This window comes from Uliginosibacterium flavum (assembly GCF_040566545.1).
Taxonomy (GTDB): domain Bacteria; phylum Pseudomonadota; class Gammaproteobacteria; order Burkholderiales; family Rhodocyclaceae; genus Uliginosibacterium; species Uliginosibacterium flavum.
The window spans coordinates 1-115343 of the sequence record NZ_JBEWZI010000007.1 but is presented as its reverse complement, the minus strand read 5'-3'; the positions used below and the strand labels follow the sequence as shown (position 1 = coordinate 115343).

General features: G+C 59.6%; 89 protein-coding genes and 1 tRNA gene (1 of these 90 running past the window's edge). 70 read left to right on the top strand and 20 right to left on the bottom strand.

Annotation, left to right across the window (positions count from 1 at the left end):
* The 7 genes from ABXR19_RS08320 to ABXR19_RS08290 all read left to right on the top strand — a co-directional run.
* On the top strand, positions 1-595 hold the 3' portion of the coding sequence (locus tag ABXR19_RS08320; RefSeq protein ID WP_354600655.1) for a cell division ATP-binding protein FtsE. Its footprint begins 59 nt before the window's first position; 595 of the gene's 654 nt are visible here — the last part of the coding sequence; the start codon falls outside the window, past its left edge; it ends in the stop codon at positions 593-595.
* A complete protein-coding gene (ftsX, locus tag ABXR19_RS08315; protein WP_354600654.1) occupies positions 592-1500 on the top strand; it encodes a permease-like cell division protein FtsX in 909 nt (302 codons plus the stop codon). Before ABXR19_RS08320 ends, ftsX begins: the two co-directional genes overlap by 4 nt.
* A 206-nt stretch (positions 1501-1706) precedes the next feature.
* Positions 1707-2723 (top strand): D-xylose ABC transporter substrate-binding protein, encoded by a 1017-nt coding sequence (gene xylF / locus ABXR19_RS08310; RefSeq protein WP_354600653.1) that lies wholly within the window; start codon positions 1707-1709, stop codon positions 2721-2723.
* A gap of 162 nt (positions 2724-2885) precedes the next feature.
* Entirely contained in the window at positions 2886-4436 is a 1551-nt protein-coding gene (locus ABXR19_RS08305; RefSeq protein WP_354600652.1) for a xylose ABC transporter ATP-binding protein, read from the top strand.
* Between the two features lie 73 nt (positions 4437-4509).
* Positions 4510-5655, top strand: a complete 1146-nt coding sequence (locus ABXR19_RS08300) for a sugar ABC transporter permease (RefSeq protein WP_354600651.1) — start codon at positions 4510-4512, stop codon at positions 5653-5655.
* A 275-nt stretch (positions 5656-5930) separates the two neighbouring features.
* Entirely contained in the window at positions 5931-7955 is a 2025-nt protein-coding gene (locus ABXR19_RS08295; protein ID WP_354600650.1) for a S8 family serine peptidase, read from the top strand.
* 313 nt (positions 7956-8268) lie between these two features.
* A complete protein-coding gene (locus ABXR19_RS08290) occupies positions 8269-10665 on the top strand; it encodes a S8 family serine peptidase (protein ID WP_354600649.1) in 2397 nt (798 codons plus the stop codon).
* Between the two features lie 104 nt (positions 10666-10769).
* On the opposite strand, the gene ABXR19_RS08285 is transcribed toward ABXR19_RS08290, so the two are convergent.
* Positions 10770-12098 carry an EAL domain-containing protein gene (locus tag ABXR19_RS08285; RefSeq protein WP_354600648.1) on the bottom strand — a complete coding sequence of 443 codons (1329 nt, stop codon included), beginning with the start codon at positions 12096-12098 and terminating at the stop codon, positions 10770-10772.
* Between the two features lie 600 nt (positions 12099-12698).
* On the opposite strand from ABXR19_RS08285, the gene ABXR19_RS08280 reads away from it, so the two are divergent.
* Positions 12699-15284, top strand: coding sequence for a S8 family serine peptidase (locus ABXR19_RS08280; RefSeq protein WP_354600647.1), 2586 nt, complete (start codon positions 12699-12701; stop codon positions 15282-15284).
* The gene (locus ABXR19_RS08275; RefSeq protein ID WP_354600646.1) at positions 15281-15754 is read left to right on the top strand and encodes a protease complex subunit PrcB family protein; all 474 of its coding nucleotides are present in this window, start codon (positions 15281-15283) and stop codon (positions 15752-15754) included. The genes ABXR19_RS08280 and ABXR19_RS08275 overlap by 4 nt, the downstream gene beginning before the upstream one ends.
* A gap of 55 nt (positions 15755-15809) precedes the next feature.
* Here the strand turns inward: ABXR19_RS08275 and ABXR19_RS08270 are convergent, their stop codons facing one another.
* The 3 genes from ABXR19_RS08270 to ABXR19_RS08260 all read right to left on the bottom strand — a co-directional run bounded on the left by ABXR19_RS08270 (position 15810) and on the right by ABXR19_RS08260 (position 20664).
* The gene (locus ABXR19_RS08270; RefSeq protein ID WP_354600645.1) at positions 15810-16958 is read right to left on the bottom strand and encodes a porin; all 1149 of its coding nucleotides are present in this window, start codon (positions 16956-16958) and stop codon (positions 15810-15812) included.
* A gap of 333 nt (positions 16959-17291) precedes the next feature.
* The gene (locus tag ABXR19_RS08265) at positions 17292-18452 is read right to left on the bottom strand and encodes an AraC family transcriptional regulator (protein WP_354600644.1); all 1161 of its coding nucleotides are present in this window, start codon (positions 18450-18452) and stop codon (positions 17292-17294) included.
* A 418-nt stretch (positions 18453-18870) separates the two neighbouring features.
* Entirely contained in the window at positions 18871-20664 is a 1794-nt protein-coding gene (locus tag ABXR19_RS08260) for a glycoside hydrolase family 15 protein (protein ID WP_354600643.1), read from the bottom strand.
* 120 nt (positions 20665-20784) lie between these two features.
* On the opposite strand from ABXR19_RS08260, the gene ABXR19_RS08255 reads away from it, so the two are divergent.
* From ABXR19_RS08255 to ABXR19_RS08220, 8 genes are all read left to right on the top strand, one after another.
* Positions 20785-23016, top strand: coding sequence for an alpha,alpha-trehalose-phosphate synthase (UDP-forming) (locus ABXR19_RS08255; protein WP_354600642.1), 2232 nt, complete (start codon positions 20785-20787; stop codon positions 23014-23016).
* Between the two features lie 2 nt (positions 23017-23018).
* Complete coding sequence (gene otsB / locus ABXR19_RS08250; RefSeq protein WP_354600641.1) at positions 23019-23810, top strand: trehalose-phosphatase; 792 nt, start codon at positions 23019-23021, stop codon at positions 23808-23810.
* Positions 23811-24152: 342 nt separating this feature from the next.
* Complete coding sequence (locus ABXR19_RS08245) at positions 24153-24584, top strand: COG4315 family predicted lipoprotein (protein WP_354600640.1); 432 nt, start codon at positions 24153-24155, stop codon at positions 24582-24584.
* Positions 24585-25028: 444 nt separating this feature from the next.
* On the top strand, positions 25029-25340 hold the full coding sequence (locus ABXR19_RS08240) for a TM2 domain-containing protein (protein ID WP_354600639.1): 312 nt from the start codon (positions 25029-25031) through the stop codon (positions 25338-25340).
* Positions 25312-25641, top strand: a complete 330-nt coding sequence (locus ABXR19_RS08235) for a DUF2752 domain-containing protein (RefSeq protein WP_354600740.1) — start codon at positions 25312-25314, stop codon at positions 25639-25641. The genes ABXR19_RS08240 and ABXR19_RS08235 overlap by 29 nt, the downstream gene beginning before the upstream one ends.
* Positions 25642-25940: 299 nt before the next feature.
* Positions 25941-27332, top strand: a complete 1392-nt coding sequence (locus ABXR19_RS08230; protein ID WP_354600739.1) for a circularly permuted type 2 ATP-grasp protein — start codon at positions 25941-25943, stop codon at positions 27330-27332.
* A 13-nt stretch (positions 27333-27345) separates the two neighbouring features.
* Positions 27346-28290 carry an alpha-E domain-containing protein gene (locus ABXR19_RS08225; protein ID WP_354600638.1) on the top strand — a complete coding sequence of 315 codons (945 nt, stop codon included), beginning with the start codon at positions 27346-27348 and terminating at the stop codon, positions 28288-28290.
* A gap of 328 nt (positions 28291-28618) precedes the next feature.
* Entirely contained in the window at positions 28619-29416 is a 798-nt protein-coding gene (locus ABXR19_RS08220) for a transglutaminase family protein (RefSeq protein WP_354600637.1), read from the top strand.
* Positions 29417-29576: 160 nt separating this feature from the next.
* On the opposite strand, the gene ABXR19_RS08215 is transcribed toward ABXR19_RS08220, so the two are convergent.
* From ABXR19_RS08215 to ABXR19_RS08195, 5 genes are all read right to left on the bottom strand, one after another.
* A complete protein-coding gene (locus ABXR19_RS08215) occupies positions 29577-29795 on the bottom strand; it encodes a hypothetical protein (protein ID WP_354600636.1) in 219 nt (72 codons plus the stop codon).
* 243 nt (positions 29796-30038) lie between these two features.
* On the bottom strand, positions 30039-30224 hold the full coding sequence (locus ABXR19_RS08210) for a hypothetical protein (protein WP_354600635.1): 186 nt from the start codon (positions 30222-30224) through the stop codon (positions 30039-30041).
* Between the two features lie 68 nt (positions 30225-30292).
* On the bottom strand, positions 30293-31291 hold the full coding sequence (locus tag ABXR19_RS08205) for a transglutaminase family protein (protein WP_354600634.1): 999 nt from the start codon (positions 31289-31291) through the stop codon (positions 30293-30295).
* Complete coding sequence (locus tag ABXR19_RS08200) at positions 31288-33756, bottom strand: circularly permuted type 2 ATP-grasp protein (protein WP_354600633.1); 2469 nt, start codon at positions 33754-33756, stop codon at positions 31288-31290. The genes ABXR19_RS08205 and ABXR19_RS08200 overlap by 4 nt, the downstream gene beginning before the upstream one ends.
* Before the next feature lie 74 nt (positions 33757-33830).
* The gene (locus ABXR19_RS08195) at positions 33831-37133 is read right to left on the bottom strand and encodes a transglutaminase family protein (RefSeq protein ID WP_354600632.1); all 3303 of its coding nucleotides are present in this window, start codon (positions 37131-37133) and stop codon (positions 33831-33833) included.
* Positions 37134-37486: 353 nt separating this feature from the next.
* Here ABXR19_RS08195 and folD point away from each other — a divergent pair, with 353 nt between their 5' ends.
* From folD to ABXR19_RS08170, 5 genes are all read left to right on the top strand, one after another.
* Positions 37487-38341 carry a bifunctional methylenetetrahydrofolate dehydrogenase/methenyltetrahydrofolate cyclohydrolase FolD gene (gene folD / locus ABXR19_RS08190; protein WP_354600631.1) on the top strand — a complete coding sequence of 285 codons (855 nt, stop codon included), beginning with the start codon at positions 37487-37489 and terminating at the stop codon, positions 38339-38341.
* Positions 38342-38451: 110 nt separating this feature from the next.
* On the top strand, positions 38452-38952 hold the full coding sequence (purE, locus tag ABXR19_RS08185; protein WP_354600630.1) for a 5-(carboxyamino)imidazole ribonucleotide mutase: 501 nt from the start codon (positions 38452-38454) through the stop codon (positions 38950-38952).
* Positions 38953-39137: 185 nt separating this feature from the next.
* Positions 39138-39959 carry a dienelactone hydrolase family protein gene (locus ABXR19_RS08180; protein WP_354600629.1) on the top strand — a complete coding sequence of 274 codons (822 nt, stop codon included), beginning with the start codon at positions 39138-39140 and terminating at the stop codon, positions 39957-39959.
* Complete coding sequence (locus ABXR19_RS08175; protein ID WP_354600628.1) at positions 39956-40933, top strand: L-threonylcarbamoyladenylate synthase; 978 nt, start codon at positions 39956-39958, stop codon at positions 40931-40933. The genes ABXR19_RS08180 and ABXR19_RS08175 overlap by 4 nt, the downstream gene beginning before the upstream one ends.
* A 51-nt stretch (positions 40934-40984) precedes the next feature.
* Entirely contained in the window at positions 40985-41482 is a 498-nt protein-coding gene (locus ABXR19_RS08170; RefSeq protein WP_354600627.1) for a hypothetical protein, read from the top strand.
* Here the strand turns inward: ABXR19_RS08170 and ABXR19_RS08165 are convergent.
* Together ABXR19_RS08165 and ABXR19_RS08160 are read right to left on the bottom strand one after the other, a co-directional pair.
* On the bottom strand, positions 41479-42369 hold the full coding sequence (locus ABXR19_RS08165) for a pirin family protein (protein WP_354600626.1): 891 nt from the start codon (positions 42367-42369) through the stop codon (positions 41479-41481). The genes ABXR19_RS08170 and ABXR19_RS08165 overlap by 4 nt on opposite strands.
* Before the next feature lie 349 nt (positions 42370-42718).
* Entirely contained in the window at positions 42719-43309 is a 591-nt protein-coding gene (locus ABXR19_RS08160; protein WP_354600625.1) for an FMN-dependent NADH-azoreductase, read from the bottom strand.
* 258 nt (positions 43310-43567) lie between these two features.
* Between ABXR19_RS08160 and ABXR19_RS08155 the strand changes: the two genes are divergently transcribed.
* Together ABXR19_RS08155 and ABXR19_RS08150 are read left to right on the top strand one after the other, a co-directional pair.
* On the top strand, positions 43568-44467 hold the full coding sequence (locus tag ABXR19_RS08155) for a LysR family transcriptional regulator (RefSeq protein ID WP_354600624.1): 900 nt from the start codon (positions 43568-43570) through the stop codon (positions 44465-44467).
* Between the two features lie 58 nt (positions 44468-44525).
* Positions 44526-45386: a substrate-binding periplasmic protein gene (locus ABXR19_RS08150; RefSeq protein ID WP_354600623.1), complete on the top strand. Its 861-nt coding sequence runs from the start codon at positions 44526-44528 to the stop codon at positions 45384-45386.
* A 269-nt stretch (positions 45387-45655) separates the two neighbouring features.
* Here the strand turns inward: ABXR19_RS08150 and ABXR19_RS08145 are convergent, their stop codons facing one another.
* Positions 45656-45937 (bottom strand): DUF2502 domain-containing protein, encoded by a 282-nt coding sequence (locus tag ABXR19_RS08145; RefSeq protein ID WP_354600622.1) that lies wholly within the window; start codon positions 45935-45937, stop codon positions 45656-45658.
* A gap of 234 nt (positions 45938-46171) precedes the next feature.
* Here ABXR19_RS08145 and ABXR19_RS08140 point away from each other — a divergent pair, with 234 nt between their 5' ends.
* The 5 genes from ABXR19_RS08140 to ABXR19_RS08120 all read left to right on the top strand — a co-directional run bounded on the left by ABXR19_RS08140 (position 46172) and on the right by ABXR19_RS08120 (position 50638).
* Complete coding sequence (locus ABXR19_RS08140) at positions 46172-47224, top strand: aldo/keto reductase (protein ID WP_354600621.1); 1053 nt, start codon at positions 46172-46174, stop codon at positions 47222-47224.
* A 220-nt stretch (positions 47225-47444) separates the two neighbouring features.
* Positions 47445-47888: a putative signal transducing protein gene (locus ABXR19_RS08135; RefSeq protein ID WP_354600620.1), complete on the top strand. Its 444-nt coding sequence runs from the start codon at positions 47445-47447 to the stop codon at positions 47886-47888.
* A 201-nt stretch (positions 47889-48089) separates the two neighbouring features.
* Positions 48090-49013 (top strand): AraC family transcriptional regulator, encoded by a 924-nt coding sequence (locus ABXR19_RS08130; RefSeq protein WP_354600619.1) that lies wholly within the window; start codon positions 48090-48092, stop codon positions 49011-49013.
* A gap of 114 nt (positions 49014-49127) precedes the next feature.
* The gene (locus ABXR19_RS08125) at positions 49128-50093 is read left to right on the top strand and encodes an alpha/beta hydrolase (RefSeq protein ID WP_354600618.1); all 966 of its coding nucleotides are present in this window, start codon (positions 49128-49130) and stop codon (positions 50091-50093) included.
* A 65-nt stretch (positions 50094-50158) separates the two neighbouring features.
* Positions 50159-50638 (top strand): hypothetical protein, encoded by a 480-nt coding sequence (locus tag ABXR19_RS08120; protein WP_354600617.1) that lies wholly within the window; start codon positions 50159-50161, stop codon positions 50636-50638.
* 123 nt (positions 50639-50761) lie between these two features.
* On the opposite strand, the gene ppc is transcribed toward ABXR19_RS08120, so the two are convergent.
* Entirely contained in the window at positions 50762-53530 is a 2769-nt protein-coding gene (gene ppc / locus ABXR19_RS08115; protein ID WP_354600616.1) for a phosphoenolpyruvate carboxylase, read from the bottom strand.
* Positions 53531-53664: 134 nt separating this feature from the next.
* Between ppc and hemC the strand changes: the two genes are divergently transcribed.
* From hemC to grxD, 8 genes are all read left to right on the top strand, one after another.
* Entirely contained in the window at positions 53665-54624 is a 960-nt protein-coding gene (gene hemC, locus ABXR19_RS08110; protein ID WP_354600615.1) for a hydroxymethylbilane synthase, read from the top strand.
* The gene (locus ABXR19_RS08105; RefSeq protein WP_354600614.1) at positions 54624-55382 is read left to right on the top strand and encodes a uroporphyrinogen-III synthase; all 759 of its coding nucleotides are present in this window, start codon (positions 54624-54626) and stop codon (positions 55380-55382) included. Before hemC ends, ABXR19_RS08105 begins: the two co-directional genes overlap by 1 nt.
* A gap of 157 nt (positions 55383-55539) precedes the next feature.
* Positions 55540-56625, top strand: a complete 1086-nt coding sequence (locus tag ABXR19_RS08100; RefSeq protein WP_354600613.1) for a uroporphyrinogen-III C-methyltransferase — start codon at positions 55540-55542, stop codon at positions 56623-56625.
* Positions 56626-56632: 7 nt separating this feature from the next.
* Positions 56633-57805: a heme biosynthesis HemY N-terminal domain-containing protein gene (locus ABXR19_RS08095; protein ID WP_354600612.1), complete on the top strand. Its 1173-nt coding sequence runs from the start codon at positions 56633-56635 to the stop codon at positions 57803-57805.
* Positions 57806-57918: 113 nt separating this feature from the next.
* Positions 57919-59829, top strand: coding sequence for an ABC transporter substrate-binding protein (locus ABXR19_RS08090; RefSeq protein WP_354600611.1), 1911 nt, complete (start codon positions 57919-57921; stop codon positions 59827-59829).
* A 153-nt stretch (positions 59830-59982) separates the two neighbouring features.
* Positions 59983-60405, top strand: coding sequence for an rRNA maturation RNase YbeY (gene ybeY / locus ABXR19_RS08085; protein ID WP_354600610.1), 423 nt, complete (start codon positions 59983-59985; stop codon positions 60403-60405).
* Between the two features lie 79 nt (positions 60406-60484).
* Positions 60485-61327 (top strand): CorC family transporter, encoded by an 843-nt coding sequence (locus ABXR19_RS08080; RefSeq protein ID WP_354600609.1) that lies wholly within the window; start codon positions 60485-60487, stop codon positions 61325-61327.
* A gap of 89 nt (positions 61328-61416) precedes the next feature.
* Positions 61417-61734 (top strand): Grx4 family monothiol glutaredoxin, encoded by a 318-nt coding sequence (grxD, locus tag ABXR19_RS08075; protein ID WP_354600608.1) that lies wholly within the window; start codon positions 61417-61419, stop codon positions 61732-61734.
* 65 nt (positions 61735-61799) lie between these two features.
* Here the strand turns inward: grxD and ABXR19_RS08070 are convergent, their stop codons facing one another.
* Positions 61800-62192: a c-type cytochrome gene (locus ABXR19_RS08070; protein WP_354600607.1), complete on the bottom strand. Its 393-nt coding sequence runs from the start codon at positions 62190-62192 to the stop codon at positions 61800-61802.
* A 162-nt stretch (positions 62193-62354) separates the two neighbouring features.
* On the opposite strand from ABXR19_RS08070, the gene ABXR19_RS08065 reads away from it, so the two are divergent.
* From ABXR19_RS08065 to ABXR19_RS08045, 5 genes are all read left to right on the top strand, one after another.
* Positions 62355-62431 (top strand) — tRNA-Arg (locus ABXR19_RS08065).
* A 547-nt stretch (positions 62432-62978) separates the two neighbouring features.
* On the top strand, positions 62979-67655 hold the full coding sequence (locus ABXR19_RS08060) for a glutamate synthase-related protein (protein ID WP_435594307.1): 4677 nt from the start codon (positions 62979-62981) through the stop codon (positions 67653-67655).
* A 25-nt stretch (positions 67656-67680) separates the two neighbouring features.
* Complete coding sequence (locus ABXR19_RS08055; RefSeq protein ID WP_354600605.1) at positions 67681-69165, top strand: glutamate synthase subunit beta; 1485 nt, start codon at positions 67681-67683, stop codon at positions 69163-69165.
* Positions 69166-69366: 201 nt separating this feature from the next.
* Entirely contained in the window at positions 69367-70422 is a 1056-nt protein-coding gene (locus ABXR19_RS08050) for a hypothetical protein (protein ID WP_354600604.1), read from the top strand.
* 195 nt (positions 70423-70617) lie between these two features.
* On the top strand, positions 70618-71760 hold the full coding sequence (locus ABXR19_RS08045) for a hypothetical protein (protein ID WP_354600603.1): 1143 nt from the start codon (positions 70618-70620) through the stop codon (positions 71758-71760).
* 50 nt (positions 71761-71810) lie between these two features.
* On the opposite strand, the gene pdxH is transcribed toward ABXR19_RS08045, so the two are convergent.
* The 6 genes from pdxH to cutA form a co-directional block, all read right to left on the bottom strand.
* Complete coding sequence (gene pdxH / locus ABXR19_RS08040; RefSeq protein WP_354600602.1) at positions 71811-72398, bottom strand: pyridoxamine 5'-phosphate oxidase; 588 nt, start codon at positions 72396-72398, stop codon at positions 71811-71813.
* A 19-nt stretch (positions 72399-72417) separates the two neighbouring features.
* Entirely contained in the window at positions 72418-76338 is a 3921-nt protein-coding gene (locus ABXR19_RS08035; protein ID WP_354600601.1) for a DUF3683 domain-containing protein, read from the bottom strand.
* A gap of 171 nt (positions 76339-76509) precedes the next feature.
* Positions 76510-76869 (bottom strand): RidA family protein, encoded by a 360-nt coding sequence (locus tag ABXR19_RS08030; protein ID WP_354600600.1) that lies wholly within the window; start codon positions 76867-76869, stop codon positions 76510-76512.
* 193 nt (positions 76870-77062) lie between these two features.
* Positions 77063-77584, bottom strand: coding sequence for a hypothetical protein (locus tag ABXR19_RS08025; RefSeq protein ID WP_354600599.1), 522 nt, complete (start codon positions 77582-77584; stop codon positions 77063-77065).
* Positions 77574-79430 (bottom strand): protein-disulfide reductase DsbD, encoded by a 1857-nt coding sequence (gene dsbD, locus ABXR19_RS08020; protein ID WP_354600598.1) that lies wholly within the window; start codon positions 79428-79430, stop codon positions 77574-77576. The genes ABXR19_RS08025 and dsbD overlap by 11 nt, the downstream gene beginning before the upstream one ends.
* Complete coding sequence (gene cutA, locus ABXR19_RS08015; RefSeq protein WP_354600597.1) at positions 79427-79753, bottom strand: divalent-cation tolerance protein CutA; 327 nt, start codon at positions 79751-79753, stop codon at positions 79427-79429. Before cutA ends, dsbD begins: the two co-directional genes overlap by 4 nt.
* Positions 79754-80006: 253 nt before the next feature.
* On the opposite strand from cutA, the gene ABXR19_RS08010 reads away from it, so the two are divergent.
* The 28 genes from ABXR19_RS08010 to ABXR19_RS07875 all read left to right on the top strand — a co-directional run.
* Positions 80007-81446 carry a mannose-1-phosphate guanylyltransferase/mannose-6-phosphate isomerase gene (locus ABXR19_RS08010; protein WP_354600596.1) on the top strand — a complete coding sequence of 480 codons (1440 nt, stop codon included), beginning with the start codon at positions 80007-80009 and terminating at the stop codon, positions 81444-81446.
* Positions 81433-82296 (top strand): ABC transporter permease, encoded by an 864-nt coding sequence (locus tag ABXR19_RS08005; RefSeq protein ID WP_354600595.1) that lies wholly within the window; start codon positions 81433-81435, stop codon positions 82294-82296. Before ABXR19_RS08010 ends, ABXR19_RS08005 begins: the two co-directional genes overlap by 14 nt.
* A 1-nt stretch (position 82297) precedes the next feature.
* Positions 82298-83047: an ABC transporter ATP-binding protein gene (locus ABXR19_RS08000; RefSeq protein ID WP_354600594.1), complete on the top strand. Its 750-nt coding sequence runs from the start codon at positions 82298-82300 to the stop codon at positions 83045-83047.
* A gap of 1 nt (position 83048) precedes the next feature.
* Positions 83049-84428, top strand: a complete 1380-nt coding sequence (locus ABXR19_RS07995; protein ID WP_354600593.1) for a phenylacetate--CoA ligase family protein — start codon at positions 83049-83051, stop codon at positions 84426-84428.
* Positions 84425-85981, top strand: coding sequence for a polysaccharide deacetylase family protein (locus ABXR19_RS07990; protein WP_354600592.1), 1557 nt, complete (start codon positions 84425-84427; stop codon positions 85979-85981). The genes ABXR19_RS07995 and ABXR19_RS07990 overlap by 4 nt, the downstream gene beginning before the upstream one ends.
* Complete coding sequence (wecB, locus tag ABXR19_RS07985) at positions 85978-87105, top strand: non-hydrolyzing UDP-N-acetylglucosamine 2-epimerase (protein WP_354600591.1); 1128 nt, start codon at positions 85978-85980, stop codon at positions 87103-87105. Before ABXR19_RS07990 ends, wecB begins: the two co-directional genes overlap by 4 nt.
* The gene (locus ABXR19_RS07980; protein WP_354600590.1) at positions 87098-88297 is read left to right on the top strand and encodes a glycosyltransferase; all 1200 of its coding nucleotides are present in this window, start codon (positions 87098-87100) and stop codon (positions 88295-88297) included. Before wecB ends, ABXR19_RS07980 begins: the two co-directional genes overlap by 8 nt.
* Complete coding sequence (locus ABXR19_RS07975) at positions 88294-89208, top strand: hypothetical protein (RefSeq protein WP_354600589.1); 915 nt, start codon at positions 88294-88296, stop codon at positions 89206-89208. The genes ABXR19_RS07980 and ABXR19_RS07975 overlap by 4 nt, the downstream gene beginning before the upstream one ends.
* Entirely contained in the window at positions 89201-89896 is a 696-nt protein-coding gene (locus ABXR19_RS07970; RefSeq protein ID WP_354600588.1) for a phosphoribosyltransferase, read from the top strand. Before ABXR19_RS07975 ends, ABXR19_RS07970 begins: the two co-directional genes overlap by 8 nt.
* Positions 89897-90670 carry an HAD-IIB family hydrolase gene (locus ABXR19_RS07965; RefSeq protein ID WP_354600587.1) on the top strand — a complete coding sequence of 258 codons (774 nt, stop codon included), beginning with the start codon at positions 89897-89899 and terminating at the stop codon, positions 90668-90670.
* 14 nt (positions 90671-90684) lie between these two features.
* Positions 90685-91824, top strand: a complete 1140-nt coding sequence (locus tag ABXR19_RS07960; protein WP_354600586.1) for a glycosyltransferase — start codon at positions 90685-90687, stop codon at positions 91822-91824.
* Positions 91821-92780, top strand: coding sequence for a sugar nucleotide-binding protein (locus tag ABXR19_RS07955; RefSeq protein ID WP_354600585.1), 960 nt, complete (start codon positions 91821-91823; stop codon positions 92778-92780). Before ABXR19_RS07960 ends, ABXR19_RS07955 begins: the two co-directional genes overlap by 4 nt.
* Positions 92777-93997: a glycosyltransferase family 4 protein gene (locus ABXR19_RS07950; protein ID WP_354600584.1), complete on the top strand. Its 1221-nt coding sequence runs from the start codon at positions 92777-92779 to the stop codon at positions 93995-93997. The genes ABXR19_RS07955 and ABXR19_RS07950 overlap by 4 nt, the downstream gene beginning before the upstream one ends.
* Positions 93994-94896 (top strand): sulfotransferase family 2 domain-containing protein, encoded by a 903-nt coding sequence (locus tag ABXR19_RS07945; protein WP_354600583.1) that lies wholly within the window; start codon positions 93994-93996, stop codon positions 94894-94896. The genes ABXR19_RS07950 and ABXR19_RS07945 overlap by 4 nt, the downstream gene beginning before the upstream one ends.
* Positions 94897-94950: 54 nt before the next feature.
* Positions 94951-95751, top strand: a complete 801-nt coding sequence (locus ABXR19_RS07940) for a class I SAM-dependent methyltransferase (RefSeq protein WP_354600582.1) — start codon at positions 94951-94953, stop codon at positions 95749-95751.
* A 42-nt stretch (positions 95752-95793) separates the two neighbouring features.
* On the top strand, positions 95794-97920 hold the full coding sequence (locus ABXR19_RS07935) for a glycosyltransferase family 4 protein (RefSeq protein ID WP_354600581.1): 2127 nt from the start codon (positions 95794-95796) through the stop codon (positions 97918-97920).
* Positions 97917-101588: a glycosyltransferase family 4 protein gene (locus ABXR19_RS07930; RefSeq protein WP_354600580.1), complete on the top strand. Its 3672-nt coding sequence runs from the start codon at positions 97917-97919 to the stop codon at positions 101586-101588. The genes ABXR19_RS07935 and ABXR19_RS07930 overlap by 4 nt, the downstream gene beginning before the upstream one ends.
* Positions 101509-105627, top strand: a complete 4119-nt coding sequence (locus ABXR19_RS07925) for a glycosyltransferase (RefSeq protein WP_354600738.1) — start codon at positions 101509-101511, stop codon at positions 105625-105627. Before ABXR19_RS07930 ends, ABXR19_RS07925 begins: the two co-directional genes overlap by 80 nt.
* 127 nt (positions 105628-105754) lie before the next feature.
* Entirely contained in the window at positions 105755-106612 is an 858-nt protein-coding gene (locus ABXR19_RS07920) for a class I SAM-dependent methyltransferase (RefSeq protein WP_354600579.1), read from the top strand.
* Positions 106613-106681: 69 nt separating this feature from the next.
* Complete coding sequence (locus ABXR19_RS07915; RefSeq protein WP_354600578.1) at positions 106682-107665, top strand: glycosyltransferase family 2 protein; 984 nt, start codon at positions 106682-106684, stop codon at positions 107663-107665.
* A gap of 10 nt (positions 107666-107675) precedes the next feature.
* Positions 107676-108053 (top strand): GtrA family protein, encoded by a 378-nt coding sequence (locus ABXR19_RS07910; RefSeq protein WP_354600577.1) that lies wholly within the window; start codon positions 107676-107678, stop codon positions 108051-108053.
* On the top strand, positions 108053-108901 hold the full coding sequence (locus tag ABXR19_RS07905) for a GNAT family N-acetyltransferase (RefSeq protein WP_354600576.1): 849 nt from the start codon (positions 108053-108055) through the stop codon (positions 108899-108901). The genes ABXR19_RS07910 and ABXR19_RS07905 overlap by 1 nt, the downstream gene beginning before the upstream one ends.
* Positions 108901-109713: a PIG-L deacetylase family protein gene (locus tag ABXR19_RS07900; protein WP_354600575.1), complete on the top strand. Its 813-nt coding sequence runs from the start codon at positions 108901-108903 to the stop codon at positions 109711-109713. The genes ABXR19_RS07905 and ABXR19_RS07900 overlap by 1 nt, the downstream gene beginning before the upstream one ends.
* Positions 109688-110605: a 3-hydroxyacyl-CoA dehydrogenase NAD-binding domain-containing protein gene (locus ABXR19_RS07895; protein WP_354600574.1), complete on the top strand. Its 918-nt coding sequence runs from the start codon at positions 109688-109690 to the stop codon at positions 110603-110605. Before ABXR19_RS07900 ends, ABXR19_RS07895 begins: the two co-directional genes overlap by 26 nt.
* Before the next feature lie 203 nt (positions 110606-110808).
* Positions 110809-112875, top strand: a complete 2067-nt coding sequence (locus ABXR19_RS07890) for an ArnT family glycosyltransferase (RefSeq protein WP_354600573.1) — start codon at positions 110809-110811, stop codon at positions 112873-112875.
* Positions 112876-112948: 73 nt separating this feature from the next.
* Positions 112949-113983, top strand: a complete 1035-nt coding sequence (gene gmd / locus ABXR19_RS07885; RefSeq protein WP_354600572.1) for a GDP-mannose 4,6-dehydratase — start codon at positions 112949-112951, stop codon at positions 113981-113983.
* A 1-nt stretch (position 113984) separates the two neighbouring features.
* On the top strand, positions 113985-114872 hold the full coding sequence (locus ABXR19_RS07880; protein ID WP_354600571.1) for a GDP-mannose 4,6-dehydratase: 888 nt from the start codon (positions 113985-113987) through the stop codon (positions 114870-114872).
* 18 nt (positions 114873-114890) lie between these two features.
* A partial coding sequence (locus tag ABXR19_RS07875; RefSeq protein WP_354600570.1) for a 2-dehydropantoate 2-reductase N-terminal domain-containing protein occupies positions 114891-115343 on the top strand: 453 nt, incomplete at its 3' end.

The following is a 115343-nucleotide window of genomic DNA, read 5'->3' as shown; positions in this document are numbered from 1 at the left end:
CGTGAGCTTTGAAATCCGCCATGGCGAGTTGCTGGTGCTGGCCGGCCATTCCGGGGCGGGCAAGAGCACGCTGATCAAGCTGATTGCCGGGCTGGAAAAGCCCACCGCGGGCAAGGTCTGGGTCAGTGGCCAGGATGTCGGCACTCTGCGCCCCAATCAGTTGCCCTATCTGCGCCGCAGCCTGGGGCTGGTGATGCAGGAGCATCGTCTGCTGAACGATCGCAGTGTGTTCGACAACGTGATGCTGCCCCTGCTGGTGACCGGCTATCCGCCGCGCGATGCAGCCAAACGCGTGCGCGTGGCACTGGAAAAAGTCGGCATGGGCGAGTTCGAAAAATCCATGCCGCTGACCCTCTCCGGCGGCGAGCAGCATCGCGTGGCGATTGCCCGCGCCATCGTCAATCGGCCCTCGGTGCTGATTGCCGACGAGCCGACCGCCCACCTCGATCCGGCCTATGCGCGCGAGATCGCCGCGCTGTTCCGTTCTTTCCACGCCGCTGGTGTCACCATTCTGCTGGCCACGCATGACGAGACCCTGTTCTCGCCCTACGGCGCACGCCGCATCGAACTCGCCAAGGGGAGGTTGCAAGCATGAGCCTGTCCCTCCTGCCCCACGGCATGGCCCTGCGTCAGGCGCGCCTGCGCCTGACCGCCAAGCCGCTGAATACACTGCTCTCCGCGCTGGTTGTGGCGATTGCCCTGACGCTACCGGCACTCGGCTATGTGCTGATCGACAATCTCGCCAGTCTTGCCAACGGCATGAGCGGCAAGCCCGAGATCAGCGTTTTTCTGAAAAAGGAGGTCGCTGCCGAGCAGATCCAGGTCATCGAGAACCGTCTGCGTGCCGACAAGCGCATCACCGCGATCCGTTTCATCGGGCGTGATGCGGCACTCAAGCAACTCGCGGCGCGCGGTGGTTTCGCCGACGTGACCGGCGCCTTGAGCGACAACCCCTTGCCGGACGCTTTCATCCTGGAGCCGGGGGGCGAAGATCCGAAAGTTTTTGAGGCGATCCGCGCCGGCCTGCTGGCCATGCCCGAGGTGCTGCACGTGCAGCTCGATTCCGCCTGGGTGGAGCGCCTGCATGCGGCGGTTGAACTCGGTCGCTGGGTCGCGTTGCTGCTGGCCGGCTTGCTCGGCGCGGCGCTGATGATCGTTACCTTCAACACCATCCGTCTGCAGATCCTGACCCAGCGCCACGAGATCACCGTGAGCCTGCTGCTGGGGGCTACGCGCAGTTTCGTGCGCCGGCCCTTCCTGTATTTCGGTTTCCTGCAGGGCCTGCTTGGTGGCGTACTGGCCTGGGGCATGGTGCAGGGTCTGGTGTGGCTGATCGCGCCGCGCGTACAGGCGCTGGCGCAGGCCTACAGCATCGTCGTCGATCTGCGCGGGCCGGGCGTCGGGCAAATCCTCGCCTTGCTGGCGTTTGCCTCTGTGCTTGGCTGGTTGGGCGCCGGATTATCGGTGCACCGTCACCTGCACGATGGGGCGGTTGATTGAAATTTTTTGGCCGGGCTTGTTAGGCTGACGCGTTTGCTGATCGGTATACGCGTATTGCGAAAGTTTGCTCGTCGTACTAAGTTGCGAGCAGATTTTCGACAGGCTCCCCTGCCGGTCTTGTAGTGACAAAAACAATAGTTCGTCTGATGTGCCGCTGGACCCGTCGCCGGATCACCTGCTGCGGGAAACTACCAAAGGAGACCCTGATGATCCGTTTCACTACCCGTCGCACCGTTCTGGCCGTTCTGGCCGCAGTTTCCACGCTCGCTGCATTGCCGGCCTTCGCTTCGAAGGACAAGCCGGTGATCGGTTTCTCCATCGACGATCTGCGCGTCGAGCGCTGGGCGCGGGATCGCGACTATTTCGTCGAAGCCGCCAAGGCCCTCGGCGCCGAGGTGAACGTGCAGTCGGCTGACGCCAACGAGCAGCGCCAGCTCTCGCAGATCGAGAACCTGATCGCCAAGAAGGTCGATGTGATCGTGATCGTGCCTTTCAATTCCAAGGTGCTGACCAATGCCATCAAGGATGCCAAGAAGGCCGGCATCAAGGTCGTGTCCTATGACCGTCTGATCCTCAATGGTGACGTCGACGCCTACATTTCCTTCGACAACGAACGCGTCGGCGCGCTGCAGGCCGAAGGCATGGTCAAGGCCGTGCCCAAGGGCAGCTATTACCTGCTTGGCGGGGCGCCCACCGACAACAATGCCAAGCTGCTGCGCGCAGGGCAGATGAAAGTCCTCAAGCCTTTCGTCGACAAGGGCGAGATCAAGATCCTCGGCGACCAGTGGGTCAAGGACTGGAGCCCGGAAGAGGCGCTCAAGATCACCGAGAACGTGCTGACCAAGAATGCCAACAAGATCGACGCGATCATCGCCTCGAACGATGGCACGGCGGGCGGCGTGGTGCAGGCGCTGGCCGCGCAGAAACTGGCCGGCAAGGTGGCCGTGTCCGGGCAGGATGCCGAGCTGGCTGCGGTCAAGCGCGTGATCGCCGGCACCCAGACCCTGACCGTTTACAAGCCGCTCAAGCTGATCGCAGCAGAGGCCGCCAAGCTGGCTGTGCAACTGGTCAAGGGCGAGAAACCGGCCTACAACGCGCAACTCGACAATGGCATGAAGAAGGTCGACTCACTGCTGCTGACCCCGACCACCATCACCAAGGCCAACGTGGATCTGCTGGTGACGGACAAGTTCTTCACCAAGGAGCAGTTGGGAATCAAGTAAGTCTGAGCTGGCGTGTGATGATGACGGCGGGTTACGCGGCGAGCCGCTAACCTGCCCTACGAGCCATGATCTTGAAAAGGGGTGCCTGAAGACCGGCGCCCCGCCTGCCTCTCGCGGCATGCATGCTGCAGAGGAAAGCTGCAAGCGGCTCCTGGAGGATGTGTGGCCGAATATCTGCTCCAAATGCAGGGCATCGTCAAAGCCTTCTCCGGCGTGAAGGCGCTGGACGGCATCGATCTGGCCGTGCGCCCGGGCGAATGCGTCGGTCTGTGCGGCGAGAACGGCGCCGGCAAGTCGACCCTGATGAAAGTCCTCTCCGCCGTGTATCCGTATGGCACCTGGGAAGGCAACATCCTGTGGGATGGCAAACCCCTGCGCGCGCGCAACATCCGCGAAACCGAGGCGGCCGGCATCGTCATCATCCATCAGGAATTGATGCTGGTGCCGCACCTGTCGGTAGCCGAGAACATCTTCCTCGGCAATGAAATTACCGGGCTCGGCGGTGTGCTCAATTATTCCGCGATGTATCAGCGCGCAGCCGAGTTGATGGCCGAGCTGAAGATGCCCGAAGTGAATGTCGCTTTGCCCGTGTCGCAATACGGCGGTGGTCATCAGCAATTGATCGAAATTGCCAAGGCCTTGAACAAGAAGGCGCGTCTGCTGATCCTTGACGAGCCGACCTCCTCGCTCACCAAGACCGAGACGGCGATCCTGCTCGACATCATCTTGGCGCTGAAGAAAAAAGGCGTGGCCTGCGTGATGATTTCGCACAAGCTCGACGAGATCGCCGCCGTGTGCGACAGCATCAGCGTGATCCGTGACGGCACGCATGTGGCGACGCGGCCGATGGGCGATTTGTCGGTCGATCAGATCATCACCCTGATGGTCGGGCGTGAGATCAAGAACCTGTTTCCGCGTGAAGAACATTTCATCGGCGAGGTGATCTTCGAGGCGCGCAATGTCACCTGTTTCGACGTCGACAACCCGGCGCGCAAGAAGGTCGACAACATCTCCTTCAAGCTGCGCAAGGGCGAAATCCTCGGCGTGGCCGGCTTGGTTGGCGCCGGGCGCACCGAGTTGGCGATGGCCATCTTCGGCTGCTATCCGGGCCGTTACGAGGCGACCGTGGTGCTGGATGGCCAGGTGCTGAAAATAGATTCGCCGCAGGCCGCCGTCCAGGCCGGCCTGTGTCTGGTGCCGGAAGATCGCAAGCGCCACGGCATCGTGCCCTTGCTCGGCGTGGGCTACAACATCACCCTGTCGGTGCTGCAGAAATTCAGCAAGTACGGCGTCATCGACGAGGCGGCCGAGATGCAGACCATCGAGCAGATGATCAGCCGCATGCGCATCAAGACCGCTACGCCGCTGCTGCCGATTCAAGGTCTGTCTGGCGGCAACCAGCAGAAGGCCGTGCTGGCCAAGATGCTGTTGCCGCAACCGCGCGTGCTGATCCTCGATGAGCCAACGCGCGGTGTGGATGTGGGTGCCAAGTACGAGATCTATAAGCTGATGATGGAGCTGGTCAAGGAAGGCATGTCCATCATCATGGTCAGTTCCGAGTTGCCGGAAGTGCTGGGCGTCAGCGACCGTGTGCTGGTCATTGGTGAAGGCCAGCTGCGCGGCGATTTCGTCAATGACGGTTTGACGCAGGAAACCGTGATGGCGGCGGCGATCGGCAAGGCCGATGCCGAAGTACTGAGTGCTGTGTTCTGAGGATTGAGTAAACCCAAAAGCTGCCGCGTTACTGCGGTGGAGACTATTCCAGAAATTCATAAGGCATGGCGAAATGACGATTCTCCGCGATATTCAGCAGGTCTTCTCCCGCTACAAGATCCTCGCCCTGCTGCTGGCGATTGCCGCGATCTGGTCTTTCTTCACCTGGCAGAGTGACGGCGCCTTCCTGACCTCGCGTAACTTTGCCAACCTGCTGCGCCAGATGGCGATCACCGGCATGCTCGCCTCCGGCATGGTCTTCGTGATCATCGCCGGCGAGATTGATCTGTCGGTCGGCTCGCTGCTCGGCCTGTTGGGTGGTGTGGCGGCGGTGCTCGATACGTCCTTCCATCTGCCGGTGGCGCTGAATTTTGCCATCGTGCTGGCGCTGGGTTTGCTGCTGGGCTTGTTCAACGGTTACTGGGTGGCCTATCTGCGCGTGCCGTCCTTCATCGTCGGTCTGGCCGGCATGCTGATCTTTCGCGGCATCCTGCTGGCGGTCACGAATGGCTCGACGATTGCCATCGAATCCGAGGGTTTCGTCGCGTTTGGTCAGAGCTATCTGCCGGTGGTGGCGGGCTATGTGCTGGGTGCGGCCCTGTTCGTGTTGCAGGGCGTGTTGATGTGGCGCAGCCGCGCGAATCGCCAGCGTTACCAGCTGGCCGTACCGCCGCTGTGGCAGGAGGCGGTCAAGCTGATCGTCATCGGTCTGATCATCGGCGGATTTGTCGAAGCCCTGAATAGTTACGAAGGCATCCCGCTGCCGGTGTTGATCATGCTGGTGATCCTCGGCGGCTTCTCCTTTTTGGCGCGCAATACCGTCTTCGGCCGGCGCATCTACGCGGTCGGCTCCAATCTGGAGGCGACGCGTTTATCCGGCGTGAATACGCGCCTGGTGAAGATGGCCCTGTTTGGCCTGATGGGCCTGATGTGCGCGCTGGCTGGCCTGACCAACACGGCGCGCATGGCCGCTGGCTCGCCGTCCTCGGGCAACATGGGCGAACTGGACGCCATCGCCTCCTGCTTCATCGGTGGCACCTCGATGCGCGGCGGCTCCGGCACCGTGCTCGGCGCCATCATCGGTGCGCTGATCATGGCGAGTCTTGACAATGGCATGTCCATGCTCAGCGTGGAGAGCTACTGGCAGATGATCGTCAAGGGCTCGATCCTGTTGCTGGCGGTGTGGATCGACGTGATGTCGGGCAGCAGCGAGCGGTGATCTAGAAGATTTTTCCAAAAGCCAAAGGGCCCTGCCGCTTGTGCGGTAGGGCCCTTATTTTTGCTGGGCGGACTTCTTCATAAGCCTGTTCGCGTACTGAAGTCGCGCGCGTAGACCCGAATAGGCGGGGCAGGAAGTGAATAAACGGGCATTGTCCGTAATGCCGTTATGGTTATGCCAGTATGCGGTTTTGTATGCATATCCACTGAGGGAATTTCCGATGAGACTCACCTTTTCTCGTAAGCGCAGTTACGAAGGACGGCAGCTATTACGTCATGCCATGGATCGTCAAGGGTGCAGCAATGTACACCCTGCACATCAGTGCTGCCAGCGACGGCGCGAGCTGTGTGAACGGTATGAGTAGTTCGGTGCTGTTCGTATCAGGCGAGCTGGTGGTCAAGGAGAGCGTGAAGAGCGTTGTTCCGTCTGGCCGTTTCGGGACGCAGGCGATGCAAGCCACGAGCAACATCCCGAAGCTGTTGAGTGTGCCGACTAGCGCCATGCAAGCCAGTCTGGCGGGGTTGTCTACGCAGGCTAGCGCTGATCCGCGTGATGTGGATATCCAGCAGGCCATGGGTTTGTTGCGTTATGCCAAAGAGCTGATGGCCAGCGGAAAGTATGCCTACGTAGAACCCAATTTCCGCATCGAACGGTTTTCTGCCTTCCCGCCAAATGATCCAAATTACAGCGATCAGGCTTGGCACTACAACCAGATAAACCTTACCGCCGCGATGGCGAAAATTGCCGCAATTGGCACAGGCAGCAACCCTGCACCCGTCGTTGCTGTCATTGACAATGGGGTCAGATCTAGTCACCCCGATCTTCAGGGCCAGATCGTGGACGCCTACACCTTTACCGCCAGCTACACGGGAACTGGAGGCGACGATTACAGGACCGAAGCGGAGTGTCAGTTGCCCGGCAAACTTGACCACTGCGGCCATGGCACCATGGTCGCCGGCGTGGTTGCCGCTAAGGCCAACAATAATTTGTATGGCTCCGGGGTTGCTCCGATGGCGCGGATCATGGCGATCCGTGAAGACGACACGACGGCGCAGTCCGTTCAGGGCATCCTGTACGCGGCGGGACTGCCGAATAGTTCCGGGAAGCTTCCTTCGCACAAGGCGGATGTCATCAACATGAGCTGGGGTTCTGGTGGCGAATGCCCGCAGCAACTGGCAGACGCTATCAGCCAAGCCCGCGCAAACAATGTGCTGGTGGTCGCTGCAGCAGGCAATACCAGAGCGGGAAAGATCACCCCGCCTGTTGTTTCCTCTGTAGCCAGCTGCCCAGGGGTGATTTCCGTGGGTGCTCTCGATATCAGAAAAAACCGGGCTGGCTATTCGGCTTACGGTCCTGGCCTGACGCTTACCGCACCAGGAGGTTATTACGATCACAGGGATAATCTGAATGAAGCCGTATTCACGATTTATTCTGTTCCGAGTATCAATGGATGGATGGACGGGTTCGGGGCAAACTATGGGACCTCATTTTCGGCCCCACACGTCGCCGGTGCGCTGGCCCTGATGCGCTACGTTGCCCCGGGCATCACCGTTGCACAAGTCGATACCTTAATCACCACTGGACGCCTGACCGATGATCTGGGTGTGGCGGGGCGCGATGACGAATTTGGGCAAGGCCTCATCAACGCAAGCAAGGCCGTCAATGAAGCGTATGCCCTCGCGTCCGGCGGCAGCATTCCCGGTGCAGTGGTGCCGCTACCCGCGTCGATCAATTTTGGCAGTGGCATGAGCAGCACCATGCTGAAACTAGCACTTACCGCCAGTAGCAGCGAAACGGTGAGCAGTATCGTTGCCAGCAGTCCGGCTATCACGGTTACGGCCGCCGCTGGCGTCAATGCCACGACAAAACTTGGGGATTACACGATCAGTGTTGACCGCAGGTTATTGCCGCTCGGCTTCAGTTATCTGGTACTGACCGTGACGACCTCGGCACGGACGTTCACTGTGCCCTTGAGTGTAATCAAGCTCTCTATCAGTACCAGCCCAAGCGCCACCGTGGGCGCGGTGTGGGTACGGGCAAGCAACCTTGTTACGGGCACTACGAAGCTGCAGCGTGTCAATGTCAGCGGCGGGCGTTACAGCTGGAGTCTGACGGGTATGACGGGAGGGCTTTGGGTGCTGAGTGCCAGTACGGACCTGAACAATGATGGTGTGTATTGCAATGGGGGCGAAGTTTGCGGTGATTCTCCGGGTAACGGGCAGTCCTTCATGCTTGGAAGCAATTTGACTGGGCTTGATTTCTCGATGGCGCCAACTTTGAATACCGCTGCCACTCCTTGAAGATCCGCCAGCCGCCAGCTTAAAAACCAAGGGGCCTGCCGCTCGCGCGGCAGGCCCCTTGTACATTCTTGCTGGGCGGGCGTCTTCGTATGCCTGTTCGCAGAGTTAAGCCGCGCGTATGGACCCGAATATGACTATACGGGCGTTATCCGCAATGCTGTAAGGGTTATGCCAATATGCGGTCTTGCCTGCACATTCACTGAGGGTATTTCCGATGAGACTCACCTTTTCTCGTAAGCGTACTGGCTTGATTGCTTTGTTGCTGGCCTTGGCGGCATGTGGCGGGGGCGGTGGAGGCGGAGGCAGCGCTGGAGTGAGTGACCCAAGCGTTGGCTCAGACGGGACTCCGCGTTACACGATCAGTGGCACGGTGACCTTGCCCGACACCGCGGCTGTCGATAGTGACTCCAACGATCCGGCGCAGGTCGGCTGGGCCAGCAATGATACGAATGCCACCGCCCAGAGCCTCAGTACGCCGGTGCATTTGGCGGGCTATCTCCGCCAGCAAGGCAGGGGGCCTGCAGGTAAGACCTCCGCGGCGGGCGATCTGCAGGACATCTACAAGGCCAGTCTGGTCGCGGGTCAGGTCATCGAGTTGAGCTTTGACAGCAATACGAGCGATAACGACATCGATTTGCTGTTGTTAGACGTCAGTTCGGCATCCGCCGTGCCGGTCGGCGCGTCCAGTTCCGGCAGCCGTCGCGAATGCATTGCCATCACGAAGGACGGCAGCTATTACGTCATGCCCTGGATCGTCAAAGGCGCAGCCATGTACACCTTGCACATCAGCGCCGCCAATGATGGTACGACTTGTACCAATGGCATGAGCAGCACAGCGCTGTTCGTCAACGGAGAGCTGATCGCCAAGGAAATCGAGAAAAACCGTGTGCTTCCGGGGCCGCTGAGCGTACAGGCCGTACAAGCAGCGACGAGCACCAGTCCCAAGCTGTTGAGCGTTCCGTCCAGTAGCTTGGCCATTGCCAGTACAGGCCTGACGACTCAATCGTTCGATAGCCGCGATATGGACATCGAGCAAGCCGTAAGCACCCTGCGCTACGCAAAAGAACTGATGGCCAGCGGCAAGTACGCTTACGTCGAGCCGAACTTACGGATGGAGCGCTTTGCCAGCTACGCCCCCAGCGATCCGCACTACCCGGATCAGTTTTGGCATTACAACCAGATCAACCTGCCGGACGCGATGGACCGCATCAACAGCTTCGGTATCAGTGCCAACCTGCGCCCCATCGTGGCGGTGATCGACAATGGGTTCGTGACAACCCATCCGGATTTGCAGCCCCAGATTGTCAGTCCCTATACATTTACCGAAAGCAAAACCGGTCCGGGGGCCGATGATCTGAGCCTCTCGAATTTTCACGGCACTTTCGTTGGCGGCATTACGTCGGCTGTCGCCAATAATGGCTTGTATGGCACAGGCGTTGCGCCGATGTCCCTGCTGATGCCCATTCGATATGGGGACACAGCGTATCATGCGATCCAGGCGATTCGCTATGCAGCCGGCCTGAGCAACAGTTCCGGCACACTGCCTGCGCGCAAGGCTGATGTAATCAACATGAGCTGGGGAACTGGAGCGGCGTGCTCGGCAGCCTATGCAGAGGTCGTCGCCCAGGCTCGCGCCCAGAACGTGGTCATCGTAGCGTCTGCGGGTAATACGACCGCCCCAAAAGAGACGCCACCCATCGTCGCCAGCCCGGCAAGTTGTCCTGGTGTTATCTCGGTTGGCGCAACCAGGATCTTCACGGATCGCTGGAAATACTCTGCTTACGGCCCTGCGCTGACGTTGACCGCGCCCGGCGGCGATGCCAGTGGCTATGTCTACAGTACGACATACGATTTTGCCACTAGCTCTCCTTCCTTCTTTGGATGGAGTGGGACCTCGTTTGCTTCGCCGCACGTTGCCGGCGTCATAGCGCTGATGCGCTACGTTGCACCGTCGCTCACTGTGGCACAAGTCGACACGCTGATCGCCACCGGGCGTCTGACCGATGATCTGGGCGTTCCCGGGCGTGACGATGATTTTGGTCAGGGCCTGATCAATGCACGCAAGAGCGTCGACGAAGCCTATGCGCTAGCCTCCGGCGGCAGTATTCCCGGCGCAGTCGTACCATTGCCTGCCTCAATCAATTTCGGCAGTGGCCAGAGCAGTACCACGCTGAAACTGGCCCTTACTGCGAGCAGCAGCGAAACCGTGAGCAGCATCGTGGCCAGCAGTCCGGCCATCACGATCAAGGCTGCCGTCAGCGTCGATGCCGTGACCAAAATTGGCGATTACACGATCAGCGTTGACCGTAAGTTATTGCCGGCTGGCTTCAGTTATCCGGTGCTGACGGTCAAGACTTCAGCACGAAGCTTTACCGTGCCGCTGAGCGTGACCAAGCTCTCTGCCAGCACCAACCCAGCCGCCACGCTGGGGGCCGTGTGGGTACGTGCCACCAATCTCGCAACTAACACGGTTTACATGCAGCGCGTCGACGTCAGCGGCGGGCGCTACACATGGAGCCTGACCAGCATGCGCGGCGGCACCTATGTGCTGAGTGCCAGCACGGATCTGGATAACGACGGGCGTTTCTGCGAAGCGGGCGAAGCCTGCGGCGACTACCCGGGTAATGGGCAGACCTTCGAAATTGGCAGCAATTTGACTGGACTCGACTTTTCGATGGCACCGACCTTGAATACCGCTGCCAGCCCCTGACGTTCTGGCGAATGCCTCTGAAAACCAAGGGGCCTGCCGCTCGCGCGGCAGGCCCCTTGTACATCCTTGTCTGGCGGGCGTCTTCGGATGGCCTGCCTGAAGACTCAGACTGCGCGAGGTTCTTCAAGGATGCTGGAAATCAGGCGGTTTTCGCACCAGTTTTCCAGTTCGCTGGCGTCCAGCGCCTGGGCGAAGTGGAAGCCCTGCCCATACTCGCAGCCCAGATCGCACAGTTTCTGGCGCACTTCTTCGCTTTCGATGCCTTTGGCGATGACCACTTTGCCGAGCTTGCGGCCCAGGGTGACGAGCGAGGCGACAATCGCCGCGTCCGCTTCGCTGCGGCAGACCTGGGCGGAAAATTCTGCGTCGATCTTGAATTCCTGCACAGGCAGATCGCGCAGGCTACGCAAGGCGCCGGCACCACGGCCGAAGTCATCAATCGACAAACACACGCCGGCCGAGGCCAGGCTGAACAAGGATTTCGTCGCCGTCGGCGAGAGGCTGGACAGGCCTTCATCGCGCAACTCCAGGGTCAGTGAGCGCGGCTCCAGCGCCAGGGTGTGCAGGCGTGAGAGGATTTTCTGGTCGAGGTCTGCACATTCAAGCAGGGCGGTCGAGATGTTCAGCGACAGCGACAATGACATGCCGCGTTCGCGCCAGATGCGCGCCTGATTCAGGGCACGGTCGGTCAAACGCAGGCTGAGCGCCTCGACATTGCCTTCGCTTTCCGCCAGGTGCAGGAATTCGGCCGGGCGCATCAAGCCCAGCTCCGGGTGATGCCAGCGCGCTAGCGCCTCTGTGCTCACCGGCAGGCCGGTTTGCAACTTCACGACGGGCTGGAAGTGCAGCACGAACTCGTCCTGCTCGATGGCCGTGCCAATGCGTTCTTCCAGTTCGGCGAAGAATTCGTCGGACAGTACTTCGGCCCGCACCGCCAGCATGATGTCCCGATTGCTCCGGCGTGCCTGATACAGCGCCCCCTCGGCGGCACGCAGCAGCGCCTCGCCGGTTTTGCCATGGGCGGAAAACATGGCGACGCCGACGGCCACATCCGGTGGCGTTTCCAGCCCCATCATTTCACCCAGGGTGCTGATGATCTTGCCAGCGACGCGCATCGCGCCTTCTTCGTTGCCGACGCTGAGCAAGACCGCGAATTCACAGCCGCTGAGAAAGGCCACCGTGTCGCTCAGGCGCACCGTGGCGCGAATTGCGATGGCAGCTTTGTTGAGCAGGCTCAGATCGAGCAGACCGTCATCCGGGCTCAGCCCGGCGTCCAACAGCAGCACAGCGAAGCTCGAATTCTGGCGCTCAGCCGTGCGGATCGCCATCTCCAGGCGGCGCAGAAAGGTGGCCCGGTCCGGCAGGCCCGGAACCGCCAGATTGTCGATGGCTACAGGGCGTGGCGCGACGGCTGTTGCGGTGTCGAAGATCATTGCGGACTTACCGGGCAGAAGGTTATTGCAGCAGGATGGATTTGATTGCGTCACACAATACGCTAAACGCGAATCCGGCTTCAAGCTGCACCTGCACAACGGCTCCGTGGCCGTGACGGAAGTCGCAAAATGTTGTTGCAAAAGGCTTATTTCGCCATTTTGGTTCGCATGCGAGGGGCACAAAGCATCAGTTTTGCCAGCGCAACAGGAGATGTTTTGATGTTCATTGCGCGGTGCCGAGCCTCTTCGGCGGCTACGTGTCGGGTGCGCGGGGCGGCCAGAGCATCAAGCTCGGCACGCTGTGGTATCGGGTTTCGGTGCAAAGCAGGAAGGGCGCTGAATCACCCTTTATGGGCAGCGTGACGGCCTACAATATGTTCAGCAAGCTTGATTGACATCAAGCGCGCCGTGTTGCCGAATTGCATGAAGAGCCGCGTGGGCATTGCCTCTTCGAGCATGCCTGCTGTAAAAGCCCGTCCCGCGCGGCTCTTCAGCCTTGAGCTGACTTGACGCCCTCCCGGGCAGGGTCTTGAAGCAGGTTCTGTGGCGTGACACGATGCGAGCCTGTTTCATTTTCCCGCAACATTCAGGACTGCCTTCATGACGCTGTACACAACACTCAAACTGACGCTGCTCTCCAGTGGATTGGTGGCCCTGGTGGCCTGTTCCGGCGGGGGCGGAGGTGGCGGTGGCGGAGGGAGTAGTTCGACGACGACGGTTTCCGGTTTCGCTCTCAGCGGTACGATCAGTCTGCCCGAAACGGCGGCCGTCGATAGCGACAGCAATGATCCGGATCAGGCTGGCTGGGTCAGCAACGACATCCCTAGTGCGGCGCAAGCCATCACGACGCCCATCCAGCTGATCGGTAACATGAACAAGGCCGGTTCCGGTCCTTCCGGTAAAACCCGCACGGCAGGTGACGAGAGTGATTTCTTCCTGACCAGTCTGGTGGCGGGGCAGGTCATTGAAATGGTTTTTGTCGGCGATGTCACGACGACGGACATGGACTTGTATCTGTACGACGCGTCGACTGGGTTTTCTGTCGGGCACTCGTACTCCACAAGCAGCAACCGCGAATGTCTGAGCATTACGCGTAGCGGCAACTATTACCTTGAGTTGTTTGCGTTCAAGGGCGCTGCCCTGTACACCTTGCGGATCGGGTCGCCGGGCGAAAGTACCAGTTGCGCCAACAACTCAAGCAGCACCGAGATGTTTGTGCCTGGGCAGGTGATTGCTAAACCCCGGGTGGATAAATCCGGGATGTTGGGCTCGCTCTCTGGTACTTTCGGGGCCGGTAATGAGCCGCGTACGCCCGAGTTGCGTGCAGTTCCTGAGGGTCACAGGCGCTTCAAGCAGGCTAACCTGGCGATGCTGAGCGTCAGCGATACGCGTGAGGAGGCGATTGAGCGCGGCTTTGCCACTTTGCAACACGCCAAAGCGCTGATGGCCAGCGGCGATTACGAATACGTCGAACCGAACTTCCGCCTGGAGTCACTGGCGGTCTATGCCCCTAACGACCCCAGTTACCTGCCCCAGCGCTGGCATTACGAGCAGATCAATCTGCCTTCGGCGATGGATCGCATCCTGGCTTTGAGTGTCGCCCCGAGCACGCGACCCATCGTTGCGGTGATCGATACCGGCATCGTCGATGATCATCCGGATCTGCAAGCGCAGATTGTCGGCGGCTACAGTTTCATTACCACGAGCACCGCGGGCGATGGCAATACCAGCAGCCCGAATGATCCCAGCTCTGCCAGCTACTGCAGCACGCAGCGCTGCTGGCACGGCACCCACGTCGCCGGCACCGTTGCCGCGCGGTACAACAATGCCGGCTATGGGACGGGCGTGGCCAGCGACGCACAGTTGATGCCGCTGCGCGTATTCAAGCCAGGCTCTGGCGCGACATCCTACGATGTGACGCAGGCGATTCTCTATGCAGCGCGGCTGAGCAACAATTCCGGCACGCTGCCGCCACGCAAGGCAGATGTCATCAATATGAGTCTGGGCGGCTCCGGAGTCTGCCCCAGCCAGTTTGCGGATGTGATTAGCCAGGCGCGGGCGCAGAATGTGATCGTGGTCGCCGCTTCTGGAAACGACGCCGCGTCCTCCGTGGGCACGCCGGCCAATTGCACCGGCGTCATCTCGGTCGGTGCGCTGGATGCGAGCAAGCAGAAGACAACGTATTCGAATTACGGATCCGCGCTCAGTCTGGCTGCGCCGGGTGGCGACCCGACAAAATCAACGACCGGTACCGGTTACCCCGACAGCATCTACAGCACGCTCGGCGCTTTCTCTGGCAGCACGCGCATCGCCAGTTTCGGCCCGGCACAGGGTACCTCGATGGCCTCGCCGCATGTGGCGGGGGTGATGGCCTTGATGCGCTATGTCTATCCCGCACTTACGGTCGCGCAAGTCGATACCTTGCTGGTTCAGGGCAGGCTGACCAATGACCTTGGCGCGCCCGGGCGTGACGATGCCACCGGATATGGCTTGATCAATGCGCGCAAGGCTGTGGATGAAGCACTGACGCTGGCCTCCACTGGAGGGAGCCTGACGGGTGTCGTGGTTGCGTCCCCCACTTCGATCAGCTTCGGTAGCCTGCTCTCCAGTGCCACACTGAACCTCAGTGTTACGGCCGCCAGCAGCGAGACTGTCAGCAGCATTGCTTCAAACAATGCGGCAGTCACGGTAGCAGCCAGCGGCAACGTGAATGGCAGCACGAAACTGGGCGATTACACCATCAGTGTTGATCGCAATGCGCTGGCGGTGGGCACTCACTATCCGGTGCTGACCGTCACGACCAATGCGCCGCGCAACTTCACCGTGCAACTCACCGTGGTCAAGCTTGCGCCCAGCACGAGCGCCAACGCCAGCTTCGGTAGTGTGTGGGTACAGGCCACCAATGCCAGCACTGGTGCGATTCTCGCCCGTCAGCGTTTCAACGTCACTGCAGGCAGTTATCTGTGGAGCCTGAGCGGCATCCCGGCGGGTAATGTGAATCTGATTGCCAGCACCGATCTGGATAATGACCAGTCCTTATGCGAGTCGGGAGAGGCCTGTGGCAGCTATCCAGGCAGCACACAGACCGTCACGGTCAGTGGCAACATGAGCGGCCTGCAATTCTCGATTGCCCCAACCTTGAGTACCAGCACGGCCAGCACGGGCAGCACGGGCAGCGCACCATGAGGCCCGTCCTCCTGCTGATTGGGCTGTTCGCCTGCATGGCTTTGCCAGCCCTGGCAGGGCCTGTCATCGAAACGCGCTTTAGCGAGCAATGTGCGCTGAATTCAAATGAGCCTGCATTGCGCGTGTTTGACGATGCTGCCAGCTGGCACGCATTCCGTGCTGAGACGCCCTTGCCGGCTTTTTCCCGGCGGCTTGACTGGCGCCGTCAGCGCGTGCTGGTGTTCACCGTTGGCATACGGCCTACGCCCGGCTACTCGCTGACGCTGAAGGCAAGTCGTTTGCGTCGCAGCGATCAGACCTTGTTGCTGGATGTGGCCGAGCAGGGCCCGCCCGCTGACGCTTTTCTGCCGCAGATGCTGACTCAGCCCTGCCTGGCGATTGTCCTGCGCAAAGCTGCCTGGCGGCATGTGCAAGTGTCTGACGTTGATAGTGGTCGAGGGCTGCTCATCGGCCCTGAGTCAGGGATATGAAAAAAGGCAGCCCGAAGGCTGCCTTTTACAGAGCACTAATCTTCCTTGCGGAGGATCAGAACTCCTTCATGATACCGACCTTGACGGTGGTGCTATCAGACTTGGTGGCGTTGCCGCTGAAGCCAGCACCAGTTCCAACATATTTGCCGCCAGTGATTGCTTGCTGACGATCAAAGTCCTGCTTCACGAGGTTGGCATACACCTGCACGCTCTTGCTCAGAAAGTAGGAGCCGCCGATCATAACGGACTTGCCGCTGTTGCGGTCGGTGCCCAGATCGTTCAGGTGGGAGATGCCCAGGCCCATTTCAGCCTTGCCATTGAAGTTGTAGGCCACCACGAAGTTGGTGTTCTTTTCCTTGTAGTAACCTTCGGAAGAGGAAGCACCCTTGTACACGTTGTACTGGGTGGAGATCTTCAGGTTCTTGTTGCCCGGAATCGGACGAATGTTCAGGTAGGCGTGGGTGAAGTTACGGCCCAGACCTGCGGCACCGCTCTGCTGAGCGGACGGACGCACGTCGGTCACATCAAAGCCCCAATCTACAATGCCGTCCATCACGACACCTTCGGAACCGATCACGAACACGTTACCCGAAGAAGTCGGGGTGCCTTCGTTGTCGTTGGCACCAGACTTCTGGTTGTCGCCGTTGGCGTAGGTAGCCTTGACCAAGGTCTTGATCGGGCCGAGGTTGAAGGTCGGTGACCAGTAGGACGTGTTACGGTTGGTCAGGGACTCTTCACGGAACTGGGATACGCCAAACTTGACCAGTTCGGTGTCCTTCGGGGTGACCATATAGGGCTTCTCGGCCAGCTTATAGTCATTGGATTGCAGGTTGGCAACGCCCCACTGCAGGGTGCCGAACGGCGTGGTGAAGGCCATGGCCTTCTTATCGTTGGAGTTGATACCACCGGTCGTGGTCGTGTTCTTGCCTTCATGCACGTTGCCGAAACGCAGGTCGAAATCCACGCGGATATCGTAACCCTTGGCGATCTGTTCCTTGGCGCCGATGCTGATACGGCTGGTCGAGTTACAACCGCCGTCCTGAGATTCCTTGGTGCCGATCATGTTGCCATCGGTGTCGTTGGCTTGAGTGCGGCTGAACGAATAACAAGCATCAAACTTGCCACCAACGGTGACGGAAGTTTGTGCGAAAGCGGCGCCAGACATCAGACCAGCAACAGCCAGAGCAATAAGTTTTTTCTGCATTTGAATTCATCTCCTGAGTGAAAGGGTGACCCGCGTTATCTGCTGGCGTTGCTGCCATGCAGTACGCTCGGTCAGCAGTCCCGGCACTTCGGCGCGGGGTCGGGATCCTTTGTACAAAACATCACGCACAAGGCTCTATTTCGTTTTCCCCACGGAGGGTTTACGTTTCCGCTTCAAATATGCATTTGACAACTTATTTTTATTTGCCTTAAAGCCTTGCTACATAAGGCGTTGATGCCTGTTTAAAAAAACATGACCCCGATGCATGTCAGGCGAGGACACATATCGGGGTCAAGTGTGGTTATCACGCAACAGCCAGGAGGGGCTGAGGGCTTACACGTCTTTATGCGCACCGGAATGCTCAAGGAATTCGCGTGGCGAAAGCCCTAGGATGCGTTTGAATACGACATGCATGTACTGCTGCGTACGGAAGCCGCAGCGTTTGGCTACTTCGGCGGTACTCAGCGTGCGGGATGCCAGCATTTGTTTGGCCAGACCCATGCGCGTACGCAGGATCTCGTCATGTGCCGAATAGCCCAGATGTTCAAAAAACAAGCGCTCTACTGTTGTCCGGGATACGCCCAGATGATCCGCCACCTGCTCGGCCTTGATCCCGTTTGCCGCGTGCCGGGCAATGAATTCGAGTGCGTCGCGCAACATGGGGCAGGTCTTGGCACTGGTGGCTGCGGGGTGAATTCCTCTGGGCGGGATGGCGAGGCGCACCGGCAGATCATTCCGGTCGCGCATGCGTCCATGCAGCAGTTCGGCGGCCTTGCGGCCGATCTCATGCGAGCCCTGCATGACCGAGGAAATCGGCAAAGGTGCAAGTGCAGCGACCAGGGGATCGTTGTCTATGCCAACAATGGAAATCTCCTCCGGCACTTTCCGTCCCAGCGTATTGCAGGCCTGCAGTAGTTCGCGGGCACTGGAGTCATTGACCGCAACGATGCCGGTACGGGGCGGCAGCTCACGCAACCAGGCAAGAAGGGTTTCGGTCGGATCAGCGTCTGTCCTGTCGTCAATTTCGGACAAAACCGCGACTGCGTCCGGTACTTGCCGGGAGAAGGCCTCGCGACGTTCGCTTGCCCAGCGGGCGTGGCGGTACTTTGGCTTGGCAAAATAGGCAAAACGGGTCAGTCCGGTGTCGCGCAGATGTTGTACGGCCAAGTCGACCAAGGCGTCATTGTCCGAGGCTACTTGCGATAAGTGCGGGGGGCAGGGGCTCGATACGGCGCTGCTGACACACACCAGCGGGTATTTGTCCATTGAGGCGAGCAACTCCACTTCTTCGGAGGCTTTGGTATCAACGATAAAACCGTCTGGCGTTCGGGACGCTGAGAGCGCCTTGAGAATGTTGGTTTCAAGCTCGAAGATCCACTTGAGCCCAGTGGCCTGAGCGAACGCGCCAATCCCGGCAATCACCTCGCGGTGAAAAGTGAGGCCTGGCTCCAGAACCAGCACGATACGACTGGTTTTTTCAGAATTGCTACGCATGCTTGGGTACCTAGCGCTATCAGAAAGAGCGGCAAAGTGTAGTACATCCAAACAGCTCGCCTACCCTTTCGTCGGGTTTAGACGTGGTTTTTGATCTCAAGACAGTGAAGTTTTTGCGTGTGTAGAGGCGGCTTCGTGTCGTTTTGGCGCAGCAAATCAAGCCGTGCATTCTTTGTCTTGTCGCGGCTGGGTTTTGTTCTCAGTGGAATTTCCTGAAAAATTGATTGCTCGCAAAGCCGCGCCAGTAATGCATTTGCGGGGATGTTGTCGCAAGATGCAATGCCCGCGCTGACTAGCAGTGATGGTCTCTGTAGATCAAGACTGGGTGCGGCTTTTCTGGCGGGCCGTGTTTGAAATCAAAAACACGCCCGTGCGCCAGAACGCCGGCCGGGGAACGGGCGGGTGAAATGGCTCTGGCTCAATAGGCCTGATCCCAGCGGCGTGAAAGACGTAGCGCGCAATTGATCAGGCCAACCATGCTGTAGGTTTGGGCGAAGTTGCCCCATTGTTCGCCAGTGCGAGGATCGACGTCTTCCGCCAGCAGCCCCTGTTTGTTGCAACAGGCCAGTAGTCGGATGAAAGTGGTGTGTGCTTCATTGTGCCGACCCAGCGCATGGAGTGCATAGACATACCAGAAGGTGCACACCATGAAGGCATTTTCGGGGTGGCCAAAGTCATCGCGTTCGATGTAACGATAAATGAAATCGCCATGTTTTAGTTCGGTTTCAATCGCCTTCACGGTTTGAGCGAAGCGTGGGTCATCCGCCGCAAGAAATCCGAATTCGTTGAGCAACAGCAGGCTGGCGTCCAGAGTGTCCCCGCCCCAGGAGGCTACAAAAGCCTGGCGCTCGGGGCTCCAAGCATTTGCGCAGATTTCCGCGTGTATACGGTCAGCCGATTCGCGCCAGATGCGGGTTGAGTCGTCCAGGCCGAGGTGAGCGGCGATGAGCGCGAGGCGATCGCAGGCTGCCCAGCACAACACGCTGGAGTAGGTGTGAATGCGCTGGCTGCCACGCAGTTCCCACAGGCCCGCATCCGGCTGGTGGTAATTGGCCAGTGCTCGCAAGCCCAGGGGTTCGAGCTGGCGGAAAAGGTTCTCGTCACCACGATGACGCAATCGGGTATCGAAGAACATGTGTGTCGCGGCGAGAATGGCGGAGCCGTAAACGTCATGCTGGATTTGTTCGAAAGCCTGGTTGCCGATGCGCACCGGACCCATTTCGCGATAGCCCGCCAGCGCAGGGGCGATTCGCTCGGTCAGGCGTGCTTCGCCGCTGATCCCGTATACCGGCTGTAGCACCCCTTCTTCGGCGCTGGAAACCACGTTGAGGATAAAACCGATGTAGCGCTCCATGGTTGCGGTAGCCCCCAAGCGGTTGAGGGCATTGACGACGAAATAGGCGTCACGCAACCAGCAGTAACGATAGTCCCAGTTGCGCCCCGAGCCGGGATGCTCCGGCACTGAAGTGGTCATGGCGGCAATGATTGCTCCGGTGTCGTCGAAGGCATTAAGTTTCAGAGTGATGGCGGCCCGGATGACCTCGTCTTGCCAGTCGACTGGCACGAAGATCGTGCGTACCCAGCGCTGCCAGTAAGCAATGGTTTCATCAAGAAAGCGTTGCGTGGTTTCGGCAACGCCTCCTTGCAAGGACTCGTCCGGGCCGAGAATAAAACTGAGCGTGTCGTGCACATGCATGAAGCGCGCTTCCAGCACCCCGTGGATTGAGGCGTTGGTCGTCAGGCGCAATGTTTGCAGGGGCGCGACTAAGCGGATGTGGTGGCTGCCGAAGGTGATGCTTGGGGCAAGCTCGCCATCCTGGAAAAGCGGCCGGACACGCACGGCGACGCGCGGGTTTCCGGTCAGACGGCGCACCCGGCGCACCAGCATCGCGGGGAAAAACACCCGGCCGTGCAGCTGGAAGCGTGGGGCAAAATCAGTCACTTCGATGCCGCCGTCATGCCTGTCGAACAGGCGCGTATGAAGCACCGCGGTATGCCGCTCGTAAGCCTGTTCGGCGTGGGAGAAATCATCCAGCACGATGCTGAAGGCGCCCGCCCCCTCATCCCTTCCGGGCGGGGATAGCAGACTGCAAAAGACCGGTTCGCCGTCCAGACGGGGCAAGCACGCCCAGACAATGTTTCCGTGCGGATCAATCAGGGCGCCGACCGCACTGTTGCCGATCAATCCTCCATCAAGAGATGCTTTTTGCATTGTCTGTTCCTTGGCTAGGGGCTGCGTCTGGAGGGGTGGTGATCAAGACCTTTTGCTTCACACAGCCAAGCGGCTGTGCCATTCTGTCAGGCCTGCCGACCACAAAAAGGTTCCGCAAGCATGAAATCCATACGCCTTCAATTGCGCTTCCTTGTTCCGCTGTGTGTGCTGCTTTTAGGTGCAGCCTATATCACCGTGCCCCTGGTCGACAACCTGACCCAGCGCTGGTTCGTGCGGGATCTTGATATCCGCGCAAAACTTGTTGCGGAGGCAATGGCTACGGCAATCGACGGGGTAGCAGACATCCAGCAAACCGACGCCGTCGTCGCAGCGCTAGAAAAAATCATTGCTGATGAACGTCTGATGGCGCTCGCCATTTGCAGCCCCGCCGGGGATATGCAGGTACGCACACATGCCTTTCCTTTACAGCTAGGCTGTTTGCAGGCGCAGGTGATCGCCAATGAGAAAGCGCCCTTGAGCACTCTGCCACAGGGCGAAGTTCACGTTGCCGTGCGTCCTTTGAATATTGCGAGTTTTTCAGGGTCTCAGGTAGTTATTTTGCATGACGCCAGTTACATGCAGCGACGCAGTGACGCGACGCGTCAGTATCTAGTGATCCTGTTCATGGCACTGGGCGCAGCTATCGCCCTCAGCACCATCCTGGCGGCACATCTAAGTCTGCGCGGTTGGGTCGAGGGCACGCGAGCCCTGCTGCGTGGTGAGAATCTGCTTAGCCCATTTCAGGCTCCGCCCGAATTGCAGGGAGTTGCCACGGATCTGCGGCTGATGTTGCGCGAACTGGAAGATGAGCATCGCTCGCGCCTGCATGCGGAAGCCTGGACACCGGAGCGTCTGCGTCAGGTCGTGGCCACAGACATGCGTGGTGAGCAAGTCATCGTCGTCTCCAATCGAGAGCCCTATATACATCTCCAGAGCGGCGACAGCGTGCGCGTGCAACGTCCCGCCAGTGGTCTGGTTACTGCGATCGAACCGGTCATGCGCGCCTGTTCCGGCACCTGGATCGCCCACGGTGGCGGGGATGCAGATCGCGCCACCGTAGACGGACAGGATCACGTCAGCGTGCCGCCCGACAACCCCTGTTACACCTTGCGCCGGGTCTGGATGAGCAAGGAGGAGGAGCAAGGGTATTACTACGGATTTGCCAATGAAGGCATGTGGCCCTTGTGCCATCTCGCGCATGTGCGTCCCGTGTTCCGCCTGACCGATTGGGAACATTACAAGACCATCAACCAGCGTTTCGCCGATGCGGTGGTGCAGGAGGCTCTTACCGACGATCCTATTGTGCTGATTCAGGATTATCACTTTGCGCTGCTGCCAGCGCTGCTGCGCGAACGCCTTCCAAATGCCACAATCATTACATTCTGGCACATTCCATGGCCTAATCCGGAGTCCTTTGGCGTTTGTCCGTGGCATGAAGAAATTCTGCGCGGCCTGCTCGGCAGCTCCATCCTGGGCTTTCATACCCGCTTGCATTGCCGCAATTTCATGGAGTCGACCGATCGTTTTCTCGAGGCGCGGATTCGCCTGGAGGAGTCAATGATCACTTTCGATGGTGATCATACTCAGGTCAATAGCTACCCGATTTCGATTCACTGGCCTGCGCCTGAAGAGGTCGGACTCTGGCCGTCTGTGACAGAGTGCCGCAGCAAGTTGCGGGCGCAGCTTGGCGTCAAAGAGGATCATCTGATCGCGCTCGGTGTCGATCGTTTTGACTATACCAAGGGGATTGTCGAGCGGTTTAACGCGGTGGACCGGATGCTGGAGAAGCATCGCGAGTTGCGTCATCGTTTCAGTTTTGTGCAATTCGCTGCGCCTACCCGCTCTGCGCTGGACGAGTATCAGCTCTTCGCTGAACAGGTGACCCGTCTGGCCGAGCGCATCAATGCGCGCCACGGCGACGCCAACTGGCAGCCTGTTCGTCTGATTGCCGAGCATCAGGATAGCGATGCGGTGACCAGCCACTATCGTGCAGCGGACTGTTGCGTTGTGACGAGTTTGCACGATGGCATGAATCTGGTCGCCAAGGAATTTGTCGCCGCGCGCGATGACCTGGCCGGCACTCTGGTGCTCAGCGAGTTCACTGGTGCCGCGCGTGAATTGCATACCGCTCTGATCGTCAATCCCTACGATGTCGAAAGTACCGCAGACGCCCTCTATCAGGGCCTGACCATGAGTCGCGACGAGCAGGCTGACCGGATGCGCAGTCTCCGCGCGGTGGTCATGGAAGACAATGTCTATCGCTGGGCGGCCAATATGTTGCTGGATGCCGCCCGCTTGCGACGCAGCGAGCGCATCAGTGCGCGCATTGTTTCCCGGCAGGGAGGGCGGTGACGATGCCTCACCTGTTTTCTCCGGATGGTGACAAGGCCATTGCCAGAATTCTGGCGCAGCGCCCGCTGCTTGCGTTGGACTTTGATGGCACGCTTGCCCCCATCGTGCCACAGCCCGAAAATGCACGTGCGCCATTGGCCATTTCCCGCATCCTGAAAAAGCTTTGCAACCGCCTGCCTGTGGCTATTGTCAGTGGACGCGCAAAGGCAGATGTGATTGATCGCTTGGGCTTCGTTCCGCACTACCTGATTGGCAACCATGGTGCAGAAGGTTTGCCGGATGTACATCCCGATCTGGCTCACGATCAAGTCGCTCAGTGGAAGGCCGCACTGGAGCCGTTCGCCCAAGAATTTTCCGCTGCCGGAGTCCGTCTGGAAGACAAGGGCTATTCCCTGTCCCTTCATTATCGGCTGGCACGGGAACGGGACGATGCACTGGCGCTGATTGAAAAGATCGCCAGCAGTTTGAGCCCCGCCCCGCGGCTGATTGGAGGTAAATGTGTGCTTAATCTATTGCCCCCCGATGCGCCCGACAAATACCGGGCCATCTGCCATCTGCTCATCCTGTCGGGTTGCGATAGCGTCATTTTTGCAGGGGATGATCTGACCGACGATGTGGTGTTTGAAAAAGCCCCGCAGGACTGGCTGACGGTGCGAGTAGAGCCCGCCGCCGGGCATCGGGCACGCTTTCATCTTTCCCATCAAAATGAGATGTTTCTGTTTCTGCAGCGCTTGCTGAGTGGGCTGGAGTCCTTGCAGAGGCCGGATGTCAGGAAGCTGTTTGCAGGGCCTTAGCGTTTCTGCGAAAAAGGCCCCTTCAGGAAAATCCTGATCACTAGGCGGCTGGTCTTCATGGGGTGAGTCGCGAAGAGCGTTCTTCTCCGTGCCGACTCGCGCTGTTTCGGATCTCGGTCAGGACTTCATCCTGAAAACAAGAATCGCCATAATCTAAATTGAATACTTTGGAGCGTCTTCGCTGCTTCGCTGCGCGCGTGCGTCAGGGCATCGCGCAGAGATTCATTTCACTGGTGATGTGTTAAAAAAACACCATCTACGAATTGTCCAGAAGGGGAAATAATGCGCGACGGCCGCTTGTTTCGTGTCCGTACATAACTTAAATATCATAGGAGGAAGACCATGAAGCATCAGATCGGCTTTGCTGCATCATCTTTGGCGCTTGTTTTGCTGGCAGCTTGCAGCACTGCTCCGTCTGCGCCCGCAGCCAGCCTGCCCGCCATGGCAAAAGGCAGTACGCTGGTTAGTACGGAGGGCAATGCGCTCTATGTCTTCAAGAAGGATGTTGTTGGCAAGAGTGCTTGCGTTCGTGATTGCCTGAAATTTTACCAGCCGCTTTTTGCGAAGCCGGACGACAAGGCCGTTGGCGATTACGCGATATTTGAGCGCCCGGACGGCATGAGTCAGTGGGCTTATAAAGGTCAGGGGTTGTACTCCTGCACGGTTCCTGCTCTGAAAAAAGACGCTTCGAAAAAAGACGTCGAAGCAGCCCAAAAGAAGGCCGACGGTTGTGCCAAGGGTTTGACGAGTGACTGGGTCGCGGCCAAGCCTTGATTGACACTCCTCTCACGCGTCTGCGAGTTGACGCGTGCGGAGGTTTGGCGCCCACCCCCGCGGGATGGGCGCCCTCAGTTTTCCAGATGCTGGTTGCTTGAGTAGCATGCACGCCACAAAATCATCGTTTGTACTGAATAGCTTATTCGACCAGCGCGACAAGACCGGGGTTGATGTGCATCCTCCTTGGCGCTAGCGAAGTGCGTAGGGCGAAAAGGGGGCTTTCCCCGCTGATGTTCCTGGCTACTCCGAATCATCGAGATACTTGAAGCGCACGAAGCCGTTTGGTCAGCCTTTTGAGCAGATATTTGATCACTGCGATACAAAAGTGCCCAGATGTCCCTGATCTTGCTTTGCCACAGTACGTGTTGTTAGGATGAACGCTTCGGTGCAAAGGCCTGATCTGCGGACCGAGTTCATAAAACACCAAAAAAGGGTATCGCTATGGCATTTTGTCCTGCGTGTGGGGCTGAAGTGAATGAAAAGGCTGTTGTCTGCGTCAAATGTGGTGTGCCGGTGACGCCCGCCGGCTCGACTCAGGCTGGACCGGTCTCTGACAAGGAGTGGCTGACCACCATGCTGCTGTGTTTTTTCCTGGGTGGCTTTGGCGTGCATCGATTTTATACCGGGCATACCGGCATTGGCATTGCGCAATTGCTGACCCTCGGCGGTTGCGGTATCTGGGCTTTGATCGACTTCATCATGATTCTCACTGGTGGCCTCAAGGATGCCAAGGGTTTGCCTCTCAAGAAATAAGCGGCTGGATGCCCTGATTTTTGCGGGCATCAGCGTACTGGGAGTCGCGGCCCTCGTGGCTCCCGTATTCCTCCTTTCCGTGTTGCCACCCTGCCTGATCAGTTTGCTGACGGGCCTTGAATGCTGGGGTTGCGGCATCACGCGCGCCGTCCTCCAAGCCCTGCATGGCGATTGTTCTGCGGCTTGGGCGCTGAATCCGCTTGTTTTCATTGTTCTTCCTTTGCTGAGTTTTGAATATGCAAGGCTGGGCTGGCGGCTTTTCGGCTCTGTGCGGAAGGCTCCTCTTGATGTTCGCCCCTGATCAGCTGTTCGCCCCAGCCATGGCTTGTCAAGCCGGGCAGTCATCACCCTGAAAAGTGGTTTGCGCAAACTTGGCACTGTTGCTGCAGAGTGATGCACCAGTTTGGCCTTGGGCATTTTGACGCGCACCAATCTGGGCCACTTTCTTGCAGAGGCCTGTCTGAATGATGGTGCTGCGCACATGGCACGCTTCTCGCATCAGGGGTTAAGCCGATAAAACAGCTCCATCAGGAGAAAACAGTGGCTCAGATTCAAAAACAAATTTCCAGCAAATCGGCCAACGCCCGTTTCTTTGATGAAATGAGTAATGCTACCGGTGAGGTGCGCCCGCATTACGAGGGCTATGTCGGCTGGTTCGATGGCATGCCTGCCGAGCGCATTACGCGCAAGCGTCAAGAGGCTGATGCGCTGTTTCATCGCTCCGGCATTACCTTTGCCGTATATGGTGACGAGGCCGGTGCCGAGCGCCTGATCCCTTTTGATGTCATTCCGCGCATCATTCCCGCACAGGAATGGGTGACGATGGCTGCGGGTTTGCGCCAGCGCGTAAAGGCGTTGAACGCATTTCTGCACGATATCTATCATGGGCAGGAGATCCTCAAGGCCGGGCGCATTCCGGCTGAGCAGGTGCTGAACAATGCGCAATATCGCCCTGAGATGCAGGGCGTGGACGTGCCCAAGGATATCTATGCGGCGATTGCCGGTGTGGATATCGTGCGCGCCGGCGCCGGCGAGTATTACGTGCTCGAAGACAACCTGCGCGTGCCCTCGGGTGTGAGCTACATGATCGAGAACCGCAAGATGATGATGCGGCTCTTTCCCGAGCTGTTCTCGAAAAATCGCGTTGCCCCGGTCGAACACTATCCCGACCTCCTGCTAGATACCTTGCGTGCAGTCGCCCCCAAGGGGGTGCTCGATCCGACCGTGGTCGTGCTCACCCCCGGCAGCTTCAACAGCGCCTATTTCGAGCATGCCTTTCTTGCGCAGCAGATGGGCGTGGAGCTGGTTGAAGGGCCGGATCTGTTTGTGAGCGACGAGCAGGTTTTCATGCGCACCACGCAAGGCCCGCAGCGCGTGGACGTGATCTACCGCCGCATCGATGATGACTACCTGGACCCGCTTGCTTTCCGGCCGGACTCCATGCTCGGCGTGCCGGGCCTGCTCTCGGCCTACCGAGCGGGCAATGTCACCCTGTCAAACGCTATCGGCACCGGCGTGGCTGATGACAAATCGATTTACCCGTATGTGGGCGAGATGGTGCGTTTCTATCTGGGGGAAGAGCCGCTGCTCAACAACGTGCCCACCTACATGTTGCGCAAGCCCGACGATCTGGCCTACACGCTGGACCATCTGGCCGAGCTGGTGGTCAAGGAGGTTCACGGCGCGGGTGGCTACGGCATGCTTGTCGGCCCGGCTTCGACCAAGGCCGAGATCGAAGATTTCCGCAAACGCATCCTTGCTTCACCCGAGAAATATATCGCCCAACCCACACTTTCCCTGTCGACCTGTCCGACTTTTGTGGACGCCGGCATCGCGCCACGCCACATCGATCTGCGCCCCTTCGTGCTTTCGGGCAACGAAGTGCGTTTCGTGCCCGGCGGCCTCACCCGTGTGGCCTTGAAAGAAGGCTCGCTGGTGGTGAACTCCTCGCAAGGCGGGGGCACGAAAGACACCTGGGTAATGGAAGATTAAGGAAGGAACAAGCATGTTGTCACGCACCGCCGATCACCTGTACTGGATGGCCCGCTATATCGAGCGCGCTGAAAACCTCGCGCGTATTCTCGACGTGAACAATCGCATGCTGCTGCTGCCGCAGAGCGAGCGTGAAGTTGAGCGTCTGTGGCGCGAAACGCTGGATTCCATTGGCCTGCTTGAGGGCTATCACGCCACTCACGACAAAGTCATTCCGGATGATGTCGTGCACTTTATGGCGCTGGATCGCAGCAATCCTGGCAGCATCTACTCCTGCCTGCGTTCGGCGCGCGAAAACGCCCATGCCGTGCGCGGCACGCTTACCGCCGAGTTGTGGGAAACCATCAACACCACCTGGCTCAAGCTGCGCGAATACCAGATTGAGAAAATGGGCGCTGATGATCTCGACGCCTTCTTCGAGTGGGTCAAGTTGCGTTCGCACCAGTCGCGTGGCGTCAGCTTTGCCACCATGATGCGTGACGAAGCCAACTGCTTCCTGCGCCTCGGCACCTTCATCGAACGCGCTGACAATACCGCGCGCATCCTCGACGTGAAATACAACTTCATCGCCGAAGCACCGCGCCGCGACGATGCCAGCGAGTACTACCAATGGAGCGCGCTGCTGCATTCGGTGTCCGCCTTCGAGATTTATCGCAAGGTGTATCGCGACCAGATCACGCCCTCGCGCGTTGCCGAGCTGCTCATCCTGCGCGGTGACATGCCGCGCTCGCTGGCGCATTGCACCGCCGAAGTCGCCAGCTTCCTCGAAGAAGTCGCCAACCAGCGCTCCAGCGAGACCCGGCGTCGAGCGGGTGAGCTGTCTGCCAGCTTGCAATACGGGCGGATCGAAGATGTGCTCGAAGCCGGTTTGCATACTTACCTGACGCGCTTCATTACCCGCATCAATGACATTGGCGACCGGATAGCCAGCGATTTCCTGTTGCCGGTAACTGCTTGAAACAGTGCTGAGGATTGAGTTCTGAGTGCTGAGTGGGCGTGCTTGTGAAGCCGCGGCCAGTACGCGTTTTCAAGCAGGAGTGCTGCAGAGGCAATGCGGGCAAGGATCTTGGAGCGGGTGACGTAGGAGCGCGTAGCTGGCGATTTGCCCGCGTGGATCGCCAGCTGCGCTAGCTCCTACGGGACGTGCTTGTAAAGCTGCGCCCGGTAATCTTCTTCGAGTATGTGTGCTGAAAAAGCACGACAGGCACGGGTCTCGGGGCACGCTGATGGTGTACTCAGCACTCAGCACTCAGCACTCAGCACTAAAAATCCGGAGGATTTTTATAATGAAATACACTATTCGCCATGAAACCCGCTGTCATTTCGACAGCCCCGCCAGCTTCAGCATCCGCAACCTGCGCATCACCCCGCGCGAGGAGGCAGGTTTGCGCATCGAAAATTGGCGCGTCAGCACACCCGGACGCAGCAGCTGCAGCCTCGACACTTGGGGTAATACGACTCACCTGCTGACCCTGACCGAGCCGCATGAAAACGTGCGCATCCTGGTTACCGGCGTGGTCGATGTCCCGGATGAGGCCGTGTCTCACTTTGGGCAGGGCGATAGCCCGCTCGCGCCGCAGATTTACTTGGCCAGCACTCAGCTCACCAGCGTCGATGCGGCACTGGCGAAGTTCTCGCATCAGCACTTGAAACAGCCGCCGCAAAGCATCGATATGGTACTGGCCATGCTGGAAGTGTTGCGCGAGGAATTGCTTCCGATGCCTTCAGGTGGCGAGGCTTTGCGCGGTGCTGCGGCCAGTTTTGGCCGTGGTCGCGCCACTTTGCCAGATCAGGTGCATGTTCTGATCGCCGCCTGCCGCGCTGCCGGCTTGCCCGCCCGCTTTGTCAGCGGCTACCAGCTCGGCGACGCGAGTCACAAGCGCGCCAGCGAATACGCCTGGGCGGATGTCTGGCTGGAGGCCGAAGGCGGTTGGGTCAGTGTCGACGCGCGCCGTGCCCAGCTTGCCAGTGGCCGTCAGGTCCGTCTGGCGGTCGGCCGCGATTACCTCGATGCCTGCCCGATGCGCAGTATTCATCAGGGTGGCGGGCACGAGGAAGTGCGGGTGTCGGTGCAGGCGGCCTGATTTTTTCTAGCTGCCCGAAGAGGCACTCTCAGCGGGCTTCTTCAGGCAGGCTGGTTGAAAACACCCGTTCATCAACGATCTTGCGACAGGTATGCTGAAAAGCAAGGCTGGGAGCGGCTCTTCAGGCAATGTATTTGAGCCGTACCATCCTGTCGGCGGCTCATTTTTTGCTGCCCAGAACCAGAACAAGACCGCCAGCAACGATGGCGGCAATCCCTGCCCAGACCGGGACGTTGACGGTTTCCTTCTCCTTTACGGAAAACTCGATCGGTCCCAGCTTAACGGCCGTCGTGTCTTTGGTATAACTGAAGCCGCCGTAAAGCAGAGCGAGCACGCCGGCGACAATCAGGACAATGGCAATAATTCTATTCATATTCATTTCGCTCTCTTTCGTGGGTGATGGATGACTCGCCGCGTTTGCTGACGATCCTTCTGACGGGAGCCACACCATCTGTTTGTGAACGAGGCCGCTCACATTGTGCGCTTTGCGCGCACGGATAAGGTGATGCGCAGAGGTAAGCAGATATTCGAGCGTAGCCGAGGATCCGCATCCGGCGCTCCACTGCGGGCGGGATGCCGCAAAAGAGGGCCGGGAGCGGCTCTTCAGCCTAGTCTTGGCCGCTCAACGCCATCCGTTGCGCACCATCATGGGATGGGCTGGCGCGGCAGGCTCGCGCTCGATCTGGCAGAGCTGGAGTTGCGCTTGGGGGCTGATCAGGTCGCGATCCGCTTGCATTGGTGCTGGCCCTGCCAGAACCGGGCCGGTGCGGGGGCAAGAGAATTCGGTCATGTCGCGTTCGATGAGCATGGTGTTCTCCTTGGCCACGCAGGCGAGAGTGCCTGCATGGTTTTCATGCAACAAACGTTCCATCACGATCAAGGCGCGCTATCTTCTTCAGGAGCCTGTACCAGCGAGCGTTTCTTCACGTCCTCCAGCAGCTCCGCAAAGTCACGGGATTCGGCGGGCATCATGGTGACCTGTACTTCGACCTTGTGCGAGGAGCCGCCGAGGATGACGCCGCGCATCGGGGTGACGTCGCCAAAGTCGCGACCCCAGCCAAGCAGGGCATGCTCCAGATCGGGTTGGCAGTTGTTGGTGGGGTCGAAGCCGACCCAGCCATTGTCCGGGCACCACACGGCAACCCAGGCGTGCGAGGCGTCAGCCCCGATCAGACGTGGTTTGCCGGGTGCGGGGTGGGTGAGGATGTAGCCGCTCATGTAGCGCGCCGCGAGGCCCAGCGCGCGCAGAGCGCTGATCATCAGGTGGCTGAAATCCTGGCACACGCCACGCCGGTTCTTGAAGGTTTCGGCCAGTGGGGTGCTGACGGTGCTGGCCTTGGGGTCGAACTTGAATTCGCCGTGAATGCGCGCCATGAGGTGGCGAGTCGCGCTTAGCAAGGGTCTCCGGGGCGTGAAGCTGGAGAGCGCCCATTGGCGGACTTCTTCAAGCAGGGGAGCTTGCGGTGAAGGCAGGGCGAATTCCTGTGCATCGAGCGGTGCTGACGACGGGAAGGCGGCAAGCTGGGCGGCAACCGTTTCCCAGCCCGGGCTGCCGGCATGCCGCCAGCTGAGCGGGCGCGCCAGCACGTCGACGGTGCTGGCGGCAATCAGGCGCAGCGTGGCGTGCGGTTGGCGCACGGTGATCCATTGCGAGGGATTGCCGAACCAGTCCAGATGTTCCTTGCGTTCCATCGGGGCCGGCAGGATTTCGATCTGGTGATGCAGGGTGCGCTGGAAGTCAAAGGGGCGCGGCGTCAGGTGCAGCAGGTGCTGCGACAGGCTGACCGGGGCGCCGTAGCGATACAGGGTTTCGTGGATGACGTGATAGCGCTGGCTTTGAGCTTTGGTCTGGCTCTGGCTTTGAGTCTGGCTCATGCAATCACCCGCACGCTTTCATCGGAGTGGCTGAAAAAATGCAGGCTGATCTGATTCGACAGCTCAGCGGAGGCGCTGCGCAAGGTCGCCAATGCTTCCTGCAACGATGCCGAGCCGGGATGGAAGTCCTTCTCCGGATCAAGATGCAGCAAGCGTGTGTGCAGGGCTTCGATGCCGGTATCGGGCATGTCGCCCAGGCTCTCATCCAGTCGCTTCAGATAGTCGCGCAGGCCGCCGGTCTGGAATACGATGCCACGCGGATTGGCTTCGTCGGCAATCAGCAGATCCAGTACCGCCAGCCATTCCGGGCGCGCCATGTAGCGCGAGCGGTAGGTGACGATGGAGTCTGAAATTTCGAGCAGCCATTCGGGATTGCCTTCTTCGCCCATGCGCATGGCGGTTTCGATGGCTTCGGTCTGGAACTGCAGGCGCTCGATCCGTCGCCCCAGCGAGAGGAAACGCCAGCCGTGGTCGCGCGTCATGCCGTCCAGCGTGAAGCCGGCCAGGGTCATGAAGCTGGTGATCAGTTCGTCGAGCAGGGCCATCGCCTCGTAGATGCCAACGTCTTCGTGCGGCTTCTTTTCGACGCTGCGGGCCAGTGCGTTGAGGGTGCGCCAGTTGTCGGTTGACAGGCGCTCGCGCAGCTGGAAACCGGCGCGCGACAGATGCAGAATGTGCGAGGCTAGGCCGCCGGCCACGCTGGAGTCCACCACGCTGCGCAGCAGCGGGCGGATCGCATCGCGCTCGTCGCAGGCCTTGGGCAGGATGCCGATCTGTTTGCCGAAAGCTGCCAGCGCGGCCCATTCGATGGGCGTTTCCTGATTGTCGGTGACACGCCCCAGCGCCACGCGCAGATAGCGGGCAAGATTGTCACAGCGTTCGGAATAGCGTCCGAACCAGAACAGGTTTTCGACCACGCGGCTGGACAGGCCTGCTCCGCTACGTACCAGATCGGTGGCGCTCACCGGCCGGCGCAGCAAGCTCAGGGGCGAAGCGGCATGTTCGCCGCAGACCCACACGTCCTTGCTGCCGCCGCCGCGTTGGCTCGACAACAGGCGAACGTCATGTTCGCTGGAGGTGCGCGCCAGCCCACCAGGCATCACCATGTAGCCTTCCGGGGTGGCCACCGCGAAGACGCGCATGCCTGCCGAGCGATCAACCAGATGTCGCATCTGCTGACGATCCAGCACCGGTACGCGCGACAGGGCGACCAGTTCCTGCGCGAGGAACTCGCGTGGCGCGGCGCGCACCTTGGCGCTCAGTGCCGCCAGCCCGGCCTTGTCCAGATCCTCGCCGAAAACCGGGCCGAAACGACGTCCGTGGGTCTGCGGCATGGCGCTCTTGAAGACCAGATGATCGGCCTTCTCCAGCGCATCTTCCATCGCGGGCGCCTCGCCGCACCACCAGGTCGCGGCGCCCGGCATGGCGAGCTTTTCGCCCAGCAAGTGTTCGCACAGACCGGGCAAAAAGCCGGTCAGTGCGCCGGTTTCCAGTACGCTGGAGCCGACCGAATTGGCCAGCAGCACATTGCCGCGGCGCACCACATCCATCAGGCCGGGCACGCCCAGGGCCGAGTCGGCGCGCAGTTCCAGCGGATCACAGAAATCATCGTCCATGCGACGCACGATGGCGTGCACGCGGCGCAGGCCGGACAGGGTTTTGAGCCATACGCAGCCATCGCGCACGGTCAGATCCTGACCCTCGACCAGCGGGAAGCCGAGGTAGCGCGCGAGGTAAGCTTGTTCAAAATAGGTTTCGTTGTAGGGCCCCGGCGTGAGCAGTACGGTGTTGGTCTGGCCGTCATCGTGTGGTGCGTAACTGGCAATCGAATCGCGCAGCGCCGCAAAGAAGGGCGCCAGCCGCTGCACGCGCAGTTCGCGGAACAGATCGGCGTGCAGGCGCGAGGTGATGATGCGGTTCTCCAGCGCATAGCCCGCGCCGGAGGGCGCCTGTGTACGATCATTGATGACCCACCAACGCCCGTCAGGCGCGCGCGCCAGATCCACCGCAAGCAGATTCAGATGCACGCCATTGCGGGGCACGATGCCGTGGGCCGGGCGTTGAAAGCCGGGGTGGCCGAGGATCAGCGCGGGGGGCAGGCGGCCTTCGGCGAACAGGGTTTGCGGGCCGTACAGGTCGGCGAGGATGCGGTTGAACAAAGTGGCGCGCTGGATCACGGCCTGCTCGATCCCGCGCCATTCGTCTGCGGGGATGATCAGCGGCAGCGGGTCCAGTTGCCAGGGCCGGCTGCCGCCTTCGGCCTCATCATAGACATTGTAGGTGATGCCGTTGTCACGTACCTGACGATCCACTTCACTGAACAGATCGCGCACCTGGGTGACGCTCTGCCGCGTCAGGCGGGCATAGAGCCCGGCGTAATGCGGACGTGGCACGCCTGCGCTGACGAACATCTCGTCGAAGCGCTGCGAATCTTGCGGGTAGTCTGAAAATAGTTGCTTGGGCATGCTCTGTCTTTGTTTTTAGGCCCTGTGCGGGCTGAGGCGGACGCTACTATCGCCAGCCTCAGCCCGGAAAGCAATCATCCGCGGCGCAAATCCAGCGTGAACGGGAAGTCCGGGTTGCGCTCTTCGCGTGGAAGTTTGACTTCACCCGGCGTGTGGCCAGTGCGGAAGAAGCGCGCCAGGCGCCGCGCTTCGGCCTCCAGTGCATTGATCGGGAAGGTCTCGCTGCTGCGCCCGCCCGGATGCGAGACGTGATACTGGCAGCCGCCCAGCGAGCGAGCCATCCAGGTATCGACCAGGTCGATGGTCAGTGGCGCATGCACCGGGATGGTCGGATGCAGGCAGCTGCTCGGCTGCCAGGCGCGGTAGCGCACCGCGCCGACGAATTCGCCCGGCACACCGGTGGGCTGCAGCGGAATGGCGCGCCCGTTGCAGGCCAGCACATGGCGGTCTTCGACGAGGCCCGTGACCTTCACCTCGATGCGTTCGACCGAGGCATCGACGAAACGCACGGCGCCACCGCCGGCATTTTCCTCGCCCATGACATGCCAGGGCTCCAGCGCCAGGCGTAGTTGCACCTCGACATTTTTCGCGACGAAATCGCCCAGTTTGGGGAAGCGAAATTCGAAATGCGGCGCGAACCATTCGGGCTGCAGTGCGTAACCGAATTCCTGCAGCTCGGTGATGACGTCGCAAAAGTCTTCCCAGATGCAATGCGGCAGCATGAAGCGGTCATGCAGCTCGGTGCCCCAGCGTTTCAGACGGTTGGGCTGATACGGCTCCTGCCAGAAGCGCGCCAGTAGCGCGCGCATCAGCAGTTGCTGGGCGAGACTCATCTGCGCATGCGGTGGCATCTCGAAGCCGCGCATTTCGAGCAGGCCGAGGCGGCCGGTGGAGGAGTCCGGCGAGTACAGCTTGTCGATGCAGAATTCGGCGCGGTGTGTATTCCCTGTCACGTCGATCAGCAGATTGCGCAGCAGGCGGTCCACCAGCCAGGGCGGACACGGCCCCGTGCTTTCCTCGGTGCGTTTGCGCATTTCGGCCAGGGCCACCTCGATCTCGTAGACCGAGTCGTTGCGTGCCTCGTCGATGCGCGGGGCCTGACTGGTCGGGCCGACGAAAAGGCCCGAGAACAGGTAGGACAGGGCCGGATGGTTGTGCCAGTAGGCGATCATGCTGGCCAGCAGGTCGGGCCGGCGCAGGAAGGGCGAATCGATCGGCGTGACACCGCCGAAGACGAAGTGATTGCCACCGCCGGTGCCGATGTGGCGGCCATCGAGCATGAATTTTTCGGATGACAGACGCGTGGCGTGGGCCATGTCATACAGAGAGGTGGTCTGTTCGACCAGCTCGTCCCAGCTGGCCACCGGCTGCACATTCACCTCAATCACGCCGGGGTCGGGCGTCACGCGCAGCACGGTCAGGCGTGCGTCCTTGGGCGGCTCGTAGCCTTCGATCACCACCGGCATCTTCATGGCCTTGGCGGTGGCTTCGACGGCGGCGACGACCTCAAGATAATTCTCCAGCACCGGGGTCGGCGGCATGAAGACGTAGAGCCGCCCACCGCGGGCTTCGGCGCACATTGCCGTGCGCGCCACCCAGTCGGCCGATTCGAACAATTCAGGGATGCGCGGATCCCGCCCCGCAACCATTTTGACGGCCTTCTTTGCCTTGTCGCCGGCGTCGTTTTTCTTTGCCAAAGGAGGCTGTTTCTCGCCCGGATCGAGTGGATGCGAATACGGATAGTCGGCCTTGCTCACCCAGGGCTGGCGATCCAGCGGCAGGCGCAGGCCCACGGGTGAGTCGCCCGGCATCAGGTAACAGCGCCCCTCGCGCACGAACCAGGGGCTGGTCTGCCAGGCTTCTCCGCTCGGGTCGCGCGCCAGCGGCAGCACCCAGCCCACCGTTTTGCCCAGACCCTGATCGAAGACCTTGCGCAGACGGGCGCGCTCCAGCGGATCATCGACGCGCGAATCCAGCGGATCGACGTTGATCGGCAAATTGCGCTCGCGCCACAGGTAGTAGAAGGTGTCCTCGAAGGCCGGGAACACATATTCCGTGGTGATCTTCAGGCGCCGCGCCACGCCTCTGAGAAAAGCACCGGCCTTGGCCGTGGTGGCGCCGTATTCCTTGTCTTCCTCGGCACACAGGGCGGGGTCAGACCACAGCGCCTCGCCGTCCTTGCGCCAGTACAGATTCAGCGACCAGCGCGGCAATTGCTCGCCCGGATACCACTTGCCCTGACCGAAATGCTGCAGGCCCAGCGGTGCGTATTTTTCCTTGAGACGGGCGAACAAGGTGGACGAGAGGATGCGTTTTTTCGGCCCCATCGCTTCGGTATTCCACTCCGCACCATCGCGGTCATCGAAGGACACGAAGGTCGGCTCGCCACCCTGCGTCAGGCGCACGTCATGGCGACTGAGATCGCGATCAATCTTGCGCCCCAGCGCTTTGATGTTCGTCCACTGCGCATCGGTGTAAGGCAGGGTCACGCGCGGCGGCTCCAGCACGCGGGTGATCTTCATGCTGTGTTCAAACTCGACCTTGCAGGCTTCCACCGCGCCTTCGATGGGCGCAGCCGAAGACGGTTCGGGCGAGCAGGCCAGCGGAATGTGGCCTTCACCGGCGAATAGGCCCGAGGTCGGGTCCAGCCCGACCCAGCCTGCTCCCGGCAGATACACCTCGCACCAGGCGTGCAGATCGGTGAAGTCCACTTCGGTGCCGGAGGGGCCGTCCAGCGACTTCACATCCGGCTTCAGCTGGATCAGGTAGCCCGACACGAAACGCGCGGCCAGGCCGAGATGGCGCAGCACCGCGACCATCAGCCAGGCCGAATCGCGACAGGAGCCCGCAGCTTTCTCCAGCGTTTCTTCCGGCGTCTGCACCCCTGGCTCCATGCGGATGCCATAGCTTACGGCGCCCATCAAACGTTGGTTCAGCGCCACCAGAAAATCGTTGGTCGGCATCGGCTCGCGCGACACGCTGTCCACGAAAGCCTCGAGCAGCGGTGTCATCGGCGCGGTCTTGACGAAGGGCGCCAGTTCGCCGGAGAGGGAGTCCGCGTAGCTGAACGGGAACTCCATCGCCTCCGGCTCCAGGAAGAAGTCGAAAGGGTTCTGCACCGACATCTCGACCAGCAGGTCGACTTCGACGCGAAACTCGCGGGTCTTTTCGGGGAAGACCAGTCGTGCCAGATAATTCGACTGCGGATCCTGTTGCCAGTTGATGAAATGCGTCGCTGGCAGCACCCGCAGCGAATAGCTCAGCACCCGCGTGCGTGCATGTGGCGCCGGGCGCAGGCGCACGATTTGCGGGCCCAGGGCAATCCGCTTGTTGTAACGGTAATGGGTGACGTGATGCAGGGCAACTTGGATCGACATGGGATTCTCTTCTCGGAGCGGGGCGTTTCTTTGTTAGCAAGGACCGTGCAAAGCCCGTTCTACAGAGGTTTTGGGGGCAGGACAAAGACTTTGGCACCAAGCGCGCGCATCCGGGCAGCGCTTGCTGGTGCAGGGCACCAATCTGGCGCCAGCCAGCTTGGGTTGTTACTGTTACAGAAATTTGCAGGCTGAAGACGCTTGCTGCGCGGGCCTCTTCAGACAGGCTTGCCGCAGAGCAAGGCGGGATGCGGCCTGGCGAGCACATCCTGATGGCGCCCGGCGCCGCGTCAAGATTCCCCCGCCCGCTGCACAAAGGTACAATCGTCGGCTTTCCAAAGCTCAGGCTCATCCCCATGACTGCTCGCAACATTGATGGCGTCGCTCTGTCGGCGCAAGTGCGCGGCGAGATCGCGCAACGCGCCGCCGAACTCACCGCCCAAGGCGTTCAGCCCAGCCTCGCCGTGATCCTCGTCGGCGGCGATCCCGCCTCGGCCGTGTATGTGCGCAACAAGGTGGCTGGCTGCGAGAAGACCGGCATCCGTTCGCTCAAATTCGAATACCCGGCCGATGCGGCTCCGGAAGAAGTCTTCGCCAAGATCGCCGAGCTGAACGCCGATCCGTCGGTGCACGGCATCCTCGTGCAACTGCCGCTGCCCAAGCAGTTCGACGCCGACAAGGTGCTCGAAGCGATTTCGCCCGAGAAAGACGTCGACGGTTTTCACGCCGAAAACTTCGGCCTGCTGCTGCAAGGGCGCAAGTCTTTCTACCCGTGTACGCCCTGGGGTGTGATGAAGATGCTCGACACCGAGAAGGTCGAAATCAAGGGTGCCGAGGCCGTGGTGATTGGCCGCTCCAACATCGTCGGCAAGCCGATGGCCGTGATGTTGCTGGCGCGTGGCGCTACCGTTACTGTCTGCCATTCGCAGACCAAAGACCTCGCCTTCCACACCAAACGTGCCGACATAGTGGTTGCTGCCGTGGGCCGTGCGAAGTTCCTTACCGGCGACATGATCAAGCCCGGTGCCGTGGTGATTGACGTAGGCATCAACCGTCTGCCGGATGGCAAATTGTGCGGCGATGTGGACTTCGATTCCGCCCGCGAAGTGGCGTCCCTGATTACTCCCGTTCCCGGCGGCGTTGGTCCGATGACCATCACCATGCTGCTGGCCAATACCGTAGAGAGCGCCGAACGCGCTGCTAAAGCCTGACGGCGCTGGCCCACCGGCCAGACCGTTCCCTTTTCCCCAGCCTCTCGCCCCCGAGGGGCGAGGGGAGTATGAAGAAGTCGTGATACGACTTTTATAAACTGGAGAGAAATATGAGCAACCCCACCCCCCTCGTTGGCATTCTCATGGGCTCGGACAGCGACTGGCCGATCATGAAAGCCTGTGCCAAGACCTTCAAAGACTTCGGCATCGCTTATGAAGCCAAAGTGCTGTCGGCCCACCGCACGCCGGATCAGGCGCTGGACTACGCTTCCGGTGCTCAGGCGCGTGGCCTCAAGGTGCTGATCGGTGCCGCTGGCGCTGCCGCCCACCTGGCCGGTGTGATGGCCGCCAAGAGCGAGCTGCCGGTGCTGGCCGTGCCGATGCCGTCCAAGCATCTGGGCGGTCTGGATTCGCTGCTGTCCATGGTCCAGATGCCCGGCGGCATTCCGGTGGCGACTTTTGCCATCGGCGAAGCCGGCGCCGTGAACGCAGCGCTGTTTGCTGTGGCCATGCTGGCCCTGAGCGACGCAGAAATCGCCAAAAAGCTCAGCGCCTTCCGTCTGGCTCAGACCGAAAAGGTGCTGGCCAAGACCTTGCCGGACGTCGAGTGATTTGTGTAGGGCGGGTTAGCCGCAGGCGTAACCCGCCATCCATCCTGCGCTCCTTCGGTGACTGGCCGCTGGCAAGCGGCGGGTTACGCTGCGCTAACCCGCCCTACGCCTGTCTGCGTCGGTGCGCCTTGCCAGAACCGCTGCGCGCCATTTTGCGGACGTTTTTCGCCTGTCTTGCACCGCTGATGTTCAGCGTGTCGCTGGCCCACGCTACCCCCGAGCCCGTCAGCATTCCCGCTGGCGGCCTCTCCTCCTCGCCAGCGCCACTCGTTGCCCACCTGTTCCAGCCCGATGCGCCCGGCCCGCACCCGGCCGTGGTGATGGTGCATGGCTGTGGCGGCGCCTACGCCAAGGACGGCGCGCTGAATGCCCGCCATCAAATGTGGGGCGAATACCTCGCCAGTCAGGGCTATCTAGCCTTGATGCTGGACAGCTTCAGCTCGCGTGGTCTGAAACAGATTTGCACCCAGAAATACAGCGAGCGCATGCTCAAGGAAGCCGATCGCGTTGGCGATGCTTACGCCGCACTGAGCTGGTTGCGCCAGCAGTCCGGCATTGATGCCATGCATATCGGTTTGCTCGGCTGGTCGCATGGTGGCGGCGTGACGCTGGATGTGATTCGGCGCAAGCCCGCAAATATGCTTGAAGGTTTCAGTGCTGCGGTGTCTTTCTATCCCGGCTGCACGACGCGCAACAAAAAGGCGGCAAGCTTCAAACCGTACGCGCCGCTGCTGATCCTGATCGGCGAAGCCGACGACTGGACGCCAGCCGCATCCTGCGTCGCGCTGACCAATACTGCTCGCGCGCAAGGCGCCGTGATGCAGATCGTCACTTATCCTGGCGCGTATCACGACTTCGATCATCCCGGCCTCAGCAAGATCCGTCTGCGCGCCGATGTGCCTAACGGCGTAAATCCGGGCAAGGGCGTGCATACTGGCCCCGATCCCGTGGCACGCGAGGACGCCAAGCGCCGTACCCTTGAATTCTTTGCCGGGCAGCTCAAATGATTTCCGCCAATACGCCCGAAAACATCCGCCGCGCCGCCGAACTGCTGCGTGCTGGCGAACTCGTCGCCTTGCCGACAGAAACCGTTTACGGCCTCGGCGCTGATGCCGCCAACGAAGCGGCCGTGGTCAAGATTTTCGCCGCCAAGGGCCGCCCGGCCGATCATCCGCTGATCGTGCATCTGGCCGACCGCGAGCAGATCACCGAGTGGGCGCGCGAGATTCCCAAGGAAGCCATCGCCTTGGCGCGCGCCTTCTGGCCGGGCCCGCTGACCCTGATCCTGAAGAAGGAGGCCGATGTCTCCGACGTGGTTACCGGCGGGCAGGACACGGTCGGCCTGCGCGTGCCGGATCATCCGGTGGCGCTGGAATTGCTGCGTGCCTTCGGTGGTGGCGTGGCCGCGCCCTCGGCCAATCGTTTCGGCCGGATCAGCCCGACCACTGCGCAGCACGTCTGGGAAGAACTCGGCGAATCTGTCGCGATGATTCTGGAGGGCGGCGCCTGCGACGTGGGCATCGAATCCACAATTCTTGATCTGTCGCGCGGCGAACCGGTGATTTTGCGCCCCGGCATGATCGGCCGCGCGGCGATTGCGGCGGTCATAGGCCGGCAGCCACGCCTGAAACACGAAGCTGAAAGCGCGCCGCGCGTGTCTGGTGCACTGGCGGCGCACTACGCGCCGCGCACACCGATGCGCATGGCCTTGCGTGCCGAAATCGCAGCGGCTGCGGCCGATTGCGCCGTGCTCAGCCACGCCGGCGAAAGCGATCCCGGCCGCTACGCCATGAGCATTGATGCGCCGTTTGATGCGCACGGCTACGCGCATGATCTGTACGCCAATCTGCGCGCGCTGGATGCCAGCGGCGCCCGCGAAATCCTGGTCGAAAGCCTGCCGGATGACAGCGAATGGGATGCGGTACTTGACCGCCTCGGGCGCGCGGTGGTGGGCTCGGGTGCCGAGGATGATGAGACCTGACTTCTTTGCAGGTTCAGTCACTCACGAAGTAAGCTCAGGAGGAATGTCCACATGATGCGACTTGAGCTGCCTTCGGATAAAGACCTGCTTGCCGCTGTTGGGGAGTTGACTCTGCGACATGAACACTTGGATCACATCCTTCGGATGACGGTGCGAGCACTTGAGGGACGGGAGATTGACGAGATTCTCAATGACAGGAGTCTTCGGTCATCCGCCAGTCTTCGCAAGGGAATAAAGAAACAAGGGCAGAAATTTCTTGGTAACGGAGAGGACTTTTCAGTCCTTTGTTCCTTGTTGGGTCGGTGCGAACTAGTCTCCAATGAGAGAAATGAGTTCGTGCATAGCGTTTGGGTAGAAGAGCTGGATAGAGACTCTGCTCGCCGCTACGAAAGTGGAGAATGGCAAGCACTTCCCAAAGCAGTCGAATTGCACGGGCTTAGTGAGCGGATACGGTTGCTGGTGCAGGAATTGATTGCGTCAAGATTTGACGAAGGAGTCTTGGCCGACGTAATCAAGCAGGCTCAAATAGCGCGAGCATCAAAAGCCTAGAGCGCCTGCACTTTCCCCGCCTCAAACAGACCGTCGCGATAATCCTGCAGGGTCTGCTGGATTTCAGCTGCCGTGTTCATCACGAAGGGGCCATACTGGGCGATCGGTTCGTTCAGCGGCGCGCCGGCAACGAGAATCACGCGCGCATCCTCTGCCGCTTCGATCACCACGCCTCGCGCACCGTCATTGGCCAGAATCGCCATGAAGCGATCTGCCACGACCTTGCCCGCCACCGTCACTTCGCCGCGATAGGTGTACAGAAAAGCGTTGTGCCCGGCCGGGATGGCCTGCGCGAAACGTGTGCCAGCCGGCAGATGCACATCCAGATACAGCGGTTCAGTGTCTGGCCGTTGCACCGCGCCCGCCGTGCCTTGGCTCTCGCCGGCGATCACGCGCACCGTCACCCCTTCCGGCGTGGTGAACTCGGGGATCGCTGCGCTGGGGATGTCGCGGTAGTAGGGTGCGATCATCTTGTTCTTCGCCGGCAGATTCACCCACAGCTGAAAGCCTTCCATCAGGCCTTCTTCCTGCTCGGGCAATTCGGAATGAATCAGGCCGCTGCCCGCGGTCATCCATTGTGCGCCGCCGGGGCCGAGCAGGCCGGCATTGCCGGCGTTGTCGTGATGACGCATGCGCCCGGCGAGCATGTAGGTCACGGTCTCGAAACCGCGATGCGGGTGATCGGGAAAACCACCGATGTAATCGTCCGGATTTTCGTTGCGGAAAGCGTCGAGCATCAGGAAGGGATCGAGGCGGCGCTGCAGGTCCTGCGTCAGCACCCGCGTGAGTTTCACCCCGGCACCGTCGGACGTGGCCCGCCCGGCTACGAGGCGCTCCACGCCTCGCGATGCGAAGGGGGTGGCTGAGGTTTTCTGAATTTGGGTCATGGAACGATCCTTGGGTTAGGAACTGGGAACTGAGGACTGGGGCAGAGTGGTCGGAGAGCCGCGCCTGTCAATCTTCTTCGGCATGCCTGCCCGAAGAAGCAATGCCCGCGCGGCGCTACAAGCATGCCCCGTAGAGCCTGCCATCGACGTGATCGGGGGAGCTAGCGCAGCTGGCGATCCACGTCGGCAATCGCCAGCTGCGCTAGCTCCTACGCCACCCTCCCGAAGCACTGCGCCTGTATTGCCTCTGCAACACTCCTGCCCGAAGAATCAATACCTGCGAGGCTCTGCAAGCACGCCCACTCAGTCCTCAGCACTCATTGCTCAGTCCTCTGCCGCAGGCAGCTGGCTATACCAGTGCGGCGATCTCGGCTTCCGCATCAGCCAAAGCCTTGGCCGCCGGCTCTTCGCCCATCGACAGGCCTTCGGCATGAATGAAGGTGATGTCGCTCAGGCCGAGAAAGCCGAGCACGTTCTTCAGGTACGGCGTCTGCGCATCGGCCGGGGTGTCGCGGTACAGGCCGCCACGTGCCAGGGCCAGATACACCTTCTTGCCCTTGAGCAGACCTTCCGGGCCTTTCTCGGTATAGCGGAAAGTCACGCCCGCCTTGGCGATCGCGTCGATCCAGGCCTTCAGCTGCACCGGTACGCCGAAGTTGTACATCGGCACGCCAATGACGATGGCGTCTGCAGCCTGCACTTCGGCGATGGTTGCGTCGTCGATGGCGGCACGCGCGGCTTGCTCGGGCGTACGTGCCTCGGCCGGGGTGAAGATCGCGCCCAGCGCGGCTTCGTCGAGGATCGGCTGCGAGCCGGTTTCACGCACCGTCAGCGTGGCGCTGGGGTCGAGTACGCGCAGGCGGGTCACGATGCTGCTGGCCAGACGGGTGGAGGCGGAAGCGGCGCCGCGGACGCTGGAATTGATTTGCAGAATGTTCATGATGTATCTCTTAGGGGTTGGGGGGAGGGAGTGACGCCACTGTATTCTTCTCACCAAAGCATCAGAAGCCCACGGAATGGATAGTATTGTTCCGTTTATGGAACAATTCGTCTTAGCTGCGAGTTCAGTCGCATGCCGCGTTTTCCTGGCCGACTGAAGGCTCTCTTGAGCTTGTCGAAGGGTCGGCCCTAGGAAAGCAGTTTTGGTAATCCAGACGAACTCACGGGCAATGAGTGCCCCGGAACTCCCACACCGACCATGAACCTCGACGCCAACGACCTCCTGCTCTTCGCCCGCATCATGGATGCCGGTAGCTTCTCGCTCGCGGCGGAGCGTGCCGGCCTGCCCAAATCCACCGTGTCGCGGCGCATCACCGCGCTGGAGGCGCGCCTCGGCGAGCGCCTGCTCACGCGTAGCACGCGGCGTCTGGCGCTGACCGAGTTCGGCACGGAAATCCTCGAGCATGCGCGTCGCCTGCAGGAAGAAGCCGAGGCCGTCGCCGCCTATGCCCAGCATCGCCAGGCTGCCGTGCGTGGGCGCTTGCGCGTGTCGATGCCGGCGGATTTCGGCGAGTGGATTCTTGGCCCGCTTTTTCTGCAGTTCGCCGCCAGCTATCCGGAGGTGAAGCTGGAGCTGGACCTGTCGCCGCGTCGCGTCGATCTGATTGGCGAGCAGTTCGATCTGGCCCTGCGCGTTGCTGCGCGTCTGCCCGACGACACCACTCTGGTCGCGCGCCGCCTGTGCGATCTGTGCAGCGGCCTGTATGCCAGCCCGGCCTACCTCCGGCAGTTCGGCACGCCGCAACACCCGGACGAGTTGATGCGCCACACCGCCCTGCAAATCATCGGCAGCAGCGGCGAGGCTCAGCGCTGGCGCCTCAGCAAGGGCAAAGACGTGTGGGAAGACCTGCCGGCCGGCCCGCTCGCCGCCAACTCGGTCAGCCTGCTGCGCCTGCTCGCCACGCATGGCTTGGGCATCGCTGGCCTGTCCGAAGGTTTTGTCGCCAGCGCGGTGGCTGACGGCCTGCTCGTGCGCGTGCTGCCGGAATGGCAACTCCCCATCATGACGGTGTGGGCCGTCATGCCCGGCCGCCGCCTGATCCCGGCACGCACGCGGGTGTTTCTGGCTGCGCTGGAGAGTGTGCTGGCGCCCGCCTGACAGGAAAAAAGGGCGGGTTATACGGCAAGAACCAAAGCCGTTCTACAATCAGAAAGACATGGAGCCACAACTACGATTTAGAAGAGATGCTCTCGCGGCAGTCCCGTCGCAATCGCTGATTCTCGGATCCGAGGTAGGTGTGAAAATTCGAATCTTCCTGACCGCTTTGCTTGCCGTAGCCCCACTTCCGCTCTTGGCGCAAGACAGGGTGGTGACGATTTATACCTACGAGCGCATGCCATTTTTCGGTCAGATTAATACCGATGCCGAAGGCTTCATCAATCAGATTACCCGGCTTATATTCGAAGACGCAAAAGTCCCCTATGTGTTCAAGAAAGTCCCGGTCAGCCGCATCTTTGCGACACTTGCGCAGCCAGGAATATCCTGTGTCGCAGGGGCCTTCAGGACACCTGAACGCGAGCAAACTTATCTCTTTTCGTCGGATTACATTTATCAGGACAGCTCGCCCCGCTACTTGATCCGCAGCGCTGACCAAGCGCACTATGCTTCGATCAAAAACATCAAAGACTTGCTCACATCAGGCAAGACGGTGGGGCTAGCGGAAAAATATTCCTACGGGACCTGGATTGACGAAAACGTCAAACTCTACAATCCGCCTACCACGGTAGTGAATATTGGCGACAATCAAAGTGCTTTTATGCAGATGCTGGTGCTCAAGCGCTTCGACTATGTTTTTGCAAGTGGTGAGGAGGCTTCCTACAACCTCAGGAAAAACCCGGAGTTCCGCGCAGCCATCAGCGTCAAGATGCTTGCCGATACCCCAACGGCAGGGAACATTCGCTGGATCATGTTCAGCAACAATTTTCCTCCGGATTTGCGCGAGCGCATCGACAAATCGATACCCAAGGTTAAAAAAAGCAAAGCCTATCGGGATATTGTCGTCGGGCTTACCAGGTAAAGTTCCTCAAACCGAATGCAGGTGCAATTTGCCGAGCATTCAGCCAGCATCATCCTTTGCATCGGGCGACGCCAAGGCATTTTTACCTTCGACTCATCCCAGTTACAACTTTGCACCACCTGAAAAGCCGCACCCCGCCTGACTTTGCAATTGTCCTGTCCGCGTAAGTCCGCCCGACGCGCCTCTTCGGGCACGTATGGCGGTAGCGCAATAAAAAACGCCCGGTCTCCGTGAGGAGCCGGGCGTTCTTATTGCGTCTGCGCAGATGCTTAACAGCGGCCCTTTTTGGCCTGACCCGGTGGGCAGTGACTGCCGTTCTTGCCACGGCCGGTATAGTATTTTTTTCCACGCGGGCCGCCGTGCTTCTTCCAGTAGCTGGGCTCGCGATACGCGTCACCGTCCCAGTAATAGCCGCGACTGTCCTGGCTGCCGAAGGTCACGGTAACACCAGGCGCCTGTACCCGGATGTTGCCGATATCGATATTGACGTCAGCCGCTTGCGAGAGCATCGGGCAAGCCAGCATCGCTGTAGCAAGAATGAGTTTTTTCATATTCAGCCTGTTTTGGTGAAGGGGGAAAACTGATTGTAGTCATTGTCCCGTTTGAAAGCGGAGATCAATCCTTGATGGGGTCACCGTTCAAGTGAATGATTGTGACGCGCCGTGGGGCAAGACGGCTTTTCTGGCTGCATTCGCATTTGTCACCCCGCACCGCGCGTCCCATACTGGGCTTCTCCCCTTTTCAATCCCGTCGCCCGCGCGGCAGTCCATCAAGGAGTTCTAAGCATGCGTTACAGGAAGTTCGGCAATACCGGCCTGTTTGTGTCGGAGCTGTGTCTGGGCACGATGACCTTTGGCGGCGCAGAGGGCGAGATGTGGGGCCACATCGGCCGTTTGCAGCAGAATGATGCCGAAGCGCTGATCGGCCGGGCGCTGGACGCCGGGATCAATTTCATCGACACCGCTGACGTGTATTCGGAAGGCCGCTCTGAAATCATGACCGGTCAGGCGCTTAAGAATCTGAAGGTGCCACGCGAGAACGTGGTGGTGGCGACCAAGGTGTTTGGCGAATCCGGCACCAAGGGCGTGAATTCACGCGGCATGTCGCGCTATCACATCATCGATTCGCTCAAAGCCAGCCTAACGCGCCTGCAACTGGATCATGTGGATCTGTACCAGATTCACGGTTTCGACGCGGCCACGCCGATTGAGGAGGCGCTGCGTGCGCTCGACGACCTGGTGCGCCAGGGCCATGTGCGCTACATCGGCGTATCGAACTGGGCGGCCTGGCAGATCGCCAAGGCGCTGGGGGTTTCGGAGCGTCTGGGCCTGGCGCGCATTGATTCGCTGCAGGCGTATTACACGATTGCCAGTCGTGAGCTGGAACGCGAAATCGTGCCGATGCTGCGCAGTGAAAGCGTCGGTCTGATGGTCTGGAGCCCGCTCGCCGGCGGCTTGCTCAGCGGCAAGTACAGCCGCGACATGCAGGCCGAGGCTGGCAGCCGCCGCACGACTTTCGATTTCCCGATTGTGAACAAGGAGCGCGCTTTCGATTGCATCGACGCAATACGCCCGATTGCCGCCGCACGCGGGGTGTCGGTGGCGCAGATCGCCCTGGCCTGGTTGCTGAACCAGCCGGTTGTGAGCAGCGTGATCGTCGGCGCCAAGCGTGTCGATCAGCTCGACGACAACCTTGCCGCCAGTGGCCTGCGCCTCACGGCTGAGGAACTGGCGACGCTGGATGCGGTGAGCGCGCTGCCGCCCGAGTACCCTGGCTGGATGCTGGAGCGGCAGGGCGGCTACCGGCGCCAGCAATTGGCGGATTCCGGCCCCGCCTGAGGCTTTAGTATCAAAGAAAACGCCCGGTCTCTTCGCGAGCCGGGCATTTTTGCTGATTGATGCTCTTCAGCCGTGCCGGATGAAGTCATGGGTCGCCAGTGCTGAGTGCCCGGAAGCAGGGGTAATTTGGCGAGCTCCTGAGGCGTATGATCCCATGGCATTGACACTCTGCCTGGCTGCCCCGCGCCCACGCTGTTCACTTCACATCGGACCTTATAAAATGCACAACGCCGAGCTTGCCGCCCACATCAGCGCATTGTCAGACGAGGATCTGACGAGTCGCGTCGCGAGTGGTGGATTCACAGACGTCGCGCAGGATCTGGCGCTGGCCGAGTTGACGCAGCGTGGGCTGCCTATTCCGGCGCTGAACGTTAGCGGCGCTGATGAGGAACCTTACCTGGGCGATATGCTCATCCTCGAGCGTGATTTGGCGCCAACCGATGCGCATATCGTGTGCTCGCTCCTGAATTCAGCGGGCATCGCCGCCAGCGCGGGAGACACGAATCTGGTCCAGGCTCACAGCCTGCTCGCCATCGCACTGGGCGGCGTCAGGATTCGTGTCCCCGCATCGCAGCTGGAGGACGCCAAGGCGCTGCTGGCGGCGTACGAGCGTGGCGAGTTTGCCTTGGGCGATGATTGCGATGTCGAGTCGCCTGAGGCCTGAGAGGTCTGCAAGCGGGCTTGGCCCGGCGGGAGCTGATGGCCGAAAATCCGCGCTGCGCTTCACTCTGCAGGCATATCGTGTGTAGAGCCTTGTGGTACGCGGCTCTGCGGGCAGGCTGATCTTTGCTTGAGGCCGGGCGTCAGGCTCGCTACCATCCCGGCATGTGCGCGGCGGCACCGCTGCCTGGAAATGGATACGAACATGTCAATAGTGTTTTCGGTTACGGGACGTGAAACCCACAAACTGCTGACGGTGCCGCTGGGCTGGCGCCATGATCAGGGCAGCGAGGTGGCGCTGGTCGAGTGCGATTGCTTTGCCATCGGTCTGATTCGTGCCGGTTCGGTGGTGCTGGCGTTTGATGACAAGGTAGTGCCGGTGGCGGCGCCGGCGATTTTCATCCTGGATGAACGCACCCGGCCGGTGTTGCGCAATGCTCATGCCTTGCAAGTCAGTACCTTGTACTTCAATCCGGCTTACATCAACGACGCGCTGCAGCCTTGCGTGCTGCATGACGAAGCGGCGCGACGCGCGCTGGCGGGTTCGACCAAGCAGGATTATTTCCTGCTCGAACCCTTCATCAAGCAGTCCGGCGCGCGGGGCGTTTTCCCGCTGCCCGCGCATCTGGCCGGGCAGGTGGCGAGCTTGCTGGATGCGATCATCACCCAGGCTGGCGAGCAGCCGGACAAGTACTGGCCCTGTCGCGGCCGCTCCTTCCTGATTGAACTGCTGTTCCAGCTGCGTCTGCTGCAGGGCGATGCGGCGCCTGCGCTGGCCTTGCCGGTGATGCCGGAGGATGCGCGCACGAGCCGCATCGAACGGGCGCTGAGCTATGTGCAGGAGCGCTACCAGCAGGAATTCACGCTGGGCGATCTGGCCCGCAGTTGCGCCACCAATCGCACCACGCTGAACAGCGAGTTCCGTGCCGCCACCGGCATGACCGTGCGCGCCTACACGATTGCACTGCGCATGAAGATGGCTGCGGCCTTGCTGCGGGATACGAAGATTCCGGTCGCTGAAGTGATGACGCGCGTCGGCTATGGCAACCAGAGCCATTTCACGCGGGCCTTTCATCAGAGCATCGGGGATACGCCGCGCGCCTATCGCGAGAAAAACATCATTTTCTGAGGCCTCTTTGCGCGGATTGCAGATCCGCACAAAGAACTTGTTGTTGGCCCGTATCTAGGGTTTACCCGCAGGACTAAGCTGAACTCATCCAGATCACATCACGAGGAGTCAGCCATGAAAACCCTGCATTCGTCCCGCCCTGTCCGGTTTGCCGGCTTCGCCCTTTCCGCCCTGCTGGTGCTGTACACCGGCCTGTGTTCCGCTGCCAGTTTCAAGGGGCAGGCGGAGTTTCCGCTGTGGGGCGATCAGGCCGCGCCCGCCACCAACGGCGTCAAGCTCGAAGAAAAATGGACCGACGTCAGTAGCAACAAACCCTTCGAGCAGGAGCCTGAAGTCGCCGGCATCTCCACGCCGACGCTGAGTGTCTTCGTGCCGCGCAGCCCGAATGGCGCAGCAATGATCGTGATTCCCGGCGGCGGCTACAGCAAGCTGTGTTTCGGCAAGGAAGGCGTGGAAATCGCGCGCTGGCTCAATTCGCTGGGCATCACGGCCTTCGTGCTCAAGCATCGCTTGCCTGTCGAGTGGCCCACAGGTGTTGGTCGCCACATGCCGCTGCAGGATGGTCAGCGCGCCGTGCGTCTGCTGCGCGCCCATGCGGCCGACTGGAATCTTGATCCGCAGCGCATCGGCGTGATGGGCTTCTCGGCCGGCGGTCATCTCGCTGCCCTGCTGGGCACGGCCTGGAAGCAGAAGAGTTATGAAGCACGCGATGCCATCGATGCGCTCAGTGCGCGTCCAGATGTCATCGTGGTGGCCTACGGGGTGTTTGATTTTGCTGGCCGCACGCTGCCGGCCAAGGCTAGCGAGGGCGCCCTGGCGATCCACGATTATCCGGCCGTGCCGGCGGCTGATTCTTCGCCCGCTTTCATAGTCGCGGCGGATGACGATCCCAAGGTCAATACCGAGCAGAGCGCGCGTTTCTACGCTGCGCTGCATAACGCGAAAGTGCCCGCCGAGTTGCACATCTATCGAGGCGGCGATCACGGCTTCGCGCTGCGCAAGAACAACGCCCTGCCGGTTGCCGACTGGGCCCGCCAGAGCCTGGAGTGGATGCGCGCCAGTGGCTTCGTGCCGCGCTGAGGCCTGGACTGTACGGGTCGCGGCCTGCGCTGTGGCCCATCCTTCACTTGTTTGAGGAGAACGACATGAAAACCCGAATCTTCGTCACCGTGTGCGCTTTGCTGTCCTGCCTGTCACTGCCCGCCGCCGCATCCGGCATGCATCCCTGCCGCGTGCAGCAAGGCGTCTGGAACTGCGTGCTGCATGACGTGTCGATGCTGCGTCTGCTCGCCAATCCGGCCGAGTTCGATGGCAAGCGCGTCCGCACGGTCGCCTGGCTGGATCATGCTGACGGCAAGGATATGGCCTTCCTGCATCGCGAGGATCAGCAGGCCCAGTTGCTACGTCACGCCTTGCAACTGCGCGGCATGTCGGCAAGCGAATGCCACAGCGGCCACTACGTTACCCTCGAAGGCGTGTTTGCCCTGCCTGATCAGTCCCGCTGGCAGCCGGATTCCCGCGCGCAGGACGGTTGCCTGACCTGTCAGTACTCCGCACCCGACAGCACCTGGTTGCTACCGGTGGGTGGATCGCTGGATGTGGTTCGCTGCATGCCCAGACCGTGAATGGCTTGAGAGCCGCTTTTGGTCTAGCTCTCCGGCAGGTCTTCTCGTAGAGCTATATGCAGAAAGCCTCTGTAGGTACAGTGCTTGCAGAGGCTTGCTGGGTGCGGATCTTGAGACGGTGGCTTAGCCGCTGTTGCGCAGCCCGGCCGCCACGCCGTTGATCGACAGCAGGATGCCGCGGCGCACGCGGTCGTCGCTGTCGCCCTCGCGGTAGCGGTGCAGCAGCTCGACCTGAACGTGATTGAGCGGATTCAGGTAGGGCAGGCGGTTGCGGATCGAGCGCGCCAGCAGCGGGTTGCCTTCGGTGAGTTCTTTCTGGCCGGTGATGCTCAGCAACACTTCCAGAGTGCTTTCCCACTCGGCCTTGATGCGCGAGAAGATGGCATTGCGCAGGGCTTCGTCCTGAACCAGTTCGGCATAGCGCGAGGCGATGGCGATGTCGCTCTTGGCCAGCACCATGTCCATGTTGGCGAGCTGGGTGGCGAAGAAGCTCCACTCGCTGTGCATGGCTTGCAGGCGCTGCATGCCGGTTTCACCGTGCTTGGCGACATAGGCTTTGACGGCGGCGCCGAAGCCATACCAGCCCGGCAGCATGACGCGGGACTGAGCCCAGGAGAAGACCCAGGGAATCGCGCGCAGGTCGTCGATGGCGGTGCTCTTCTTGCGTGAGGCGGGACGCGAGCCGATGTTCAGGTTGGCGATTTCCGAGATCACGGTAGATTCCCAGAAATAGGTTTCGAAGCCCGGGGTTTCATACACGAGATTGCGGTAGGCCTTGAAGGCAAAGTCCGAGAGCTCGTCCATGGTCTCCAGATACTCGGGGCGCGGCGCGGCCTCCGGGTGCGCCAGCAGCGTGGCTTCCAGCGTGGCAGCGGCGAGCACTTCGAGATTGCGCCGACCCACTTCCGGATTGGAGTACTTGGAGGCGATGACTTCGCCCTGCTCGGTCAGACGGATCTGGCCCTGTACGGCGCCGCCCGGCTGGGCGAGGATGGCCTGATAGCTGGGGCCACCACCACGACCGACCGAACCGCCGCGGCCGTGGAACAGGCGCAGACGCACGCCGTGTTTCTTGAACACGCCAATCAGCTGGATTTCAGCCTTGTAGAGTTCCCAGCCGGAGGTGAGGAAGCCGCCGTCCTTGTTCGAATCCGAATAGCCGAGCATGCATTCCTGCGCTTCGTCACGCGAGCTGACCCAGGCGCGGAAGGCCGGGATGCTGAAGATGCGATCCATGATGCCGGCGGCGTTCTGCAAATCGCCGATGGTTTCGAACAGCGGGATGATGTTGATGTCGAGCGCCGCCTCGTGCGGGCGCAGCAGGCCGACTTCCTTCAGCAGTACGGCCAGTTCCAGCATGTCGGAGACGCCATCGGTCTTGGAGATGATGGCGTTCTGTACGCAGCATTTGCCGTAGGTGCGTTGGGCTTCGGCGATGGCGCGGAAGATGGCCAGCTCGCCGCTGGTTTCTTCCGAGTAGCTCACACAGGGCGACGCCAGCGGCCGTGGCGTGGCCAGCTCCTGCAGCAGGATGGCGATGCGGCCTTCTTCGTCCTGAGCCAGATAGGCTGTGCCGGGGTGCACGGCTTCGAGCAGCTCGGCGACGGTGCGTTCATGGACGTCGGAGTTCTGACGTACGTCGATGCTGGCCAGATGGAAGCCGAAGACGTGGGCGGCGCGCTGAATTTCGCGCAATTTGCCGTGGGCCAGAGCGGGCGAGGTGTATTGCAGCAGCGAATCGTGGATGACGTCCAGATCGGCACGGAAGGCTTCGGCGCCGGGGTAAACGTCGGCAGCAACGCCGGGATTGCGCCCGGTCGGTTGCAGGCCGAAATGCAGTGCCGTGGCCCACAGGCGGGCATACACGCCGCGCAGGGCGCGTCGGTAAGGCTCGTCTTCGGTGTGCGCGCTGCGATGCGGGGAGCTGTCGGCCAAGGCCTGCAGCGCCGGACTCACGGCGACCAGGCCGCTGGACAGCGAGAGGCGGCTGGCCAGGCGCGAGATGTCGTCCAGATAGAAGTTGAACAGGGTCTGCGCCTGCATCTTGAGCGCCTGACGCAGGATGTCGGCGGTGACGAAGGGGTTGCCGTCACGGTCGCCGCCGATCCAGCTACCCATGCGCAGGAAGCTGGGCAGGTCAATGTGTTCGCCCGAGGTGCTGCGCACGCTGAGCATGTCTTCCAGGCGGCCGTAGAGACGCGGCAGTTCGCGCAGGAAGGTGTAGTCGTAGAAGGACAGGCCGTTGGCCACTTCGTCGATGACCGACAGCTTGGTCAGACGCAGCATGCGTGTTTCCCACAGCAGCAGGATTTCGCGGCTGATCGCCTCTTCGTTGTCGTCCTGTTCTTCGGGGGTGAGCTGCACGCGGTCGCGTTCGTCCAGCAACTGGGCGATGCGCAGCTGGCAGGTGAGGATGCTCTTGCGCTGCACTTCGGTCGGGTGGGCGGTCAGCACCGGGCGGATCATCGCGGTGTCGAAGAAGGCTTTGAGCTGCGCTTCGCTGATGCCGGCGTGGGCTGCCAGATTCAGCGCGTGGGCCATGCTGCCTTCGCGTGGTGCAGAGCCGGCCCGCAGGTGGGCACGCGAGCGGCGAACGTGGTGTTCGTCCTCCGCGATGTTCGAGAGCTGCGAGAAGTAGCTGAAGGCGCGGACCACGTTCAGGGTGTTTTCGCGCGCCAGCTCCTTGAGCATGCCTTCCAGTTCATGACGCGCCTCCAGATCATCGTCGCGGTGAAAGCGGACTGAAGTCTGGCGGATGCGTTCGATCAGGTCGAAAACTTCGGCACCCTCCTGCTGGCGCACGGTGTTGCCGAGGATGCGGCCGAGCATGCGGGTATCGTCGCGCAGCGGCGTGTCTTTGTCTTGATCGCTCGGGAAGTTTTGGCTGTTCATACGGGCTCTCGGGGCTGTCTGGTTTTTTGGGTAAGCCGGGAATATATCAGCCCGGCGGGCCGTCCGGGCGGCCGTGCTAACATCCTTGCTCGTGTTTAATAAGCAAGAGCCGTTCCGCCGGCTACCCACGCAGAATGCCGACATCCAGCCAAGCCCCGCTGCAAGCCCCTTCCCGCATTGTCATCGCTACCCGCGAGAGCCGCCTGGCCCTGTGGCAGGCCGAGCACGTCAAGGCGCGCCTTGAGGCGACCTGGTCGGGCTGTCAGGTCGAGCTGTTGGGCATGACCACGCGCGGCGACCAGATTCTCGACCGTTCGCTGTCCAAGGTCGGTGGCAAGGGGCTTTTCGTCAAGGAGCTGGAACAGGCCTTGGCCGATGGTCGCGCCGACATCGCGGTGCATTCGATGAAGGATGTGCCCGCGCAGATGCCCGAGGGCTTTGCGCTGATCGCCACGCTGGCGCGCGAAACGCCGCTGGATGCCTTCGTCTCGAACCGCTACGAAAGCCTGGCCGACATGCCACCGGGCACCGTGGTCGGCACCTCCAGCCTGCGCCGCGAAGCCCAGCTCCATGCCCTGCACCCCTATCTGGGCGTGCTGCCCTTGCGCGGCAATCTGGATACGCGCCTGAAGAAGCTCGACGAAGGTCAGTACGACGCGATCATCCTCGCCGCCGCGGGCCTCAAGCGCCTCGGTCTGGCATCGCGGATTCGCTGCGAGTTGTCGGCCGAGGATAGCCTGCCGGCCGCCGGGCAGGGCGCGCTGGGCATCGAAGCCTGTATCGACCGGCCCGAAGTGGCGGCCTGGCTGGCGCCGCTGATTGATCCGGTCACGACCGCCTGCGTGACCGCCGAGCGCGCGCTGACGCATGCCTTGCAGGGTGGCTGCGATGTGCCGATTGGCGCCTTCTGCGAGCCGCAGGCCGATGGCAGTTTGAGCATGCGCGCCTTTGTGGCCAGCCCGGATGGGGCGACCATCGTGTGCAGCGCCGGGCAGGCGGCTGCGGCGGAGGCCGAAGCGCTGGGGCAAAGGCTGGCGGCGGACCTGCTGGCGCAAGGCGCGGCGGCGATTCTTGCAGCGTTGCGGGAACTCTGATGCTTCCGCTGGCCGGGCGCTGCATCGTCATGACGCGGCCCGCCGGGCAGGCCGAGGGTCTGGCGCGCGAGTTGCAGGCGCTCGGTGCCGAGGTGCTGAATTTCCCCGTCATCGCGATTGAGGCGGCCGATCCGGCGCCGCTGCGCGCGCTGGATCTGGCCGATTTCGATCTGGCCTTCTTCGTTTCACCGAATGCCGTCGAGCAGGCATTTAAAATCCGCCTCCCTGAAGAGTGGCCCTCCGCCTTGCGTGTAGCCACGGTCGGTCCGGCAAGCGCGCGGGCATTGGCTCAGCAAGGCTATGCCTCTGTGATCAGCCCCCAGAGCGGCTTTGACAGCGAGGCGGTGTTGGCGCTGCCGGAGTTTTCTAGCGCAGCCGTGGCGGGCAAACGCGTGCTGCTGCTGCGTGGCGAGGGCGGGCGTGACTTGCTGGCGGATACACTGCGCGAGCGTGGCGCGATGGTGGAGCAAGTCAGCTGTTATCGACGCGTCTGTGCGCCACTCGACCCGGCCCCGCTGCTGGCGCGTTTTGCGCGTGGCGAGCTGGCCGCGCTGGTGTTCTCGGCCAGCGAAGGCCTGCGTTTCTTTCTGGAAATTAGCGGCGAGACCGGCCGCGAAATGCTGCGTGTCTTGCCCTGCTTTGCGCCGCATCCGCGCATCTGCGCGGCGCTGCAGGCGGCGGGTGCGCCCGCTCCGATCCTGACTGAGGCGGGGGATGTGGGGATTGCGACGGGGATTGCATCAGGTCTGGGTTTGTAGCGGTCGTGCCTTGAAGATGCGCGATGCGCCTGCCTCTTGCGGCAGGTGTGCTGCGGAGCCCCGCCGTAAGCGGTTCTTCGGGCCGCTGCCGCTTGTGAGCGCGTCACGCATGCAAATGCCCTGTTTCAGGCCCTGATTGATCGGTTAAACTTCGGCCATGGAAAATCAAGCCCTCACACCACCTGCCGCGCCGGCGCCCGTGCATCGCACCGGACCCCGCTGGAACCGCATTTTTACTTCTGCCGCGATTGCCATCGTCGCCGTGCTGGCCTGGCAGACCTACGACACCCGCCAGGAATTGCGCAACGTTCAAGCCGAGATGAGCCGACGTCTGGGTGAGGGCGATAAAGCCGCTCAGGAAGCGCGGACGCTGGCCAAACAGGGGCAGGAAAATATCGATGCCCTGCAGACCAAGATGGGCGGCGTGGACGCCAGGCTGGAAGAGGCGCAAGGCCAGTCCGCTGCGCTGGAGGCTTTGTATGCCGAATTCTCGCGGGCGCGCGATGAGCGGGCGGTGGCCGAGATTGAACAAGCTGTGAATATCGCCGCGCAGCAACTGCAGCTGGCCGGTAACGTACCCGCCGCACTGGCGGCCCTGCAGAGCGCCGACAATCGCCTCGCGCTGCTGGACCAAGGCCGTTTCCTGCCCTTGCGCAAGCTGATCGCCGCAGACATGGAACGCCTCAAGTCGCTGCCGGTTTCCGATGTCGCCAGCGTGGCGCTGCAACTGGAAACCATCATGGGGCGGATCGACAGCCTGCCCTTGGGGTTTGAGCACAGCCCGGCGTTGGCCGCCAAGCCGGCTGCTGCGAAAGCCGCGAAACCGGCAAATGCGTCCGCGCCCGCCGCGGCTGAACCCGCAAAGCCTTCGCCGGGCTTCGTTATGAGTCTGGCGCAGGATCTGTGGGGTGAGTTCCGCCAGCTGATCCGTATCGAGCGTCTCGACCAGCCGGATGCGGTGCTGCTGGCGCCCGGCCAGGCGGCGTATTTGCGCCAGAATCTGCGTTTGCGCCTGCTCTCGGCTCGGTTGGCCTTGATGCAACGTGAAGGCAAATTGTTCGCCGAGGATATTCGCCAGTCGCGCGAATGGCTGCAGCGCTATTTCGATGCCCAAGCCAAGCCGGTGGCCGATACGCTGGCGGAACTGGCGCAGATCGAACGTGCCCGCCTGAGCATGAACCTGCCCAGTCTGGAGGCGACGCAAGCAGCATTGCGTGGCTTCAAGCTCGGCGGCAAGCGTTGAGGCGACCATGAAAATCATTCTGTGGTTACTGGGCTTGGGTGCTCTGGCGGTAGGCCTTTCGGTGGCAGCACGTTACAACGAGGCGTATGCGCTCGTCGTGTGGTGGCCGCATCGCGTGCAGATCGCCATGAATTTGCTGGTGCTGTTGCTGGCGGGCGGTTTCGTGATTGCTTACAAACTGGTGCGCTTGGTCGTGCGCGGCATGGAAATGCCGGGCGAGGTGAGCGCCTATCGGCAGCGGCGCCGGCGCGAAGTCGCACAGCGCGCGATGCATGAAGCCGAGCGTTTCTTTTATGAAGGCCGTTATGGCCAAGCCTTTCGCAGCGCCACTCAGGCTTATGAAGGGATCTCCCGTCCGGGGCTGGCAGCATTGCTGGCCGCCCGCTCGGCACATGCCATGCACGACACCGAGCGGCGCGATGCCTGGCTGGCGCATGCGGCTGAGTACGATGGGGATATCCGTTTTGCGCGGCTGATGAGTGAGGCTGAAATGGCGCTGGCCGACCGCCGTTTCGATGATGCCGCGCAGCACCTGGACGTATTGCGTGCCAGTGGTCACCGTCATCTGGCGGTGCTGCGCCTGGCACTGCAGACCGAGCAGGGGCGTGGACGCTGGGCCGAGGTGGCGCGTCTGGCGCGGACCCTGCGCAAGCACGATGCATTGACCGATGATCAGGCCGCACCTTTGCTGCGCCGCGCCCAGGTGGAGCAGTTGCGCGATGCCGAGGGTGATCTGGATGCATTGGAGCGCGTGTGGCAGACGATCCCAGAGCGTGAACGTCGGGATACCGGCTTCCTCCTGCGCGGCCTGCCTTACCTGATTGGCGCTGGCGACGAAAAACTGGCGGTCGAGGCGATTGAACAGGCTTTGAAAACCGATTGGGAGCCTGAGCTGGCGAGCCTGTATGGTCGTTGCAAGAGCACCGATCTGCGTTCGCAGCTCGCTGTGGGCGAAGGCTGGCTGAAGTCGCATCCGGAAGATTCCGGACTGCTGCTCGCGCTGGGCCGACTGTGTCTGCGCGCACAATTGTGGGGGAAAGCACAAAGCTACTTTGAAGCATCCTTGTCGCAGCAGGTATCGCGTGCCGCTCATCTGGAACTTGCCCGTCTGGCGGATCGCCTGGAGCGCAAGAGCGAAGCGGAGCGCCACTACCGAGAGGCTGCCGCGCTGGGAGCCTGATCTCTCTGGCTGAATGCGGATTGTCTGACAACTTGAATTGTGTTGTCATGCCGTCGGTCTGCATCACTGCGATGCAGGATTCACAGCCAATCTCAGTCATAGAGGGGAACAGGATGCGAGTTGCAAGCACGGCACGCCAGCTCGGCGTGATGGTTGTTGTCATGAGTCTGTCCGCTGGGGTTATGGCGTTCAGCGAGGCGCCGCAACTGGCCGCTCAGGTTAAAGAGGGAAAACTGCCTGCTGTTGAGAAGCGCCTGCCGGATCAGCCCGAGGTCATCAAGCCGGTTGATCGCGTTGGCATATACGGTGGCACCGTGCGTACCGCCCTGCGCGGCAATGGCGACATGAATGGCATTCTGCGCATGCTCAGTCCGCAAGGCCTGGTGCGCTGGAGTATGGATTTTTCGGCTGTGCAGCCGAACGTCGCCGAGAGCTGGACGCTGAGCCCGGATGCCAAGGAGTTCACCTTCAAGTTGCGCCGGGGCATGAAGTGGTCGGATGGTCAGGCCTTCCGCGCGGACGACGTGGTGTTTGCCGTGGAAGATCTGCTCGGCAACAAGCAGTTTTTTACCTCACCGCCAGCCCATTACGTTAATGATGGCAAGGTCCTGACGGCCGAGAAGATCGATGATTTCACGGTAAAACTGAAATTCTCCGGCGCCTATCGTGCTTTTATCGATCAACTGGCTACGCCGCTTGGCCAGCATCCGGTGATGTACCCCAAACACTATTGCCAGCAGTTTCATCCCAAGTACAACCCCAAGGTGGATGAGCAGGTCAAGGCGGCCAAGTTGAATGACTGGGCTGCGCTGATGCGTCAGAAGTGCGGCGACATTGAAGTGTCGACGCGATGGTCGAATATCGAAAAGCCAACCCTGGATGCTTGGGTCTTGGTCGATCCCTACAATGGCAATGCGACGCGTGTCAGCATGAAGCGCAACCCGTATTTCTGGCAGGTGGATACGGCAGGCAATCAGTTGCCGTATATCGACGCGATAAATTTTCCGATCATTTCCGAGCCGGAAGCCATCGTTCTTTCGATTATGAATGGTCAGATCGACTTCCAGGTTCGTCACGTCAACAACATTCAGAACCGGCCTGTCTTTTCTGAATACGCGAGCAAAGGCAATTACAAAGTCATGAGTTTTGCTGACAGCAACGCTACGGGGCTGGCGGTCTTCATGAATCAATCGACCAAAAACGACAAGTTGCGTCCCCTCATGCGCACGAAGGATTTTCGCGTGGCGCTGTCCCTGGCAATGGATCGTAAGGAGATCAACGATATCGTTTTCGTGGGGCAGAGCGAGCCTTGGCAGATCGGGCCGGCGCGCGTCAACAAGTTCTACAACGAAAAGCTTGCCAAGCAATACACCACGCAAGATCTGAAAGTGGCCAATGAAATACTCGACAAGCTCGGCCTCGGCAAGCGTGACGCGGAGGGCTATCGCTTGTACCCGTCCGGTGGGCGGGTATCGCTGGGGGCGATTGTCAGTATTGCTTCGCCGTATCAGATCGAGGCGCTGGAGCTTATTCGCAAGCAATGGGCCAAGGCGGGGCTGGAACTGGTAATTCAGAGTTCCGAGCGCTCGCTTTACTATGACCGCGCGAATAACAACAACTACGATCTGAGCGTGGACAGTCTTGCTGGCGGTCGTGACCCGACTCAGAATCCGCGAGGCTTTCTCTCGGTGCATGCGCAGGAGTCACGCCAGAGCCTGCCATGGGTGCGTTGGTATGACAGTGGTGGCAAGCAAGGCGAAGAGCCGCCAGCCAGCATGAAAAAGCGTCTGGAACTGTATGACCAGTGGAAAGACGCCAAGACCGATGCCGAAGCCGATGTACTGTTCAAACAATTGTTGGCGATTGCTGCCGATGAACTCGAAGTGCTTGGCACGGTGACTCCGGCACCGGCGGTGGGGATCAAGAGCAACCGCCTTGCCAATGTGTTCGAGAAAATGCCCTGGAGCTGGACCTATCCGACGCCGGGCCCGACGATGATGCAGCAGTGGTACTTCATCAAGTAAATCGGGTAGTCACGCCGTAACAGGAAGGGTCGCACAGGCGGCCCTTTTGTTTTTGTCCGGATTGACTTGCGAGGCATTGATGCCTGAAGATCGCTCACTCGTTTTTATCTCCTGACTATGTCTGCTACTCCGCCGCGTCGCCTCAATCTCAGCGTGCAATACGCCCTGCAAGACGCGGGCTTACCTGACCGCGCCCAGCTGCGTCGCTGGATCCGTGCCGCCGAGCCGGGCGCTGCCCAGCTGACCGTGCGCTTTGTGGAGAGCGCGGAAGGGCGTGCGCTGAATGCAGAATATCGCGGCAAAGATTACGCGACCAACGTGCTGTCTTTCCCGTACGAGGCCGAACCGGTTCTGCTTGGCGATCTGGTCTTGTGCTGGTCTGTGGTGCAAGAGGAGGCCGCTGCACAGGAAAAAACTGTCGAGGCGCACTGTGCCCACCTGATCGTGCATGGCGTGCTCCATTTGCAGGGCTGGGAGCATGAGGATGATGCCGAAGCTGAAGAAATGGAGGCCGAGGAGCGCACGATTCTTGCTGTACTCGGTTATCCTGACCCTTACTCAAATGAAAAGGACTGAGCAATGAGTGCTGAGGTTTGAGTGAGCCCGGCGCTGTAGCCAGCGCAAGTCACTCGTTCCCGGTTCTTCAATCAATACCATGGATCCAGCCAGTAGCCGCCCCAGTATTCTTGATCGCCTCTCCGCGCTCCTGACCCGCGAGCCGGACGAGCGCGCCGAGTTCGTCGAACTCCTTCACGCCGCTCACCAGCGCCAGCTCTTCGATACCGATGCCTTGGGTATCATCGAAGGCGCTTTGCAGGTGGCGGATATTCCGGTACGTGAAGTCATGGTGCCGCGCGCCCAGATGGAAGTTGTCCGGATTGACCAGAGCATCGACGAGCTGATCGATTTCGCGATTCGCACCTCGCACTCGCGCTTCCCGGTGGTGGGCGAGAACAAGGATGATGTGGTTGGGGTGTTGCTGGCCAAAGATTTGCTGCCGGCCCTGCGTCACCCCGAGCTCACGCTGCAGGCTCTGATTCGCCCGGCGATCTTCATCCCGGAATCCAAGCGCCTGAACCTGCTTCTGCGCGAGTTTCGCGTCAGTCGTAATCACATGGCCATTGTGGTTGACGAGTATGGTGGCGTTTCCGGTCTTGTCACTATCGAGGACGTGCTTGAACAGATTGTTGGCGACATCGAGGACGAATACGACTTTGATGAGGATGCCGACAATATTGTTCCTACGCCCGGCGGGCGCTGGCGTGTTAAGGCGCTGACCGAAGTTGAAGACTTCAACGCGGCCTTTGATTGCAAGATGTCGCGCGAGGACGCAGCCACCATTGGTGGACTTGTCATGCATCATTTTGGCCGTATGCCCGCGCGCGACGAAAGTGTCGAAATTGATGGTTTCAGCTTCAAGATCCTGCGTGCCGATAGCCGCCGGGTTTATACCTTGCTGGTTGAGCGCTTGCCGGCACCGGACGGCGTGGGCGGATAAAGACAGGCTTTGCGCCGGGCTGTAAATCCGATAAAATCAGTCGGGTATAGACACCTTTCCCGAGTGTCGCGCAGCCGGAGATTCCCCCCATGAGCATCCAAGACCAGATTCACCAGACCGTTACCAGCAACCCCGTCGTGCTTTACATGAAGGGCACGCCCACCTTCCCGCAATGCGGTTTCTCCTCTGCAGCTGCTCAGGCTCTGAAGCTGTGCGGCGTTACCAACTATGTCGCGGTCAATGTGCTGGCTGACGACGATATCCGCCAGGGCATCAAGGAATATGCCAGCTGGCCGACAATTCCGCAGCTCTACATCAAGGGCGAGTTCGTCGGCGGCAGCGACATCATCAAGGAAATGTATCAGTCCGGCGAGCTGCAAAAATTGCTCGAAGGCATTAGCGCCTGAGTATTTTCCAGACGTAAAAATGGCGACCAGCGGGTCGCCTTTTTTACGTCTGGAAGGCTAAAGTCTTACTTGGCTTGTTTCACCAGATAATCCACCGCAGCCTTCATCTCGTCATCGCTCAGCGCGGGGTTGCCACCACGTGCCGGCATCAGGTTTTTGCCGTTGATCGAATTTTTGTAAAGCACTTCGACGCCCTGCGCGATACGCGGTGCCCATGCCGCCTTGTCACCGGTCTTGGGTGAGTTCAGCAGGCCAGTCGTGTGGCAGGCACCGCAAACCGTCTGAGCAATCTGCTCGCCCGATTTCGGCCCGGAGCTCTGCTCTGCGCCCGCCAGTTCGACGCGCGCGACAGGCTGGATCAGCTCTGCGGTCTTCTCTTCATCTACTTTCTGCTTGCCACAAGCCATCAGTGCCAGGACGGCGGCTACAGGCAGCAACAGGCGTGCGAACTTGATCATGGGAAAGCCTCTCAATATTATTTTGCTTGGAAGTCCCGATTATAACGGCCTTCGCCGCAGCTGCGCATGGACGGCTACACGGCCCATGCAGTATCATCGCCACCTCGCAGCTGGCCATCAGTTGCCAGAGATGAAGCTTCTTGCCACCTCCCCGTGGCTTACGCACCCGTAGCTCAGCTGGATAGAGTACTGCCCTCCGAAGGCAGGGGTCACACGTTCGAATCGTGTCGGGTGCGCCATAAATTCAATGATTCACAAGTCGATCAAAACATTCGTACGAAAACTGTGCGGAATCTGATGCGTCGGTGCGTTTCTGTCCTTGCTTGAGCCACTTGCTTTTCTACTCGGTGCTTGCGCCCTTCCTTTTGAATGCATGAAGCCTCTCGCGGCGGACCTGCGTCAGCCTGGCGGAACGGTACTTTTTGGCGATGCCTGAAGAGCTAGTGTTGGCGAGGGTCTTCGGATGGCATGGATTTGACCGTGCGAGCAAAGGTTTGCAGCGTTGCCTCCTGGCCAACGCATCGCAGCTCATGCCGGCGCGCCCAAGTCCGTTTCAGGTTTCAGGCGTCATCGGATCGGATCAAAAGGCATTGTGAATGCACCAAAAATACTCTGTCCCTAAATAATAAGGCGCTGTGACGGTGCGTGAGTCAAATTGCACTCTGACCCTGTTTTATTGTGCTTGAGGCTGCAGAGTGCTCGTCCTATAGTTCAAACCCTTATGGTTGCGCAAGATATGCCTTTCGGCCTACGCGATCGCGGATTTTCAGTTTCAGGAGTGTGAGCATGCAAGAGCGTCAGGGGCTTTACGATCCCGCGAATGAACACGATGCCTGTGGCGTGGGCTTTGTTGCCCATATCAAGGGCAAGAAGAGCCACGAGATCGTGCAGGGTGGATTGCAGATTCTCAAGAACATCGATCACCGCGGCGCCGTGGGCGCAGACGAGCTGATGGGCGATGGCGCAGGCATCCTGATCCAGATTCCGGATGCCTTCTTCCGTGAGGAGATGGCCAAGCAGGGCGTGAAGTTGCCGCCAGCTGGCGAGTACGGTGTGGGCATGATCTTCCTGCCGAAGGAGCCGGCTTCGCGCCTGGCCTGTGAGCAGGAGCTGGACCGTGCGGTGCGTGCCGAAGGCCAGATCGTGCTGGGCTGGCGTGATGTGCCGGTCGATGCCGAAATGCCGATGTCGCCGCGCGTGCGCGAAAAAGAGCCCGTTATTCGCCAGATCTTCGTGGGTCGCGGCCCGGATGTGATGGTGACCGAAGCGCTTGAGCGCAAGCTGTATGTCATCCGCAAGATGGCCAGCCACGCGATCCAGCAGCTGGGCCTGAAGCACGGCAAGGAATATTACGTGCCGTCGATGTCGGCACGCACGGTGATCTACAAGGGCCTGCTGCTCGCCACGCAAGTGGGCGTGTATTACAAGGACTTGGCTGATCCGCGTTGTATCTCCGCACTGGCGCTGGTGCATCAGCGCTTCTCGACCAACACCTTCCCGGAATGGCCGCTGGCTCACCCGTATCGCATGATCGCCCACAATGGCGAAATCAATACGGTGAAGGGCAATTTCAACTGGTTGCGCGCCCGCGAAGGCGTGATGAAATCGGCCGTGCTGGCAGACGATCTGCAAAAACTTTATCCGGTGGTGTACGAAGGCCAGTCGGATACGGCGACCTTCGACAACTGTATCGAACTGCTGACCATGGCGGGCTATCCGCTGGCGCAGGCTGCGATGATGATGATCCCGGAAGCCTGGGAGCAGCACGAGACCATGGACGCGAACCGTCGCGCCTTCTACGAATACCACGCTGCGATGATGGAGCCGTGGGATGGCCCCGCCGCGATTGCCTTCACCGATGGCCGTCAGATCGGCGCCACGCTGGATCGCAATGGCTTGCGCCCGGCACGTTACATCGTTACAGACGACGACTTGGTGATCATGGCGTCCGAAGCCGGCGTGCTGCCGGTGCCGGAGAGCAAGATCGTCAAGAAATGGCGTCTGCAGCCAGGCAAGATGTTCCTGATCGACATGGAAGCCGGCCGCATCATCGACGACAAGGAACTCAAGGACGCGCTGGCCAATGCCAAGCCTTACCGTGAGTGGATTTCACGCATTCAGATCAAACTCGACGAAGTCGATGGTCCGGAGTCGGAAGTTGAATCCAGCGCCTCGCTGCTCGACCGTCAGCAAGCTTTCGGCTACACCCAGGAAGACCTCAAATTCCTGATGACGCCGATGGCCGCGACAGGTGAGGAGGCGATCGGCTCGATGGGTAATGACTCGCCGCTGGCGGTCATGTCCAGTAAGAACAAGCCGCTATATAACTACTTCCGTCAGCTCTTTGCGCAGGTGACTAACCCGCCGATTGATCCGATTCGCGAGGCGCTGGTGATGTCGACCGTGTCCTTCATTGGACCGAAGCCGAATCTGCTGGATCTGAACAACATCAATCCGCCGATGCGTTTAGAGGTCTCCCAGCCGGTGCTGGACTTCAAGGCCATGGCGAAGATCCGCGATATCGGGCAATACACCGACAACAAGTTCAAGTCCTGCGAACTCGATATCTGCTACCCGGTGGCCTGGGGCAAGGACGGTGTCGAAGCGCGTCTGGCCTCGTTGTGCGCGCAGGCTGAAGATGCCGTGCGCTCGGGCTATAACATCCTGATCGTGTCCGACCGCAAGCTCGACGCGCAGAACGTGGCGATCCCCGCGCTGCTGGCAACGTCCGCGATTCACCAGCATCTGGTCAAGAAGGGGCTGCGTACCTCGAGCGGTCTGGTGGTGGAAACCGGTTCGGCACGCGAAGTGCATCATTTCGCCCTGCTCGCTGGCTACGGTGCTGAAGCCGTGCACCCCTATTTGGCGCTGGAAACCCTGCGCGATCTGGCTTCGAGCCTGCCGGGGGTGGATGGCGACAAGGCCATCTACAACTTCATCAAAGCGGTTGGCAAGGGCCTGTGCAAGGTCATGTCCAAGATGGGCATCTCGACCTACATGTCTTATTGTGGTGCGCAGATTTTTGAAGTGATTGGCCTCAACAAGGATGTGATCGACAAGTATTTCGCCGGCACACCTTCGAACGTCGAAGGCATCGGCATTTTCGAAGTGGCTGAAGAAGCGCTGCGCCTGCACGAGGATGCTTTTGGCGCCTCGCCGGTGCTGGCCAACGATCTGGAGGCGGGCGGTGAGTATGCTTTCCGCATCCGTGGTGAAGAGCACATGTGGTCGCCAGACTCGATTGCCAAGCTGCAGCATTCGACGCGTACCAATAACTTCCAGAGTTACAAGGAATACGCCCAGCTGATCAACGATCAGAGCAAGCGTCACATGACGCTGCGCGGCCTGTTCGAGTTCAAGCTTGATCCGGCCAAGGCGATTCCGCTGGAAGAAGTCGAGTCCGCCAAGGAAATCGTCAAGCGCTTTGCCACAGGCGCCATGTCGCTGGGCTCGATCTCGACCGAGGCCCACTCGACGCTGGCGATTGCGATGAACCGCATCGGCGGCAAGTCAAATACCGGCGAAGGCGGCGAAGACCCGAATCGTTACAAGAATGAGATGAAGGGTATCTTCATCAAGAAGGGCGAGACCCTCGCAGGCATCGTCGGCAAGGATGTGATTGAGCGCGATGTGACGTTGCAGGAAGGTGACTCCCTGCGCTCCAAAATCAAGCAGGTCGCCTCGGGCCGTTTCGGTGTGACCACCGAGTATCTGACTTCGGCTGATCAGATTCAGATCAAGATGGCTCAGGGCGCCAAGCCCGGTGAGGGTGGTCAGCTGCCCGGCGGCAAGGTGTCGGAATACATTGGTAAGCTGCGCTTCTCGGTGCCGGGTGTGGGCCTGATTTCGCCTCCGCCGCACCACGACATTTACTCGATTGAAGATCTGGCTCAGCTGATTCACGATCTGAAGAACGTGAATCCGAAGGCCGGCATCTCGGTCAAGCTGGTGTCTGAAGTGGGTGTTGGTACGGTGGCTGCAGGTGTGGCCAAGTGTAAGGCCGATCACGTGGTGATCGCCGGACACGACGGAGGCACGGGCGCTTCGCCCCTGTCCTCGATCAAGTACGCGGGTTCTCCTTGGGAACTCGGTCTGGCTGAAACCCAGCAGACCCTGATGATCAACGGCCTGCGTGATCGTATCGTGGTTCAGGCTGACGGCCAGATGAAGACCGGCCGTGACGTCGTCATCGCCGCCCTGCTGGGCGCCGACGAGATGGGTTTTGCCACCGCGCCGCTGGTGGTTGAGGGCTGCATCATGATGCGCAAGTGCCACCTCAATACCTGCCCGGTGGGCGTGGCGACACAAGATCCGGTGCTGCGTCAGCGTTTCTCTGGTCAGCCCGAGCATGTGGTGAATTACTTCTTCTTCGTCGCCGAAGAAGCGCGCGAGCTGATGGCGCAACTGGGTATTCGCAAGTTCGAAGACCTGATTGGTCGTGCTGATCTGCTCGACAAGAAGCAGTCGATTGAACACTGGAAGGCGCAGGGGCTCGATTTCTCGAAGATCTTCCACGTGCCGCAGGTTGATTCGGCTCGCCGCGTGATTTCCAGCCAAGACCACCTGCTGGAAAAGGCGCTGGATCACAAGCTGATCGAGAAGGCCCGTCCCGCACTGGACAAAGGCGAGCGCGTGTCTTTCATCCAGCCGATCATCAATGTCAATCGTTCCGTGGGCGCGATGCTCTCTGGCGAAGTGGCGCTGAAGTACGGCATTGACGGTCTGCCGGATGACACCATCCATGTGCAGCTGACGGGCACAGCAGGTCAGAGCTTTGGCGCCTTCCTGGCGCATGGCGTGACGCTGGATCTGGTTGGCGAAGGCAATGACTACGTCGGCAAGGGCTTGTGCGGTGGTCGCGTGATCGTGCGCTGCCCGAATGATTTCCGTGGTTTCGGCCCAGAGCACATCATCGTCGGCAACACCGTGTTGTTCGGCGCGATTGCCGGTGAGGCCTATTTCAACGGCGTCGGTGGCGAGCGTTTCGCAGTGCGTAACTCTGGCGCTGCGGCGGTTGTCGAAGGCGTGGGTGACCACGGTTGCGAATACATGACCGGCGGCACGGTGGTGGTTCTCGGCGAAACCGGCCGCAACTACGCGGCAGGCATGTCGGGCGGCGTGAGCTACGTGTATGACCCGGAGGGTTTGTTTGCCACACGCGCCAACACAAGCATGGTTGATCTGGAGGCCGTTCTGCCGGTCGCCGAGCAGACCGCGAAGATCGACCGTGACGTGTGGCATGCGGTGTCACGTGGTGGTGTGGGCGAGGCGGATGACATCATCCTCAAGCGCCTGATCGAAAACCACTTCCGCCATACCGGCAGCTTGCGTGCCAAGAATCTTCTCGAGTGCTGGGAAGAGTCGCGCAAAGCATTCGTCAAGGTCATGCCGAAGGAATACCGTCGCGCGCTGAAGGAACTGGCCGTCGCTGCGCGCGCCAAATCTGAAGCTGTTGCCGCCTGAGCACGGAAAGAGTGAGGAATTAGAAATGGGAAAAGTTACAGGCTTTCTTGAGTTCGAGCGCCAGGACGAGGGCTACGAAGCAGCGGAAACGCGCAAGAAGCATTACAAAGAGTTTGTCGTTGCGCTGAGTGATGACCAGGCCAAGATTCAGGGCGCACGCTGCATGGATTGCGGCATTCCGTTCTGCAACAACGGCTGCCCGGTCAACAACATCATTCCGGACTGGAATGACCTCGTGTACAAGCAGAAGTGGCGTGAGGCGATTGACGTGCTGCACTCCACCAACAACTTCCCGGAATTCACCGGCCGCATCTGTCCGGCGCCGTGTGAAGCTGCTTGTACCTTGGGCATCAACGCCGCGCCGGTGGGCATCAAGTCCATCGAGCACGCCATCATCGACAAGGCTTGGGAAAGCGGCTGGGTTGTACCGCAGCCGGCTGCAGTCAAGACCGGCAAGAAGATCGCCGTGGTTGGCTCCGGCCCTGCCGGTCTGGCCGCTGCTCAGCAATTGGCGCGTGTTGGCCATAGTGTGACCGTGTTCGAGAAGCGTGATCGCGTCGGCGGTTTGCTGCGCTATGGCATTCCGGATTTCAAACTCGACAAGAGCATCATTGATCGTCGCGCCAAGCAGCTCGAAGGCGAAGGCGTGGTGTTCAAGACTTCGGTGTATATCGGCGATGCCGATCTGCCCAAGGGTGTTGGCAACGATGCCAAGGAAAAGATCAGCCCGAAGCAACTGATCAAGGATTTCGATGCCGTGGTGATCACCGCGGGCTCTGAATTTCCGCGCGATCTGCCGGTGCCGGGCCGCGAGCTGGAAGGTGTGTATTACGCCATGGAATTCCTGCCGCAGCAGAACAAGGTGAATGCGGGCGACAAGCTCAAGGATCAGCTCACCGTGGGCGGCAAGAATGTTGTTGTCATCGGTGGTGGTGACACCGGTTCGGACTGCGTCGGCACTTCCAATCGTCAGGGCGCCGCCAGCATCCTGCAGATCGAGCTGATGCCGAAACCGCCGGTACAGGAAAACAAATCTCTCACTTGGCCTTACTGGCCGAACAAGCTGCGCACCTCTTCGTCGCACGACGAAGGCTGCAACCGCGAGTGGTCTGTGACCACCAAGGAATTCAAGGGTGAGAACGGCAAGCTCAAGTCCATGGTCATCGCCAATGTCGAATGGGCCAAGGATGAAAAAACCGGCCAGTTCAAGATGAGTGAAGTCGCCGGTTCCGAGCGCGAAATTCCAGCCGAGGCTGTATTTCTGGCCATGGGCTTTGTGAATCCGGTGGCGGGTTTACTGGATGCCTTTGGTGTCGAGAAGGACGCACGTGGCAATGCCAAGGCAACGACCGACGGTGAGGGCTGCTACGCCACCAACGTGGCCAAGGTTTTCGCTGCGGGTGATACGCGTCGTGGCCAGTCTCTGGTGGTATGGGCGATCCGCGAGGGTCGTCAGGCTGCACGCGAGATCGATGCCTTCCTGATGGGTGCCAGCGTCTTGCCGCGCTGACCTGACTGTTTTTGCACAAAAGGCCGCGTCATGCGGCCTTTTGTGTTTGTGTGCTACTAATTCTTGCGTTCGTCGGAAGTTGCGGGACGACAAGGCACGGATGCTTATGCGTAGGCATAATCGCTTTCTATACCAAAATTGCTAAAGCCGCAGGCACATGGGGCTGTTCCGCTCGGCGGGATAAATTCGAGGGTTCGGGAGATGATGTATCGCATAGAGTTCAACGGACGTTTGCTGGAGGGCTTCGATCCGCAGTTTGTCCGCCTCGAAGTTGGCGTACGCCTGCGTTTGCGAGATGCGCAGATCGAGCGTTTGTTCTCCGGACAGACCGTCGTGCTGAAAAAGGCCGTCAGCGAAGAAAGCTGCAAGGCTTACATGGCGGAGCTTCGTTCTATCGGCCTGGACGCCACTCTGGTGCCTCTGGATATCGCAGATCCAGAGCCCAGTGCCGCCTCTGAATACAAAGTGGTGTATTGGGGTAAGGTTCTCCCGGGTTTTGAGCGGATGGCCGTCATGGCCGCGGCGGCCAAACGTCTGCGTGTGCCGCCCGCACAATTGATGCAGGTTTTCGGTGGTGCAAAGGTGGTGCTCAAGCGTGGCGTCACGGCCGAGCAAGGGGCGCGAATCGTTGTTGATATGGCTTTGCTTGGCATGCAGATCGAGCTTGAGATAGACACGCCTCTTGCTGCTGTCTCGCTGCAACCCACCCCGCAAGGCGTGCCGATGCTGCCTTCCGCAGGCACGCAGGAAGATGACCCACAGTACGGGGCGCTTTTGCAAACCGCTTGTGATTTGTCTGGCACCGCATTTTCCGGCTATGACATGTCTTCAAGTGTGGCGCGCGATGACGAGCCGATACCGATTCCACCTGTGGTACGTGATCTGAGACCAAAACCGCGTGATGTCGGGATTGCTGCCGCCAATGCTGATGGCTACCTGAATTGTCCGCGGTGTGGTTTTTATCAGGCCTATGCCATCACCTGCAGCAAGTGCGGTGTCGAATTGCCCAAGCCTCGTTCCTATGTCGGCCGTGTGGATCGATTCGTGGATATCGCGCCGACTACGCTGGTGAATCCTGCCGAGCCGTTTACTCCGCAGGAGCGGGCGCCGGCCCCAAAGCGCCAGATAGAGTCTTTGCATGATCAGTTGGTGCAGCAGGACGTTCCGTCGCGGGCGAATGTGAGTGATTTTCCGTATTTGAAGATCATGGCCGTTCTGTTGGTTCTGGCCTGGTTGATCTATTGGCTCGCCCGCTGACATACGCAAGGGTTTTTGCGGTGCCGCGCCATCTTTATTTTGTCTGTTTGCCGCAACACGAGGGAGCCTAAAGCCTTGCCGGCAGCGGCTTTGCGGGGCATATTAGCGTATGCCCCAATGGGCGGTTGTGAGTGATGTGCGGACCATGCTGCAAACAGCTCGATACATATCGGGTAAAAATAAAGGGGGCGGGCAATGTATTGCATAGTGTTCAGCGGTCGTCTGCTCGACGGCTACGATCCGCAAGTCGTGCGCAAGGCTGTGGCAAGCCGTCTGAATCTTGATGCCCAGCAGGTTGAGCGCCTGTTTTGCGGTGAACGCGTTGTTCTGAAAAAAGGCGTTACAGAAGATTCGGGGCGTCTCTATCTTACGGTTCTGCATCGTCTGGGACTTGATGCCGGCATGGCGCGGATTCCACGCGCAGCTGAGACCGTGCAGGCACTGGCAACTTTCAAGATCGTCTTCTGGGGCCGGACTCTCGATGGTTTTGAACGCTCTGCCGTGATGAAGGCTGCCGCAGTGCGGCTCAAGGCTGCACCGGCACAAATCGAACGCATGTTCAATGGCGACAAGGCTGTGCTCAAGCGTGGCGTGCCGTCCGATGTGGGGACGCGCTATGTGGTTGAGCTGGCGCGTATCGGCATGCAGATTGATCTCGAAGTCGAGACTGCGGTCCAACCCGCTGCTCCGGTGCAGATTGTCATTCCAAAAGCTGCTTCCGTGCCGGCCGCAGAGCGTCAGGCTGGTTTCCGGCGCCATGATGATGAAGCGTACGCAGGCTTGCTACAGACCCAATTTGAATTGCCTGGTACGACTGATTATGCAGAAGAGATGGATTCTGCGCATGGCGTGATGGCCGGAATGGTTGTCGGCGAATCCAGTTACAGTGCGCCGCTGCGTTCGGTTGCGCAGGCACCCGCGCCGCGTGCAGTCGTGCCTTCTCCTGGCGTGCGCAGCAGCAAGCCGATTGTGATGCCGGCGCCGGCCACTGCGGTGGAGTATGTGCGTTGTGAGCAGTGTGGTCACCGGCAGACGCCGGGCTCGCGTTGTCGCGTGTGCGGTACTGAAATGCGCCGTGCGTCGCCGCGCCCGTTGATTCCGATGGATGCGTCTGCCTACGCCTCACCGACAACTGTCATGGGAAATATGCCGCAGGCCTTGATGCGGAGCAGTGTTGCGACTGCGCAGCCCAGATCGCGTGATGACTTGCGATCACAGCTGCGCAAACAGAGCAGGTCGGAACGTAAGCAGTCGCAGAAACTGAATTTGAAGTTCAGCGCTCCGACCTTGATCGGCATTGCATTGGTCATTACCGTGGTGCTTTGGGCGGTTTTCTGAGCAGGCATCGGTCCCTGAAATGAAAAATGGCCCTCGGGCCATTTTTCATTTCAGGGGAAGACGACGCTGGTGTGCCAGTTATCTGCACCGGGCTCGCGCCGGTAAATGATGCGCTCGTGCAGACGGAAAGGTTTGTCCTTCCAGAATTCAATTTTACTCGGCGTGATGCGGAAGCCACTCCAGAAGGGCGGGCGCGGAATGGCGCCGATGTTGAACTTCAACGCATACTTCGCCACGCGTTGCTCCAGCTCGAAACGCCCTTCCATGGGCTGAGATTGCTTGGAGGCCCAGGCGCCTATGCGCGAGTCGCGGGCGCGGCTCGCGTAGTAGGCATCTGCTTCTGCAGCACTGACCAGTGATACTTCGCCCTCCACGCGCACCTGGCGCTTCAGCGACTTCCAGTGGAAGCACAGCGCTGCTTTGGGATGCGCGATCAGCTCCTGGCCTTTCTGGCTTTCCAGATTGGTGTAGAACACGAAGCCGCGCTCGTCGAAACCCTTGAGCAGCACCATGCGCACGGAAGGCATGCCGTCCGGTCCGACCGAGGCGATGGACATCGCGTTCGGATCGTTGGGCTCGGTCTTTTCAGCTTCTGACAGCCACTCCTGGAAGAGGACGAAGGGGTCGATCTGGCTCATTTGATGTGTTTCCGGTTGATTACAGCAGAACTCGTTCGATGCCGCCGGCATTGGCCTGCTTGACGTAGGTCGGCAGCCAATCCCTGCCGAGGATATTCTTGGCCAGCTCAATGACGATGTAATCCGCGTCCAGCCCTTCCACATCTTCGTTGTAGCGCTGCAGACCCTGCAGGCAGCTCGGGCAGGAAGTCAGGATCTTCAGATCGCCAGCGAAACCATCCGCGCGCAACTTGTCGGCGCCCTTGACCAGTTCCTCTTCCTTGCGGAAGCGCACCTGGGTCGAGATGTCCGGGCGGGCGATGGCCAGCGTGCCGGATTCGCCACAGCAGCGGTCACTCTTCTCGATCTTCACGCTATCCACGGTGCTGATCAGCGCGTTCACCGTCTTGAGCGGATCTTGCTGTTTCATCGGGCTGTGGCAGGGGTCGTGATACATGTAGCGCCTGCCGTTCACGCCCTCCAGCTTCACGCCCTTTTCGAGGAGGTATTCGTGAATGTCCAGCAGGCGGCAGCCCGGGAAGATCTTGTCGAATTCGTACTTGGTGAGCTGATCGAAACAGGTGCCGCAGCTCACTACCACCGTCTTGATGTCCAGGTAGTTGAGCGTATTGGCGACGCGGTGGAAGAGCACGCGATTGTCCGTGGTGATCTTCTCGGCCTTGTCGTCCTGGCCCGAGCCGCGCTGTGGATAGCCGCAGCACAGGTAACCCGGCGGCAGCACCGTCTGCACGCCGACGTGATACAGCATGGCCTGCGTGGCCAGACCCACTTGCGAGAACAGACGCTCCGAGCCGCAGCCGGGGAAGTAGAACACGGCCTCAGAGTCCACCTTGGTCTTCTGCGGATCGCGGATCACCGGCACGATATCGTCGTCTTCAATGTCGAGCAGCGCACGCGAGGTCTTCTTCGGCAGGTTGCCCGGCATTTTCTTGTTCACGAAGTGGATCACCTGCGCCTTCAGTGCTGGTTTGCCCAGCGAAGCGGGCGGCTGCCGGGTGCTGCCGCGCGAGAGCGGACGCAGCAGATCGACGGCCAGACGTTGCGCCTTGTAGGCCCACTTGATGCTCACCGTGCGCAGGAACTTGATCTTCTCCGGCGAGGTGGTGTTCAGGAAGGCCATCGCCAGGGTCTTGGCGGGATTGAAGCTCTGCTTGCCCATCTTGCGCAGCAGGCTGCGCATGGCCATCGACACATCGCCGAAGTCGATATCCACCGGGCAGGGCGTGTAGCACTTGTGGCAGATCGTGCAGTGATCACCCACGTCCTCGAACTCTTCCCAGTGCTTGATCGATACGCCGCGCCGCGTCTGCTCTTCGTACAGGAAGGCTTCTATCAAAAGAGACGTGGCGAGGATCTTGTTGCGCGGCGAGTAGAGCAGGTTGGCGCGCGGTACGTGCGTCGAGCATACGGGCTTGCACTTGCCACAGCGCAGGCAATCCTTCACCGAGGCTGAGATCGCACCGATGTCGCTCTGCTGCATGATCAGCGACTCGTGGCCCATCAGGTTGAAGGAGGGCGTGTAGGCGTTGCGCAGATCCGCGCCGGGCATCAGCTTGCCCTTGTTGAAGCGGCCTTCCGGGTCAACTTTTTGTTTGTAGGCGTGGAAAGGTGCCAGCTCTTCTGCGGTGAGGAACTCGTACTTCGTGATGCCAATGCCATGCTCGCCGGAGATCACACCGCCCAGTCCGCGCGCCAGATGCATGATGCGTTCGACGGCGGCGTTGGCTTCCTGCAGCATTGCGTAATGATCGGAGTTGACTGGCAGGTTGGTGTGCACATTGCCGTCGCCCGCGTGCATGTGCAGGGCCACGAACACGCGGCTGCGCAGGATTTCTTTCTGGATTGCTTCGGTGCGCTCGATCACCGGGCGGCAGGTGCTGCCTTCGAAGATGTCTTCGATCAGCGCCTTCAGTTCGGTCTTCCATGAAATGCGCAGGGAATAGTCCTGAACGCGGTGAAACAGACGCAGCTCGTCGGCGCGATTTTTCAGCGGCCCGACTTCGACGCCGCGCTCAGTGAATTGCGCTTCTGCTTCAGCCAGTGGCAGATCCAGACTGTCCAGTACCCATGCCCAGCGTGCCCGCACCGTCGCTACAGCTTCCAGCGCGCGCACGCGGCGGTCGCCGATCAGCTCGTCCTTGTCCAGCGCCGATTCACTGGCGCGCAGTGGCAATTCGCCGTGGAAAAAATCGCTCAGCGCATCGCACAGACGCAGCTTGCTCTTGATCGACAGTTCGATATTGATCCGCTCGATGCCATCGCAATAGTCGCCCATGCGCGGCAGCGGGATCACCACGTCTTCATTGATCTTGAAGGCGTTGGTGTGTTTCGCAATCGCCGCTGTGCGCGAACGATCCAGCCAGAATTTCTTGCGGGTTTCGGCCGTGACGGCCACGAAGCCTTCGGCACCGCGCGTATTGCACAGGCGCACCACTTCCGACGCGGCCTGCGCCACGGCGGTTTCGTCGTCACCGACGATGTCGCCGATCAATACCATTTTAGGGCGGCCATGTTGCTTGGCCTTGGTGGCATAGCCCACGGCCCGCACGTAACGCTCGTCCAGATGCTCCAGGCCGGCCAGCATGATGCGCGCCGGGCCGGTCTTGGGCAGCGATTCGATGAAATCCTTGATCTCGACAATCGCCGGCACGGCTTCGCGTACCTGGCTGAAAAACTCCAGACATACCGTGCGCGTGTGCGCCGGCAGTTTGTGCAAAATCCAGCGCGCCGAGGTGATGATGCCGTCGCAGCCTTCCTTCTGGATGCCGGGCAGGCCGCCGAGGAATTTGTCGGTCACATCCTTGCCGAGGCCCACTTTGCGGAATTTCGCGCCGGGAATGGTCAGGAATTCTTCGCCGATCAGCGTCTTGCCGCTGCTGTCGAAACGCTTCAGACGGAACAGCACCTCGGCCTGATCGTGGATCTTGCCCAGGTTGTGATTCAGGCGCTCCACTTCCAGCCAGTTGCCGTCCGGCGTGACCATCTTCCATGAGGCGAGGTTGTCCAGCGCCGTGCCCCACAGCACGGCCTTCTTGCCGCCGGCGTTCATCGCCACGTTGCCACCAATGCAGGAAGCATCCGCCGAGGTCGGGTCGCAGGCGAAGACCAGCCCCGTCTCGTCGGCCAGATCCATCACGCGGCGCGTCACCACGCCTGCGCCGGTGAATACCGTCGCGTAAGGCTGGGCCACGCCCGGCAGTTCGGTCAGCAGTTCGACCTTGCCGATGTCGATCAGCTTCTCGGTATTGATGACCACGGAATTGGCTGTCAGCGGCACCGCGCCGCCGGTGTAGCCCGTGCCGCCGCCACGCGGAATGATGGTCAGGCCCAGTTCGATGGCGTCGCGCACCAGATGGCCGATTTCCTCTTCTGTATCCGGATACAGCACCACGAAGGGATATTCCACGCGCCAGTCGGTGGCGTCCGTCACGTGCGAAACGCGCGCATAGCCGTCGAAGCAGATGTTGTCGCGGCGCGTGTGGCGCAGTAGGCTTTTCAGCGTGCGGCGGCGCAGTTCGGCGGTGTGTTCAAAATGCGCGGCAAAGGCATCAACGGCCTTGTGCGCCGCCTGCACCAGCAGGCCCACCTTGTCGCTGCGCCCGGCATCATCTGCCTCGGAATCCACGCGGCGCTTGTCTACCTCGTGCAGGCGGTGGCGCAGGGCTTCCAGCAGCGCCTTGCGGCGCTTCGGGTTGTCCAGCAGATCGTCTTCCAGATACGGGTTGCGCTGCACCACCCAGATATCGCCCAGCACCTCGTAGAGCATGCGCGCCGAGCGGCCCGTGACGCGCTCCGCACGCAGGCTGTCCAGCACCGCCCACATCTCGTCGCCGAGCAGGCGGATGACGATCTCGCGGTCGGAAAACGAGGTGTAGTTATACGGAATCTCGCGCAGGCGCACCGGCGGCTGGGCATGGACGAATTCGGGGGCGAGTTGCATGACGTAGGGGGTCTTTTGTTTTATGGGCCTGCCTGGGGAGGCAGAGCCTGTATTTTAGGGCTTCGGGCGGACAAACGCGACCCGCAGGTGAGCGCGGGTTTTGGGGGCTGGGTTTTCGTAGGGCCGACTTCAGTCGGCCATTCCCACGGTGGTGTGCGGCTGAAGCCGCACCTACGCGCCCTGCGCCGCCATCACCGCAATCTCCACGCGCCAGCCCGGCTTGGCCAGGCGAACCACCTGCACGCAAGCCCGCGAAGGCGCAGCGCCCACCGGCAGCCAGGCTTCCCACACCGCGTTCATGTCCGCGTAGTCCACCATGTCAACGAGGTAGATCGTTGCCATCAGCAGGCGCTCCTTGCCCGATCCCGCCGCGTTCAGCGTGCTTTCCAGCAGGGCCAGCATGCTCGCGGTCTGGCTGCGGATATCGCCGCTTTCCTCGGCCGGCACCTCCACCGCCTGCACCAGACCATTGAAGACAGTCGCATCCGCGTAGCGGGCTGCGGGGTTGAGGCGGGTGATCTCGGTGCTCATTTCAGGCTTTCAAAGGTGGGTGGTCGGAGAGGCGCATGGGGCCTGGCTCTTGCGGCATGATGCTTGCAGAGGGTCGCCGGGAGCGGGTCTTCAGGCAGGGTCGTGTAGGGCGGGTTAGCGCAGCGTAACCCGCGCGTGCTTGGGCCCGGGGGCCATGCTGGTCATATGGTTCTTCATACAAGGCGACCAAACTTCAGTCCGGGTGAAACGTCCAAACCTTGTTCTTGAAATCGTAGTAGTAACGGTCAAAGCCATTGCCCAGAGACATGTAAGCCAGCATTGGCACTGACTCGCCACAGGCGTAGACGATTCCCCATTTGCGGCGTAATTTCTCTCTGCTTTCTCCGATGTCTTCGGCCTGCTTGGGACAGCTGCCGTGCTTGGACATATAGTCTTCAGTCTTGGCGAGAATCTGTTCTGCGTGCGCACGAATCCTGGTTTCCTGCCAATGGCGTAGTTGCGTGCCGACGACCAAAGCGCAAATCCAGACCGCGATAAGCCCAATGAAATGCTTGCCATGACTGCGGGTGCGCCAGCAGGTGACGCTTGCGGCGATGAGCCAGCCAAACAGGGACGGCACAATCAGAAACAGCCATAACTGTGCAAAGCGCTGGCTGAGAAGAAAACAAACAACAGTTGCCGCAGCCAAGTGCCATGAGCTGAACACCCATGAGTTGCGAGTGGCTTGTATCAAGGTGGGCTGATCAGTGGGCATTGAGGATGCCCTCAAGGACTTTACCAAACCCCTCCACCCCCATAAACCCCACCACCCGCTTGCCCTCAATTTCCTTGCCGCCCGGCGCAAAGAACAGAATCCCCGGCGGGCCAAAAAGCCCGAAGCGCTTGAGCAACTCGCGATCATCCGGCGTGTTGGCGGTGACGTCGGCCTGCAGCAGGGTGAAGCCGGCGAGCTGGGCGGCGATTTTGGGGTCACTGAAAGTCTCGTGCTCCATCTCCTTGCAGCTGACGCACCAGTCGGCATAGAAATCGAGCATCACGGGTTTGCTGCTGGCGGCGATGCGGGCGTCGAGCTCGGCGCTGCTTTTGATGCGCTCGAAACGCGGCGCGGTGTTTTCGCAGGTTTGCGCGGCCGCGCAGCTGCTGATCCCGCCGAGGCCGGCGAGCGGCTGCAGCGGGTTGCGGTTGCCGGCCAGCGCGCCGATGAGGATGGCGCCGCCGGCCAGCAGGGCGAGGAGGCCGAGCGCCTTGAACAGCCGTTGGGTGGGGCGCGCCTCGGCGGGCAGTGAATCGAGCGCACGCAGAAAGACGCCGCCGGTGATCAGCAGCGCGGCCCAGCCGAACATGGGCAGGATGGTCGGCAACACGGGCGAGATCAGGTACAGCGCGGTGGCCAGCAGCATCAGGCCGAAGAAACGCTTGACGCCTTCCATCCAGGCGCCCGGTTTCGGCAGGAAACGCCGCGCGGCCACGCCGATGAGGATCAGCGGCGCGCCCATACCCAGACCCAGCGCGAACAGGGCCAGGCCGCCGAGCACCGCGTCGTGCGTCTTGGCGATATACAGCAGGGCACCGGCCAGCGGGGCCGCAACGCAGGGGCCGACGATCAGCGCCGAGATGGCGCCCATGATCGCCAGCTGGCGCACCGAACCGCCGTGGTGGTGGGCGCTGGCCGAGAGCGTGTGCTGCCAGCGCGCCGGAATCTGCAGTTCATATACGCCGAACATCGACAGGGCGAGGATCACGAAAAGCAGCGCGAAGGCGCCGAGCACCCACACGTTCTGCAGCCAGGCCGACAGCAGCTGGCCGGAAAAACCGGCCGCCACGCCGGCCAGCGCGTAGGTGAAGGCCATGCCCAGAACGTACGCACTGCACAGCACGAAGGCGCGCGTGTGGCTGATCTTGTGGCCGTGGCCAACGATGATGCCGGAGAGGATTGGCAGCATCGGTAACGTGCACGGCGTGAAGCACAGCAGCAGCCCGAAACCGAAGAAGCTCAGCATGATCAGCGCCAGGTTGCCGCCATCGAGCAGTCTGGAGACCCGCTCCTGTTCTGGCTCTTCAGTCTGCATGCCTGAAGGCGCACTGCTGGCGGGCGTCTCCAGCATGCCTGCCTGCTCAGGCTTGTCCAGTGCGGCTATCCAGTCAGGAGTTGTTTTGCCCGCAGGCGTAGCGATGCTGGACATATTGGAGCGCTTCAACTCCACCGGCACCACGCTGGGCGGATAGCAGATGCCGAAATCGGCACAGCCCTGATGCGTTACCACCAGCGTCACTGGCCCGTTGGCGGGTGAGGCCAGGGGCAGGGTGAAGCGCAGGGCGTCGCGATAGATCTGCTGCTTGCCGAAGAACTTGTCCTCGTGATCCAACCCTTGCGGCAGGGTTACCGTGCCGAGTTGCGCGCTGGCGGATTCGAGGCTGAAGCTGAGCTTGTCGCGATACAGGTAATAGCCGGGCTCGATGCTGAAGCGCACCTCCACGGTCTGCTCGTCCAGCAGGCTGGCCGCCAGCTTGTAAGCCTTCTCCGGCGGCAGAGGCTCGGGCGTTGCAGCCCCGACGAACGGGGCAAAACACAGCAGGGCAAGCAGCAGAAAACGTTTCATGCGTCGGCAGTCTCTTGTGTGATCCACCCCAGGTACGCAGGCAGGCCAGTGCTCAGGGGCAGGGCAATGATCTCGGGAACTTCGTAAGGATGAAGTGCGCGGATTGCAGTTTCCAGTGCGGCGTAACGAGCGGCGGTCGTCTTGATCAGCAGTGGCACTTCCGTCGCGTGCTCGACCGCGCCTTGCCAGCGATACACCGAACGGCAGGGCGCGAGGATATTGACACAGGCTGCGAGCCGGCGTTCCACTAGTGCCTGCGCAATTTGCTCGGCGCAGGCGGTGTCAGGCGTGTTGCAGAGGACGAGCAGGCACTCGGTAGACATGAGGTTTGTCAAGATCGCTGGCAGGGGGCCGTTAGTGTAGCTGGATCGCTACACAGCCTACTTTCGGCACGAAATTGCATCATGCCCTTTTGGGCAAAGAGCTCAGACAAAGGCGTTCTTGCATGCATTGAAGGTTGCTCTGGCGCAAATTTCTTTCGATAGCGGATCTGGATTCAAGAGAACTCAAGGCTAAGAGCCTACCTATGCCTTAAACTGCGCGGCTTTGTGTAGATTTAAAATTAATTACAACCCAATGTCGATACAGCCAGTCATTCTTTCCGGAGGTTCCGGTACCCGTTTGTGGCCCGCTTCGCGCGAAACCTATCCCAAGCAGCTCCTGCCACTCACTGGCGAAGACAGCCTGCTGCAGATCACCGCCCAGCGGCTGAACGGCTTCTCGGCTGATATTGCCAAGCCCATCGTGGTGACCAACGAAGAGCACCGCTTCATCATCGCCGAGCAAATGCGCCAGATTGGTCAGCCGTCTGATCGCATCGTGCTGGAGCCCGTGGGCCGCAATACCGCCCCGGCCATGCAACTGGCCGCGTTGATCGCTACGCAAGAGGGGGGCGATCCTGTGTTGCTTGTCATGCCTGCCGATCAGATCGTCACCAACACGCCCGCCTTTCACGCCGCCATGAGTGAGGGCCTCAAGCAAGCCGAAACCGGCGCGCTGGTCACCTTCGGTATCGTCCCGGATCGTGCCGAAACCGGCTACGGCTACCTGCGCACAGGCGACATCATGCCCAGCGCCAGCAGTGCCCGCGCTCTGGTCGCCTTCGTCGAAAAACCCGACGCTGCCCGCGCTGCCGAATACGTTGCCAGTGGCCAATATCTGTGGAACGCCGGCATCTTCATGATGCGCGCCAGCGTCTGGCTGAAAGCCCTGGCCGCCCTTGCGCCCGAAATCGCCGCGGCCTGCCAGGCGTCAGTCAATGAAGCCAAGCGCGACACCGACTTCATCCGCGTCAACAAAGCCGCCTTCACCGCCTGCCCATCCAACTCCATCGACTATGCCGTCATGGAACAACTCGGCGCCCATCCCGAACTCGGCCAGGCCGTTGTCGTCCCCATGGACGCAGGATGGAGCGATGTTGGCGCCTGGGATGCCCTTTGGGCCGTCTGCGACAAAGACCAGAACGGCAATGCAACCCAAGGCGACGTCATGCTGGAGGACACGCATAACAGCCTCGTGTTCTCGCAAAGTCGCCTGGTCGCCACCGTCGGCATCAAAGACCTCATCGTCGTTGAAACACCTGACGCCATCATGGTCGCAGACAAATCCCGCGCGCAAGACGTCAAAGCCATCGTCAGCCGCATCAAATCCGAGGGCAAAACCCTGGCCGCCAGTCATCGCAAGGTGTATCGCCCCTGGGGCTGGTACGACAGCATCGATATGGGGCCGCGCTTCCAGGTCAAGCGCATTGTCGTCAATCCTGGTGCCACGCTCAGTTTGCAGATGCACCACCATCGCGCCGAACACTGGATCGTCGTCAGTGGTACAGCTGAAATCGTCAATGGAGACAAAGTACTGCTGCTAGGCGAAAACGAATCCACCTACATTCCGTTGGGCCACAAACATCGTCTTGCCAACCCCGGCAAGCTGCCGCTGGAAATCATCGAAGTGCAGTCTGGTTCTTACCTGGGCGAGGATGACATTGTGCGCTTTGAGGACTCCTATGGCCGAAACTGACAAGTTCGCTGTGCAGCCACACGCAGATGCGACTTCGCAGCAACAGGCCCATTCGCTGGAGCATTGGCGTAGCCACACCGGGCGCAATGACATCATTACCGGTCTGCGCGCCATGCATGTCTGGCTGGCGCTTGGCTGGCACGACATCCGCCAGCGTTACCGACGCTCGGTGCTGGGACCCTTCTGGTTTACGCTTACCACGCTCGTTATGGTGGGAGTGCTGGGCTTTATGTATTCCGAATTGTTGGGTCAGGAGATCTCTGATTACCTGCCTTATCTCGGGATTGGAATGGTGGTTTGGCAATTCATCAGTACAGCGGCAAACGAAGGCTGCAATGCGATGATCGGAGCGGGCTCCACCATCAAGCAGATCCGGATGCCTTTGACTACGCACGTTTGCCGCATGGTCTGGCGAAACCTCGTCATTCTGTTGCACAGTCTTCCTGTCGTGGTGCTGCTGATGGTTTTTTTCGGCCATTCACTCACGCTGGAGTTTCTCCTGCTTGTTCCAGGCCTGCTGATTCTGATGCTCAATGCAGTCTGGTCAGGCATCGTGTTTGGTATTCTTTGTGCGCGTTATCGGGATGTGATGCCCATCATCGGCAATCTTTTTCAGGTGGGATTCTTTTTGACGCCGGTAATGTGGCGAGCCAGCGATTTGAAGGAGCGAGCCTGGATTGCTGACATCAATCCTTTTAATCACCTGATCGAGATCATTCGCGCGCCCATTCTGGGGACGCCGATAATGCTGGAGCCTTGGTTGTGGTCGCTTGCCTTGATTTTTCTCGGGTTCGCCGCAGCGCACTACCTGATGGTCCGTTTTCGCGAACGCGTTGCTTACTGGTTGTGACATGACGGTACATATTCAAGCTGAAAAACTGTGTGTGGAGTTCCCGATTTACGAGAACTCGCACCGCTCACTGAAAAACACGGTGATGCATTTGTCTACCGGTGGCCGGATTGGAATGAACGCCAATCAGCATCCTGTGGTGCGGGCGCTGAACGAAATCGATTTCGAGATCCGCGAGGGTGATCGGGTTGGTCTGGTAGGGCACAACGGCTCGGGCAAGACTACCTTGCTGCGCGTGCTCTCTGGCGTATATGCCCCGGTGCGTGGGCGCCTGAGCATGAGTGGTCGCGTGGCTTCGCTGCTTGACGTTTCCATGGGCATGGATCCTGACGCCACTGGCTTCGAAAACATTTACCTGCGCGGCATCATGGATGGCCTGCTCCCGGCAATCATCCGCGCCAAGACAGACGAAATCGCCGATTTCACCGGCCTGGGTGATTATCTCAATCTGCCGGTTCGAACCTACTCCAGCGGAATGCTGTTGCGTTTGGCTTTTGCCATTTCCACCAGTGTGGAGGCCGACATTTTGGTCATGGATGAATGGCTCAGCGTAGGTGATGCGGAGTTCAGCGAAAAAGCCCAGTCCAGGCTGGATGTCCTGGTAAGCAAGGCTGCAATTCTGGTGATCGCTTCGCATGACCCAAAGTTGATTGCCAAAGTCTGCAATCGCAGAATCCATCTCGAACACGGCGTGATCCTGAGTGACGAAAAACTCGATCCCGTAGCCTCCGATGCCGCCGCCACCGCCTGACATGAGAATTTCTGCTCATCATCCGGCCTTGCTGGCCTCCGAGAAACTGTTTTCCCTGCGACCTTTCAGTTTGATTAAAGGTCTGGCCAGCGCTGTCATTGCCTACCCGATAGCCGAGCGGCGCGAGCAACGTGATGTGCGCTCCAAGGTCAGCGAGCTGAGGCAGTATTACCGTCATCCTTTTGCGCAACGCTTTGCCCAGGCGCAGGCTTCACTCGTCGATACGCTGCGTTTTGCCGGTCGTGAAGTGCCCTATTACCGTGATCTGTTTGCCCAGACTGGTTTCGATCCGGAATCTGTCGCGAAAGACATCCGCTACCTGAGCGACCTGCCTTATCTCACCAAGGAGATCATGCGCGAGCAGGGCGAGCGCATGTATTCGCAATCCTTGGCAGATTTGCGGCACCACATGTGCAAGACCGGCGGCTCCACCGGGCTTTCTTGCCATATTGCTTACGATCAGGCCGCCGCAGACTACTCTTCCGCTGTCACGCTCTACGCCCGCGAGCGGGCTGGCAACTACAAGTGGCGCTCCGAGCTGCATTTCGCCTGTCGTTTTCCTGACGCTGCCGACCCTGGCTGGCCCACGCGCGAAGATTTCAAATGCTTCGCGATGAATCGCAGCAACATCTTCTTTGATCGTCTGGACGATGTGGGCCTCGCCGAAATCTGGGCCACGCTCAAGCGCCGCAAGCCCTACATGGTGCACGGGCATCCTTCCACGATCTACGCACTGGCCTGTTATATCGAGCGTCACTGCGGTAGTGCGAAAGCCTTCAGCGTATTCGAATCCAGTGGCGAGCTGCTGGAACCCTACCAGCGCGAGCAGATTGCCCGTGCCCTGCGCTGCAGGGTCGTTGACCGCTACGGTCTGGCCGAGTTGGGTGTGATGGCCTACGAGCTGGAAGGCCATAAAAAGGGCCTGCAGGTGCTCGATTCTGAAGGCTGGCCCGAGAGTGTCAAGACAGCTGGCGGCGAACAGGAACTGGTGTTCACTGGCTTCCGTAACCGACTCATGCCGCTGGTCCGCTATGCCACGGGCGACTTGGCTCGCGTCGAGCAACGTGCGGACGGCTTCTATCTCACCGATATCGTTGGCCGCATTCATGACATCGTGCATCTTGCCGGCGTGGCCTATCCCACCCATACCATTCAGGACATGCTTGATCACCGTGTGGGCGGTATCCAGGAATTCCAGATCGATGTTCGCGGCGAGAAACCTGTGCTGCGCATCGTGCCCGAGTTGCATGCCGATCCGGCGCAGATCGCGGCCAAGATCGAGGGATACTGGCCTGGTGCGCTCGATGTCGAGTTTGTCGGGCATGAGGCATTTGTGCGAGTGGGGCATCGAGCCAAGTTCCGGCATGTGGTGAGTGCATGATCGGCGTTCTGGCCGGGTTCCCCCATCGTGAGGCCGGTGAGCTGGTGCTGGCGGCCTTGCGCCGCTCCGTCAGTCGTTCGCTTGCCATGCCACTGGCACCTGCGAGCCTGCCGCAAAACGATGTTGTGGTCGCTATCGCGCCAGACGACTCGGCTGCGCAATCTTTGCTGCACTGGCTTGATGCCAGGCCACGCAAGCTCATTCTGTTCGGCAAGCTGCCGGCTTGCCTGCATGCCCGTTTCGGGCTTCAGGCGAAGTCATGGTCAGAGGGCGCAGACTGGGCGTGCAGCCCATCAGCGCCGTCACGCGAAAGCGCCGAAAGCCCCGCCAAGGTGCGGTATCTGCAGGGTGCTGCGAGCTTCGGCGCATCCTCTTGGGGTCGAGCGCTGGAACGTTTCGACTTCACCAACGAGTGGAACAACCTTGCCTTTGGTGCTATCCGTGTAGACGGCTCCATCTGGAGTCTGGCCGAGCCGGTTCAGGCGCCTGCCGAAACCGAGCTAGCCCGGGTCGAAGCTGATGGTGAGGCGCTGATGACCTACGTTGCACACTTCACGGTGGGCGAGAGCACGGTACTGTGGGTAAATCGCGCCGTGGGCCTGATCGATTCCTTCGAGTGGCGGCTGATCGAGCATTTTCTCGCCCACTGGCAGAGCGAGCGTCTGCCTTGTGTGCCAGTGATCAGCGAACTCCCTTGGGGGTGTGATGCAGCCATCACCATGCGGCTCGACTGCGACGAAGACATTGCATCTGCGCGCCCCCTGTGGCAGTTCTATCGCGAGATGGGTGTGCCGCTGTCGCTGGCCATTCACACCACCAACCTGCATCACGACGGCCACCACGCCTTCTTGCGCGAATTCTGCGATGCCGGCGGCGTGCTGATGTCACACACTGCCACCCACGCGCCGAACTGGGGTGGCAGCTATGAGGCGGCGCTTGCCGAAGGGCGTGAGTCGTATCAGCGCATCCTCGACGCCACAGGTGCGGCTGTTGAATACGCCGTCTCCCCCTTTCACCAGTCGCCGCACTACGCCCTTCAGGGGCTGTGTGAGGCAGGCTACAAAGGCTGCATCGGCGGCATCATCCGCAATGATCCCGAATTTCTGCTCGCGCGCGGCGGCGAGCTGGCCGGTCTGCCACAAGGTTTTATCGGGCACAGTCAGCAGACCATGATGCACGGGGACTGCATGCTGGCCGAAGGCGATCCGTTGGCCGTCTTCAAGGCCGCCTTCGATCGCGCATTGGAAACCCGCACGCTCTTTGGTTTTCTGGATCACCCGTTTTCCGAGCGTTACGCCTATGGCTGGCCTGACGAAACCGTCCGCATCCAGGCTCACCAAGATCTGATTGCCCACATTCGCAGCAAGGCCCGCAGCCCGCGCTTCATGGACGAACGTGAAGCCATGGATTTTCTGCGTGCACGCGCAGCCATCCGCCTGTGGCGTACTGCGGTCGGCTTTGAAACGAATCTGCCCCAAGGCTACGCCGCCGGATTTGGCGTCGAGTATCGAGGCACCCTGCAGCCGTTGGCTGACGGAAGTGTGCTCGCGTGAAGGCGCTTGTCGTGCTCGGCACTCGTCCTGAGGTCATCAAGTTAGCCCCAGTCATCTCTGCGCTGAAGCAGCGCGCGGAGGTGCGCGTGTGTGCCAGTGGGCAACACCGTGAAATGCTCCAGCAGGCCCTTGGCGCATTCGGCCTGCAGCCGCACATCCAGCTTGACACCATGAGCCCCGGCCGCTCGCTCAACATCCTTGCTGCCCGCTTGCTCGAAGGCCTGGATACTGTGCTGGAACAAGAGCAGCCGGACTGGGTGCTGGTGCAGGGCGACACCACCACGGCCTTTTGCGGCGGCCTGGCGGCCTTTCAGCGCGGCATTCGCGTTGCGCATGTCGAGGCCGGTCTGCGCACCGGTGATCTGGCCAGCCCATTCCCCGAAGAGGCCAATCGCAGCCTGCTCGCGCGCATCGCCACCCTGCATTTTGCGCCTACCCCCATGGCTGCTGCAGCGCTGCGCGCAGAGGGCGTTCCGGCAGCGGCCATCCGCGTCACCGGCAACACCGTGGTCGACGCCATTGCGCAGGCAAAAGCCATCTGGCCCGAGGGCGTGCCAGCCAGCGTGCCGGCAGAAATCGGTCAGCGCCTTGCCGCAGGCCCTGTTGTGCTGGTCACCTGCCATCGTCGCGAAAATTTTGGCAGCGTGATGGAAGCCTTCTGCCACATGCTTGCCCGCCTGAGCGAGCAGCACCCGGGCATCCAGTGGATCTTCCCGGTGCATCTCAACCCCGCCGTGCGCGAGCCCGTGCATCGTCTGCTTGCGCATCGACCCAACCTGCTGCTGACTGACCCTGTCGACTACCACACCAGCCTCTATCTGATCAGCCGCGCCAGCCTCGTGCTCAGCGATTCCGGTGGAATCCAGGAAGAAGCCCCCAGTTTCGGCACCCCCGTGGTCGTAATGCGCCAGCACACAGAGCGTATGGAAGGCGTGAAGGCGGGTTTTGCCATGCTGGCCGGGCAAGATCCTGTTGTGATCGAGGCTGCAGTGAATGGCTGGCTAAGCGACCCCGCCAGATGTGAGACCCTCCGCGCTCGCCAGAATCCTTATGGCGATGGCCACGCATCAGCGCGCATCGTGGCAGCCCTGTATGGCGAACCCTGCGAGGCCTTCCATGGCTGAGCGCGAAGTGACTCCCCCGCAAAGCTGCATCCTTTTTGCCACGGCCGACTGGGATGAACCCTATTGGACCAACAAACAGCACTGCGCAAAATCACTCGCCGAACTGGGCACCAAAGTGCTTTATGTGGAAAGCGTCGGCCTGCGTAGCCCCAAGGCTGGCAGCGCCAAAGACTGGGGGCGACTCTGGAATCGTCTGCACAAAGGGCTTGCATCCCTGATCTTTGGCGCGCCCGAGCGCGCCCCCGGCATCTATGTGCTGTCTCCGCTGCTCGTACCGGCCGGGCATCTGCATGCATTCACCCGCAGGATCAATCGTCTGCTGTTCAAGTCTGCCATCGCCCGCACCACCCGACAGCAAGGTTTCACCAGCCCTTTGATCTGGACCTACCACCCCTTCATGCTCGATGTGATCGACGGCATGCGCAAAGGCCCGCTCCTCTATCACTGCGTGGATGATCTTGCCGCCGTGCCCGGTGTGGACGGCCCAGCCTTTCGCGCCGCCGAGCAACAGCTTCTTCAGCGCGCCGACGTAGTCTTCGCCACCGCACCCGTGCTGGCCGAACACTGCAAGCAGTACAACGCCAACACCCACTTCCTGCCCAACGTGGTGGATGCCGAGCACTTCGGCCGCGCGCTCGAGCCTGGCCCCATCCCGGCCGACCTCGCCTGCATTCCCGAACCTCGCCTGTGCTATCACGGCGTGCTTTCCGACTTCAAGGTGGATTTCCAGTTGCTGATTGACTGCGCCCACCTCAAGCCGGAATGGAGTTGGGTTCTGATCGGCGAAGAGCGTGAGGGTCAGCACAGTCCGCTCGTGGCCGAGCTGCGCACCCTGCCCAACGTGCATTTTCTTGGCTACAAGCCCTACGCCCAACTCCCCGACTACCTGCGCGGCATGCGGGTGGGCCTCCTGCCCTCGCTGATCAACGACTACACCCGCAGCATGTTCCCTATGAAGTACTACGAGTATCTGGCGGCGGGGATGGCCACGGTTTCCACGCCCCTTGCGTTTTCGACCGGGAGCTCGCAGGGGATGACCATTGCAAAGGATGTCAATGGGTTTCTGGCCGCGATCCGGTTGCGACTGGAAAGGGGCCGTTATGAGTCTTCGGAAGCCCAGACCTTGATTGGCGACAACACTTGGCGGAGACGTTTGCTGAAAATGCTGGATAACACTTGGTGGTTTGCATGAAGGTTCTGTTTGTTCTGTCCCGGGACGTGATGTTTTTTCACGGTAGTGGCGAGGTCGAGGCCAAGCTGCTGCAGCTGGGAATCCAGTTGCTGGGCCATGAGTGCCACATTGCGGGTCTCGATTCTGGAGACTTTTTCGATTACGACGCCTATTTCCTTTTTTCCGTGCGTCAGGACGTGCTTGAACTGTTTGGAAAAATTCCGCAGCAGAGGCACTGCGTCATCATTCCCCAGGTCGACGACATGGACGCGGCAGCCGCGGTCGAGCTGAATCGACGCAGCCAGCACCTAGAGAATTTGTCGGTGCTCGGCCGCACTGCTGAAGAAGTCGGGCTTCTAGGTAACCTGTTCCCGGGTCGGCGGACTTTGCTGGCCGAAGGCTGGTTTCTGAAGCCCTTTATCCATCAAGATAAATCGCCTGTCGAATACAGCGACAAGCAGGCGGGTTATTGCCTTTGCATGGTGTCGGCTGATCGCGACACCGGCCTCGCGGAGATGGCTTCCACTTTCCAGCACCGCGGGCAGCGGCTGCATGTGGTATCCGACAGACCTGATGAACACGGGCAGCGCCTGAAAAGCTTTGATAACGTGAGGCTGGAAAAACGGGTGCCGTATGGCAGTCTCGAGTGGTACATGCGCCTCGAGAATTGCTCGTCGCTGTATGAGCCCAATCCCCGGCTCACCTGCGCGGTCCTCGAAGCTCTGTGGATGGGCAAGAGGGTGTTCTCACCGCATGCGGACTACATCAATTCGGTCATCGGGGCTGATCTGGTTATTGATAGCGCAGACCCCTCGATCTGGCCGTCATTGGCGCCCTGCCGGCACGAAGTCCAGAATATGATATACAGGTACCATGCCAATTTCATTGCCGCTAAAATATTCGATTCAATCGGGGGGGGCGCCGATGCTTGATAACAAGTGCGCATTCAATCAGATCTACAAATTCGGTGAGAAGCACATCATCGACGGTATTTCCATTCAGGAAATCCGACGTGGATTGTCGCTCGGCATGGCCGAATACCTGCATGCCAGGAGCAAGTCATACGACTGTATTTCAGCAATACCGAATACCGGCTATTTTTACGCCCAGCAACTGGCGGAGGCCATGGATTGCCGGTTCGCGAGAATTTTCGAGAAAAAACTGTTCAAGCGGACGCTGGGCACCACGGCAACAAAGCGGGTTTCCACCTACGACTCGCTGTTGATGACGCTGGATGCGGTTGACAAGGCCGCACATACCCTGTTCGTTGACGAAGCTTTGCTTAGCGGACTGACCGTGCAAATCATCGCCAATGCCTGTCAGGAAATCGGCCTGAAGCGCTATTCGTTCGCATTCATGTCACCGATCACCCTTTGCCACTGCCCTTGGGGCCACATCAAACATACCGACCGCTGGTTTGAAGGACTCAACGGGAAACCCACCCAAACCGAGGTGGAGAACCTGCGGCGTAAACTTATCGACGTCACCCAGGCGCAGGAGATTATTCACTGCCCGCCCGAAGTGTTCTTCGAGGTGATCGACAGCACGGCGAACTGCAGTCTCTGTTTCTACGACGGAATTCCTGCCCCGGTGGGCTGCAGGAATGCGGCGCCTGAGTGAATGAACAACATGCTGGTGGCTTTTGATCTGGATGGAACCCTGCATTGTCGGGATGCGGAGGATGAGGGGGGGGCTCTCGCTGAACTCGCCGATTGTCTGCGCGACAGAGGGGCGTTCACGGTGTTGGCGACCGGCCGGTCGCTCGAAGAAACGCTGGAACTGGACCAGATCATGAATTGCTTGCCGGTCGACGCCATCGTCGCCAACTCCGGCGCTCAGGTCTATTTCGGGCAGTCAGTGGGATTCATGCAGGATGCGTCTTTTGCTGCCAGGCCCGGAGCGGAGATGCCGGACTCGGACCGTTTCGCGTTAATAGCGCTGTTCCTGGGCAATGCCTCGGTCACGCTGCAGGAAGAACGCCATCAGTTTCCTGGCAAGTTGGCTTTTTACGTCAGGACGGAGGCGCTCGCGCAGCTCAGGGCCTTGGTTAACGAGGCTAAAACATATTACCCGGCTTATGAGTATCTGGTCAGCTACAACCCGCCCGACCGCGGCTTTCACTATTTTGACGTTCACCCCCGGCAGTCCACGAAGCTGGCCGGCCTGTGGTATGTAGCCGATGTCTTCGGCGTTGTGGAGGAAAATATTATCTATTTTGGTGACAACGGCAACGACCTGCCCTGCATCAGGGGGCTCAGGCGGGCGGCAATCATTGATACGTATCTGGATGAGTTGCGTAAGGACGCCGATGGCTTTGACTGGCACGGTGTGATGCAGCTCCGGCGAGGTGGCGCCGCTACGATGGTGCAGGCGCTCAGGGAGATGGGCTGGTGAAGAGGGTTTTAATCTTGTCTATACCCTACGCGCTCGAAGGCATCGAGCACGGCAAAGGTGTTTTGAATGGATCGACGGCCATCGCCGAAATGCTGGTAGCGGCGATTTCGGAATTTGCCGAAGTCACGGTAGTCACCGATCGGCCGGATCGTTTTTCGGGGCACCGGACAGTCAGTATCTTCCGCGAAAATCCGATACGTGCCCATGGGTTTGAGGAGTTCTGGCGTCGTGAATACCGTGTTTTCGGGGCTCCGACTGCGGGCGATTTCTCGCGCGATTCGCTCTATCGTGTTTTCCAGCTGGCTAATGCGGTGGATCCCGGCCGACTCGACGCCATCCTTGCCGAAACCGATTGCGAAGTAGTAGTTCTAAATCGTCAGGAGCATTTCTTCCTGTCACGCCACCCGGGCTTGTGTGACCGGAAGTTGGTTTTTTTTACCCACGATTCGCACTACCAAAGAAAACTTTCTTACGAAGAGAACTACGGCGCGGCGCAGCCGCTCACCCATGTGGAACAGGCGATCGAGAGCGCATTCGTGGCGGAGGCCGGCAAACTGGTGACCATATCGGTCGAGGAGCAGACCCATTTCAGCCGCTTGGCGACGGGATGCGAAGTTGTCCTGTTTCGGCCAACGATCGCCCGCCCGCAGCGGTTAGTCGAACTGGCGGAGCAAACCGCCGTCAGGTTTTATTTCATCGGGGTCAATAATTTCGTCAATCGCCAGACCATGGCTCGTGCTCACGAGTGGTTTCTCGAAAATGGACGCCCCGGTGCCGACGAATTCCACGTATTTGGGTCGGTGTGCCATGCGGTTGAGGCTGTGGGGGCGGATCAAGGGGTCTTTCTTCACGGTCATGTCGATGACCTTGCGTGTGCCGTGGCCGGGATGCATGTCCTGCTGGCACCCATCCAGTCCGGCAGTGGCGTGCCACTGAAGGTCGCCGATGCTCTCGGCGCTGGGCATCTAGTACTCGCCAGTGCTTTCGGTGCCGATTCCTATCCGGAGTTCATCGGCTCCCGCATCGTCCTCAGCGACGGTGATGCAGGCCAAGTGCTCGATGCCCTGCGCGCCGCGCCGGCCACCTACGTGCCGTATGAGGCATACGCGAGCAAGAACCGGCAGGCGGCCCGGCAGATCGTGGGGGTTGAATGATGCGTCCGGAAACTCGCCAGGGCGGGTCGGCGCCGCGCGTCTGTGTGGCCGGGGCCAGCGGTTACGCCGGATCGGCCTGCGCCGATGCGTTTGCTGCAGCAGGCTGGCAGGTCAGCGGCTTCAGCCGGCGCGGTGGGGCTACGCCAGGGGGCCTGCCAGTCATGGCCTGCGCGGATGGCCGGGCTTTTCACGACCTGCTGCAACGAACTCCCCCGGACGTGCTGCTGGTCGCCACCGGAATTGCCGAGCTCGACGCCTGTGAGCGCGACCCGGCACTCAGCCAGCAGGCCAACGTCGACACCCTAGATGAATGGATTGCCACGGTCCGGACGGTCTGCCCCTCTGTGCGAGTGGTGCTCTTGTCGTCGATTTACGTGTTCGGTGAACAGTGCCCGCCCGCAGGCTTCTGCGAATCTGATGCACCGCAGCCCCTGTCGGTCTACGGGCGGCACAAATGGCAGGCCGAACAGCGGCTTCAGGCCTCGGGGCTCCGGCACCTGATCGTGCGCCTGCCCTGGCTGATCGGCAACACTGCGCACCCCGCCGACCCCGTCCGCCAGCTCTGGCGCAAGTTTCAGCAAGGCGAGTCAGCGGTCGACGACGGGTTGCGCTTCCCCACCGATGCGCGCTGGGTGGCGCATAGCCTCGCCGGCCTCATGTGTGCGGGTGTCGAAGGTGTCGTGCACTTGAGCGCTGTCGGCGCCGGCAGCCGTTTCGACCTGATGGCCGGCCTGCTCGCACATTGCACCCCGGCACCGGTATCGTCCCTGCGGCGCCAGCCTGCTCTGGCAGGGCCGGCCGCCAACGGGCGGGCTCCGCGCCCCGAATACCTCAGGCTGGGCACCTGCCGCCCTGAAGTGCGGGATCTGCCCGCCTGCCCGTCCTGGCAGCAGCTTGCCGAACGCTACGCGGCCAGCTTATGCGGCCAGTCCGTGCGTGAGGAGCAGCCCTTATGAGCCATCTTCTCGCTCCACAAGAGACCACCCGGAAACTGCTGGTCGATGTGTCCGATCTCGCTTGCGCCGACCGGGGCACCGGTATTCAGCGTGTGGCTAAATCGATTCTGGGCGAATGGTTGCAGAATCCGCCGCCTGGCTTCCAGGTCGAGCCGGTTTTTCTCGCGTCGGCAGGGGATGGCTACCGCTACGCCCGGGGACTGCGCCGGCGCTACGCCCCGGGTGACACGGCGGTTAACGACGAAGCCCCTGTGGTTTTCGGGCCAGGGGACATCCTGCTCAGCCTCGATCTGCTGTTTCTCAACCCCGAGCTGATCTGCGATCAGGCCGGGCGCTACCTCCGGTCGCTGCAGGCGCAGGGCGTCAATGTGCGTTTCGTGGTGTATGACCTTCTGCCGGTGTTGATGCCGGAGTATTTTCCGGTGGGGGAACACAACGAGCGGTTTGTGGAATGGTTAAAGTTAGTTTCAGAGACTACCGGCGCGGTCTGTATTTCGGGGGCGGTCGCACAGGATTTGAGAAGCTGGCTCGGCCAGGCCGGCTGGCTGCGCCCGGATTTCGTCATCAGCCATTTCCATATTGGGGCGGATATCGAGGGCATCCCGTGTTCGCGCGGAGTGCCCGACAACGCGGCCGACACCCTGGCGCATCTGCAGGCACGCCCCGCCTTCCTGGTGGTCGGCACCATCGAACCGCGCAAGGGGCAACGCCAGATGCTGGACGCCTTTGAATGGCTCTGGGCGCAGGGGGGCGATGCCAACCTGGTGTTCGTGGGGCAGCAGGGCTGGATGATGGACGACTTTGTCGAGCGCTTGCGCCAGCATCCTGAGAAGGGCCGACGCCTCTTCTGGCTGGAAGGCATCAGCGATGAGTATCTGTTGCAGGTCTACCGCAGCGTGACCTGTCTGGTCGCCTCGTCGGAAGGCGAGGGCTTCGGTCTACCGACCGTCGAAGCTGTGCGCGCCGGTCTGCCAGTCATTGCCCGCGACCTACCGGTCAACTGGGAAGTCTGCGGCGAATTTGCCTGCTACTTCAGTTCTGATGCGCCCGGCGACCTGGGGCGCTTCCTCCGGCAGTGGCTGCAGGACTGGCAGACCCGGGCGCTACCGGATTCATCGAAGATTCGCTTCCTGACCTGGCGGGAATCGGCAGTGGAGTTGTTCAGGGCTTGCAATGAGTTACCGTACGATGCGTTTGAGAGAGTGCTGACAGGATGAGTATCGATCAAGATTTGGTTAATGGCTGTTACGTCAAATATCTGGGACGACCGGCTGAGCAAGGTGGACTGAAGTATTACGCTCAGTTTGAGTCCATCGTCGATGTGGAACACGAGATTGCTGCTTCCCAGGAGTTTCTCAGTAGAGAGCGTGTGCTTCGCTATCCGTGCTCATTCCATTCCTGGAAGACTTGCGTGCTTGAGGAGGCCAAGATTGTCTTTGTGCCCATTGCGAAATGTGCGCATACCGCAGTTGTGTCGGCACTGTACGATTTCAAGAACATCGATTGGCGGACGCTGAATGTTTCGGATGCCGAGGTTCTTGAAAGTGGCACTGACGATGAATTTTTGCATTATGTGCTGGGTAGTAACAAAACAGGACTTCTGTTGAAAGACCATTCGCCGGAGTTCGCCGACCGCATTCTGCGCGATACAGAGTGGTTGCGCGTGGCGGTGTTGAGGGATCCTGTGGCGCGCTTTCTGAGCGCCTTTAATCACTTCTTTATTCAATGGCGGACTCACCCGCTCGGCCTTCGCCACACAAAGGTAATTCTCGACGCGCTTGGCGAGGATTTCGACGCCAATTCCAGCACGGGGATGATTAAAGTAATGAAATACATCATGACTCAGCGTGGATGCGATCTGGATGCTCACTTTGCGCCGCAGTACGAGTATGTGGGTGGCATCAGAATGGACCGCCTTATCCCCATGGCCAGGCTTGATCTGCTGGAGAAACTCGTTTCGGAAAGAAGCGGGCGGACCTTCAGGATTGAACGAAAGAATGTGCGTCGTGATACGGTCAAGGATGGCGAGGGCGCACCTGAAGATGTGCGCGAATTAGTCGAGGAGTATTTCTGGCTCGACAGATTGTTGTACGAGAAGGCTCTCTGCGCGTGTTGAACAATACGCGTAGGTAAGCGCATCCCGACTGACAGGCATCGAACAAGGTTAAGTATGTCTTACACAGAACAGAAAGATTTCGAGCAGCAAGACGCTGTTTTCTTCAGCATGCGCCGGAATTTCGCTCGCTTCGATATTGACGTCGATTTCGCAAATGCCCGCGTTCTTGAGGTGGGCGGGGCTGGTGGAATGCTCGGCGGTCTGGTTTCCGGTGCGACCGCCAGAACCATCGTGGCGGACAGCTTCGATGCGCAGCGTCAGTACGAGGGGCAGTTCCCGCGGCTGCTGAAGGAGAAGTTCGAGCGCAACGGCCGCGCCCTGGACTTGGGAAAAATCGAATTTCACTCCGTCGACGCCATGGACATGCCCTACCGCGACGGGCTGTTCGATCTTGTCCTGTCGAACAATGCATTTCAGAGGATACGGGACCCATTTGCCGCCCTGCAGGAGGTCTTGCGCGTGTTGAAGCCCGGCGGAGTGGCCTGTCTGAGCTTCGATCCGCTGTGGACCTGTGACAGCGGAAGCCAATATGGCCACTACGTCCCGCAGCCGTGGGCGCATCTGTTGTGCAGCGCGGACGAGTTCGCGTTCCGGATGCGTGTGGCCGGGGCGACGGATGGGGAAATTGCCGATTTCATGCTGGGCCCGAACCGCATCGCCTATCGCGACTACCAGACGGAGCTGCACCGGGTTCTGGCCGCTTCGGGCCTGAAAGCGTTCCACGTCGAGCACTGGAGCGGGCTTGCCTATGACGACGCTCTGACGGTCGATAACCAGGCCCGCGCGGCGGCCATCCTGAATTGCGACCCCGGCGATCTTCTCGTGCGCGGGTTTCTGGTGCTGGCCGTCAAATGAGGGGGATCAGCGGATGCCGACCTTTATGCGGGAATTTTTCCCATGACTGACCTGGCAATTACCTACGCTACTTATCCGACGGCTTTCGAAACTCCGGGAGGGGGCGAGATTCAGATTCTCCAATACCGCAAGCATTTGGCGGCGCTCGGAGTTGATGTGACCTTCTTTGATCCCTGGAAGCCGAGCCTCGGCGGTGTTGACGTTTTTCATTATTTCTCCTGCTATCGAGGCTCCGAGATTTTTATTGATGAACTCTACCGTCGAGGCATGTCGATCATTCTCTCGCCGACGCTGTGGATCGAAGAGGGGGCGACGGGCTACCCGATGGCGCAGATCGGCCAGATGCTCAGCATGGCCGCTCGCATCGTCTGCAATTCTGATATGGAGTGCGATTTGTTGGCTGGCACCTTTTCAGTGCCAAGGCACAAGTTTGCCACCGTCTACAACGGCGTGGACCTGTCCTTCATGCGGCCAACGGATCCGGAAGTTTTCCGGTCGTTCTCAGGTGTTCGTGGCGATTTCGTGCTGAATGTGGCCAATGTCGAACCCCGGAAAAACCAGCTTCGCCTGATCGAGGCCGTGAAACGGCTCGGGATGAAACTGGTGATGATAGGAGGCGTCCGCGACCAAGGGTATTTCGAGCAATGCATGGAGCTTGGCCGAGGCTGCCTGACCTACATTCCGGCCTTGCCACACGATTCTGATGTGCTGCGCTCGGCCTATGCTGCGTGCAGTATCTTTGCTTTGCCGAGCACTCTGGAAACTCCAGGGCTTGCCGCGCTGGAGGCCGCGTGCGTGGGTGCCAGAGTGCTGGTTACCGAGGTCGGTTGCACTCAGGAGTATTTTCAGACCAGCGCTGTCTATGTTGCGCCAATGTCGGTGGACTCCATTGTCGAAGGGCTTCGGCGCGGGCTGGCTCGCCCGGACTCCGATGCTGCCCGCGATCTCGTCCGGGAGAAATTCACTTGGCCCGTGGTTGTTGAGCGCTTGCTTGATGTGTATCTGAACCGGGATGTTTTCGGCCATGCACTCTCCGCACGCGGTTTTTATTTATCGGCCTTCGATCCCCTTCTGGGAAGGTACGTTTGGAGCAAGCGTGTCGCCGGAATCGTGTGCGATCGGTCGGGATTCTTGAAATTTGACTGGTGCTCACCGCAGCGCTCGAAGGTGGCGGTTAAAGTGAACGGCGAGCTTGTGTGGCCGGATCTTGAAGTGGGGACGGATTTTTCGTCGATGGTGTTGGCCGCACCGCTTGGCCCTGGTGAGCAGCGCCCGCAGGTCGAATTCGAGGTGCAGCCCCTGGAGCGTGAGCAGTCCTCCGCCGATCCGCGCAGTCTGGGCGTCATGCTCAGGGATGTCCGGTTCCTGACGGGCGAGGAAGAAATGCGGGCGGCAGGGATGTTGTTTGAGCTGATGGGCTTGCAAGGTCAGGGGTGGTTCCGCGCTGAGGAAGACGGTGTCGGGCCGTTCATCTGGAGCCAGAAAAAGGCTGCGTTGATTTGTGAGCAATCTGGTGTGCTTGTTTTTGACTGGTGCGCACCGCAGCGCTCGAAGGTGGCGGTCAAAGTGAATGGCGAGTTTGTGTGGCCGGATCTTGAAGTGGGGACGGAGTTTTCGTCGATGGTGTTGGCCGCACCGCTCGGCCCAGGTGAGCAGCGCCCACGGGTCGAATTCGAGGTGCAGCCCTTGGAGCTTGAGCAGGCCTCCGGCGATCCACGCAGCTTGGGCGTCATGCTCAGGGAAGTCCGGTTCCTGACGGGCGAGGAAGAAATGCGGGCGGCAGGAATGCTGTTTGAGTTGCTGGGCTTGCAAGGTCAGGGGTGGCATCGCGCTGAAGAAGACGGTTCCGGGCTATTCGTCTGGAGCCGACGACGGGCAGCGTTGCTCTGCGACCTCTCCGGGCTTCTGAGCTTTGACTGGCGCGCGGCTCAGCCCTCGCGCGTGAGCGTGGTGGTTGATGGGGTTTTGTTGTGGAGCGAGCTTGAGGTGGGGACAGAGTGGTCGCATGCGAGCATTCGGCTGCACCCCGCAACCCCTGGAGGGCGCTCGCAGATTGTTTTCGAGGTGACGCCCGTTGATTCGGTAGTTCGCTGCGCGGATCCACGGGAGTTGGGGTTGGCCCTGAGGGGGCTTGCGATCAAGGATAAGGAACAGCAGGTTTTGCAATGAGAATAGTGATTGACCTTCAGGGCGCACAGACGGGAAGTCGTTTTCGCGGAATCGGCCGCTATGCGATGTCGTTTACCAAGGCTGTTCTGCGTAATCGCGGGGAACACGAGGTTTTCGTCGTGCTCAACGGACTGTTTCCCGAGACGATCGAGCCGATCCGCCTCGAATTGGCCGGATTGTTACCCCCTGAAAATATCCGTGTCTGGCATGTCCCTGGCCCGGTGTCAGACATGTGGGATGGAAACGATCGGCGCCGTGAATTTGCGGAGTACATGCGCGAAGCTTTTATCGCCAGCCTTCATCCCGACCTGGTGCACGTCACCAGCCTGTTTGAGGGTTATAGCGATGATGCGGTGGGCAGCATTGGTCGGTTTGATCGATCTGTTCCAGTGTCGGTAGCGTTTTACGATCTGATTCCGTTCCGGAATCCGGAACATTACCTGAAGGCTAACTGGCCATATGAGCTGCATTACAAGAGAAAGCTGGCGTCCTTGGAGCGCGCCAGCCTCTTGCTGGCAATCTCGGAGTCAGCCCGGCAAGAGGCGCTTGACAACCTTCACTGGCCGCAGCACCGGGTCGTCAACGTTTCGAGTGCGGTAGAGCCTGCCTTTTGCCCTGGTCAGGAAGATCCGTCGGTGCTGTCCGGTTTGCGTGGCAGGATCGGGCTGGAGCGCCCGTTCGTTTTTTACTCCGGGGGGGCTGATTCCCGGAAGAATCTTTTCCGGCTGATCGAAGCCTTCGCCCTTTTGCCTGGCGATGTACGCTCACAGCATCAGTTGGTGCTGGCGGGCAAAATGCCGGAGGGCAATGTCGCGCCGTTGCGTGAGCACGCGTTGTCCCTTGGGCTGCAGCCCGGCGACGTGCTTTTTACCGGCTATGTGACTGATGACGAACTGATCCATCTGTATTATGCGTGTCGCCTGTATGTGTTCCCGTCATGGGACGAGGGCTTTGGCCTGCCAGCACTGGAGGCCATGGCTTGTGGAGCCCCAGTGATTGGCGCAAATACGACTAGCGTACCGGAAGTCATCAAGTGGGACGAAGCCCTCTTTGACCCGTTCAGCGCGCCAGAGATCATGCAGAAGATGCTCCATGCGCTGGCCGATGAAAATTTTCGCGCTGCGCTGATCGACAATGGCCTGCGTCGTGCGCCCTTGTTCTCATGGGACGAGACCGGTCGGCGTGCGCTGTCTGCCTGGGAAGAACTGCACCTTCAGCGAGAGGTGGCTGCAGGGCAGGCGCTATCTTCCTTTGGCCACACCCATGCGCTGGAAGCCTTGGCGCGTGCACGGGGCAATCCAGATGATTTCCAGGGCGATGCCCTAGGGAACTGTCTGGCGCTCAACCGGCAGGCTGGCATCGAGCGACAGTTGCTGGTTGACGTGTCCGAACTGTGCCAGCGCGATTCGGCTACCGGAGTGCAGCGCGTTGTCCGAAGCTACTTGCAAGGCCTGCTGGCGCATCCGCCAGCGGGTTTCCGGGTTGAGCCAGTTTATGCGACACGCGACGCCGGCTACCGGTATGCCCGGCAGTTTGTTCGGCGTTTTCTCGGCCAGCCAGCGGAGGCGCTTATTGATGAGCCGGTCTTGTATGGACGCGGCGACATCTTTTTTTGCCTCGATCTTCAGCATCACGTTCAACTGGCGCATGCAAATTTCTTTGCGCATTTGCGCGCACATGGCGTGACGGTCAAATTCCTGGTCTACGATCTGTTGCCGATTCAACTGGCCGACCTGTTCAAGGATTCCGACGCCAGCGCGCTGCATGAGCAGTTGATGACCCTGGTGGCCTCAACCGATGGCGCGATCTGCATATCCAGGGCAACGCAGGAGGCGCTCGACGCCTGGGTCGTGGAGCACGGAATAGCGACCGCACCGAATTTTCAGAGCACCTGGGTGCACATTGGCGGGGATATCGAGGGCTCATGCCCCTCTCAGGGCTTGCCGGAAAACAGCGCTCTGGTGCTGGAGCAACTGCGCCGCCGCCCCTGTTTCCTGTGCGTGTCCACGCTGGAGCCTAGAAAGGGTCAGCAGCAGGTGCTCGATGCTTTTGAACTGCTGTGGCAGCAGGGCGTGGAGGCCAATCTTGTTTTTGTTGGCAAGCAGGGCTGGAATATTGATGTTCTGGCGGAGAAGATCCGCGTGCATCAGGAGCTGGGGCAACGCCTGTTCTGGTTCGAAGGCATCAGCGACGAATACCTGGGGAAAGTCTATGAGTCCAGCAGCTGCCTGATTGCGGCTAGCCTCAATGAGGGTTTTGGCTTGTCGTTGATCGAGGCTGCTCGCTACGGAAAGCCTGTTATCGCGCGCGATATCCCTGTGTTTCGCGAGGTGGCCGGCGACTATGCCGACTATTTCACCGGGCTTGCTGCGAGCGATCTGGTGCAGGCCATCTCGGTCTGGCTGGCCCATGCCGCGCAGCTCTCGTCGCTGCCACGTGCTCCGTTGGTCTGGCTGACCTGGCAGGAAAGCACCGAAAAGCTCAAGCAGGCACTGACCAATCACAACTACCCGTGCCGGCAGCTTCTGGTCGATATCTCCGAGCTTGTTGAAAGAGACGCTGCAACGGGCATTCAGCGCGTGGTGCGCAGCATCCTCAAGGAATGGCTGAGCCATCCGCCCGAGGGGTTCCGGGTCGAGCCTGTGTATGCGACAACCGAGCATGTTTATCGCTATGCACGGCAATTTACGCAGCGCTTTCTGAGGGGGGGGGCGTCGCGCCTCCAGGACGACCGGGTCATCTATGCGCCGGGCGACGTGTTTTTCGCGCTCGACCTGCAACCGCAAGTCCATGTGGCGCAACGCGCAGCCTACCAAGCTATGCGTCGCCAGGGCGTACAGGTGCAGTTCATGGTCTATGATCTTCTGTGCGTTCGCATGCCCCAATTTTTCCCCGCCGGAAACAAGCAGGAGTTTGCGGATTGGCTTGAGGTGGTGGCAGAAAGCGACGGCGCCATCTGCATCTCCGAAACCGTAGCAAACGACCTGAAGCAGTGGGTCGGGGAGCACCATTCGCAACGCTACCGGCGCTTCCGCATAGGTTCGTCGCCTCTCGGTGCGGACATCATGCCAGCCCGCCAGTCCCAGGGCCTTCCGGAGGGTGCGGCCGAGGTGCTGGCCCGCTTGGGCGAGCGCTCCTCCTTCCTGATGGTAGGCACACTGGAGCCGCGCAAGGGGCATGAGGCCGTGCTCTTCGCGTTTGAGCAGCTATGGCGTGAGGGGCACGACCTCAATCTGGTAATCGTGGGCAAGCGGGGCTGGATGGTGGAGCCGCTGGCGGCCTGCCTGCAGAGCCACCCCGAGCTGAACCGGCGAATTTTCTGGCTGCAGGGCGTCAGCGACGAGTATCTGGAAAATATCTACCAGGCATCCACCTGTCTGATCGCCGCATCCTATGGCGAAGGCTATGGCCTGCCGCTGATTGAGGCCGCCCAGCGCGGAGTGCCCATCATCGCCCGCGACATTCCGGTGTTCCGGGAGGTCTGTGGCGCTCACGCGCATTACTTTGCGGGTCAGAGTGCAGCCCGGCTTGCCGAAGCTGTTTCCGACTGGCTGGCTCTGTTCGCGGAAGGCCGTCATCCTCGGTCTGATGGTATTGAGTGCGTCAGTTGGCAGGCGTCGGCTCGGCGGGCGCTGGCGATGCTGGATGTGGATAGCAGAAGTGAATAATTCTAACAGGGGCGAAATTGTGTCAAAGGATTTTCAGGGAAAGCGCGTTGCCATTCTCACCGCGGGTCCAACGACGGGGGTTACGGGAGGGGCTGAGCGTTTTTATGCAGGCTTGCTTGCGGGATTTCTTGAAATCGGTTGCCAAGCGGAACTGATCGCTATTGATGCCGATGAGCCGGACTTCGACACTATTGTGTCCAACTACCGGAAGTGTGCTGCGCTGGACCTCTCATCTTTCGATCTGGTTGTATCCAGCAAAGTCCCCACCTATGCCGTCAAGCACCCCAACCATGTGCTCTATCTCGTGCACACGGTTCGTGTGTTTGATGACATGTTCGATACGGTATTCAAGCCATTGCTTGATACGCACTACAAGCAGCGAGCAGAGTTGCATCGCATCGACTTTGACGCCATTTCAAGCATCAAAGCCCGGTTTGCAATAGGTCACGAAGTGGCCCGGCGGCTTTACCGCTGGCGTGGGCTTTCCTGTGATGTCATTCACCCGCCGCTGGCATTCAATAACTTCAGGGCAGGTCAGTGCGGTGATTATTTTTTCTTGCCCGGCCGTTTGCACTCATGGAAGAGGGTGGATCTTGTCATCAAGGCCATAAAAAGCTCCCGTTTGCCAATGAGGCTGCTGCTCGCCGGGGTAGGGGAGGCTGAAGCCGATCTGCGGGCCCTGGCTGGCGACGATAGCCGCATCGAGTTTCTCGGCCGTATTGATGACGAACGCTTGACGGCCTTGTATGCCGACTGCCTGGCTGTCCCCTTCGTGCCCTTGCGTGAGGATTACGGCTACATCACGCTGGAGGCCTTTGCCAGTGGCAAGCCTGTACTCACCTGCAGTGATTCCGGCGAGCCCGTGCAGTTTGTGCGTCCGTTTGAAACGGGCCTGATTGCGGAACCAGAGCCTGAAGATATCAGGCGTGGCCTGGAATGGTTCTGGAATAATCGTGAGCGTGCGGCGAACATGGGGCAGCAAGCGCAGCAAATGCTCAAGGGCATGTCCTGGGCCGAAACCGCGCGTTCGCTAGCTATTGCGGGCCTGAATCCTGGTGTGGCGGCGATGCCGAAGGCCACCGGTGTGACCGTCCTGGACATGCAACCCATCGATCCGCCCGTGGGTGGTGGCCGACTGCGCCTGCTCGGGCTCTATCATAATCTGGGTGAAAACGCCCCGTGCACCTATGTGGGCACCTACGACTGGCCAGGTGAGAAATTCCGCTCGCACATGCTCAGCTCGACCTTGCGCGAGATTGATGTGCCCTTGAGCGAAGCCCACCATGCGGCGGCGGCGGCACTGGCCGCGCAGGCGGGCGGCAAGGTGCTGATCGACCTCGCTTTCAGCCAGCAGGCACAGCTCTCCCCTGAGTTCATGGCCGTAGCACATGAGCAGCTGGCACACGCAGACGTGGCCATCTTTTCCCACCCCTGGGTGTATCCCCTCGTCAAGGATCGCCTGCGACCAGGCCAGGTGCTGATCTACGACGCACAAAATGTCGAGAGCCATCTGCGCGCCCAGCTGCTCGACCAGAGCAACCCGGTCGAGGCCGACCTGCTCCAGCGCGTGGCGGACGACGAAGCCGCGCTGGGCCACGGGGCAGACTGGATCATTGCCTGCTCGCACGAAGACCTGCTGCGCTTTCATGAGACCTACGGCTTCCCGCTGGAAAAGATGCGCGTGGTGCCCAACGGCGTGATGGCCTTCCGCGACCCGCCGGCCACGTCAGAGCGGCGTTTCGAGGCGCGCCGGGCGCTGGGCGTGGCGGCTGCTGACTTTCTCGCTATCTTCATCGGCAGCGCTTACGGCCCCAACAATCAGGCGGCCGACTTCATCGTCCGGCAACTGGCGCCGGCCATGCCGCAGGTGGTGTTCGTCATCGCCGGTGGCGTGGGCAAGGAAATGCAGTCGGATCTGCCCAATGTGCGCATTACTGGCCCGCTCGATGAGGCCGACAAAATCAGCTGGCTCTACGCAAGTGACATCGCCATCAACCCGATGCTCTCGGGCTCGGGCACCAACATCAAGATGTTCGACTTCATGGCCATGGGCCTGCCGGTGGTGAGCACAGCCATCGGCGCGCGTGGCATCGACACCGGCGGGCGGCGCGCCATGCGGGTGGCCGATCCGCGGGCCGATGCCTTCGCTACCGCCATCGGCCAGCTGCAGGATGCGGACCTGCGTGGTCTGATGGGGAGCGAGGCACGACTGTGCGTGGAGGAGGGGTATGCGTGGGAGCGCATTTCGGCCCAGCTGGGCGACTTTATCAAGGCGCGCCAGCGCCTGGCGGGTCAGTCACAGCCGCTGTTTTCGGTCGTCGTGCCCACCTATGAGCGCCACGATCAGCTGGAAGCCCTGATTGCGCATCTGCAAAAGCAGATCGAGCGCGATTTTGAGGTGGTGCTGGTGGACCAGAGTGCCCTGCGCTGGCCGGGCGCCGAGCGTAGCCACGGTTTTCCGCTCACCTATCACCACAGCCCGGTCAAGGGCGCGGTGCGGGCGCGCAACACGGGCGCCATGCTCGCTCAGGGGAAAATCATCGCCTTTGTCGATGATGATTGTCAGCCGGCCGAAGACTGGCTGCTGAACACGCGCCCCTATTTTGCCGACCCGGCGGTAGTAGGTGTGGAAGGCCTGATCCATTCGGATCGTGATTGGGGCGATCCGGACTGGCGTCCGGTCACGAACGTGGGATTCGAAGGCATCGGCTTCATGACCGCCAACCTTTTCGTGCGCTCAGCCGCCTTCCAGCAGCTCGGCGGCTTCGACCTGCAATTCGACCGCCCGCATTTTCGCGAAGACTCCGATCTGGGCTGGCGGATGCAGGCACTCGGCAAGCTGCCCTACGCCAGCAATGTGCGCGTGTTTCACCCGGCCCAGCCGCGCAGCAATGTGCGCGAATCGGTCAGCGCTGAAAGCATCATAAAAAATGCCAAAAACAACGAATTAAAGGTGGCGCACCTTACGACCACCGGCATCAAATGCGGGATCGGTGAGTACACCAAGCGCATCATTGAGGAATACGACCGCAATGGAATTGAAAACCTCATATTGAATTGCGAAAGTGCCGTGAACTCGGTCGATAGTATGCCGGCTGGCGTTCCGGCCAGGCAGGCCTGGTTCTTCGACAACCATCACTGGACCGGTAGCCACATCAAACCCGATGTGGTCGATTCATTGAAAGACTGGGGAGCGACCCATGTCGTCATTCAGTACCACTGGGCCTACTATTCCCCAGAAGTTCTGCTGGATTTTGTCAGGGCCTGCATTGCGGCGAGGTTGCGGGTGACCGTGGTGAGTCACAACTACATCCCGAGGTGCATGTCGGCATTCAAGGCGCTCAACGAGTTCCGCGTCCCGGTTTTTTCTCACCGGGAAACCGAAGTGGATGTGGCGCGAAAAGACGGGGTGTGCCTGCAATTCACCCCGCTTGGGATCGACAGATACGACCCGTTGGTCGAACGAAGCATCTTGGGGCGGGATTGGCGCAAGCAGCCCCCCGTCATTGTCACCAACGGCTATCTGCGCAGGCACAAAGGGGGGGGGCGTCTGATCGCTGCCATGCCCGCCGTCATTGAGGCCTTCCCTGGTGCGAAGCTGGTTGTGCAGAGCCCGGTATATCCCAGCGAAGACTCGCAGGAAGAACTGAAGAGCTGCCTAACGGCAATTCGGGAGCTCCGCTTGCAGGATGACGTACTCATGCATACGGACTTCCTAGAAAAGGCCGCGGTGCTGCAGGAAGTCGCCAAGGCCGATCTGGCAGTGTTTCCCTACGACTTGAGTGATGAAGGGGCAAGCGCCTCAGCGGCTGATGCGCTTTCCGTTGGGCTGCCCGTGGTAGTCTCCGAGGCCGAAGTCTTCGATGGCATACGGGGGGTTGCAATCACCAGTACGGCCGACAGCCAGCATCTCGCTGATGCCATCGTCGCCTTGCTTCGCGCGCCGGAGCAGTATGAAAGACTCGCCCACGCCGCTGTTGCCTATGCCCGAGAGAACGGCTGGGACAATGTAGCTTGGAAGTTTCTGTCATACAAATAACTTTGGAATCCTGAGCCAGATTCAGGCTAGTGGCGTTTGGGCAGCCTGAGTGATTCGTGAGGATGTTTTCAATGTGCGATTTTTTGTGTTCTTCGTCTGGAACGGCTTTTGATTGGGGATTGTTTTTATGAAAATAGATGCGGGTCGTAAAAATCATGCTGTCCTTCATGCAATCCTCGATGCGTTTGACGAGGGTGCCATTGGTTTACCTCCCAAGCCTGAGAACTTGAATACCGTTAATGCTTCTGAGGTGATCGAATCGCTTGCTGCCGAGCTAGGAGTTGTCGCTGATTCTGTTTTCTTCAAGACTTCGAGCGAGAGGTTTGCCCATGCTGTGCAACTCGCGATGGATCTGTTGCCACGTGGCAGTCGCCTGCTGGATATTGGTAACGCGCCGGGCTACTTGGCCGAGGCCCTGCACAGGTGGGGTTATGACGTGACGGGACTCAATCTGAATGATCTTTACAATGATCAGTATCCGGACTCCGGCTGCCTGGAGCGATTCAAAGTCATCGCTTGTGATATCGAGAAACAGGCGCTGCCTTACGCGGACCAAAGTTTCGATGGAATTGTGTTTACAGAGGTGCTTGAGCACATCGCTACCAAGCGGCCGGAAGAGTTACTGCCGGAATTCCGGCGGGTTTTGAAACCCGGCGGAGTGGTTTTGTTTTCTACGCCAAACGTCTGCAATCTGAGTAATATTCTCGCTCTGGCGACTGGTAAGAATATTTTCTGGCCAACGAAGATTTTTTACGGAGGCACTGATCGCCACAATCGGGAGTGGACGCCGGTAGAAGTGCGTGAGTTGTTCGAGTCGGCAGGGTTTGTGGCTGAATATTTTTATGGCATGAACGATGCAGCAAACTGGCGACTCGGTGCAAGTGAACAGGTTGTTGAGTTTTTAGCTGAAAATAAGAAAAATCATGCATTGCTTAGAAATACGATTGTCGGAGCTTTCCGGCTATCTGCGAAGCAATTTGAGTGAAACGCCGGATGCAGGGCGGTTTGGTGTATTCAAAAATCAAAAGTGGTGGCGGGTTACAAGGTTTTGCAAATGGATTCCATGGTCTCAGACAAAAATAACGGTGAGCGCGTTGCAGTCGTGATTCCGTCGTATCGGGTAACACGCCACATTCTTGATGTGATTGAGGCCATCCCTCCGAAAGTTTGGCGCATCTATGTGGTGGACGATGCCTGCCCCGAAGGCTCCGGTGAATTCGTTCGGGAAAACGCGAAGGATCCGCGGGTTCATGTGCTCTTCAATGAGGAGAACATGGGGGTGGGTGGGGCGGTGATGGCGGGCTATCGCGCTGCAATCTGCGATGGTGCGTCGGTGATCGTCAAGGTCGACGGCGACGGCCAGATGGATCCGGCATTGATTCCGATTTTCGTGGCGCCGATTCTGGAGGGGGTGGCGGACTACACCAAGGGTAACCGGTTTTTCGATCTTGAGGCCGTTCGTTCTATGCCGAAAATACGCTTGTTCGGCAACGCGGTCTTGTCATTCATGTGCAAGCTGTCGTCCGGGTACTGGAATAACTTCGATCCCACCAATGGCTATACAGCGATCCATGCGAAAGTTGCCAAGCAACTCCCCTTCGACAAAATCAGCAGCAGGTATTTTTTTGAGACAGACATGTTGTTTCGTCTAAATACTTTCAGGGCTGTTGTTATGGATGTTCCCATGGCGGCGCGTTATGCCGATGAAGTCAGCGGGTTGAAGATTGGAAAAATTGTTGGTGAGTTTATGTTCAAGCACTGCCGGAACTTTTTTAAGAGGATTTTCTACAATTACTACCTGCGTGACCTGTCGGTGGCTTCAGTTGAACTGCCGTTTGGTGCCAGCCTTTTTGTGTTCGGAGTTCTGTTCGGTGCGTTTCATTGGTATGAGTCCTATGTCGGTGGATTACAAACGCCTGCCGGGACTGTGATGGTCGCTGCGCTGCCGGTACTGATGGGCGGGCAGTTGCTGCTTTCATTTCTGGCGTATGACATCGCATCGACTCCCAAACAGGTGTGTCATAAAGTCCTGCCTTGATTGGATGGTGATGTCTGATATGCCTTCTGCAAGGCGATTCTTTATCTTTGTATGCGTCGGCATGGTGTGTGCAGCCATCGACATTCTCACGATGCAAGCCTTGCTTCATTGGTCCTTCGATTATCCTTTTGCTGTTACTGCCGGGTTCTTGGCGGGGTTGTTCGCCAACTACTTGGGTCACGCAAAGGTTACTTTTCAAAGATCGCTGGAAAAAAAAGGAGCTCTGAAATTCATGGTTGTTGTGGCAGTCAATTACTTGCTGACCATGCTTTGTGTTGCATTCTCAAGTGAATTTTTTGGCAATGTCTTGCTTGGGAAAATCTTTTCTCTGCCGGTGGTTGCGGGTAATGGCTATTTTTTAAGCAAAGTATGGGTGTTCCGGGACTGATGAACATAAAACCTATTTGTGTTGAGCGAGGAAGTCTTCAGCGATACCAGGAGCTATTTTATGCTGCATTCGGATCGCAGCCTAAATTTCATCCGGATTCTCTTTGCTGGCTGTACAAAAAGAACCCCGCAGGCGTTGTGTTCGGTTTTGATGCATATGAAGGCGAAAAACTCGTTGCTCATTACGCTTGTATCCCGACAGAAATTAGCTATCTGGGTAGGAGGGCGCGTGCGTTGCTTTCACTTAATACGGCAACGCACCCCGACTACCAGGGACGCGGGCTTTTTGTAAAGCTCGCAGAACTTACTTACCGGGCGGCGGCTGAGGCGGGATTTTCTTTTGTCTATGGCGTTGCTAATGCAAACAGCACGCCCGGGTTTGTGCGGAAGCTTGGCTTCTCCTTGCTTGAGCCTTTGTTGGCCCGAATTTTTATGGGTGAGATGGTAGACGGGTTGAATGAAGTTCATTCAAAGTCGCACTTCTTCCGCGCGTGGGACAAGGAGGCTCTGACTTGGAGAGTCGAAAACCCGATAAGCCTACTTCGTTGCTCTTCAACAGAAAGTGGCTTGATCGTTCGCGGAAATACCAAGGGGCGTTGGCTGCCTGTACAGGCTGAACTGCCTTTTTCAGAGGATTTTGTCGCGAGTTGCTCTGGTTTGGAAAGTCCCTTGAGGTTGTTTCTTGGATTGCTGCCGAGCGAATTGGATAGAAAGCCTCTTTATTTTGACATCCCCGACAAGCTAAGGCCTTCACCCTTGAATTTTATCTACAGGGATTTGACCGGGTGTGGCCGTAAGATAGAAAAAGGGTCGGTTTTTTTTACTTTCATTGATTTTGATGCGTATTGATGATGAGTATCATTGCTGCGCGATTGTTTTTATTTCCTCATCAGGATGATGAGTTTGCTGTTTTTGATTTGCTGGAAAACTGCGGCGAGGATGGTGTTGTTCCGTTGTGTGTTTTCTTGACGTGCAGTCCATGTGGCTCAGGAGCCACGGCGATCAGAAATTCGGAATCAATGCGGGTTTTGAGGCGACTTGGGGTTGGCGATGACAGAATTTTGTTTGTTGGCGAAAATCTCGGTGTCGTGGACTGCCGTGTCAGCGATAGGATGGGCGTCATCGCGGACTGGTTGCATGACTTCTTGGTTTCGCATGAGGAGATTAGCGAAATCTTCATTCCTGCCTGGGAGGGAGGGCATCCTGATCATGACTCGGTGCACGCGTTGGTCTTGTCGGTCGCTGTCCGACTGAACCGTGCAGTAAAAATATTACAGTATCCCCTTTATAATGGTCGTGGCGTTCCAGGTGGAATGTTTAGGATAATTTCACCACTGCCAGAGAATGGGCCGTGTTGTTTCAGAGATGTTTCTGCCTGGAGACGGGTTTGTTTTCTCGCGCTATGTTTTCAGTACCGCTCGCAGTGGCGATCATGGATTGGACTTTTTCCCGCATTAGTGTGGCGTTATATCCGTAATGATCACCTAGCGCTGCAGGAAACGGAAATTTTTAGGGTTCATGAGCCTCCTCATGCAGGCCCCCTCTATTACGAGAGGCGTGGGTTCGCTAGGTGGGATGTGCTGGGCCCGAAAATTTCCCGTTTTACACGGGAGTGGAGGCCGTCAGGCTCTTTAGATGCTTTATCTGAATCTGGAAAATAAATTGTCAGATAACAACAAGGTGGTTATTGTAGGTGCGGGCACGATGGGGGCTGGTATTGCCCAGGTGTTTTCCTTGTCTGGTTATGATGTGAGTCTTTATGCGACATCTGAGCGATCAAAGAACGGTGCTCTTGCGTCCATCCGCTCTAGCTTGGAGAGACTGTGCAAGAAGGGCATTGTCGAGCAGGGGGCCGCAGAGGGGGCTTTAAGCCGCGTGAAGTTTGTTAATCACTGGGAGGCGATAGCGGAGGCTGGTGTTGTTATTGAAGCTGTTCCAGAGTCGATAGAAGTCAAGAAGACTGTTCTGGAGGCTTGTGACAATTACCTGCGTCCGGACGCGCTTGTCGGGACAAATACATCGTCGATTTCCATTACGCGTCTAGCCTGCTTTCTTTCAGATCCTAGCAGGCTTGTGGGGCTTCATTTTTTCAATCCCGCACCGCTAATGTCATTGGTCGAGTTGGTGGTGGGAGTGCATACTTCGCCGACTATCAAGGAAGGCGCAGTACGGCTAATTGAAAAAGTAGGCAAAGTGCCTATCGTTGTGCAGAACTCGCCCGGTTTCGTAGTCAACCGCATGCTGTGTCCAATGATCAATGAGGCCTTTTTTATTCTTGGTCAAGGGGTTGCTTCTGCTGAAGAGATTGATCAGGGGATGAAGCTTGGATGTAATCATCCCATTGGCCCTCTTGGACTGGCCGATCTGATCGGTCTGGATGTGTTGCTTTCAATCATGGATGTGTTGCTCGAACAGACGGGAGACTCAAAATATCGAGCCGCCCCGTTGTTGCGTGAATTCGTTGACGCGGGGATGCTGGGTAGAAAGGTCTTTCGCGGGGTTTTTAGTTATGAGGAGGCTTCGAAAACCCCAATCCAACGCGTAGCGTTTTGATTAAAGTTGTAAAAAAGTCTCTACAGATGGCAGGTTGCCTGAGTCGTTGATCCCGGTCAGGCCGGCCTCAAGGTTGAGATGGCAAGGTCGACGGGATCAGGCGGTCTCGCGGAAATGTGAACAGACATCAGGCCCGGATCTGCTTTGCTTGATGAACTTCTCGGAAATTCTGGGTTATTCGAGGTACTCAATTGTTGTTTAATATGATTGATTTTAAAAAAGACCTGGTCCTTAATTACGTTGGATGTGTCCTGCTTGCTGCGGTCGGGGTGTTTCTGATTTTTCATAACATCGGTTTGTATCCGCTGGTGTTTGCTGATGAATACAGTTACAGCATGCTTGCCAGGCTGATGCCGTTGAGCGAAGCATTTGTCCCTGACTTTCTGTATTTCAAGGTTTACAGCGTGACCAATTATTGCGGCGACGGATTTTTGGGGTGCGCCAGAGTTATTAATGTCGTGCTTTTTATCCTGGCTGCTCCGTTTGTTTACCTGGCCACCCGGCGTGTAGCGGGGCATGCCCTTTCTATTTTTGTGGCGTTTCTGACGCTTGTTGGGCCGATGAATAGCTATACGGCGTACTTCATGCCGGAAAGTTTTTATTTTTTTGGATTCTGGGTATTTGTCTGGGCCTTGCTTGGGCTTGGTGCTGACGCAACAAAACTCCGTTGGTTTGGGGTTGGAGCAGTTTATGGGCTGACAGCACTTGTCAAGCCGCATTCAATTTTCTTTCTGCCTGCTGTATTGGTTTATATCTTGTTTTTATTTCGGCAGAGGGGAGTGTTGTTTTCTCTGCGGCCCATTTATGCGGCGGGGGTGTTTGTTTTCGCAGCAGTTCTGACCAAGTTGACTCTCGGTTATTTTCTGGCAGGGGCGGCCGGGGTAACTTTGTTTGGACCGATGTACAGTTCTGTCGCAAGTTCGGCCGCGTCGAATTTTGGTCGATATGTAGAGCTTGCGCAGCTCGCCATGCAAAGCATGTGGGGGCACGTCCTCGTTCTGGCGCTCATCTATGGGTTGCCAGTTTGCATGGCTTTGTCTGCGGTGGCTGGCACACTCTTCAGAAGAAGCAAGGTGTTGGAGTCCGGAGTTTCTGCTCAAGTTGAGTTCGAGAAAGTTTCGTTTCTAGCGCTCATGGTCGTGGCGAATCTTGTTGTTGTGACAGCCTTTTTTACTGCATCTGTTGCCAACTCAGGGCCGTATGAGACGCCCTACCGCCTCCATATGCGGTATTACAATTTCGCACTCCCTATTTTTTACATTATTGCTGCCGGCGGCGTTGGCGTGGCGCATAAGTTCTCTAGACGTATCTGGGAGTTTTTGCTTTTTGGGCTGCTTGTTTTTTTGTCTGCCTATGCCCTCTACTCAAATTTGACGCCCTATGTCCCAACCATTGTCGACAGCCCTGAAGTTAGAGGGGTGCTTGTCAGTTTGGCAGCCTATCGATTCGCGGGTGGATTGCTATTGATTTCTCTAATTTTGTGGGTGTTTCGTGACGGTTTGAGTGTCAGGCTCTATATGCGCCTTGCGTTGCCGGTATTTGTTGTGACGTCTTGCTACAATGTTGCAAACGAACAGCGCCATGTTTTGGTGGCTAATGTTTATGACAAGGCTGGTTTGTTTGCCAAGCAGTATCTGTCAAAAGATGAGGCAGCCAAGACGGTGGTTGTGGGCTCGGACGCGGCCGGAGTGTTTCGATCCCTCTTTCATCTTGACAATCCTGGTGCCAGGCAGAAGAGCATTCCCCTAGGTGCTGGTGTCGCGACTGGTGATCTGCCTGCTGGAATGGAGTGGGTTCTGCTCGTCGGGGAACACGCCTTGCCAGAATATTTTTCTCCCGCTGTTTCAATGGTCGGGTTTTCGCTTTTAAAGCTTCCCGTTCTCCATGTTGTTGATTTTTCGTCATCCGGCTGGATGAGTCAGGTTCGGGCGTCTGGTCTTTCGTCGGGTGAGGCGTGGGGGGTGTGGTCAGATTCCGATGTGGTTGAGTTGCGGTTTCCAGATCCTTTGCCGAAAAGGTTTGAGTTGCGTCTCGTCGCTCATGCTTTTGGTCCCAATCGTGATGGCGAATTCAGCGCGATTGTCGGTGGTGGTGTTCGTAAATTCAGGTTGTCGGATTCGGATAGTGAAATTGTTCTTGCCTTTGACAATCCTGATGGTAGTGATTCGATCAAGATCGTCATACCAGACCCCATTTCGGCAAAGGATTTGGGAATGAGCGGGGACGAGCGAAAACTGGGGATTGGTCTTGTGAAATTGAGCTATCGCTGATTGCGCGCTGTGTTTGACTTGCTTTTATTTTTGAGTGTTTATTTTTGACGATTGCCTGAAATAGGGAGGGTGTGTGAAAAAAGCAGTTGTTACGGGAATTTCGGGTCAGGATGGTGCTTATCTTGCCGAGCTGTTGCTGGAAAAGGGTTATGAGGTGTACGGCACCTTCCGCCGCACCAGCTCCGTCAATTTCTGGCGGATCGAGGAGCTCGGTATTCAGGATCATCCCAATCTGCATCTAGTCGAGTATGACCTGACCGATCTCTCGTCGAGCATCCGCCTGTTGCAGGCAAGTGGTGCGACTGAGGTCTACAACCTTGCAGCGCAGAGCTTTGTCGGCGTGTCCTTCGAGCAACCTATCACCACCGCTGATATCACTGGCGTGGGTGCAGTGAACCTGCTTGAGGCGATTCGTATCGTCAATCCCAAGATCCGCTTCTACCAAGCCTCCACTTCCGAAATGTTCGGTAAGGTGCAAGCCATTCCTCAGATCGAAAGTACACCTTTCTATCCGCGCAGCCCCTATGGCGTCGCCAAGCTTTATGCCCACTGGATGACTATCAATTACCGCGAATCCTACGGTATGTTTGCCTGCTCCGGCATCCTCTTCAATCACGAATCCCCGCTGCGTGGCCGTGAGTTCGTGACGCGCAAGATCACTGATTCGGTGGCTAAGATCAAACTCGACAAGCTCGATGTCCTTGAGCTCGGCAATATGGACGCCAAGCGTGACTGGGGGTTTGCCAAAGAATACGTGGAAGGCATGTGGCGCATGCTCCAGGCTGCCGAACCAGACACCTTCGTGCTCGCCACCAATCGTACCGAAACCGTGCGTGACTTCGTTACCATGGCCTTCAAAGCCGTCGGTATTCAGATCAACTGGAGCGGCAAGGACGAAGCCGAGCAAGGTGTCTGCGCCCAAACTGGCAAAGTCCTCGTTCGCGTCAATCCGAAGTTCTATCGCCCTGCAGAAGTCGAACTGCTCATTGGCAATCCAGCCAAAGCGAAGGACGTTCTTGGCTGGGCACCCAAGACCACGCTCGAAGAGCTCTGCCAGATGATGGTGGACGCCGATCTGCGTCGTAATCAGGCCGGCTTCTCTTTTTAACATGTCAGCTCCGCGCGCACTCATCACCGGCCTGGCCGGCTTTACCGGTCATTACATGGCTCGCGAGCTTGAACACGCCGGCTACGAAGTGCACGGCTTGGGCTCCGGCCCAAGCCCGTTGACCAACTATCACCAGGCTGATCTTGCTGACCACGCCGGCCTGCGTGCTGTCATCGAAGCTGTGCAACCAACTGCCGTTGTTCACCTCGCCGGCATTGCCTTTGTAGGGCATGGCGACGCCGAAGCTTTTTACCGAGTTAACCTTGTTGGCACACGTAACCTTCTCGCAGCCTTGGCGGAAACCGCCAAGAAGCTCGATTGCATTCTGCTTGCCAGCAGCGCCAACGTATATGGCAACTCGGCCGACGCCGTGATTACCGAAGACACTTTGCCTGATCCTGCTAACGACTATGCCGTCAGCAAGCTCGCCATGGAATACATGGCACGCCTGTGGCAAGACAAGCTGCCTATTGTGATCGCCCGCCCCTTTAACTACACAGGGGTTGGTCAGACTGAAAACTTCCTGCTACCCAAGATCGTCAGCCATTTCAAACGCCGTGCCCCGCAGATCGAGCTCGGCAATCTCGATGTCTGGCGCGATTTCAGCGATGTGCGTGCCGTTGCCGCCGCGTATCGTGGCCTCGTTCAGTCCAAAGCAGTGGGGCGCACCTTCAATGTCTGCTCTGGCCAAGCCACCTCCTTGCGCGAAGTCATCGCAATGATGGAGGCGATTGCTGGCTATCGTATTGATGTGCAGGTCAACCCAGCCTTTGTGCGCGCCAATGAAGTCAAGACACTTACCGGCAGTGCGGAGCGTTTGCAGGGCGTGCTTGGCGACTGGCGCGGGATTCCTTTGAGTGACACGCTGGGTTGGATGTTTCTGGCGTAAAAGTAAACAAGATATTTAATGAAAATCACCGTAGTTGGCACTGGTTATGTGGGCTTGGTTTCAGGCGCTTGCCTGGCAGAGGTGGGCAATGACGTGCTATGTCTGGATGTAAACCCGGAAAAGGTCCGCGTTCTTAGAGATGGGGGCATTCCCATTCACGAGCCAGGGCTTGATCAGGTCGTAGTCCGCAATGTCGCGGCCGGCAGACTGCATTTCACTACCGATGTGGAAGAAGCTGTTCGCTTCGGGACAGTCCAGTTCATCGCCGTGGGCACCCCGCCCGACGAAGATGGATCAGCAGATCTGCAATATGTAATTGCCGCTGCCCGCAATATCGGCCGTTACATGACTGACCACAAGGTGGTTATAGACAAGAGCACCGTACCGGTCGGCACTGCCGACAAGGTGCGTGAAGCGATTGCCGACGAACTTGCCAAGCGAGGCATTGAAGTCCCGTATAGCGTCGTCTCC

What these genes read in the sequence shown, in the direction of transcription:
- otsB (WP_354600641.1), top strand. Translation starts at nt 23,019, where the DNA reads ATGCCTCACCTGTTTTCTCCGGATGGTGACAAGGCCATTGCCAGAATT.
- ABXR19_RS08275 (WP_354600646.1), top strand. Translation starts at nt 15,281, where the DNA reads ATGAGGCCCGTCCTCCTGCTGATTGGGCTGTTCGCCTGCATGGCTTTG.
- ABXR19_RS08210 (WP_354600635.1), bottom strand. Translation starts at nt 30,224, where the DNA reads ATGCTCATCGAACGCGACATGACCGAATTCTCTTGCCCCCGCACCGGC.
- ABXR19_RS08100 (WP_354600613.1), top strand. Translation starts at nt 55,540, where the DNA reads ATGGAAAATCAAGCCCTCACACCACCTGCCGCGCCGGCGCCCGTGCAT.
- ABXR19_RS08160 (WP_354600625.1), bottom strand. Translation starts at nt 43,309, where the DNA reads ATGAACATTCTGCAAATCAATTCCAGCGTCCGCGGCGCCGCTTCCGCC.
- ABXR19_RS07900 (WP_354600575.1), top strand. Translation starts at nt 108,901, where the DNA reads ATGATGAGTATCATTGCTGCGCGATTGTTTTTATTTCCTCATCAGGAT.
- ABXR19_RS07905 (WP_354600576.1), top strand. Translation starts at nt 108,053, where the DNA reads ATGAACATAAAACCTATTTGTGTTGAGCGAGGAAGTCTTCAGCGATAC.
- ABXR19_RS07910 (WP_354600577.1), top strand. Translation starts at nt 107,676, where the DNA reads ATGTCTGATATGCCTTCTGCAAGGCGATTCTTTATCTTTGTATGCGTC.
- grxD (WP_354600608.1), top strand. Translation starts at nt 61,417, where the DNA reads ATGAGCATCCAAGACCAGATTCACCAGACCGTTACCAGCAACCCCGTC.
- ABXR19_RS08280 (WP_354600647.1), top strand. Translation starts at nt 12,699, where the DNA reads ATGACGCTGTACACAACACTCAAACTGACGCTGCTCTCCAGTGGATTG.
- xylF (WP_354600653.1), top strand. Translation starts at nt 1,707, where the DNA reads ATGATCCGTTTCACTACCCGTCGCACCGTTCTGGCCGTTCTGGCCGCA.
- ABXR19_RS07880 (WP_354600571.1), top strand. Translation starts at nt 113,985, where the DNA reads ATGTCAGCTCCGCGCGCACTCATCACCGGCCTGGCCGGCTTTACCGGT.
- ABXR19_RS07970 (WP_354600588.1), top strand. Translation starts at nt 89,201, where the DNA reads ATGCTTGATAACAAGTGCGCATTCAATCAGATCTACAAATTCGGTGAG.
- ABXR19_RS08270 (WP_354600645.1), bottom strand. Translation starts at nt 16,958, where the DNA reads ATGCAGAAAAAACTTATTGCTCTGGCTGTTGCTGGTCTGATGTCTGGC.
- ftsX (WP_354600654.1), top strand. Translation starts at nt 592, where the DNA reads ATGAGCCTGTCCCTCCTGCCCCACGGCATGGCCCTGCGTCAGGCGCGC.
- ABXR19_RS08165 (WP_354600626.1), bottom strand. Translation starts at nt 42,369, where the DNA reads ATGACCCAAATTCAGAAAACCTCAGCCACCCCCTTCGCATCGCGAGGC.
- ABXR19_RS08045 (WP_354600603.1), top strand. Translation starts at nt 70,618, where the DNA reads ATGTATTGCATAGTGTTCAGCGGTCGTCTGCTCGACGGCTACGATCCG.
- ABXR19_RS07990 (WP_354600592.1), top strand. Translation starts at nt 84,425, where the DNA reads ATGATCGGCGTTCTGGCCGGGTTCCCCCATCGTGAGGCCGGTGAGCTG.
- ABXR19_RS08295 (WP_354600650.1), top strand. Translation starts at nt 5,931, where the DNA reads ATGCCATGGATCGTCAAGGGTGCAGCAATGTACACCCTGCACATCAGT.
- ABXR19_RS08060 (WP_435594307.1), top strand. Translation starts at nt 62,979, where the DNA reads ATGCAAGAGCGTCAGGGGCTTTACGATCCCGCGAATGAACACGATGCC.
- ABXR19_RS07965 (WP_354600587.1), top strand. Translation starts at nt 89,897, where the DNA reads ATGAACAACATGCTGGTGGCTTTTGATCTGGATGGAACCCTGCATTGT.
- ABXR19_RS08170 (WP_354600627.1), top strand. Translation starts at nt 40,985, where the DNA reads ATGATGCGACTTGAGCTGCCTTCGGATAAAGACCTGCTTGCCGCTGTT.
- pdxH (WP_354600602.1), bottom strand. Translation starts at nt 72,398, where the DNA reads ATGAGCCAGATCGACCCCTTCGTCCTCTTCCAGGAGTGGCTGTCAGAA.
- ABXR19_RS08285 (WP_354600648.1), bottom strand. Translation starts at nt 12,098, where the DNA reads ATGATCTTCGACACCGCAACAGCCGTCGCGCCACGCCCTGTAGCCATC.
- ABXR19_RS08025 (WP_354600599.1), bottom strand. Translation starts at nt 77,584, where the DNA reads ATGCCCACTGATCAGCCCACCTTGATACAAGCCACTCGCAACTCATGG.
- ABXR19_RS08195 (WP_354600632.1), bottom strand. Translation starts at nt 37,133, where the DNA reads ATGTCGATCCAAGTTGCCCTGCATCACGTCACCCATTACCGTTACAAC.
- ppc (WP_354600616.1), bottom strand. Translation starts at nt 53,530, where the DNA reads ATGAACAGCCAAAACTTCCCGAGCGATCAAGACAAAGACACGCCGCTG.
- ABXR19_RS08200 (WP_354600633.1), bottom strand. Translation starts at nt 33,756, where the DNA reads ATGCCCAAGCAACTATTTTCAGACTACCCGCAAGATTCGCAGCGCTTC.
- ABXR19_RS07935 (WP_354600581.1), top strand. Translation starts at nt 95,794, where the DNA reads ATGACTGACCTGGCAATTACCTACGCTACTTATCCGACGGCTTTCGAA.
- ABXR19_RS08300 (WP_354600651.1), top strand. Translation starts at nt 4,510, where the DNA reads ATGACGATTCTCCGCGATATTCAGCAGGTCTTCTCCCGCTACAAGATC.
- ABXR19_RS07930 (WP_354600580.1), top strand. Translation starts at nt 97,917, where the DNA reads ATGAGAATAGTGATTGACCTTCAGGGCGCACAGACGGGAAGTCGTTTT.
- ABXR19_RS07940 (WP_354600582.1), top strand. Translation starts at nt 94,951, where the DNA reads ATGTCTTACACAGAACAGAAAGATTTCGAGCAGCAAGACGCTGTTTTC.
- hemC (WP_354600615.1), top strand. Translation starts at nt 53,665, where the DNA reads ATGCCGACATCCAGCCAAGCCCCGCTGCAAGCCCCTTCCCGCATTGTC.
- ABXR19_RS07925 (WP_354600738.1), top strand. Translation starts at nt 101,509, where the DNA reads ATGGTATTGAGTGCGTCAGTTGGCAGGCGTCGGCTCGGCGGGCGCTGG.
- ABXR19_RS07915 (WP_354600578.1), top strand. Translation starts at nt 106,682, where the DNA reads ATGGATTCCATGGTCTCAGACAAAAATAACGGTGAGCGCGTTGCAGTC.
- ABXR19_RS08055 (WP_354600605.1), top strand. Translation starts at nt 67,681, where the DNA reads ATGGGAAAAGTTACAGGCTTTCTTGAGTTCGAGCGCCAGGACGAGGGC.
- ABXR19_RS08105 (WP_354600614.1), top strand. Translation starts at nt 54,624, where the DNA reads ATGCTTCCGCTGGCCGGGCGCTGCATCGTCATGACGCGGCCCGCCGGG.
- dsbD (WP_354600598.1), bottom strand. Translation starts at nt 79,430, where the DNA reads ATGAAACGTTTTCTGCTGCTTGCCCTGCTGTGTTTTGCCCCGTTCGTC.
- ABXR19_RS08030 (WP_354600600.1), bottom strand. Translation starts at nt 76,869, where the DNA reads ATGAGCACCGAGATCACCCGCCTCAACCCCGCAGCCCGCTACGCGGAT.
- ABXR19_RS08010 (WP_354600596.1), top strand. Translation starts at nt 80,007, where the DNA reads ATGTCGATACAGCCAGTCATTCTTTCCGGAGGTTCCGGTACCCGTTTG.
- ABXR19_RS07955 (WP_354600585.1), top strand. Translation starts at nt 91,821, where the DNA reads ATGATGCGTCCGGAAACTCGCCAGGGCGGGTCGGCGCCGCGCGTCTGT.
- ABXR19_RS08225 (WP_354600638.1), top strand. Translation starts at nt 27,346, where the DNA reads ATGTTGTCACGCACCGCCGATCACCTGTACTGGATGGCCCGCTATATC.
- ABXR19_RS08125 (WP_354600618.1), top strand. Translation starts at nt 49,128, where the DNA reads ATGAAAACCCTGCATTCGTCCCGCCCTGTCCGGTTTGCCGGCTTCGCC.
- purE (WP_354600630.1), top strand. Translation starts at nt 38,452, where the DNA reads ATGAGCAACCCCACCCCCCTCGTTGGCATTCTCATGGGCTCGGACAGC.
- ABXR19_RS08080 (WP_354600609.1), top strand. Translation starts at nt 60,485, where the DNA reads ATGGATCCAGCCAGTAGCCGCCCCAGTATTCTTGATCGCCTCTCCGCG.
- ABXR19_RS08035 (WP_354600601.1), bottom strand. Translation starts at nt 76,338, where the DNA reads ATGCAACTCGCCCCCGAATTCGTCCATGCCCAGCCGCCGGTGCGCCTG.
- ABXR19_RS07950 (WP_354600584.1), top strand. Translation starts at nt 92,777, where the DNA reads ATGAGCCATCTTCTCGCTCCACAAGAGACCACCCGGAAACTGCTGGTC.
- ABXR19_RS07980 (WP_354600590.1), top strand. Translation starts at nt 87,098, where the DNA reads ATGGCTGAGCGCGAAGTGACTCCCCCGCAAAGCTGCATCCTTTTTGCC.
- ABXR19_RS08180 (WP_354600629.1), top strand. Translation starts at nt 39,138, where the DNA reads ATGTTCAGCGTGTCGCTGGCCCACGCTACCCCCGAGCCCGTCAGCATT.
- ABXR19_RS08155 (WP_354600624.1), top strand. Translation starts at nt 43,568, where the DNA reads ATGAACCTCGACGCCAACGACCTCCTGCTCTTCGCCCGCATCATGGAT.
- ABXR19_RS07895 (WP_354600574.1), top strand. Translation starts at nt 109,688, where the DNA reads ATGCTTTATCTGAATCTGGAAAATAAATTGTCAGATAACAACAAGGTG.
- ABXR19_RS08130 (WP_354600619.1), top strand. Translation starts at nt 48,090, where the DNA reads ATGTCAATAGTGTTTTCGGTTACGGGACGTGAAACCCACAAACTGCTG.
- ABXR19_RS08005 (WP_354600595.1), top strand. Translation starts at nt 81,433, where the DNA reads ATGGCCGAAACTGACAAGTTCGCTGTGCAGCCACACGCAGATGCGACT.
- ABXR19_RS08090 (WP_354600611.1), top strand. Translation starts at nt 57,919, where the DNA reads ATGCGAGTTGCAAGCACGGCACGCCAGCTCGGCGTGATGGTTGTTGTC.
- cutA (WP_354600597.1), bottom strand. Translation starts at nt 79,753, where the DNA reads ATGTCTACCGAGTGCCTGCTCGTCCTCTGCAACACGCCTGACACCGCC.
- ABXR19_RS08070 (WP_354600607.1), bottom strand. Translation starts at nt 62,192, where the DNA reads ATGATCAAGTTCGCACGCCTGTTGCTGCCTGTAGCCGCCGTCCTGGCA.
- ABXR19_RS08140 (WP_354600621.1), top strand. Translation starts at nt 46,172, where the DNA reads ATGCGTTACAGGAAGTTCGGCAATACCGGCCTGTTTGTGTCGGAGCTG.
- ABXR19_RS08135 (WP_354600620.1), top strand. Translation starts at nt 47,445, where the DNA reads ATGCACAACGCCGAGCTTGCCGCCCACATCAGCGCATTGTCAGACGAG.
- ABXR19_RS08000 (WP_354600594.1), top strand. Translation starts at nt 82,298, where the DNA reads ATGACGGTACATATTCAAGCTGAAAAACTGTGTGTGGAGTTCCCGATT.
- ABXR19_RS08240 (WP_354600639.1), top strand. Translation starts at nt 25,029, where the DNA reads ATGGCATTTTGTCCTGCGTGTGGGGCTGAAGTGAATGAAAAGGCTGTT.
- ABXR19_RS08260 (WP_354600643.1), bottom strand. Translation starts at nt 20,664, where the DNA reads ATGCAAAAAGCATCTCTTGATGGAGGATTGATCGGCAACAGTGCGGTC.
- ABXR19_RS08265 (WP_354600644.1), bottom strand. Translation starts at nt 18,452, where the DNA reads ATGCGTAGCAATTCTGAAAAAACCAGTCGTATCGTGCTGGTTCTGGAG.
- ABXR19_RS07995 (WP_354600593.1), top strand. Translation starts at nt 83,049, where the DNA reads ATGAGAATTTCTGCTCATCATCCGGCCTTGCTGGCCTCCGAGAAACTG.
- ABXR19_RS08230 (WP_354600739.1), top strand. Translation starts at nt 25,941, where the DNA reads ATGAGTAATGCTACCGGTGAGGTGCGCCCGCATTACGAGGGCTATGTC.
- ABXR19_RS07975 (WP_354600589.1), top strand. Translation starts at nt 88,294, where the DNA reads ATGAAGGTTCTGTTTGTTCTGTCCCGGGACGTGATGTTTTTTCACGGT.
- ABXR19_RS08150 (WP_354600623.1), top strand. Translation starts at nt 44,526, where the DNA reads ATGGAGCCACAACTACGATTTAGAAGAGATGCTCTCGCGGCAGTCCCG.
- ABXR19_RS08205 (WP_354600634.1), bottom strand. Translation starts at nt 31,291, where the DNA reads ATGAGCCAGACTCAAAGCCAGAGCCAGACCAAAGCTCAAAGCCAGCGC.
- ABXR19_RS08120 (WP_354600617.1), top strand. Translation starts at nt 50,159, where the DNA reads ATGAAAACCCGAATCTTCGTCACCGTGTGCGCTTTGCTGTCCTGCCTG.
- ABXR19_RS08245 (WP_354600640.1), top strand. Translation starts at nt 24,153, where the DNA reads ATGAAGCATCAGATCGGCTTTGCTGCATCATCTTTGGCGCTTGTTTTG.
- ABXR19_RS08220 (WP_354600637.1), top strand. Translation starts at nt 28,619, where the DNA reads ATGAAATACACTATTCGCCATGAAACCCGCTGTCATTTCGACAGCCCC.
- ABXR19_RS07920 (WP_354600579.1), top strand. Translation starts at nt 105,755, where the DNA reads ATGAAAATAGATGCGGGTCGTAAAAATCATGCTGTCCTTCATGCAATC.
- ABXR19_RS07945 (WP_354600583.1), top strand. Translation starts at nt 93,994, where the DNA reads ATGAGTATCGATCAAGATTTGGTTAATGGCTGTTACGTCAAATATCTG.
- ABXR19_RS08215 (WP_354600636.1), bottom strand. Translation starts at nt 29,795, where the DNA reads ATGAATATGAATAGAATTATTGCCATTGTCCTGATTGTCGCCGGCGTG.
- ABXR19_RS08145 (WP_354600622.1), bottom strand. Translation starts at nt 45,937, where the DNA reads ATGAAAAAACTCATTCTTGCTACAGCGATGCTGGCTTGCCCGATGCTC.
- ABXR19_RS08255 (WP_354600642.1), top strand. Translation starts at nt 20,785, where the DNA reads ATGAAATCCATACGCCTTCAATTGCGCTTCCTTGTTCCGCTGTGTGTG.
- ABXR19_RS08050 (WP_354600604.1), top strand. Translation starts at nt 69,367, where the DNA reads ATGATGTATCGCATAGAGTTCAACGGACGTTTGCTGGAGGGCTTCGAT.
- ABXR19_RS08235 (WP_354600740.1), top strand. Translation starts at nt 25,312, where the DNA reads ATGCCAAGGGTTTGCCTCTCAAGAAATAAGCGGCTGGATGCCCTGATT.
- ABXR19_RS07890 (WP_354600573.1), top strand. Translation starts at nt 110,809, where the DNA reads ATGATTGATTTTAAAAAAGACCTGGTCCTTAATTACGTTGGATGTGTC.
- ABXR19_RS08095 (WP_354600612.1), top strand. Translation starts at nt 56,633, where the DNA reads ATGAAAATCATTCTGTGGTTACTGGGCTTGGGTGCTCTGGCGGTAGGC.
- ABXR19_RS08175 (WP_354600628.1), top strand. Translation starts at nt 39,956, where the DNA reads ATGATTTCCGCCAATACGCCCGAAAACATCCGCCGCGCCGCCGAACTG.
- folD (WP_354600631.1), top strand. Translation starts at nt 37,487, where the DNA reads ATGACTGCTCGCAACATTGATGGCGTCGCTCTGTCGGCGCAAGTGCGC.